106 protein-coding genes and 2 riboswitches (1 of these 108 cut by a window edge) are annotated in these 112927 nt (G+C 71.9%); of the genes, 69 read left to right on the forward strand and 37 right to left on the reverse strand.

What is annotated here, in order from left to right:
• The 3 genes from ACZ6B1_RS22320 to ACZ6B1_RS22330 form a co-directional block, all read left to right on the forward strand.
• A partial coding sequence (locus tag ACZ6B1_RS22320) for a cytochrome c oxidase subunit I (protein WP_468780903.1) occupies positions 1 to 906 on the forward strand: 906 nt, incomplete at its 5' end.
• Positions 903 to 1301 (forward strand): cytochrome c oxidase subunit 4, encoded by a 399-nt coding sequence (locus ACZ6B1_RS22325; RefSeq protein ID WP_250401126.1) that lies wholly within the window; start codon positions 903 to 905, stop codon positions 1299 to 1301. The genes ACZ6B1_RS22320 and ACZ6B1_RS22325, both read left to right, overlap by 4 nt.
• A gap of 141 nt (positions 1302 to 1442) precedes the next feature.
• Positions 1443 to 2708, forward strand: coding sequence for a L,D-transpeptidase (locus ACZ6B1_RS22330; protein ID WP_468780905.1), 1266 nt, complete (start codon positions 1443 to 1445; stop codon positions 2706 to 2708).
• 48 nt (positions 2709 to 2756) lie between these two features.
• On the opposite strand, the gene ACZ6B1_RS22335 is transcribed toward ACZ6B1_RS22330, so the two are convergent.
• On the reverse strand, positions 2757 to 3158 hold the full coding sequence (locus ACZ6B1_RS22335) for a response regulator (RefSeq protein ID WP_390061631.1): 402 nt from the start codon (positions 3156 to 3158) through the stop codon (positions 2757 to 2759).
• A 146-nt stretch (positions 3159 to 3304) separates the two neighbouring features.
• Between ACZ6B1_RS22335 and ctaE the strand changes: the two genes are divergently transcribed.
• The 6 genes from ctaE to ACZ6B1_RS22365 all read left to right on the forward strand — a co-directional run bounded on the left by ctaE (position 3305) and on the right by ACZ6B1_RS22365 (position 10423).
• Entirely contained in the window at positions 3305 to 3925 is a 621-nt protein-coding gene (gene ctaE, locus ACZ6B1_RS22340) for an aa3-type cytochrome oxidase subunit III (RefSeq protein ID WP_143636562.1), read from the forward strand.
• 59 nt (positions 3926 to 3984) lie between these two features.
• Positions 3985 to 4797 carry a cytochrome bc1 complex diheme cytochrome c subunit gene (gene qcrC, locus ACZ6B1_RS22345; RefSeq protein ID WP_393431389.1) on the forward strand — a complete coding sequence of 271 codons (813 nt, stop codon included), beginning with the start codon at positions 3985 to 3987 and terminating at the stop codon, positions 4795 to 4797.
• Complete coding sequence (gene qcrA, locus ACZ6B1_RS22350; protein ID WP_468780908.1) at positions 4794 to 5852, forward strand: cytochrome bc1 complex Rieske iron-sulfur subunit; 1059 nt, start codon at positions 4794 to 4796, stop codon at positions 5850 to 5852. Before qcrC ends, qcrA begins: the two co-directional genes overlap by 4 nt.
• Positions 5849 to 7480, forward strand: coding sequence for a cytochrome bc1 complex cytochrome b subunit (gene qcrB, locus ACZ6B1_RS22355; RefSeq protein ID WP_468780910.1), 1632 nt, complete (start codon positions 5849 to 5851; stop codon positions 7478 to 7480). Before qcrA ends, qcrB begins: the two co-directional genes overlap by 4 nt.
• 123 nt (positions 7481 to 7603) lie before the next feature.
• The gene (gene trpD, locus ACZ6B1_RS22360; RefSeq protein ID WP_468780912.1) at positions 7604 to 8668 is read left to right on the forward strand and encodes an anthranilate phosphoribosyltransferase; all 1065 of its coding nucleotides are present in this window, start codon (positions 7604 to 7606) and stop codon (positions 8666 to 8668) included.
• Between the two features lie 85 nt (positions 8669 to 8753).
• A riboswitch (SAM riboswitch) is annotated at positions 8754 to 8870 on the forward strand.
• Between the two features lie 182 nt (positions 8871 to 9052).
• Positions 9053 to 10423: an aminotransferase class V-fold PLP-dependent enzyme gene (locus ACZ6B1_RS22365; protein ID WP_468780914.1), complete on the forward strand. Its 1371-nt coding sequence runs from the start codon at positions 9053 to 9055 to the stop codon at positions 10421 to 10423.
• Positions 10424 to 10452: 29 nt separating this feature from the next.
• Here ACZ6B1_RS22365 and ACZ6B1_RS22370 read toward each other — a convergent pair whose 3' ends face one another.
• Both ACZ6B1_RS22370 and ACZ6B1_RS22375 read right to left on the reverse strand, forming a co-directional pair.
• Positions 10453 to 10734 carry an Lrp/AsnC family transcriptional regulator gene (locus ACZ6B1_RS22370; RefSeq protein WP_199210240.1) on the reverse strand — a complete coding sequence of 94 codons (282 nt, stop codon included), beginning with the start codon at positions 10732 to 10734 and terminating at the stop codon, positions 10453 to 10455.
• The gene (locus ACZ6B1_RS22375) at positions 10731 to 11474 is read right to left on the reverse strand and encodes a rhomboid family intramembrane serine protease (protein WP_468780917.1); all 744 of its coding nucleotides are present in this window, start codon (positions 11472 to 11474) and stop codon (positions 10731 to 10733) included. Before ACZ6B1_RS22375 ends, ACZ6B1_RS22370 begins: the two co-directional genes overlap by 4 nt.
• 152 nt (positions 11475 to 11626) lie before the next feature.
• Between ACZ6B1_RS22375 and ACZ6B1_RS22380 the strand changes: the two genes are divergently transcribed.
• The 5 genes from ACZ6B1_RS22380 to ACZ6B1_RS22400 all read left to right on the forward strand — a co-directional run bounded on the left by ACZ6B1_RS22380 (position 11627) and on the right by ACZ6B1_RS22400 (position 17066).
• The gene (locus tag ACZ6B1_RS22380; RefSeq protein ID WP_029382693.1) at positions 11627 to 11866 is read left to right on the forward strand and encodes a hypothetical protein; all 240 of its coding nucleotides are present in this window, start codon (positions 11627 to 11629) and stop codon (positions 11864 to 11866) included.
• Between the two features lie 37 nt (positions 11867 to 11903).
• Positions 11904 to 13247 carry an NYN domain-containing protein gene (locus ACZ6B1_RS22385; protein WP_468780920.1) on the forward strand — a complete coding sequence of 448 codons (1344 nt, stop codon included), beginning with the start codon at positions 11904 to 11906 and terminating at the stop codon, positions 13245 to 13247.
• Between the two features lie 212 nt (positions 13248 to 13459).
• A complete protein-coding gene (locus tag ACZ6B1_RS22390; protein WP_468780923.1) occupies positions 13460 to 14491 on the forward strand; it encodes a C40 family peptidase in 1032 nt (343 codons plus the stop codon).
• 235 nt (positions 14492 to 14726) lie between these two features.
• The gene (locus ACZ6B1_RS22395) at positions 14727 to 15749 is read left to right on the forward strand and encodes a C40 family peptidase (RefSeq protein ID WP_468780925.1); all 1023 of its coding nucleotides are present in this window, start codon (positions 14727 to 14729) and stop codon (positions 15747 to 15749) included.
• Between the two features lie 114 nt (positions 15750 to 15863).
• Entirely contained in the window at positions 15864 to 17066 is a 1203-nt protein-coding gene (locus ACZ6B1_RS22400; RefSeq protein WP_468780927.1) for a hypothetical protein, read from the forward strand.
• Here the strand turns inward: ACZ6B1_RS22400 and ACZ6B1_RS22405 are convergent.
• Positions 17023 to 18279, reverse strand: coding sequence for a glycosyltransferase 87 family protein (locus ACZ6B1_RS22405; RefSeq protein WP_468780929.1), 1257 nt, complete (start codon positions 18277 to 18279; stop codon positions 17023 to 17025). The genes ACZ6B1_RS22400 and ACZ6B1_RS22405 overlap by 44 nt on opposite strands.
• A 56-nt stretch (positions 18280 to 18335) precedes the next feature.
• Between ACZ6B1_RS22405 and ACZ6B1_RS22410 the strand changes: the two genes are divergently transcribed.
• Positions 18336 to 19478 (forward strand): glycosyltransferase family 4 protein, encoded by a 1143-nt coding sequence (locus ACZ6B1_RS22410; protein ID WP_468780931.1) that lies wholly within the window; start codon positions 18336 to 18338, stop codon positions 19476 to 19478.
• 96 nt (positions 19479 to 19574) lie between these two features.
• On the opposite strand, the gene ACZ6B1_RS22415 is transcribed toward ACZ6B1_RS22410, so the two are convergent.
• A complete protein-coding gene (locus tag ACZ6B1_RS22415; RefSeq protein WP_468780933.1) occupies positions 19575 to 21371 on the reverse strand; it encodes an AMP-dependent synthetase/ligase in 1797 nt (598 codons plus the stop codon).
• 307 nt (positions 21372 to 21678) lie between these two features.
• Here ACZ6B1_RS22415 and ACZ6B1_RS22420 point away from each other — a divergent pair, with 307 nt between their 5' ends.
• The 6 genes from ACZ6B1_RS22420 (at position 21679) to ACZ6B1_RS22445 (ending at position 26736) form a co-directional block, all read left to right on the forward strand.
• Complete coding sequence (locus tag ACZ6B1_RS22420) at positions 21679 to 22479, forward strand: metallophosphoesterase family protein (RefSeq protein WP_468780935.1); 801 nt, start codon at positions 21679 to 21681, stop codon at positions 22477 to 22479.
• A 138-nt stretch (positions 22480 to 22617) separates the two neighbouring features.
• Positions 22618 to 23058 (forward strand): SRPBCC family protein, encoded by a 441-nt coding sequence (locus ACZ6B1_RS22425; RefSeq protein WP_199210232.1) that lies wholly within the window; start codon positions 22618 to 22620, stop codon positions 23056 to 23058.
• A gap of 116 nt (positions 23059 to 23174) precedes the next feature.
• Positions 23175 to 24347, forward strand: coding sequence for an ArsA family ATPase (locus tag ACZ6B1_RS22430; protein WP_468780937.1), 1173 nt, complete (start codon positions 23175 to 23177; stop codon positions 24345 to 24347).
• A gap of 56 nt (positions 24348 to 24403) precedes the next feature.
• Positions 24404 to 24895: a DUF5304 domain-containing protein gene (locus ACZ6B1_RS22435; RefSeq protein ID WP_468780939.1), complete on the forward strand. Its 492-nt coding sequence runs from the start codon at positions 24404 to 24406 to the stop codon at positions 24893 to 24895.
• Between the two features lie 66 nt (positions 24896 to 24961).
• Positions 24962 to 25915, forward strand: a complete 954-nt coding sequence (locus ACZ6B1_RS22440) for an ROK family glucokinase (RefSeq protein WP_199210230.1) — start codon at positions 24962 to 24964, stop codon at positions 25913 to 25915.
• A 68-nt stretch (positions 25916 to 25983) separates the two neighbouring features.
• The gene (locus tag ACZ6B1_RS22445) at positions 25984 to 26736 is read left to right on the forward strand and encodes an endonuclease/exonuclease/phosphatase family protein (RefSeq protein WP_468780942.1); all 753 of its coding nucleotides are present in this window, start codon (positions 25984 to 25986) and stop codon (positions 26734 to 26736) included.
• Between the two features lie 30 nt (positions 26737 to 26766).
• Here ACZ6B1_RS22445 and ACZ6B1_RS22450 read toward each other — a convergent pair whose 3' ends face one another.
• The gene (locus ACZ6B1_RS22450) at positions 26767 to 27327 is read right to left on the reverse strand and encodes a hypothetical protein (RefSeq protein ID WP_468780944.1); all 561 of its coding nucleotides are present in this window, start codon (positions 27325 to 27327) and stop codon (positions 26767 to 26769) included.
• On the reverse strand, positions 27320 to 28099 hold the full coding sequence (locus tag ACZ6B1_RS22455) for an alpha/beta hydrolase (protein WP_468780946.1): 780 nt from the start codon (positions 28097 to 28099) through the stop codon (positions 27320 to 27322). The genes ACZ6B1_RS22450 and ACZ6B1_RS22455 overlap by 8 nt, the downstream gene beginning before the upstream one ends.
• A 150-nt stretch (positions 28100 to 28249) precedes the next feature.
• Here ACZ6B1_RS22455 and ACZ6B1_RS22460 point away from each other — a divergent pair, with 150 nt between their 5' ends.
• The 4 genes from ACZ6B1_RS22460 (at position 28250) to ACZ6B1_RS22475 (ending at position 32083) form a co-directional block, all read left to right on the forward strand.
• A complete protein-coding gene (locus ACZ6B1_RS22460; protein ID WP_250401201.1) occupies positions 28250 to 28993 on the forward strand; it encodes a lysophospholipid acyltransferase family protein in 744 nt (247 codons plus the stop codon).
• A 30-nt stretch (positions 28994 to 29023) separates the two neighbouring features.
• The gene (gene macS, locus ACZ6B1_RS22465) at positions 29024 to 30256 is read left to right on the forward strand and encodes a MacS family sensor histidine kinase (protein ID WP_468780948.1); all 1233 of its coding nucleotides are present in this window, start codon (positions 29024 to 29026) and stop codon (positions 30254 to 30256) included.
• The gene (locus ACZ6B1_RS22470; protein WP_468780950.1) at positions 30253 to 30930 is read left to right on the forward strand and encodes a response regulator; all 678 of its coding nucleotides are present in this window, start codon (positions 30253 to 30255) and stop codon (positions 30928 to 30930) included. Before macS ends, ACZ6B1_RS22470 begins: the two co-directional genes overlap by 4 nt.
• Before the next feature lie 124 nt (positions 30931 to 31054).
• Positions 31055 to 32083 carry a 6-phosphofructokinase gene (locus ACZ6B1_RS22475; protein WP_468780952.1) on the forward strand — a complete coding sequence of 343 codons (1029 nt, stop codon included), beginning with the start codon at positions 31055 to 31057 and terminating at the stop codon, positions 32081 to 32083.
• 62 nt (positions 32084 to 32145) lie between these two features.
• Here ACZ6B1_RS22475 and ACZ6B1_RS22480 read toward each other — a convergent pair whose 3' ends face one another.
• A complete protein-coding gene (locus ACZ6B1_RS22480; protein WP_468780954.1) occupies positions 32146 to 34008 on the reverse strand; it encodes an anthranilate synthase family protein in 1863 nt (620 codons plus the stop codon).
• 105 nt (positions 34009 to 34113) lie between these two features.
• Positions 34114 to 34170, reverse strand: a complete 57-nt coding sequence (locus ACZ6B1_RS22485) for a trp operon leader peptide (RefSeq protein ID WP_115913573.1) — start codon at positions 34168 to 34170, stop codon at positions 34114 to 34116.
• Positions 34171 to 34275: 105 nt separating this feature from the next.
• On the opposite strand from ACZ6B1_RS22485, the gene ACZ6B1_RS22490 reads away from it, so the two are divergent.
• Positions 34276 to 35628, forward strand: coding sequence for a class II 3-deoxy-7-phosphoheptulonate synthase (locus ACZ6B1_RS22490; protein WP_468780956.1), 1353 nt, complete (start codon positions 34276 to 34278; stop codon positions 35626 to 35628).
• A gap of 136 nt (positions 35629 to 35764) precedes the next feature.
• Positions 35765 to 35989, forward strand: coding sequence for a (2Fe-2S)-binding protein (locus tag ACZ6B1_RS22495; protein ID WP_468780958.1), 225 nt, complete (start codon positions 35765 to 35767; stop codon positions 35987 to 35989).
• Positions 35990 to 36050: 61 nt separating this feature from the next.
• Here ACZ6B1_RS22495 and bfr read toward each other — a convergent pair whose 3' ends face one another.
• On the reverse strand, positions 36051 to 36539 hold the full coding sequence (gene bfr, locus ACZ6B1_RS22500; protein ID WP_250401095.1) for a bacterioferritin: 489 nt from the start codon (positions 36537 to 36539) through the stop codon (positions 36051 to 36053).
• 174 nt (positions 36540 to 36713) lie between these two features.
• On the opposite strand from bfr, the gene ACZ6B1_RS22505 reads away from it, so the two are divergent.
• Positions 36714 to 37346, forward strand: coding sequence for a sulfite oxidase-like oxidoreductase (locus ACZ6B1_RS22505; RefSeq protein WP_468780960.1), 633 nt, complete (start codon positions 36714 to 36716; stop codon positions 37344 to 37346).
• 19 nt (positions 37347 to 37365) lie between these two features.
• Here ACZ6B1_RS22505 and ACZ6B1_RS22510 read toward each other — a convergent pair whose 3' ends face one another.
• The 6 genes from ACZ6B1_RS22510 to thiO form a co-directional block, all read right to left on the reverse strand.
• On the reverse strand, positions 37366 to 37875 hold the full coding sequence (locus tag ACZ6B1_RS22510; RefSeq protein WP_468780962.1) for a DUF4396 domain-containing protein: 510 nt from the start codon (positions 37873 to 37875) through the stop codon (positions 37366 to 37368).
• A gap of 74 nt (positions 37876 to 37949) precedes the next feature.
• Entirely contained in the window at positions 37950 to 38816 is an 867-nt protein-coding gene (locus tag ACZ6B1_RS22515; RefSeq protein ID WP_468781559.1) for a deoxyribonuclease IV, read from the reverse strand.
• A 101-nt stretch (positions 38817 to 38917) separates the two neighbouring features.
• Positions 38918 to 40843, reverse strand: coding sequence for a Stk1 family PASTA domain-containing Ser/Thr kinase (gene pknB / locus ACZ6B1_RS22520; protein ID WP_468780964.1), 1926 nt, complete (start codon positions 40841 to 40843; stop codon positions 38918 to 38920).
• 181 nt (positions 40844 to 41024) lie between these two features.
• A complete protein-coding gene (locus ACZ6B1_RS22525; RefSeq protein WP_468780966.1) occupies positions 41025 to 41819 on the reverse strand; it encodes a thiazole synthase in 795 nt (264 codons plus the stop codon).
• A 2-nt stretch (positions 41820 to 41821) separates the two neighbouring features.
• On the reverse strand, positions 41822 to 42022 hold the full coding sequence (gene thiS / locus ACZ6B1_RS22530) for a sulfur carrier protein ThiS (RefSeq protein WP_468781560.1): 201 nt from the start codon (positions 42020 to 42022) through the stop codon (positions 41822 to 41824).
• 2 nt (positions 42023 to 42024) lie between these two features.
• Positions 42025 to 43185, reverse strand: coding sequence for a glycine oxidase ThiO (thiO, locus tag ACZ6B1_RS22535; protein WP_468780968.1), 1161 nt, complete (start codon positions 43183 to 43185; stop codon positions 42025 to 42027).
• A riboswitch (TPP riboswitch) is annotated at positions 43183 to 43294 on the reverse strand. Its footprint overlaps the gene before it by 3 nt.
• A 52-nt stretch (positions 43295 to 43346) precedes the next feature.
• On the opposite strand from thiO, the gene ACZ6B1_RS22540 reads away from it, so the two are divergent.
• From ACZ6B1_RS22540 to ACZ6B1_RS22565, 6 genes are all read left to right on the forward strand, one after another.
• Complete coding sequence (locus tag ACZ6B1_RS22540; protein ID WP_468780970.1) at positions 43347 to 43697, forward strand: avidin-fold protein; 351 nt, start codon at positions 43347 to 43349, stop codon at positions 43695 to 43697.
• 32 nt (positions 43698 to 43729) lie between these two features.
• Positions 43730 to 44959 (forward strand): NAD(P)/FAD-dependent oxidoreductase, encoded by a 1230-nt coding sequence (locus ACZ6B1_RS22545; RefSeq protein WP_468780972.1) that lies wholly within the window; start codon positions 43730 to 43732, stop codon positions 44957 to 44959.
• Positions 44960 to 45026: 67 nt separating this feature from the next.
• Entirely contained in the window at positions 45027 to 45392 is a 366-nt protein-coding gene (locus tag ACZ6B1_RS22550) for an Rv2175c family DNA-binding protein (RefSeq protein WP_451207347.1), read from the forward strand.
• Between the two features lie 89 nt (positions 45393 to 45481).
• Positions 45482 to 46129 (forward strand): thiamine phosphate synthase, encoded by a 648-nt coding sequence (thiE, locus tag ACZ6B1_RS22555; protein WP_468780974.1) that lies wholly within the window; start codon positions 45482 to 45484, stop codon positions 46127 to 46129.
• A gap of 134 nt (positions 46130 to 46263) precedes the next feature.
• Complete coding sequence (gene metF, locus ACZ6B1_RS22560; RefSeq protein WP_468780976.1) at positions 46264 to 47187, forward strand: methylenetetrahydrofolate reductase [NAD(P)H]; 924 nt, start codon at positions 46264 to 46266, stop codon at positions 47185 to 47187.
• 56 nt (positions 47188 to 47243) lie between these two features.
• A complete protein-coding gene (locus tag ACZ6B1_RS22565; protein ID WP_468780978.1) occupies positions 47244 to 48158 on the forward strand; it encodes an SCO2102 family sporulation regulator in 915 nt (304 codons plus the stop codon).
• A 15-nt stretch (positions 48159 to 48173) separates the two neighbouring features.
• Here ACZ6B1_RS22565 and ACZ6B1_RS22570 read toward each other — a convergent pair whose 3' ends face one another.
• From ACZ6B1_RS22570 to ACZ6B1_RS22590, 5 genes are all read right to left on the reverse strand, one after another.
• Entirely contained in the window at positions 48174 to 49688 is a 1515-nt protein-coding gene (locus ACZ6B1_RS22570) for a phytoene desaturase family protein (protein WP_468780980.1), read from the reverse strand.
• Positions 49689 to 49745: 57 nt separating this feature from the next.
• On the reverse strand, positions 49746 to 50360 hold the full coding sequence (locus ACZ6B1_RS22575) for a DUF4126 domain-containing protein (protein ID WP_468780982.1): 615 nt from the start codon (positions 50358 to 50360) through the stop codon (positions 49746 to 49748).
• Between the two features lie 372 nt (positions 50361 to 50732).
• Positions 50733 to 51362 (reverse strand): TetR/AcrR family transcriptional regulator, encoded by a 630-nt coding sequence (locus ACZ6B1_RS22580; RefSeq protein WP_358931022.1) that lies wholly within the window; start codon positions 51360 to 51362, stop codon positions 50733 to 50735.
• Between the two features lie 47 nt (positions 51363 to 51409).
• Positions 51410 to 53494 (reverse strand): YhgE/Pip family protein, encoded by a 2085-nt coding sequence (locus ACZ6B1_RS22585; RefSeq protein WP_468780984.1) that lies wholly within the window; start codon positions 53492 to 53494, stop codon positions 51410 to 51412.
• Positions 53466 to 54305: an ATP-binding cassette domain-containing protein gene (locus tag ACZ6B1_RS22590; RefSeq protein WP_468780986.1), complete on the reverse strand. Its 840-nt coding sequence runs from the start codon at positions 54303 to 54305 to the stop codon at positions 53466 to 53468. Before ACZ6B1_RS22590 ends, ACZ6B1_RS22585 begins: the two co-directional genes overlap by 29 nt.
• A 166-nt stretch (positions 54306 to 54471) precedes the next feature.
• Between ACZ6B1_RS22590 and ACZ6B1_RS22595 the strand changes: the two genes are divergently transcribed.
• From ACZ6B1_RS22595 to ACZ6B1_RS22605, 3 genes are all read left to right on the forward strand, one after another.
• Positions 54472 to 55035, forward strand: coding sequence for an SAV_6107 family HEPN domain-containing protein (locus ACZ6B1_RS22595; protein WP_468780988.1), 564 nt, complete (start codon positions 54472 to 54474; stop codon positions 55033 to 55035).
• 179 nt (positions 55036 to 55214) lie between these two features.
• Entirely contained in the window at positions 55215 to 55985 is a 771-nt protein-coding gene (locus tag ACZ6B1_RS22600) for a methyltransferase (protein WP_468780990.1), read from the forward strand.
• Positions 55986 to 56261: 276 nt separating this feature from the next.
• The gene (locus tag ACZ6B1_RS22605; RefSeq protein WP_468780991.1) at positions 56262 to 56648 is read left to right on the forward strand and encodes a DUF3040 domain-containing protein; all 387 of its coding nucleotides are present in this window, start codon (positions 56262 to 56264) and stop codon (positions 56646 to 56648) included.
• A 119-nt stretch (positions 56649 to 56767) separates the two neighbouring features.
• Here ACZ6B1_RS22605 and ACZ6B1_RS22610 read toward each other — a convergent pair whose 3' ends face one another.
• From ACZ6B1_RS22610 to ACZ6B1_RS22625, 4 genes are all read right to left on the reverse strand, one after another.
• Positions 56768 to 59158, reverse strand: coding sequence for a transglutaminase TgpA family protein (locus ACZ6B1_RS22610; RefSeq protein ID WP_468780993.1), 2391 nt, complete (start codon positions 59156 to 59158; stop codon positions 56768 to 56770).
• Positions 59158 to 60516 carry a DUF58 domain-containing protein gene (locus ACZ6B1_RS22615; protein ID WP_468780995.1) on the reverse strand — a complete coding sequence of 453 codons (1359 nt, stop codon included), beginning with the start codon at positions 60514 to 60516 and terminating at the stop codon, positions 59158 to 59160. The genes ACZ6B1_RS22610 and ACZ6B1_RS22615 overlap by 1 nt, the downstream gene beginning before the upstream one ends.
• Positions 60516 to 61556, reverse strand: coding sequence for an AAA family ATPase (locus ACZ6B1_RS22620; protein WP_468780996.1), 1041 nt, complete (start codon positions 61554 to 61556; stop codon positions 60516 to 60518). Before ACZ6B1_RS22620 ends, ACZ6B1_RS22615 begins: the two co-directional genes overlap by 1 nt.
• A 261-nt stretch (positions 61557 to 61817) precedes the next feature.
• Positions 61818 to 62366, reverse strand: coding sequence for a beta-class carbonic anhydrase (locus tag ACZ6B1_RS22625; RefSeq protein WP_468780998.1), 549 nt, complete (start codon positions 62364 to 62366; stop codon positions 61818 to 61820).
• Positions 62367 to 62750: 384 nt separating this feature from the next.
• Here ACZ6B1_RS22625 and rsmH point away from each other — a divergent pair, with 384 nt between their 5' ends.
• The 16 genes from rsmH to ACZ6B1_RS22705 all read left to right on the forward strand — a co-directional run bounded on the left by rsmH (position 62751) and on the right by ACZ6B1_RS22705 (position 80544).
• Positions 62751 to 63707: a 16S rRNA (cytosine(1402)-N(4))-methyltransferase RsmH gene (gene rsmH / locus ACZ6B1_RS22630; protein ID WP_468781000.1), complete on the forward strand. Its 957-nt coding sequence runs from the start codon at positions 62751 to 62753 to the stop codon at positions 63705 to 63707.
• Positions 63708 to 63771: 64 nt separating this feature from the next.
• Positions 63772 to 64353, forward strand: coding sequence for a cell division protein FtsL (ftsL, locus tag ACZ6B1_RS22635; RefSeq protein WP_468781001.1), 582 nt, complete (start codon positions 63772 to 63774; stop codon positions 64351 to 64353).
• Positions 64354 to 64358: 5 nt separating this feature from the next.
• Positions 64359 to 66362, forward strand: coding sequence for a peptidoglycan D,D-transpeptidase FtsI family protein (locus ACZ6B1_RS22640; protein WP_468781003.1), 2004 nt, complete (start codon positions 64359 to 64361; stop codon positions 66360 to 66362).
• 30 nt (positions 66363 to 66392) lie between these two features.
• On the forward strand, positions 66393 to 68045 hold the full coding sequence (locus tag ACZ6B1_RS22645; protein ID WP_468781005.1) for a UDP-N-acetylmuramoyl-L-alanyl-D-glutamate--2,6-diaminopimelate ligase: 1653 nt from the start codon (positions 66393 to 66395) through the stop codon (positions 68043 to 68045).
• A gap of 4 nt (positions 68046 to 68049) precedes the next feature.
• On the forward strand, positions 68050 to 69456 hold the full coding sequence (locus ACZ6B1_RS22650; protein ID WP_468781007.1) for a UDP-N-acetylmuramoyl-tripeptide--D-alanyl-D-alanine ligase: 1407 nt from the start codon (positions 68050 to 68052) through the stop codon (positions 69454 to 69456).
• A complete protein-coding gene (gene mraY / locus ACZ6B1_RS22655; RefSeq protein WP_250404933.1) occupies positions 69456 to 70526 on the forward strand; it encodes a phospho-N-acetylmuramoyl-pentapeptide-transferase in 1071 nt (356 codons plus the stop codon). Before ACZ6B1_RS22650 ends, mraY begins: the two co-directional genes overlap by 1 nt.
• On the forward strand, positions 70508 to 71938 hold the full coding sequence (gene murD / locus ACZ6B1_RS22660; RefSeq protein ID WP_468781009.1) for a UDP-N-acetylmuramoyl-L-alanine--D-glutamate ligase: 1431 nt from the start codon (positions 70508 to 70510) through the stop codon (positions 71936 to 71938). The genes mraY and murD overlap by 19 nt, the downstream gene beginning before the upstream one ends.
• Before the next feature lie 67 nt (positions 71939 to 72005).
• The gene (gene ftsW / locus ACZ6B1_RS22665) at positions 72006 to 73367 is read left to right on the forward strand and encodes a putative lipid II flippase FtsW (protein ID WP_468781010.1); all 1362 of its coding nucleotides are present in this window, start codon (positions 72006 to 72008) and stop codon (positions 73365 to 73367) included.
• Between the two features lie 6 nt (positions 73368 to 73373).
• Positions 73374 to 74462, forward strand: coding sequence for an undecaprenyldiphospho-muramoylpentapeptide beta-N-acetylglucosaminyltransferase (murG, locus tag ACZ6B1_RS22670; RefSeq protein ID WP_390056949.1), 1089 nt, complete (start codon positions 73374 to 73376; stop codon positions 74460 to 74462).
• 26 nt (positions 74463 to 74488) lie between these two features.
• Positions 74489 to 75283, forward strand: coding sequence for a cell division protein FtsQ/DivIB (locus ACZ6B1_RS22675; RefSeq protein ID WP_468781012.1), 795 nt, complete (start codon positions 74489 to 74491; stop codon positions 75281 to 75283).
• 279 nt (positions 75284 to 75562) lie between these two features.
• Positions 75563 to 76774, forward strand: a complete 1212-nt coding sequence (gene ftsZ / locus ACZ6B1_RS22680; protein ID WP_468781014.1) for a cell division protein FtsZ — start codon at positions 75563 to 75565, stop codon at positions 76772 to 76774.
• Positions 76771 to 77499 carry a peptidoglycan editing factor PgeF gene (gene pgeF, locus ACZ6B1_RS22685; protein WP_468781016.1) on the forward strand — a complete coding sequence of 243 codons (729 nt, stop codon included), beginning with the start codon at positions 76771 to 76773 and terminating at the stop codon, positions 77497 to 77499. The genes ftsZ and pgeF overlap by 4 nt, the downstream gene beginning before the upstream one ends.
• A 6-nt stretch (positions 77500 to 77505) precedes the next feature.
• Complete coding sequence (locus tag ACZ6B1_RS22690; RefSeq protein ID WP_468781018.1) at positions 77506 to 78225, forward strand: YggS family pyridoxal phosphate-dependent enzyme; 720 nt, start codon at positions 77506 to 77508, stop codon at positions 78223 to 78225.
• A gap of 127 nt (positions 78226 to 78352) precedes the next feature.
• Positions 78353 to 78994, forward strand: coding sequence for a cell division protein SepF (locus ACZ6B1_RS22695; RefSeq protein WP_351670509.1), 642 nt, complete (start codon positions 78353 to 78355; stop codon positions 78992 to 78994).
• 49 nt (positions 78995 to 79043) lie between these two features.
• Positions 79044 to 79331 (forward strand): YggT family protein, encoded by a 288-nt coding sequence (locus ACZ6B1_RS22700; RefSeq protein WP_143636437.1) that lies wholly within the window; start codon positions 79044 to 79046, stop codon positions 79329 to 79331.
• A 55-nt stretch (positions 79332 to 79386) separates the two neighbouring features.
• A complete protein-coding gene (locus ACZ6B1_RS22705; RefSeq protein ID WP_468781020.1) occupies positions 79387 to 80544 on the forward strand; it encodes a DivIVA domain-containing protein in 1158 nt (385 codons plus the stop codon).
• A 235-nt stretch (positions 80545 to 80779) separates the two neighbouring features.
• Here ACZ6B1_RS22705 and ileS read toward each other — a convergent pair whose 3' ends face one another.
• Positions 80780 to 83923, reverse strand: a complete 3144-nt coding sequence (gene ileS, locus ACZ6B1_RS22710) for an isoleucine--tRNA ligase (protein WP_468781022.1) — start codon at positions 83921 to 83923, stop codon at positions 80780 to 80782.
• A gap of 784 nt (positions 83924 to 84707) precedes the next feature.
• A complete protein-coding gene (locus tag ACZ6B1_RS22715) occupies positions 84708 to 85325 on the reverse strand; it encodes a hypothetical protein (RefSeq protein ID WP_468781024.1) in 618 nt (205 codons plus the stop codon).
• Between ACZ6B1_RS22715 and ACZ6B1_RS22720 the strand changes: the two genes are divergently transcribed.
• From ACZ6B1_RS22720 to ACZ6B1_RS22740, 5 genes are all read left to right on the forward strand, one after another.
• On the forward strand, positions 85315 to 86271 hold the full coding sequence (locus tag ACZ6B1_RS22720; protein ID WP_468781025.1) for a TraR/DksA family transcriptional regulator: 957 nt from the start codon (positions 85315 to 85317) through the stop codon (positions 86269 to 86271). The two genes, ACZ6B1_RS22715 and ACZ6B1_RS22720, sit on opposite strands and share 11 nt — an antisense overlap.
• A 67-nt stretch (positions 86272 to 86338) precedes the next feature.
• Complete coding sequence (lspA, locus tag ACZ6B1_RS22725) at positions 86339 to 86974, forward strand: signal peptidase II (RefSeq protein WP_468781027.1); 636 nt, start codon at positions 86339 to 86341, stop codon at positions 86972 to 86974.
• Between the two features lie 73 nt (positions 86975 to 87047).
• Complete coding sequence (locus tag ACZ6B1_RS22730; RefSeq protein WP_468781028.1) at positions 87048 to 87992, forward strand: RluA family pseudouridine synthase; 945 nt, start codon at positions 87048 to 87050, stop codon at positions 87990 to 87992.
• Positions 87989 to 88456 (forward strand): GNAT family N-acetyltransferase, encoded by a 468-nt coding sequence (locus ACZ6B1_RS22735; RefSeq protein WP_468781030.1) that lies wholly within the window; start codon positions 87989 to 87991, stop codon positions 88454 to 88456. The genes ACZ6B1_RS22730 and ACZ6B1_RS22735 overlap by 4 nt, the downstream gene beginning before the upstream one ends.
• An 80-nt stretch (positions 88457 to 88536) precedes the next feature.
• The gene (locus tag ACZ6B1_RS22740) at positions 88537 to 90123 is read left to right on the forward strand and encodes a Na+/H+ antiporter (protein ID WP_468781032.1); all 1587 of its coding nucleotides are present in this window, start codon (positions 88537 to 88539) and stop codon (positions 90121 to 90123) included.
• A gap of 121 nt (positions 90124 to 90244) precedes the next feature.
• Here the strand turns inward: ACZ6B1_RS22740 and ACZ6B1_RS22745 are convergent, their stop codons facing one another.
• On the reverse strand, positions 90245 to 91351 hold the full coding sequence (locus ACZ6B1_RS22745; protein WP_468781033.1) for a mechanosensitive ion channel family protein: 1107 nt from the start codon (positions 91349 to 91351) through the stop codon (positions 90245 to 90247).
• A 105-nt stretch (positions 91352 to 91456) separates the two neighbouring features.
• Here ACZ6B1_RS22745 and ACZ6B1_RS22750 point away from each other — a divergent pair, with 105 nt between their 5' ends.
• Positions 91457 to 92026, forward strand: coding sequence for a dienelactone hydrolase family protein (locus tag ACZ6B1_RS22750; RefSeq protein WP_468781035.1), 570 nt, complete (start codon positions 91457 to 91459; stop codon positions 92024 to 92026).
• Positions 92027 to 92045: 19 nt separating this feature from the next.
• Here ACZ6B1_RS22750 and ACZ6B1_RS22755 read toward each other — a convergent pair whose 3' ends face one another.
• From ACZ6B1_RS22755 to ACZ6B1_RS22770, 4 genes are all read right to left on the reverse strand, one after another.
• On the reverse strand, positions 92046 to 93716 hold the full coding sequence (locus tag ACZ6B1_RS22755) for an alkaline phosphatase D family protein (protein WP_468781037.1): 1671 nt from the start codon (positions 93714 to 93716) through the stop codon (positions 92046 to 92048).
• A gap of 92 nt (positions 93717 to 93808) precedes the next feature.
• Positions 93809 to 94627 carry a thioredoxin domain-containing protein gene (locus ACZ6B1_RS22760; RefSeq protein ID WP_468781038.1) on the reverse strand — a complete coding sequence of 273 codons (819 nt, stop codon included), beginning with the start codon at positions 94625 to 94627 and terminating at the stop codon, positions 93809 to 93811.
• 79 nt (positions 94628 to 94706) lie between these two features.
• Positions 94707 to 95399: a hypothetical protein gene (locus ACZ6B1_RS22765; protein WP_468781561.1), complete on the reverse strand. Its 693-nt coding sequence runs from the start codon at positions 95397 to 95399 to the stop codon at positions 94707 to 94709.
• Between the two features lie 67 nt (positions 95400 to 95466).
• Positions 95467 to 96792, reverse strand: coding sequence for a DUF2252 domain-containing protein (locus ACZ6B1_RS22770; RefSeq protein ID WP_468781040.1), 1326 nt, complete (start codon positions 96790 to 96792; stop codon positions 95467 to 95469).
• A gap of 224 nt (positions 96793 to 97016) precedes the next feature.
• On the opposite strand from ACZ6B1_RS22770, the gene dnaE reads away from it, so the two are divergent.
• On the forward strand, positions 97017 to 100556 hold the full coding sequence (gene dnaE, locus ACZ6B1_RS22775) for a DNA polymerase III subunit alpha (RefSeq protein WP_468781042.1): 3540 nt from the start codon (positions 97017 to 97019) through the stop codon (positions 100554 to 100556).
• A 101-nt stretch (positions 100557 to 100657) separates the two neighbouring features.
• Here the strand turns inward: dnaE and ACZ6B1_RS22780 are convergent, their stop codons facing one another.
• Positions 100658 to 100837, reverse strand: a complete 180-nt coding sequence (locus ACZ6B1_RS22780; RefSeq protein WP_468781044.1) for a hypothetical protein — start codon at positions 100835 to 100837, stop codon at positions 100658 to 100660.
• A gap of 225 nt (positions 100838 to 101062) precedes the next feature.
• Here ACZ6B1_RS22780 and ACZ6B1_RS22785 point away from each other — a divergent pair, with 225 nt between their 5' ends.
• The 4 genes from ACZ6B1_RS22785 to ACZ6B1_RS22800 all read left to right on the forward strand — a co-directional run bounded on the left by ACZ6B1_RS22785 (position 101063) and on the right by ACZ6B1_RS22800 (position 104906).
• Positions 101063 to 102280, forward strand: a complete 1218-nt coding sequence (locus ACZ6B1_RS22785) for an NYN domain-containing protein (RefSeq protein ID WP_468781046.1) — start codon at positions 101063 to 101065, stop codon at positions 102278 to 102280.
• A gap of 59 nt (positions 102281 to 102339) precedes the next feature.
• On the forward strand, positions 102340 to 103353 hold the full coding sequence (locus ACZ6B1_RS22790; RefSeq protein ID WP_468781047.1) for an ABC transporter ATP-binding protein: 1014 nt from the start codon (positions 102340 to 102342) through the stop codon (positions 103351 to 103353).
• A 64-nt stretch (positions 103354 to 103417) separates the two neighbouring features.
• Positions 103418 to 104239, forward strand: coding sequence for an ABC transporter permease (locus ACZ6B1_RS22795; protein ID WP_468781049.1), 822 nt, complete (start codon positions 103418 to 103420; stop codon positions 104237 to 104239).
• A 34-nt stretch (positions 104240 to 104273) separates the two neighbouring features.
• The gene (locus ACZ6B1_RS22800; RefSeq protein ID WP_468781051.1) at positions 104274 to 104906 is read left to right on the forward strand and encodes an AAA family ATPase; all 633 of its coding nucleotides are present in this window, start codon (positions 104274 to 104276) and stop codon (positions 104904 to 104906) included.
• Between the two features lie 376 nt (positions 104907 to 105282).
• Here the strand turns inward: ACZ6B1_RS22800 and ybaK are convergent, their stop codons facing one another.
• From ybaK to ACZ6B1_RS22820, 4 genes are all read right to left on the reverse strand, one after another.
• Positions 105283 to 105783: a Cys-tRNA(Pro) deacylase gene (ybaK, locus tag ACZ6B1_RS22805; RefSeq protein ID WP_468781053.1), complete on the reverse strand. Its 501-nt coding sequence runs from the start codon at positions 105781 to 105783 to the stop codon at positions 105283 to 105285.
• A 24-nt stretch (positions 105784 to 105807) separates the two neighbouring features.
• Positions 105808 to 106545: an LON peptidase substrate-binding domain-containing protein gene (locus ACZ6B1_RS22810; RefSeq protein ID WP_468781055.1), complete on the reverse strand. Its 738-nt coding sequence runs from the start codon at positions 106543 to 106545 to the stop codon at positions 105808 to 105810.
• Between the two features lie 11 nt (positions 106546 to 106556).
• Positions 106557 to 107609 (reverse strand): hypothetical protein, encoded by a 1053-nt coding sequence (locus tag ACZ6B1_RS22815; protein ID WP_468781057.1) that lies wholly within the window; start codon positions 107607 to 107609, stop codon positions 106557 to 106559.
• Between the two features lie 131 nt (positions 107610 to 107740).
• Positions 107741 to 109318, reverse strand: coding sequence for an oxidoreductase (locus tag ACZ6B1_RS22820; RefSeq protein ID WP_468781058.1), 1578 nt, complete (start codon positions 109316 to 109318; stop codon positions 107741 to 107743).
• Positions 109319 to 109497: 179 nt separating this feature from the next.
• Here ACZ6B1_RS22820 and hisD point away from each other — a divergent pair, with 179 nt between their 5' ends.
• The 5 genes in view from hisD to hisH are tightly spaced (at most 4 nt apart) and all read left to right on the forward strand, a layout consistent with a single transcriptional unit that may run on beyond the window.
• Positions 109498 to 110823, forward strand: a complete 1326-nt coding sequence (hisD, locus tag ACZ6B1_RS22825; RefSeq protein ID WP_468781060.1) for a histidinol dehydrogenase — start codon at positions 109498 to 109500, stop codon at positions 110821 to 110823.
• Entirely contained in the window at positions 110820 to 111926 is a 1107-nt protein-coding gene (locus tag ACZ6B1_RS22830; protein ID WP_468781062.1) for a histidinol-phosphate transaminase, read from the forward strand. The genes hisD and ACZ6B1_RS22830 overlap by 4 nt, the downstream gene beginning before the upstream one ends.
• Positions 111923 to 112516, forward strand: coding sequence for an imidazoleglycerol-phosphate dehydratase HisB (gene hisB / locus ACZ6B1_RS22835; RefSeq protein ID WP_030743584.1), 594 nt, complete (start codon positions 111923 to 111925; stop codon positions 112514 to 112516). The genes ACZ6B1_RS22830 and hisB overlap by 4 nt, the downstream gene beginning before the upstream one ends.
• 4 nt (positions 112517 to 112520) lie before the next feature.
• Positions 112521 to 112685 carry a hypothetical protein gene (locus ACZ6B1_RS22840; RefSeq protein WP_199210187.1) on the forward strand — a complete coding sequence of 55 codons (165 nt, stop codon included), beginning with the start codon at positions 112521 to 112523 and terminating at the stop codon, positions 112683 to 112685.
• A protein-coding gene (hisH, locus tag ACZ6B1_RS22845) for an imidazole glycerol phosphate synthase subunit HisH (protein ID WP_468781065.1) crosses the window boundary here: on the forward strand, positions 112676 to 112927 show its 5' portion. It continues 393 nt past the right edge of the window; the window shows 252 of its 645 coding nt (coding positions 1-252); its start codon is at positions 112676 to 112678; its stop codon lies off the right edge, out of view. Before ACZ6B1_RS22840 ends, hisH begins: the two co-directional genes overlap by 10 nt.

The raw sequence follows: 112927 nt of genomic DNA on the forward strand, positions 1-112927 counted from the left end.
CCGTTCTTCGGCATCATCTCCGAGGTCATCCCGGTCTTCTCCCGCAAGCCGATGTTCGGCTACATGGGCCTGGTCGCGGCGACCATCGCGATCGCCGGTCTGTCCGTGACGGTGTGGGCGCACCACATGTACGTCACCGGCGGTGTGCTGCTGCCGTTCTTCTCCTTCATGACCTTCCTGATCGCGGTCCCGACCGGTGTGAAGTTCTTCAACTGGATCGGCACCATGTGGAAGGGCTCGCTGTCCTTCGAGACACCGATGCTCTGGGCGGTCGGCTTCCTGATCACCTTCACCTTCGGTGGTCTGACCGGTGTCATCCTGGCCTCGCCGCCGATGGACTTCCACGTCTCGGACTCGTACTTCGTGGTGGCCCACTTCCACTACGTGGTCTTCGGCACCGTCGTCTTCGCGATGTTCGCGGGCTTCCACTTCTGGTGGCCGAAGATGACCGGCAAGATGCTGGACGAGCGCCTGGGCAAGATCACCTTCTGGACGCTGTTCGTCGGCTTCCACGGCACCTTCCTGGTCCAGCACTGGCTGGGTGCCGAGGGCATGCCGCGTCGTTACGCCGACTACCTGGCGGCCGACGGCTTCACCGCCCTGAACACGATCTCGACCATCAGCTCGTTCCTGCTGGGCCTGTCGATCCTGCCGTTCCTCTACAACGTGTGGAAGACGGCCAAGTACGGCAAGCCGGTCGGCGTGGACGACCCGTGGGGCTACGGCCGCTCGCTCGAGTGGGCGACGTCCTGCCCGCCGCCGCGGCACAACTTCCTCACCCTGCCGCGGATCCGCAGTGAATCCCCGGCGTTCGACCTGCACCACCCCGAGATCGTCGCGCTCGAGCAGCTCGAGCACGTCGGCCACGGCACCGCCATCGCGGGCGAGAAGGAGGCCGGCAAGTGAAGATCCAGGGCCGGATGTTCATCTGGCTGAGCTTCTTCCTCCTGATCATGGCCGTCGTGTACGGCGTGTGGTCGAAGGAGCCGGCCGGCACCACGGCGCTCTTCCTGGCCTTCGGCCTGGCCATCATGATCGGCTTCTACCTGGGCTTCACCGCCCGGCGGGTCGACGCTGGTGCCCAGGACGACAAGGAGGCCGACGTCGCGGACGACGCGGGCGAGCTGGGCTTCTTCAGCCCGCACAGCTGGCAGCCGCTCATGCTGGGCGTCGGCGGCGCGATCGCCTTCCTCAGCATCGCGGTCGGCTGGTGGCTGATCTACTTCGCCGCGCCGATCATCGCCATCGGTCTGTTCGGCTGGGTGTTCGAGTACTACCACGGTGAGAACCGCACCCAGTAGCACGCGGTGACGCCTGCGCCGAGCGCGCCAGGAGCCCGGACCCTCCGTCAGGAGAGTCCGGGCTCCTGCTTTTGCCACGCCGCGTCACCCGAACGACTGACGTACCGCGCCAAGCAGCTCTGCATCTCATAGCGTGATCATATGAATCACACTCCGCGGACCCGCACCGTCGTCAGCTGCGCGTTGCTGGTGATCGCCCTCGGCGCGGGCGTCACCTCCTGCGGTTCGGACGGCAACCCTCTGTCGGCCAGTCCGTACGACGCGGCGGGCGAGATCTCCTTCAACGGCCCCACCGAAGAGGGGAAGCGGGCCGACCCGGACAAGCCCCTGGAGATCACCTCCGAGAGCGGTGACGGCCGGATCACCGACGTCACCGCCCAGGACTCCACGGGGCGCTTCGTGGCGGGCGAACTCGCCGCCGACGGCAGTCGCTGGCACAGCATCTCCCCGCTGGCCGCGAACGCCCACTACACGGTCCGCGTCAGCACCGAGGACGACGACGGGGCGCCGGGTCGCAAGGTCCTCACCTTCGACACCAGCAAGCCCACCAGCAAGCAGCGGCTGAACGTCACGTTCGGGCCCGAGGCGGGCGTCTACGGCGTCGGGCAGCCCATCACCGCGCAACTCGACCGCGAGGTCAAGGACAAGGCGCAGCGGGCCGTCGTGGAGCGCGGCCTGCGCGTGGACTCCGTGCCGGCCGTGCAGGGCTCCTGGTACTGGGTGAGCGCCAAGGAACTCCACTTCCGTCCCAAGGACTACTGGCCCGCCCACGCCACCATCCAGGTGCACAGCAACCTGGAGGGCGTGAAGATCAGCGACCGGCTCTGGGGCGGCAAGACGAAGGCGTTGAAGATCACAACGGGTGACCGGATCGAGGCCATCACCGACGCCTCGACGCACCAGCTGACGTACTACAAGAACGGACAGCAGGTCGAGCAGATCCCGGTCACCACGGGCAAGCCCGGCTTCGAGACCCGCAACGGGGTCAAGGTCGTCCTGGAGAAGCAGTACTTCGTGCGGATGCGGGGCACCACCGTCGGCATCGCCGAGGGCAGCTCCGACTCGTACGACCTGCCGGTCTACTACGCCACCCGGGTCACCTGGTCCGGTGAGTACGTGCACGCCGCGCCCTGGTCGGTCGGCTCCCAGGGCTCCGCCAACGTCAGCCACGGCTGCACGGGGATGAGCACGTCCAACGCCGAGTGGTTCTTCGACAACGTCCATCCGGGTGACATCGTCAAGGTGGTCAACTCCAACGGTGACCCGATGGAGAACTTCGGCAACGGCTTCGGGGACTGGAACCTCGACTGGAACAAGTGGCGCACGGGCAGCGCCCTGACGGCCGGCACACCGGACGCCTCGGCACCCTCCCGCGACGCCCCCAGGCTGCGGCCGGTGGCCCTGTGACCAGGGGCGCGGGGCGGTACGGCCCGCCCCGCGCCCCCGGACCGACCCTCAGACGCCCAGCAGCCGCTTCCGGCGCAGCAGGGAGGCCAGGGCGGAGGCGAACTCCACCGGCTCCACCGGCAGCGTCACAGCGGCGTCCGCACGGCTCCAGGTGGCCAGCCACGCGTCCTGCGGCCGCCCCATCAGCAGCAGCACGGGCGGGCAGTTGAACACCTCGTCCTTGATCTGCCGGCACACCCCCATGCCGCCCATCGGCACGGCCTCGCCGTCGAGCACGCACACGTCGATGCCGCCCTTGTCCAGCTCGCGCAGCACCGCCTCGGGCGTCGCGCACTCCAGGAACTCCACGACCGGCACGTCCGGAGCCGGCCGCCGCCCGGCGGCCAGCCGTACCTGCTCGCGGGTGTTGGAGTCGTCGCTGTACACCAGCACTGTGGCGGTCGGCTGCATGCTTCCTCCGAGACGTGGGCGTCGTGCGGACAGGGCCGTTCGAGGCGGATGTTACTCCCATGAACACCACGTCAACACCGGTTCGAACGGGCAAGACACTCCGAACGGCACCCCCCGGAGTGAGGGCGGGATAAGCGACCGACATAATGTCGGTCGTGGCGACAGCAACGACAGTAGAAACCGGGCACGCGCACCCGTCGGTCAATCGGCCGAACCTCACCAGCGTCGGAACCATCATCTGGCTGAGTTCCGAGCTGATGTTCTTCGCGGCCCTCTTCGCGATGTACTTCACCCTCCGGTCGGTGACCGGACCGGCGCACTGGAAGGAGATGGCGGAGGCACTCAACGTGCCCTTCTCCGCCACGAACACCACGATCCTGGTGCTCTCCTCGCTGACCTGTCAGCTCGGCGTCTTCGCGGCCGAGCGCGGGGACGTGAAGAAGCTCCGTGGCTGGTTCATCCTCACCTTCATCATGGGCGCGATCTTCATCGGCGGTCAGATCTACGAGTACACGGAGCTGGTGAAGAAGGACGGGATCTCCCTGTCCTCGGACCCGTACGGCTCGGTGTTCTACCTGACCACCGGCTTCCACGGCCTGCACGTGACGGGCGGTCTCATCGCCTTCCTGCTGGTCCTCGGCCGTACATACGCGGCGAAGAGGTTCACGCATGAGCAGGCGACCGCCGCCATCGTCGTGTCCTACTACTGGCACTTCGTCGATGTCGTCTGGATCGGCCTCTTCGCCACGATCTACCTGATCAAGTAGCCGGGACCGTTCCCGCACATCCAGCATCGACGCAGAAGATCCTGACACCGGGGTAATCCGTGAAAAAGCTCTCCGCACGACGACGCCATCCGCTGGCGGCGGTCGTCGTCCTACTCCTCGCGCTGGCGGCCACTGGGGGGCTGTACGCCGCGTTCGCGCCCGCGAGCAAGGCACAGGCCGATGAAACCTCCCAGTCCCTGACCATCAAGGAGGGCAAGAAGCTCTACGAGGTCGGCTGCGCCAGCTGCCACGGCACCGGTGGCAAGGGCTCCTCCGACGGGCCGAGTCTGGTCGGCGTGGGCGCCGCGGCCGTCGACTTCCAGGTCGGCACGGGCCGCATGCCCGCCTCCACCTCGCAGATGGCGCAGATCCCGCGCAAGAAGGTCGTGTACACCCAGGCCCAGATCGACCAGCTCGCCGCGTACGTCGCGTCGCTGGGCGCCGGCCCGAACGTGCCGACGAAGCAGCAGTACGGCCCGGAGGGCGCGGACATCGCCAAGGGTGGCGAGCTGTTCCGCACCAACTGCGCGCAGTGCCACAACTTCACCGGCAAGGGTGGTGCCCTCACCAAGGGCAAGTACGCGCCGAGCCTCGAGGGCGTGGACCCCAAGCACATCTACGAGGCCATGCAGACCGGCCCGCAGAACATGCCGTCCTTCCCCGACACCACGATGTCGGAGAAGAACAAGAAGGACATCATCGCGTACCTGAACGCGGTCAACGGTGACGAGACGGTCAACCCGGGTGGCCTCGAGCTGGGCGGCCTCGGGCCGGTCAGCGAGGGTCTGTTCGCCTGGATCTTCGGTCTCGGCGCACTGATCGCGGTTGCCGTGTGGGTCGCCGCCCGGACCGCAAAGGCCAAGAAGTCATGAGTAGCCAAGACATTCCAGAAGAGAACCTGCCCGCAGAGCAGGACCACGCGCACGGCGCCGTGAGCGTCGCGGACGAGGCGAACCCGTTCGCGGACCCGGGGCTGCCGCCCCACGAGCACCGGATCCAGGACATCGACGAGCGGGCCGCCAAGCGGTCCGAGCGCGTCGTCGCCCTGCTGTTCACGGTCTCGATGCTGGCCACCGTCGGCTTCATCGCCTCGTACGTGACGATCTCGCCCGACACCTCGGTCTACATCTTCCCGATCGGGCACATCAGCGCGCTGAACTTCGCGCTCGGCCTGACCCTGGGCGCGGCGCTGTTCTGCATCGGCGCGGGCGCGGTCCACTGGGCCCGCACCCTGATGTCCGACGTGGAGGTCGCCGACGAGCGGCACCCGATCGCGGCCTCCCCCGAGGTCCGCGCGAAGGTCCACGCGGACTTCAAGGAGGGCGCCAAGGAGTCGGCGCTCGGCCGCCGCAAGCTGATCCGCAACACGATGCTCGGCGCGCTCACCCTGGTGCCGCTCTCCGGCGTCGTCCTGCTGCGCGACCTCGGCCCGCTGCCCGGCACCTCGCTGCGGCACACCCTGTGGGCCAAGGGCAAGCTCCTCGTCAACACGAACACGAACCAGCCGCTGCGTCCCGAGGACGTCCAGGTCGGTTCGCTCACCTTCGTCAAGCCCGAGGGCCTGGAGGAGACCGACGAGGACTTCCAGAACGAGATCGCCAAGGCCGCCGTGATGATCGTCCGGCTGCAGCCGGGCAACATCAAGGACAAGCGCGAGCTCGACTGGTCGCACGAGGGCATCGTCGCCTTCTCGAAGATCTGCACCCACGTCGGTTGCCCGATCTCGCTGTACGAGCAGCAGACGCATCACGTCCTGTGCCCGTGCCACCAGTCCACCTTCGACCTCTCCGACGGTGCCCGAGTGATCTTCGGCCCCGCTGGTCACGCCCTGCCGCAGCTCCGCATCGGCGTGAACGACGAGGGTTACCTCCAGGCGCTCGGCGACTTCGAGGAGCCCGTCGGTCCTGCATTCTGGGAGCGCGGATGAGCACCAACGAGAACAACGAGCGACGCGGCAAGGCGCCGGCCGGCGAGCGGATCGCCGACTGGGCCGACGGCCGGCTGGGGATCTACTCCCTGGCCAAGGCCAACATGCGCAAGATCTTCCCCGACCACTGGTCGTTCATGCTGGGCGAAGTCTGCATGTACAGCTTCCTCATCATCATCCTGACCGGTGTCTATCTGACGCTGTTCTTCCACCCGTCGATGAACGAGGTGGAGTACCACGGCAGCTACGTCCCGCTCCAGGGACAGCTGATGTCCGAGGCGTTCAACTCGACCCTGCACATCTCCTTCGACGTGCGCGGTGGCCTGCTCATCCGGCAGATCCACCACTGGGCCGCGCTGATCTTCCTCGCCGGCATGTTCGTGCACATGATGCGCGTGTTCTTCACCGGCGCGTTCCGCAAGCCGCGTGAGATCAACTGGCTGTTCGGCTTCCTGCTGTTCGTCCTGGGCATGTTCACCGGCTTCACCGGTTACTCGCTCCCGGACGACCTGCTCTCCGGCACCGGTGTGCGCTTCACCGAGGGTGCGATCCTGTCCATGCCGATCGTCGGCACGTACATCTCGTACTTCCTCTTCGGCGGCGAGTTCCCCGGCCACGACTTCGTGGCCCGGTTCTACTCGATCCACATCCTGCTGCTGCCGGGCATCATGCTCGGCCTGATGGTGGGCCACCTGATCCTGGTCTTCTACCACAAGCACACGCAGTTCGCGGGTCCCGGGAAGAGCAACAACAACGTCGTCGGCATGCCGCTGCTGCCGGTGTACATGGCCAAGGCCGGAGGCTTCTTCTTCCTGGTCTTCGGCGTGATCGCGGCCATCGCCGCGGTCACCCAGATCAACCCGATCTGGGCCATGGGCCCCTACCGGCCGGACCAGGTGTCCACCGGCGCCCAGCCGGACTGGTACATGGGCTTCGCCGAGGGTCTGGTCCGCTACATGCCGGGCTGGGAGATCAACTTCTGGGGTCACACGCTCGTCCTGGGCGTGTTCATCCCGCTGGTCCTCTTCGGCCTGGTGCTCGCCGCGATCGCGCTCTACCCGTTCATCGAGTCCTGGGTCACCGGGGACAAGAGCGAGCACCACATCCTGGACCGCCCGCGCAACGCCCCGACGCGCACCGGCTTCGGCGTCGCCTGGATCACGGTGTACATGGTCGGTCTGGTCGGCGGTGGCAACGACCTCTTCGCCACCCACTTCAGCCTGTCGCTGAACGCGGTCACGTGGTTCGTCCGGATCTCCTTCTTCGCCGGACCGGTCATCGCCTTCCTCGTCACCAAGCGGATCTGCCTCGGCCTGCAGCGCCGGGACCGCGAGAAGGTGCTGCACGGCCGCGAGACGGGCATCATCAAGCGCCTGCCGCACGGTGAGTTCATCGAGATCCACGAGCCGCTCAGCCAGGAGCAGCTCCACACCCTGACCGCCCACCACCAGTACGAGCCGGCCGAGATCGGCCCGACGGTGGACGAGAACGGTGTCGAGCGCAAGGTGAAGGGGTCCGAGAAGCTGCGCGCCAAGCTCAGCAACGCCTACTACGGCGAGGACAACCAGATCCCGAAGGCCACCGTCGAGGAATACCGGGAGATCACGAGCGGCCACGGCCACCACTGATCCCCGAGCGTCGCCACGCCACAGTCGAAGGGCCCCGTCCGGCTTGCGGACGGGGCCCTTCGCCGTGTCCAGGGCTGGATAGGGTGGGAGCACACTGTTCTGCGACGAAACCCAGGAGCGGCTATGAGCGCTGTGACCCCCGCTGGAGGCGACACCGCGGCGGGCCGTTCCTGGCCCGCCCTGCTGAACGGCCTGCTGGACGGCCGGGACCTGTCCGCCGACGAGACGGCCTGGGCGATGGACCGCATCATGCGCGGCGAGGCGACCGACGCCCAGATCGCCGGGTTCATGGTGGCGCTGCGCGCCAAGGGCGAGACGGTCCAGGAGATCACCGGCCTCGTGCGGACCATGTACGAGCACGCCAATGTGATCGAGGTGCCCGGGCCGGCCGTCGACATCGTCGGCACCGGCGGCGACGGCGCGAAGACGGTGAACATCTCCACCATGTCGTCGATCGTCGTCGCCGGCACCGGCACGAAGGTCGTCAAGCACGGCAACCGCGCCGCGTCCTCCGCCTCCGGCTCGTCCGACGTCCTGGAGAAGCTCGGCATCAACCTGGGCCTGACCCCGCGGCGGGTCGCCGAGGTCGCCGAGGAGGCCGGCATCACCATCTGCTTCGCCGTGAAGTTCCACCCGTCGCTGCGCCATGTCGCGGCGGCCCGCGGCCAGTTGGGCATCCGTACCACCTTCAATGTGCTCGGCCCGCTGACCAACCCGGCCAAGGTGCGCGCCCAGGCGGTCGGTGTGGCCGATCCGCGCATGGCGCCGATCGTGGCCGGGGTCCTCGCCGAGCGCGGGAACTCCGCCCTGGTGTTCCGGGGCGACGACGGCCTGGACGAGCTGACCACCACCTCGACGTCCCGGGTGTGGGTGGTCCGGGACGGCAAGGTCGCCGAGGAGCGCTTCGACCCGCGGGACGCCGGCATCGGGCTGGTCCCCGTGGAGGCGCTGCGCGGCGCCGACGCCTCGTACAACGCCGAGGTGGCCCGGCGCGTACTGGACGGCGAGCACGGCCCCGTCCGGGACGCGGTGCTGCTGAACTCGGCGGCGGCGCTGGTCGCCCTGCATCCGGCCGACCAGCCGCTCACCGAGCAGCTGCGCGCGGGCATGGCGAGGGCGGCGGAGTCGATCGACAGCGGGGCGGCGAAGCGAACGCTGGAGCGGTGGGTGACGGCCAGCAACGCCTGACACCCGCCCGGTGCGACGCGGGGCGCGGTCCGGATGCCGGACCGCGCCTTGCGCACCGGAGATCGTGTGGCAGGATACTGAACCAGGTCATGAGTGACAGCCATTCGGCCCCGGCCGGCTGTCCGGCAACCCTCCGTCCGTGGCGGGGTGCCCCGGGTGAGGACCAGGTCGTGGGCAGCGAGGTCCACGGCAAGCGCGGACCCCTCGCGCGGCTCCTGACGGGGCGCGGGACCAGGGGTCCTGGTCGTCGAGGGAGCCTTCTGTGAGCAAGCGAATGCGATAGGGCGTAGAGCCCCGCCTCCGCGTACCCCTTTTCATCTTCCGCCGTGCTTCGAGCCGTACCGCTCGCACGGTGACACCGGCCTGCCTCACGGGAGTTCACCCATGTCCGTCTCCACCGCTGCCGCCACCCAGACCATTTGTGACCAGCTGCCCGTTCTGGGCCGTGACGTCACCGTCCCGCTCGTGACGGGCGGCGAGGTCACCTACGCCGCGCTGGACTACGCCGCCAGCGCCCCCGCCCTGCAGCGCGTCTGGGACGACGTCGCCGCCTACGCGCCCTACTACGGCAGCGTCCACCGTGGCGCCGGCTACCTCTCCCAGCTCTCCACCGACCTGTTCGAGAACGCCCGCCGGACGGTCGCCGGATTCCTCGACTGCCGCCGGAGCGACCAGGTGGTCTTCACCCGGTCGACCACCGACTCCCTGAACCTCCTCGCCCGCGCGCTCCCGGCCGGCTGCGAGGTCTTCGTCTTCGAGACCGAGCACCACGCCGCGCTGCTGCCGTGGCAGGACGCGAGGGTGACCGTCCTCGACGCGCCGCGCACCCCGCGGCAGGCCGTGGAGACCCTGGAGCGGGCCCTCGCCGACCGCGACCCGTACGGCCCGGCCCTGGTGTGCGTCACCGGCGCCTCCAACGTCACCGGGGAGCTGTGGCCGGTGCGCGAGCTGGCCGCCGCGGCCCACGCGCACGGGGCCCGGATCGTCCTGGACGCCGCCCAGCTCGCCCCGCACCACCCGGTGTCGGTCCGGGACCTGGACGTCGACTGGGTGGCCTTCTCCGGTCACAAGCTGTACGCGCCCTTCGGCTCCGGCGTGCTGGCCGGCCGCGCCGACTGGCTGGCCGCGGCCGGGCCGTACCTGGCGGGCGGCGGCGCCAGCCGCAAGGTCACGCGGCGCGAGGACGGGGGAGTGGACGTGGAGTGGCACGAGAGCGCCGCGCGCCACGAGGCCGGCTCCCCGAACGTCATCGGCGCCTACTCCATCGCCTCCGCCTGCAAGGCCCTCACCGAGGCCGGCTGGGACGCACTCGTGGCCCGCGAGCAGCACCTGATCGCCCGGGTCCGGGCGGGTCTCGCCGAGGTGCCGGAGGTCAGGGTGCTCTCCCTGTTCGGCGACGACGCCCCGCGGGTCGGCGTGCTCTCCTTCGTCGTCGAGGGCTGGAACAGCTCCCACTTCGCCGCCGCGCTCTCCGCCGAGTACGGCATCGGCGTGCGCGACGGCCTGTTCTGCGCCCACCCGCTGGTCCGCACCCTGCTGGGCGGCGACCCGCGGACCCAGGGCGAGTGCGGGGCGCCGGAGGCCGCGCCCGGTGAGAAGTCCCTGAACGCCGTCCGGGTCAGCTTCGGGGCGGGCACGCCCGACGAGCACGTCGAGCGCTTCGTCGACGCGGTGCGGGAACTGGTCCGCGACGGCGCGCGGTGGCGCTACCGCACCGAGGACGGCCGCTGCGTGCCGGTGCGCGACCAGGCCTGACCCGAGCGACAGGCTCTAGGGGGCGGCGTTCACGAGTCGAGACCGATCGCGAACGCCGCCTCCAGGTCGTGCTGGGAGTACGTGCGGAACGCGACGTGTGTGTCGGTGCCCTCCACGCCGGGGATCTTGCTGATCCGCCCCGGGATGACGTCGGCCAGGTCCTCGTGCTGCCGCACCCGCACCATGGCGATCAGGTCGTAGGTGCCGGTGACGGAGAAAACCTCGCTCACCGAATCCAGCGAAGCGATCTGCTCCGCGATCTCGGGGATCCGGTCCACGCTGGTCTTGATGAGGACAATCGCGGTGATCACGGCTGGTTCTCTCCCTCGGGTGCCGGGGCCGGTGCGGACCTCACTCTAGTGGTCGGCCCGTAGCGCACCCACGCGTAGCCGAAGCCGAGGCCGAAGCCGATCAGGTGGGCGAGATAGGCGACCCCGGGGCCCTGGCCGGCCCGGCCCGCCGCGAGCCACTGCAGGGCCGCCCAGAAGGGCAGCACGACCCAGGCCGGGAAACGCAGGGGGAGGAAGAACAGGAAGGGGAGGAGACTGGTCACACGGGCACGGGGGAACAGGTACAGGAACGCTCCGAGGACCGCCGAGATCGCCCCCGAGGCGCCCACCAGCGACTGTCCGGAGGTGACGTTGGCGGCCGCGTAGCCCAGCAGGGCCAGGTAACCGCAGCCGACGTAGAAGAGGGCGAACTCCACCCGGCCCATCCGTTCCTCGGTCATCAGCCCGAAGACGAAGAGGAAGAGCATGTTGCCGAGCAGATGCACCCAGCTGCCGTGCACGAACAGGGCGGTGGCCGGGGTCAGGGCCGCCCGGACCGACGGGTCGAACAGCTCGGCCGGGACCACGCCCCAGTGCCGGAAGTACGCCCGCTGCGCCGCGAACAGCGCCCCGCCCGAGCCGTACGCCGGGGTGAGGCCGGAGGCCGGGCCGAGCACGAAGATCAGGGTGCACAGGACGAGGAGGACGTACGTCATCGGCGCGGAGACGCCCCGGACCGCCCGGAACGCTCCGCGGGCCGCCGTGCCCCAGGTGCGGATCATGACTACAGAGCATGACGTAACGGGACGCAAGCCGACAGACCGCCTCGCCGCCGTGAACGGACGGGCGGCGAGCGACCGGCAGGCCGTAGGGTTACGAGCCACACGCGTCGGGGAGCGGCGCGGACGACCCGAGAAGGAAGCGAACAGTCACGATGACGGTTCCCCTGCCGACCGCCACGACACGATGGCGCTGCGCCCTCTGCGGCAACCTCACCCGCTTCGACGTGACCCGCTCGTCGAAGGTCGTCGAGTACGTTCACCTCGACCTCGCGGGCGAGCCGACGGTGGAGGAGCGCGAGGTGGTCAGTGAGACCATCGAGTCGGTCCGCTGCCGCTGGTGCAACGCGGTGGACCAGGTGGAACTCGTGGACAGGCCGGGCGCCGGCTCCTGAGCGGAGCGGGCCCCGTAGAGGTATTGGGGTGTGACGGATGGTGGAGACCGCAGGCGGGGGGCCGGGCGACGGCACCGCTGAGGTGCTTGACCGTCCGCTGCCCGACGGCGTGCGCCGGCGGGTCGTGCAGATCGTCTCGGACGGCTTCGGTCTGCTGACCGTGACGGAACTGCCCGCCCAGTTGCGGCAGTACGCCCGGTTCGCCCCCAATCGACGGGCCAAGTTCGCCGGCAACGCGATGGCGGCGGCGCTGGAGACCGACACGCTGTTCCGGCAGCGGATCGGGGAGAAGTTCAGAGAGGCGCAGCCGGAACTCTCCGGCGCCCTCGACTCCGGCTCGCCGCCCCCGGCCGCGGACCCGCTCGATGTGGCGGCCGCGGCCTACGTACTGCGGCCCGTGGGCTGGGTGAAGCTGGTCACCGCGGCCGGCGAGGAGGCGCAGCGCGCCGACGCCGAGCGGGCCGACGAAGAGAGCCGCGCCGAACTCGAGCGGCTGCGCGCCGAGCTGGACCAGGCCCGCGAGCAGACCCGCGCCGAGACCGAACGGCTGCGCGCCGAGGCGGAGTCGGCGAAACGGGAGGCGGAGTCGCTGCACCGCAAGCTGCGTGCCGCGCTCAGCGACGTCAAGCGCGGCGAGGCCGCGCTGCGCAAGGTCCGCGGCGAGATCGACGCCGTGCGCGCCGAGGGGCACGCGCAGCTTTCGGCGGCCGAGAGCGAGTCCCGGCGGCTCAAGGCACGCCTTGGTGAGGCCGAGGCGGCGCTGGAGGCCACCCGCCGGGCGGCCCGTGAGGGCCGCAGCGTGGAGGACATGCGGGTGCGGCTGCTGCTGGACACCATGCTGGACGCCGCCCAGGGGCTCCGGCGTGAACTCGCCCTGCCGCCGGTCTCCGTACGCCCGGCCGAGACCGTGGACGCGGTCGAACCGGGACGGATGACCCCGAAGGACATCGCGGCCCGCGCGCTGTCCGAGAACGACCCGGCGATCCTCGACCAGTTGCTGGCGCTGCCGCAGGCGCATCTGGTCGTCGACGGCTACAACGTCACCAAGACCGGCTATCCCCAGATGCCGCTGGAGAAGCAGCGGCTGCGCCTGCTGGGCCAGCTCTCGGCGCTCGCCGCGCAGACCGGTGCCGAGGTGACCTGTGTCTTCGACGGCGCCGAGCTGGCCGCGCCGGTGCTGCTCGCGCCGCCGCGCGGGGTGCGGGTGCTGTTCTCCAAGCCGGGCGTCACGGCGGACGAGCTGATCCGTCAGCTCGTGCGCGCCGAGCCGCCGGGCCGCCCGGTCATCGTCGCCTCGACCGACCGGGAGGTGGCCGACGGGGTCGCCCGCGCCGGTGCCCGTCCCGTCGCCTCTGCGGTACTTCTGAAGCGACTGTCCTGAACGTGCAACGCGCATATGCAATGCCCGAATTGGCCGTATCGTCACGCAACGTAGTGTCAATCGGGCATCACCGCACGTGAGTTGTGTGCAAAGAATGCGTTGCGTCACCGGATTTTTTGCCGCGGGGATTTGAACTGATCACAACTGGGTCACTAGGGTCTGGGCTCGAACCTCCGAACGGGTGATCACTCACAAGAAGGAGATCGTCCCTCGTGGCGTCCCACCGTCGACCCAAGCAGCCCAGTCGCACGCGTGTCACCGTGCTGACCACCGCGGCGGCCGCCGCCGTCGTGCTGAGCGCGAACGCCGCCAACGCCGCGCCGAGCGAGAAGGTCGGCAAGGACGAGGTCAAGGCGAAGGTCGACAAGCTCTACGAGCAGGCGGAGCAGGCCACCGAGAAGTACAACGGGGCCAAGGAGAAGCAGCAGAAGCTGCAGAAGGAAATCTCCACCATCCAGGACAACGTGGCCCGGGGCCAGGAGGAGCTCAACAAGCTCCGCGACGGCCTGGGTTCGCTGGCCACCGCGCAGTACCGCTCCGGCGGCATCGACCCCTCGGTCCAGCTCTTCCTGTCCGCCGACCCGGACGACTACCTCGACAAGGCCTCCACGCTCGACCAGTTGAGCGGCCAGCAGGTCGAGGCGCTGAAGAAGATCCAGGACAAACAGCGCGAACTCGCCCAGGAGCGCGCCGAGGCCACCGGGAAGCTCAAGGACCTGGCCGCCACCCGTACCGAGCTGGGCAACAAGAAGAAGGAAGTCCAGGGCAAGCTCGCCGAGGCGCAGAAGCTGCTCAACACCCTGACGGCCAAGGAGAAGGCGGCCCTCGCCGCCGAGCAGCAGCGGGCCAACCGCTCCGCAAGCGACCGGGTGGACCTCGGCAACGACTCCTCCGCCTCCGGCCGGGCCGCCGCGGCCTTCTCCGCCGCGCAGAGCAAGATCGGCACGCCGTACGTCTACGGCGCCTCCGGTCCGTCCTCCTTCGACTGCTCGGGCCTGACCTCCTGGGCCTACGCCCAGGCCGGCGTCTCCATACCCCGCACCTCCGAGGCCCAGGCGAACTACGGCGCCCACCTGTCGCAGAGCCAGCTCCAGGTCGGTGACCTGGTGTTCTTCTACGGCGACCTGCACCACGTCGGCCTCTACGCCGGCAACGGCCAGGTGCTGCACGCCCCGCACACCGGCGCCGTGGTCCGCTACGAGGCGATCGGCAACATGCCGTTCCAGTTCGGCGTCCGCGTCTGACCCCGTCCGACGCCGCCTCCGGGGCGCCCGAACGGGCGAATCCCGAGTACCGCGACTGACTCCCCGCCCCGCCCTGACCTGCGTCAGCGGCGGGGCGCAGTGGTTGTGGGGCCGTTGACCGCCTTTGGCCGCCGTCCTTCCGCAGGGTTACTGTCTGCCGCGTTTCCCCGGCGCGGGGGTCTCCCCGTCCCCCGCGCCGGGGAGACCGTTCCTGTCCACCGGCAGAAGGACTTCCGTGGGTTCCCATCGCCGTCTCGCACCGTCCGGGTTCGACCGGGGCGCCTCGGCCGCCCTGTGCGCGTTGTCGGCGGCGGCCGCCGCCCTGGGGGCCGTACCGGCCGACGCGGCTCCGCACCGGAACGCCCGTGCCGAGGTGGACCGCCTCTACGAGGAGGCCGAGAAGGCGACCCAGGCCTACGACAAGGCCGACGAGCGGGCCGACGCGCTGCGCCGGGAGGTCCGGGACGCGCAGGAGCACATCGCGCGCCGCCGGCAGCGCGTCAACACCATGCGGGAGCGGCTGGGTTCGCTGGCCGGCGCCCAGTACCGCTCCGGCGGCCTGGACCCGGCCGTCGCCCTGCTGCTGTCCGACGACCCGGACGACTACCTCGCCAGGGCCGCCACCCTCGACCGCATCGGCGTCCAGCAGGCCGGACAGCTCCGGGAGTTGCGCGTGGAGATGCGGCAACTCGCCCAGGAGCGGGCCGAGGCCGCCGGGAAGCTCGCCGAGCTGGAGCGCAGCCGCAAGGCCGTCGACACCCACAAGCGGATCGTGGAGCGCAAGCTCGCCCGGGCCCGGCAGTTGCTCAACTCCCTGCCCGCCGGCGAACGCGCCGCCTACGACCGCGCCTCCCGCGGGGGCCGCGCCGATCTGCCCGGACTGCCGGACCTGGTCGGCGCCGTCGCCTCCGACGCCCGCGCCGCGGCCGCCGTCGCCGCCGCCCGGTCCGCGCTCGGCCGCCCCTACGTGTGGGGCGCCAGCGGGCCGTCCGGCTTCGACTGCTCGGGGCTGATGCAGTGGTCGTACGCACAGGCCGGCGTCCATCTGCCGCGCACCTCCCAGGACCAGCGGCACGCCGGCCGGCAGGTCCCGCTGTCCCAGGCGCGCCCCGGCGACCTGGTCGTCTACCGCTCCGACGCCAGCCACGTGGGGATGTACGTCGGCAACGGCCGGGTGATCCACGCGCCCTACCCGGGCGCGCCGGTGCGCTACGACCCGGTCGGGATGATGCCGGTCTCCTCCGTGACCCGTCCCTGACCTCGGGGCCTGTCCGGCGGATCATGCCGGAACCGCGGGGCGGCATGACACCGCCGCCTGGAGCCGGCCCGATCCGCCGGACAGGCCCCGGGCCACGCGCCGTACGATCGGCGGGTGACTGTTCGTGGACGGGCGCGGCGGACGTGGCGCGCCGCGGCGGCGGGACTCTGCCTGCTGCTCCTGCCGCCCGTGGCCGGATGCGGCGGCCGGACCGCCGCCGACCCGGTCACCGCCGAGGTGCAGCGGGTCCTCGACCGGCGGTCGGCGGCCCTGCTCGGGCACGACGAGACGGCCTTCCGCGCGACCGGGACCCGCACCGCCTACGTCCGGCTGCGCGCCCTGCCCCTGGCCTCCTGGGCGTACCGGGTGACGGACCTGCGCCGCGGCGGCTCCGGCGCCACCGCCGACGCCGAGCTGCGCTACCGGGTCGCCGGCTACGACAGGGCACCGGTCAGTGTCCGCCGCACCCTCACCCTGCGCCGCGCCGGGGGCGGCCGGTGGTACGTCACCGGTGACCGGCCCGCCGGGAAGTCCGGGCAGCAGTTGTGGGACCAGGGTCCGGTCACCGCCGTCCGGGGCGCGCACAGCCTGGTCCTCGGGGCCGGCCAGGGCGCCGCCGAGCTGCGCCGCTACGCCCGGCTCGCCGACCACGCCGTACCAGCCGTCTCCGCGGCGTGGGGGACGTCCTGGGCCCGGCGGCTCGTCGTCCTGGTCCCGCGGAGCCTCGCCGGCATGGCCGGACTGCTCGGCTCGCCCGCGTCCGGCTACCGGGGCATCGCCGCGGTCACCACCGGCGAGGCGGGGGCCCCGGGGAGCACGCCGGCGGACCGGGTGGTGGTCAACCCGGAGGCGTACGCGGTGCTGGGCGAGACCGGCAAGCAGGTGGTGCTCACCCACGAGACCACGCATGTGGCCACCCGGGCGCACACCACCGCCGCCACCCCGCTCTGGCTGTCCGAGGGGTACGCCGACTGGATCGGCTACCTCGGCACCGGCCGCACACCGTCCGAGGCCGCACCGGAACTGAGCCGCGCGGTCCAGGACGGCGAGGTGCCGGCGGCCCTGCCCACCGACGGGGACTTCGCCTTCAGCGGCGACCCGGACCGCCTCGCACGGGCCTACGAGAGCGGCTGGCTGGCCTGCCGGATGATCGCCGCCCACTGGGACGAGAGCCGCCTCGGCGCCTTCTACCGCGCAGTCGGCGCCCACGACGAGCGCCCGGGCGCCCTCGACGAGGCCCTACGCAGAACCCTCGGCACCACCCCGGAGGCGTTCACCGCCCAGTGGCGCGACTACGTGCGCGATCAGCTGGGCTGACCGGTACCGGCGCGGTGGCCGCCGGGACGGTGGTGCGCCACAGGGCGCGGGCCGCGGTGAGGGCCGCGGCGAGGAGGAGGGCGTTGCGCAGGAGGAGCAGGGCGACGCCGTAGGTGTCGCTCACGATGACGTGCACGAAGCCGATGGGGAACTCCAGCAGCGTGACGAAGGCGGCCGCCAGGACCAGGGCGGCGGGCCCGCCCGTCCGGCTCGCCCGGAAGCAGCCGCGGACGGCGGCCAGGCCGATCAGCCACACCAGGTACTGCGGGCTGATCACCCGGCTGGTGACGGTGAGGAGCAGCACCGCGGTGAAGGCCGCGTCCGCGAGCGTGTGCGGCTCGAACCGGGTCGCCCGCAGCCGCCACAGCAGGAGCCAGCAGAAGGCGCCGGCGCTCAGCGCCACCGCGACCTTGCCGACCACGCCGACATAGGGGCCGATGAACTCCACCGAGCCGTAGTTCAGCACCACCTCGCCCGGCCAGCCGAAGCGTCGTGCCACATGGAGGACCAGACCGCCCAGCGACTCCACCTCGGTGCCCCGGTCCCGCTGGAAGGCCAGGAAGGCGAACGCGCCCGGCACGGTCACCGCGAACAGCGCCGCGATCCCGCCCCCGGTCACCGCCGCCGAGAGCCACGCCCGCAGCCGGGTGGCGCCCACCAGCAGCAGGGCGGGCCACACCTTCAGCAGCGCCCCGAAGGCCGCCAGCGCGCCCATCACCCGGGGATACCTGGTCCCCGCGAGCAGGGCCGCCACGGCCACCGCGGTCACCATCAGGTCGTACCGGGCGTACGCCGTGGGGCCGAGCAGCGGCAGACCCGCCACCCAGATCCACGCGCCGCGCGACGACCGCTCGGGCCGCCGGGCCGCGTACGCCAGCAGCCCGGACACGACCAGGTCGGCGAGGCAGCTCAGGACGAAGAAGGCGGGCGCGTAGCCGAGGAACGGCAGCAGGGCGGGGGAGAGGATCGCCAGCGCGGCCGCGGGCGGATACTGCCAGGTCACGTCGTTCAGCGGGAACGTGCCCCGGCACAGCACCTCGGACCAGCCCTGGTAGATCACCGACACATCGGTGGTGACGTCCGCGCCGGGCAGGGAGACCACCCGGAAGACCAGGAGCAGCAGCGCCAGCCGGGTGGCGCACCAGGTCCACGGCAGCGCCGCCGGCCACCCGCCCGTCCTCTTCACCCGCGCTCCCGTCCGTCCGCCGTCCATGGCCAGGGAACCATGATTCCCCGGCCCGCCGCAGGCGCGCGGTAGGGTCGGCGGCGATGCACAAGACCCTCATCGTGACCAACGACTTCCCGCCCCGGCCGGGCGGCATCCAGGCCTTCCTGCACAACATGGCCCTCCGGCTGGACCCCGAGCGGCTCGTCGTCTACGCCTCCACCTGGAAGCGCGGCCAGGAGGGCGCCCGGGCCACGGCCGCCTTCGACGACGAACAGCCCTTCACCGTCGTACGCGACCGTACGACCATGCTGCTGCCGACGCCCGGGGCGACCCGGCGGGCGACCGGGCTGCTGCGGGAACACGGCTGCACCTCGGTGTGGTTCGGGGCGGCGGCGCCGCTCGGTCTGATGGCGCCGGCCCTCAGGAAGGCGGGCGCCGAGCGGCTGGTGGCGACCACCCACGGGCACGAGGCCGGCTGGGCCCAACTGCCCGCCGCCCGGCAGCTGCTGCGCCGGATCGGTGAGTCCACGGACACCCTCACCTACCTCGGCGAGTACACCCGCTCCCGGATAGCCACCGCCCTCACCGAGGACGCGGCCCGGCGCATGACGCAGCTTCCGCCCGGGGTCGACGAGAAGACCTTCCACCCGGACTCGGGCGGCGACGAGGTGCGGGCGCGGCTCGGGCTCACCGAGCGGCCGGTGGTGGTGTGCGTCTCCCGGCTGGTGCCGCGCAAGGGCCAGGACACCCTCATCAGGGCCATGCCGAGGATCCTTTCCGCCGAGCCGGACGCCGTGCTGCTGATCGTCGGCGGCGGGCCCTACGAGCGGGATCTTCGCCGGCTGGCCCAGGAGACCGGCGTCGACGCCTCGGTCCGCTTCACCGGCGCCGTGCCCTGGTCCGAGCTGCCCGCGCACTACGGCGCCGGCGACGTCTTCGCCATGCCGTGCCGCACCAGGCGCGGCGGACTGGACGTGGAGGGCCTCGGCATCGTCTACCTGGAGGCCTCCGCCACCGGGCTGCCGGTCGTCGCCGGCGACTCGGGCGGCGCGCCGGACGCGGTGCTGGACGGCGAGACCGGCTGGGTCGTCCGGGGCGGCGAGCCGGCCGAGGCGGCCGAGCGGATCACCACCCTGCTCGGCGACGCCGGGCTGCGCCGCCGGATGGGCGAGCGCGGCCGCCAGTGGGTCGAGGAGAAGTGGCGCTGGGACCTGCTGGCGGAGAAGCTCAGAGCCCTTCTCTAGACGCACGCGCGGCGACGCGCGACGAACACACGACGACGCACGACGGCGCGGGCCCCCACCGGGGGCCCGCGCCGTCGTGCGTTCTCAGCGGGCGGCCTACTTCGCGTAGATCGCCTCGATCTCGTTCGCGTAGTCCTTCGCCACCACGTTCCGCTTGAGCTTCAGCGACGGGGTGAGGTGGCCCGACTCCTCCGTGAACTGGTAGGGCAGGATACGGAACTTGCGCACCGACTCCGCCTTCGACACCGCGGCGTTGCCGTCGTCGATCGCCGCCTGGATCGCCGCCCGCAGGTCCGGGTCCTCGCGCAGGGACGCCGCGGTGCAGCCCGCCGGCTTGCCGTGCTCCTCGGCCCAGCGGCCCAGGAACTCCTCGTCGATGGTGACCAGCGCGCCGACGAACGGCCGCCCGTCGCCCACCACCATGCACTCGGCGACCAGCGCGTGCGCCCGGATCCGGTCCTCGATCACGGCCGGGGCCACGTTCTTGCCGCCCGCCGTGACGATGATCTCCTTCTTGCGTCCGGTGATCCGCAGATAGCCGTCCTCGTCGAGGGTGCCTATGTCACCGGTGTGGAACCAGCCGTCCGCCAGCGCCTCGGCGGTCGCGCCCGGGTTGTTCCAGTACTCCTTGAACAGGTGCTCGCCGTGCAGCAGCACCTCGCCGTCGTCCGCTATCCGGACCACCGAGCCGGGCAGCGGCTGGCCGACCGTGCCGATCTTCTGGCGGTCCCACGGGTTGAACGCGGTGGCCGCGCAGGACTCGGTCAGGCCGTAGCCCTCCAGCACCGTGAAGCCGATGCCCCGGAAGAAGTGGCCGAGCCGCTCGCCCAGCGGGGCGCCGCCGGAGATCGCGTACTCGCCCCGGCCGCCGAGGACGGCGCGCAGCTTGCTGTAGACCACCCGGTCGAAGACCTTGTGCTTGATCCTCAGGCCGAGCGACGGGCCCGACGGGGCGTCCAGCGCCTTGCTGTAGGCGATCGCGGTGTCCGCCGCCTTGTCGAAGATCGCGCCCTTGCCGTCCGCCTGGGCCTTGGCGCGGGCCGTGTTGTAGACCTTCTCGAAGACGCGCGGCACACCGAGGACCAGGGTCGGCCGGAACGCGGCCAGTTCGTCGGTGAGGTTCTTGATGTCCGGGACGCAGCCCAGCTTGATCGGCGCCATCATCGGGGCGATCTGCACCAGCCGGCCGAAGACGTGCGCGAGCGGCAGGAAGAGCAGCACCGAGCACTCACCGGTGCGGAACAGCGGACGCAGCCGCTCGACGATGTTGCCGCACTCGGCGAAGAAGCTGCGGTGGGTGAGCACACAGCCCTTGGGGCGGCCCGTCGTACCGGAGGTGTAGACGATCGTCGCCGGGTCGTCGGCCCGGGCGAGCGAGCCACGCTCCTCCACGGTCGCGTCCGCGACACCCTGGCCGAGCCGGGCCAGCTCCTCCAGGCCGCCGGCCTCGATCTGCCAGACGTGCTTCAGCCCGGGCAGCGAGGCCCGCACCGACTCGACGGCCTCGGCGTGGTTGTCCAGCTCCACGACACAGGCGGTCGCGCCCGAGTCGGACAGGATCCACTGCACCTGCTCCGGCGAACTGGTCTCGTACACCGGCACGGTCACCGCGCCCGCGCTCCAGATCGCGAAGTCCATCAGCGTCCACTCGTACCGGGTGCGGGACATCAGCGCCACCCGGTCGCCCGGCTGCACCCCGGCGGCGATGAGGCCCTTGGCGGCGGTGTGCACCTCGGCGAGGAACCGCGTCGCCGTCACGTCCTGCCAGACACCGCCCACCTTGCGGGCGATGACGGCGACGTCGGGATGCTGCGCGGCGTTTCTGCGGACGATGTCGGTCAGGTTGCCGTCGGCAGGGACCTCGTACAAAGCCGGAAGGCTGAACTCGCGCAAGACTGCTGCTCCTCATAGGGCGCCGGCGCCACGACTCTGTGTGATGCGACGGTGCGGTCCATGGCTCGGGAGTGCTCCGGGAAACACATGCCGATTCACATGTTGAAATCCAGAGCACGACTGGACGGCCCGGACGTTACCCGCCGGTATGGCGTCTACGACAGGGGGTCCCGGTGAGATGTTCGCTGCGTCACACAGGTTGGCGTTCCTTCGCGCACAGTAGTCCACGGCACAACCGACCGGCGAGTAACCGCAGGCCGGACCGCCACTGTTCACAAGGGCCGCGCGCCACCTACGCTTGATCGCCATGGCACCCACACCGACCGGCAGCCGACGGACAACACGTGTCCACGTGGTCAGCGACGTGCACGGCAACGCCCGTGATCTCGCCCGGGCCGGCGAGGGTGCGGACGCCCTGATCTGCCTCGGCGACCTCGTCCTCTTCCTCGACTACGCCGACCACTCGCGCGGGATCTTCCCCGACCTGTTCGGCGAGGAGAACGCGGACCGGATCGTCGAGCTGCGCACCGCCCGCCGGTTCGAGGAGGCGCGGGCCTTCGGCGCCCGGCTGTGGGCCGGGATCGGCGCCGACCGGGCCGCCGCGATCGAGCGGGCGGTGCGCAAGCAGTACGCCGAGCTGTTCGCCGCGTTCCCGACACCGACGTACGCCACCTACGGGAATGTCGACATGCCGCCTTTGTGGCGCGAGTACGCCCGGCCCGGCACCACGGTGCTGGACGGCGAGCGGGTGGAGATCGGCGGCCGGACCTTCGGCTTCGTCGGCGGCGGGCTGAGGACGCCGATGCGTACGCCGTACGAGATCGACGACGAGGAGTACGCGGCGAAGATCGAGGCGGTCGGCGAGGTGGACGTGCTGTGCACCCACATCCCGCCGGAGGTTCCCGAGCTGGTCTACGACACGGTCGCGCGCCGTTTCGAACGGGGGAGCCGGGCGCTGCTGGACGCCATCCGCCGCACCAGACCGCGCTTCGCCCTGTTCGGGCACGTCCACCAGCCGCTGGCGCGCCGGATGCGGATCGGGGCGACCGAGTGCGTGAACGTGGGGCACTTCGCGGGCACGGGCCGGCCGTGGGCGCTGGAATGGTGACCGGAACCCCGATGCGGACCCGATGCGGACGGGGTGAAGGAGGCAGGTCGGGGGCGCGGTAGCCTTCACGCTGCACACACGTGCGCGGCCCGCGCACGGCAAGAGTCTCTTCGGTCCGTATCTGGAGGAGCCACGGCGATGGCGGAACACACCAGTTCGAGCATCACGATCGAGGCGGCTCCGGCCGACGTCATGGCGGTGATCGCCGACTTCGCCCGCTATCCGGACTGGACCGGCGAGGTCAAGGAGGCCGAGGTGCTCGCGGCCGACGAGCGGGGCCGCGCCGAGCAGGTCCGCCTCGTCATGGACGCCGGCGCCATCAAGGACGACCAGACGCTGGCGTACACCTGGTCCGGGGAGAACGAGGTCTCCTGGACGCTGGTGAAGTCCCAGATGCTGCGTTCCCTGGACGGCTCCTACCTCCTGAAGCCGGCCGGGCAGGGCGCCACCGAGGTGACCTACCTGCTCACCGTCGACGTAAAGATCCCCATGCTCGGCATGATCAAGCGCAAGGCCGAGAAGGTCATCATCGACCGCGCCCTGGCGGGCCTGAAGAAGCGCGTGGAGTCGGACCACTAGGACCGTTCCGGCAGCCGCGGCCCGCAACACCGGATGCCCCGGGAGCACCGCCCAGCGGCGGCCCGGGCTTCTGCGGCGGCACGGGGCGCCCTTCCACTCCGTTACCGTTCACCCTCATGCGCACCCTCCTGATCACGGGCCCGGGCGGCAGCGGCCGTACGACCATCGCCGCCGCCACCGCACAGCGCGCCGCGGCCGCCGGCACCCGCACCCTGCTGCTCGGCGCCGATCACACCGACACCCTCGGCGCGGCGCTGGGCACCGGAACAGGACCGGTCCCCACCGAGGCCGCCGGGAACCTCACCGTCTGGCGTCCCGACGCCGCCGACCGCTTCCGGCAGGACCTCACCGCCTTCCAGTCCCGCGCCGCGAACGTCCTGGACCTCCTCGGCGCCGCCCGGCTGGACGCCGAGGAGGTCACCCCGCTGCCCGGCGCCCAGGAACTCTCCTTCCTGCGGGCCCTGCGGGACGCCGCCCTCTCCGAGCGCTACGACCTCCTCGTCGTCGACCTCCCGCCCCTCCCGCAGGCCCTGGCCCTGCTCGCCCTCCCCGAGGAACTGCGCCGCTACCTGCGCCGGCTGCTCCCGCCCGAGCGGCAGGCGGCCCGCGCCCTGCGCCCGGTCCTCGGCCGGCTGGCCGGCGTTCCCATGCCCGCCGAGTGGCTGTACGAGACGGCGGCCCGCTGGGACATGGAGCTGGCCGCCGTGGAGGCGGTGCTCACCGACCGGCACACCTCCGTACGCCTGGTCGCCGAACCCGGCCCGGCAGGCGCCGACGCCGTACGCACCTCCGGGCTCGGCCTCGCCCTGCGCGGCCTGCGCACCGAGTCCCTGGTCGCCAACCGCGTGCTGCCCGACACCGTGCCCGACAGCTGGCTGGCCGGACTCCTCGCCCAGCAGCGCAAGACGCTCGCCGAATGGCAGACGGAGCACGACGTCCACCGCGTCCCGCACCTCGGCCGCGACCCGCACGGCGCCGACGACCTCGACGCCCTCGCCGTGCCCGGCGTCAACCCGGCGCCCGCCCCGGTCGAGTGGCCCGTCACCGACACCCTCGCCACCGACGGGGTGCTGGTCTGGCACATCCCGCTGCCCGGCGCCGTACGGGACGACCTCGACCTGATCCGGCGCGGCGACGAACTCGTGGTGACCGCGGGCCCCTTCCGGCGGATCGTTCCGCTGCCCTCCGCCCTGCGCCGCTGCACCGTCGCCGGCGCCGGGCTGCGCGAGAGCGAGCTGCGCGTCCGGTTCGCCCCCGACCCCGGGCTGTGGCCCGCGGCCGGCCGGTGAACCGGGTGGGCCGTTCGGGTAACGTCGTAGGGGCGAACCGTAGTCAGGAGTCCGCCATGAGCGAAGAGCGCCCCGCACCCGAGCCCGCCGCGGAGGTCCACGAGGAGGGGGCGACCGACGCCGACGCCTGGTCCACGGCCTGCGCCGAGGACCTCGCCGCCGAGAAGTCCCGCCGCCGCTCCGAGCAGGGCCCGCCGCCGGGCTCCGCCGCCGAGGAACTGCGCAGACTCGTGGACACCGTGGCCGACAAGCTGTCCGGCCTGCAGTCCCCGCTCCTCGGGGGCCTCGCCGGACCGGCCGCCCAGCAGGCGGTGCGGCAGGTCGTCGAGCAGGCGAAAGCCGCCGTGGAGCCCGTCCTCGAGCGCAACCCGGACGTGTTCGACCACCTCGCCGCGGCCGGCAACGAGCTGCTGGCCGCCTACCGGTCGGCCGTCCAGAACCAGGAACGCCGCTGGACCACCGGCTCCGCCGGCTCCAAGGACCAGTGGCCCGACGGCCCCGGCCGGGGCGAGGACGGCGGTCCGGGGGAGCGCATCGACCTGGACTGAAGCCCTCCCACGGCAGGGCCTCGGGTACGGTTGGCCGTAGCGGGGCTCGACCGAACTGAGGGATTCATGGGACTCACCATCGGCGTCGACATCGGCGGCACCAAGATCGCGGCCGGCGTGGTCGACGAGGAAGGCAACATCCTCTCGACCTTCAAGGTTCCGACCCCCACCACGCCCGAGGCCATCGTGGACGCCATCGCCTCGGCGGTGGAGGGCGCGCGCGCCGGGCACGAGATCGTCGGCGTGGGCATCGGTGCGGCCGGTTACGTGAACCGGCAGCGCTCGACGGTCTACTTCGCGCCCAACATCGACTGGCGCAACGAGCCGCTCAAGGAGAAGGTCGAGGCCCGCGTGGGCCTTCCCGTCGTGGTCGAGAACGACGCCAACGCCGCCGCCTGGGGCGAGTACAAGTTCGGCGCCGGCAAGGGCCACCGCAACGTCATCTGCATCACGCTCGGCACCGGCCTCGGCGGCGGCATCATCATCGGCAACAAGCTGCGCCGCGGCCACTTCGGCGTGGCCGCCGAGTTCGGCCACATCCGGATGGTGCCGGACGGTCTGCTGTGCGGCTGCGGCTCGCAGGGCTGCTGGGAGCAGTACGCCTCCGGCCGCGCCCTGGTGCGCTACGCCACGCAGCGCGCCAACGCCACCCCCGAGCGCGCCGAGGTACTGCTCTCCCTCGGCGACGGCACCCCCGACGGCATCGAGGGCAAGCACATCTCCATGGCCGCCCGCCAGGGCGACCCGGTCGCCGTCGACTCCTACCGCGAGCTGGCCCGCTGGGCCGGCGCCGGCCTCGCCGACCTCGCCTCCCTCTTCGACCCCTCCGCGTTCATCGTCGGCGGCGGCCTCTCCGACGAGGGCGACCTGGTCCTGGACCCGATCCGCAAGTCCTACAAGCGCTGGCTGGTGGGCGGCAACTGGCGTCCGGTCGCCGATGTGATCGCCGCCCAGCTCGGCAACAAGGCAGGCCTGGTGGGCGCGGCCGACCTGGCCCGCGAGCCCGACCCGATCATGTGACGAGCCCGTACGACAGTGCCCGCCGAGTCCGGTCCCGGGACGGCGGGCATCGTCGTATGTTGATCGTCATGGCAACCCCGACGCTTCCCAACTCCCGTACCGAACCGGACGGTTCCGCCGTCATCCGGGTCCTCGCCTACAACGTCCGCTCGATGCGCGACGACACCGACGCGCTCGCCCGGGTGATCACCGCCTGCGCCCCCGACCTGGTCCTCGTCCAGGAGGCCCCGCGCTTCTTCCGCTGGCGCAAGAAACTGGCCCGGCTCGCGGCGGCCTCCGGTCAGACCGTCCTCACGGGGGGCGCGACGGCGGCGGGCCTGGCGATCCTCTGCTCGCTGCGGGCCACGGTCGAGCGCACGGAGGACGTGCTCCTGCCGCTCACCCCGGGACTGCACCGGCGCGGTTTCGCCACCGCCGTCGTACGGTTCGGCGGGGCCCGCCTAGGCGTCCTGAGCTGCCACCTGAGCCTGCGGCAGGACGAGCGGTACGAGCAGGGCGGGCTGCTCCTGGACCGCCTCGCCGCGCTGGGCGTGGAGCACGCCGTGGCGGGCGGTGACCTCAACGAACGCCCCGACGGGCGCACCTTCCGCCGTCTCGCCGCCGCCCTGCGGGACTGCCGGGCCGTCAGCCCCTGGGGCGGCGAGTTCACCTCCACCGCCGCCGACCCCCACCAGCGCATCGACGCCGTCTTCGCCACCGAGGGCATCGAGATCCTCGGCTGCGGGGTGCCGCTCGGTCTGCCGGGCGTGGACGAGGCCGACCTGCGGAGGGCCACGGACCACCTCCCGGTCCTGGCCGCCCTCCGGATCCCGGCCTCATAGCCCGGGTCGGCGGGCCAGCGGATCAGCGGGTCAGACCACTGCCCCGCGCCCCGGGTCGTCCCCGTCCTCGTCCGTCCGCATCCGCGTCACCAGCGTCACGAACCCGCCGAGGAACCCGCCGATGCCCAGGGTCGCCAGATACCAGGTCATCTCCCAGCCGAGCAGCACGGCCAGCAGGAGCAGGACCGGTCCGCCGACCACCCCCAGCCAGGCGAACCTGGCGGTCGTGTCCGCGGTCGGCAGCGGTGGCGGCTCCGGCGGCACGAAGTGGCCCTCCTCGTCCTCGCCGAGGTCGTCCTCGGAGGGCTCGGCCACGCGGTAGTCGCGCGGCCCCACCCCGGGCGCGAACGAGACCGAGCTGCCCAGCGGCCGGTCGGACCGCGGCTCACCGGGTCCTTCGGCGTCCTCGCCGGGGGGCTCCTTCTCGAGCAGCGCGAGATCCTCGACCGGCTTGTACGGCCGGCTGCCCGGCGGGTCCGGCGGCTCGGCGCCGTAGCCCGCGACGATCGCCTGCCAGGCGGCCTCCTCGTCGAAGGGGACCCCCTTCTCGTCCGGCTCGCGGTCCCCGCGGTCGGAGTCGTGCTCAGCCAACTGCGGCCGTCCCTTCCTTGCCGGTCATGGGTGCGAGCCGGCCGATGAAGGCGAGGCTCTCCTCGAAGATCCGGTCCGCGTCGTAGTCCAACGTCGCCACATGGCGGCTCTGTTCCAGCACGGTCTGCGTGACGTCCCTCGAGGACACCCGGCTCAGCACGCGCGCCGAGTCGGCCGCCGGGACCACGTGGTCGTGGGCGCTGCGCAGCAGCAGCAACGGCTGGGTCACCTGGGGCAGCTCGCCGTCCAGCCGGCGCAGGAACCCCCGCAGGGAGTGCGCCGCGTGCAGCGGCACCCGGTCGTAAGCCAGCTCGGCGGCGCCTTCCTTGGCGATGTCACCGGCGACGCCCTTCGTCGTGCGCGCCAGGTGCCGGGCCACCGGAAGGACGTACGCCGACAGTCCGTGCACCCGGTTCACCGGGTTGACGACCACCACGCCCGCGACGGCGTCACCGTGCTTGGCGGCGAGCCGCAGCGCCAGCGCCCCGCCCATCGAGAGACCGCCGACGAACACCCGCGAGCAGCGGCCGGCCAGCAGCCGCAGCTCGCGGTCCACCTCCGCGTACCAGTCCTGCCAGCCCGTGACCTGCAGGTCCTCCCAGCGGGTGCCGTGCCCGGGCAGCAGCGGCAGCGACACGGTCAGACCGCGTGCCGCGTGGTGCTCCGCCCAGGGGCGCAGCGACTGGGGCGAGCCGGTGAAGCCGTGACAGAGGAGGACACCCACCTCCCCGCCCTCGTGGCGGTACGGCTCGGCTCCGGGAAGAACCGGCACCTTTCGGGCTCCTGTTCCTGAGAAAGGCGTGAAGAACTGGCGGATGGGGTTCACCGTACGCGACCGCACTGACACCGACCAGGGTCGTCGGGCCCATTGGCGGCACTCCGGGTTATGGTCTGACCCACGGAAACAGGAGGCACGCGGGTGTTGTACGGCACGATGAAGGTCGCCATCGGAGGGCCGCTGAAGGTCGCCTTCAGGCCCTGGGTGGAGGGCCTCGAGAACATTCCGCCCGAGGGCGCCGCCATCCTGGCGAGCAATCACCTCTCGTTCTCGGACTCCTTCTTCCTCCCCGCGGTCCTCGACCGCAAGGTCACCTTCATCGCGAAGGCCGAGTACTTCACCACCCCCGGCGTCAAGGGCCGCCTCACCGCGGCCTTCTTCAAGGGCGTCGGACAGCTCCCGGTGGACCGCTCCGGGGCGCGCGGCGCCGGCGAGGCGGCGATCAAGAGCGGCATAGAGGTGCTGGAACGCGGAGAGCTGTTCGGCATCTACCCCGAGGGCACCCGCTCGCCCGACGGCCGGCTGTACCGGGGCAAGCCCGGCGGCCTCGCGCGCGTGGCGCTCGCCACCGGCGCGCCGGTCATCCCGGTCGCGATGATCGACACCGAGAAGATCCAGCCGCCCGGCCAGGTGATGCCCAAGCTGATGCGCCCGGGCATCCGCATCGGCAAGCCCCTGGACTTCAGCCGCTACCACGGCATGGAGCACGACCGGTTCGTGCTGCGCGCGGTGACCGACGAGGTCATGTACGAGATCATGAAGCTCTCCGGCCAGGAGTACGTCGACATGTACGCGACCGCCGCCAAGCGGCAGATCGCGGACGCGGCGAAGGCCGCCAAGGAGGCCGAGAAGGCCGAGAAGGCGGAGAAGAAGCAGGCCGGGAGCTAGCGGGGGACCGGGGGATCGGGGGGCGGGGCCGTGCCCAGGCGCGAGCGGGTCATGAGGATGTCGGTCGAACTGCCGCTGTGGCGTGCGCTCGCCGGCTACCGGGTGCTGACGATGCTGTACGCCATCGGCCTGTGCGCCACGGCGTACGAGCACTTCGTGCGGCCCTGGGTCGCCGTCGGCTACTACGCGGTCCTGGTCGTGTGGACGCTCGCCACCCTGCCCAGGGTGGCGAACGCGGCGAGCTGCACCAGGGGCTTCCTTGCCGCCGACCTGACCGTCGCGCTCACCGGCATCCTGCTCACCCCGCTCGCCGACAACCACGAGCGGATCGCGGGCGGCGGCCCGACCCTGCCGTCGATATGGACCGCCGGCGCGGTGCTGGCCTTCGCCATCAAGGGGGGCTGGCGCTGGGCCGCCGTGGCCTCCACGGCCGTCGCCGCCGTCAACCTGGTGGAGCGCGGCGGCCCGGCCCGGGACACCGTGCACAACGTGATCCTGGTCTGGGTCGCCTCCATCGCCATCGGCTACGTCGTGGAGGTCGCCCGCGCCTCCGAGCGCACCCTCGCCCGCGCCCTGGAGATCGAGGCGGCGACCCGGGAGCGCGAGCGGCTGGCCCGGGACATCCACGACGGCGTGCTCCAGGTGCTGGCGATGGTGCAGCGGCGCGGCGCGGTCATCGGCGGCGAGGCCGCCGAGCTGGGGCGGCTGGCCGGCGAGCAGGAGGTGGCGCTGCGCACGCTGGTCTCCGGAGGTCTGCTGCCGGTGTCCCGGGTCTCGGAGGACGCCGCGGCCGGAGCCGTCGTACGCGCCGTCGAGGAGCCGTACGACGGCGAACCGGACGGCCCGGTCGACCTGCGCGCTCTGCTCGCCCGCCACGCGGGCGCCCGGACCAGCCTCGCCGAGCCCGGCGCCCCGGTCGAACTGCCGCGGCCGGCCGCGCGGGAGCTGGCGGCGGCGGTCGGGGCGGCCCTGGACAACGTGCGCGAGCACGCCGGAGCCGAGGCCCGTGCCTGGATCCTGGTCGAGGACGAGCCGGACGAGATCATCGTGACCGTGCGGGACGACGGCCCCGGCATCCCCGAGGGCCGGCTGGCCCAGGCCGAGGGCGAGGGCCGGCTGGGCGTGGCCCAGTCGATCCGCGGCCGGCTGCGCGACCTCGGCGGCAGCGCCGAGCTGATCTCGGTGCCCGGACAGGGCACGGAGGTCGAGTTGAAAGTACCGAAGGGCGCCGCGAAGGCGCGGGGGAAGGCGGAACGGCGATGACGCAGCAGCAGGATCCGATCAGGGTCATGGTGGTCGACGACCACCCCATGTGGCGCGACGCGGTCGCCCGGGACCTCGCCGAGTCCGGCTTCGAGGTGGTGGCCACCGCGGGCGACGGCGAACAGGCGGTCCGCCGCGCCAAGGCCGTGGCCCCGGACGTCCTCGTGCTGGACCTCAACCTGCCCGCCAAGCCCGGTGTGGCGGTGTGCAAGGAACTGGTGGCCCACAACCCCGCGCTGCGTGTCCTGGTGCTCTCCGCCAGCGGCGAGCACGCCGATGTGCTGGAGGCGGTGAAGTCCGGCGCCACGGGCTATCTGCTGAAGTCGGCCTCCACCGCGGAACTGCTGGACGCGGTGCGCCGTACCGCAGTCGGCGACCCGGTGTTCACCCCGGGCCTCGCCGGACTGGTCCTCGGCGAGTACCGGCGTCTGGCCGCCGAGCCGGCGCCCGCCCCCGACACGGACTCCCCCGGGGCGCCCCGGCTGACCGAACGGGAGACCGAGGTGCTGCGGCTGGTCGCCAAGGGCCTGAGCTACAAGCAGATCGCCGAACGCCTCGTCATCTCCCACCGCACCGTCCAGAACCACGTCCAGAACACCCTCGGCAAGCTCCAGCTCCACAATCGGGTCGAGCTGGTGCGGTACGCGATCGAGCGCGGCCTCGACGAGGAGTGAAACCGGCTGGTCAAGCGGTCTCCTGACAATTCACCGGAATCGCCCTCCCCGCCTCTCGCCGTGTGACCCGCATCACCGTTACCGTGAGTGAGCGTCAGGTAACCGCGGTGAAGGGACGTGTGGCATGCGGGTGGGAGTACTGACCGGAGGCGGTGACTGCCCCGGGCTCAACGCCGTCATCCGGGGCGTCGTCCGCAAGGGCGTGCAGGAGTACGGATACGACTTCGTCGGCTTCCGGGACGGCTGGCGGGGTCCGCTCGAGAACTACACGGTCCGCCTCGACATCCCCGCGGTGCGCGGCATCCTGCCCCGCGGAGGCACCGTGCTCGGCTCCTCGCGGACCAACCCCCTCAAGGTGGAGGGCGGCATCCGCCGCATCAAGGAGAACCTGGCCAAACAGGAGGTCGACGCGCTCATCGCGATCGGCGGCGAGGACACCCTGGGCGTCGCCGCCCGCCTCTCCGACGAGTACGGCGTGCCCTGCGTCGGCGTGCCGAAGACCATCGACAACGACCTGTCCGCCACCGACTACACCTTCGGCTTCGACACCGCGGTCGGCATCGCCACCGAGGCCATCGACCGACTGCACACCACCGCCGAGTCCCACATGCGGGTCCTGGTCTGCGAGGTGATGGGCCGTCACGCCGGCTGGATCGCACTGCACTCCGGGCTGGCCGGCGGCGCCAACGTCATCCTCATCCCCGAGCAGCGCTTCGACCTCGACCAGGTGTGCGCCTGGATCACCTCCCGCTTCAAGGCCTCGTACGCCCCGATCGTCGTCGTCGCCGAGGGCGCCATGCCCAAGGACGGCGAGATGGTCCTCAAGGACGAGTCGCTGGACTCCTTCGGGCACGTCCGGCTGTCCGGAGTCGGCGAGTGGCTGGCCAAGGAGATCGAGAAGCGCACCGGCAAGGAGGCCCGCACGACCGTGCTCGGGCACATCCAGCGCGGCGGCACCCCCAGCGCCTTCGACCGCTGGCTCGCCACCCGCTTCGGCCTGCACGCCATCGACTGCGTGCGCGACGGCGACTTCGGAAAGATGGTCGCCCTGCGCGGCACCGACATCGTGCGCGTCCCGATCGCCGAGGCCACGGCCAAGCTGAAGACCGTCGACCCCAAGCTCTACGACGAGGTCGGGGTGTTCTTCGGCTGACGGCACGTCAAGGCCCGCGGTGGGGGCCCGGGGACCGTACCGCGGTCCCCGGGCCTCCGCCGTCAGCCCGCCCTGCTCACCCCGCGCAGCTCGCCGATCAGCTCCCGCACGACCGCTGCCCCGTTCAGGGTCAGCACCGACTCCGGGTGGAACTGCACCCCGGCGAACCCCGGGCCCCGTACCGCGTGCACCTCCCCGTTCCCGGCCCGGCTTACCTCCACGTGGTGCGCGGCCAGCTCCCGGGCCGCCTCGTCGTCGCAGCGGGCCGTGAAGCTGTTGTAGAAGCCGACCGTCTCCGGCCGCCCGAACAGGTCGATCGTGGTCTGCGCCCCCTGGTACGGGACCTCCTTGCGGACGATCTCCAGACCCAGCTCCGCCGCGATCAGCTCGTGCCCCAGGCAGACCCCGAGCACGCCGTGCCGGTGTTCCCCGATCACGGCGGCGGCCAGGTCCCGCAGGACGCGCATCTTCGGGTCGGCCGGGTCGGACGGGTCGCCCGGGCCCGGCCCCAGCACCACCGGCCCCGGGTGCGCGAGCACGGCCCGCCGCAGCCCCGGCTCGTCGTAGCGCCGGACGGTCACCTCCAGCCCGGCCGAGCGCAGCACGTGCGCCAGCATCGCCGTGAAGGTGTCCTCGCCGTCGACGACGAGCGCGTGCCCCGTGAGGACCTCGGAGCGCTCCTGCATCCGCAGCCAGAAGGGGGCGAGGGAGGCCCGGCGCCCGTCCAGCGCCGTCCGCACCCGGGGATCGTCGGCCAGCCGGGGGCGCCCGCTCTCCGTGCGCGGCGCGGAGGGCCGTACCCCGAGGGCCGCGAGCACCCCCGCCGCCTTCGCGTGCGTCTCCGCCACCTCGCCCGCCGGATCCGAACCGCGCACCAGTGTCGCGCCGACCGGGACGCGCAGCCGGCCGTCGGCCGCGATGTCGGCGGTGCGGATCAGGATGGGGGAGTCCAGCGTCTGGGCGCCGCCGGAGTCCCGCCCGAGCAGTGCCAGCGCGCCCGCGTAGTAGCCGCGCCCGCCTGCCTCGTGCCGTTCGATCACCCGGCAGGCGTTCTGCACCGGTGACCCGGTGACCGTGGCCGCGAACATGGTCTCCCGCAGCACCTCCCGCGCGTCCAGGGAGGACTTCCCGCGCAGCTCGTACTCGGTGTGCGCGAGGTGCGCCATCTCCTTCAGGCGGGGCCCGACGACCACCCCGCCCATGTCGCCGACGGTGCACATCATCTTCAGTTCCTCGTCGACGACCATGGACAGCTCCTCGGTCTCCTTGCCGTCGGCGAGGAAGTCCAGCAGATGCTCCGGCGTCGGCCCCCCGGCCGGATAGCGGTACGTCCCGCTGATCGGGTTCATGACGACGGTCCCGCCCGACATCCGCACGTGCACCTCGGGGCTGGCACCGACCAGCGTCCGCTCCCCGGTGTGCACGACGAACGTCCAGTACGCGCCCCGCTCGCCCTCCAGCAGCCGCCGGAACAGCGCCAGCGCGTCCGCCCGCCCGAAGCCGGGGATCTCGCCCTCGTACGTCCGCCGGATCACGAAGTTGGCGCCCTCGCCCCGGCCGATCTCCTCGCGCAGCACCCGCCCCACGATCTCGCCGTACTCCTCGTCACCGACGTCGAAGCCCCCGCCCTCGACCCGCACCTCATGGCCGGGCAGCGACCGCAGGGCCTCGGCGAGCGGGATCTCGTACGACTCCTCGGGGGTCAGCACCAGCAGCGGGGTGCCGTCGTCCCGGACGTCGAAGCCGCGCTCGCGGATCTGCCGGAACGGGACGAGCGCCAGGCCCTCGTCGGGCAGGTCGGCCAGCCTGTCCCGGGCGGTGACGGGGCCGAGCAGCAGCTCCACCGACTGCTCGTCGCGGCCCGGGGTGCGCCGGCGGAGCAGCGCGAAGGGACGGGGGTCGGACAACAGGTCCTGCAGGTTCACGGGTGGGGCTCCTTCTCGGTCGTCTGCCTGACGGAGAGGAACGGCCCCGGGAAACGCCGAAGGCCGCCCCTCGGGCGGCCTTCGCGAAGTCTTGCGTACGCGCAGTCAGTGGGCCGCCGGATGAGCGGTCCACCACCAGTTCTGGATCGAAAGCGCGAACATGCCGGGAACCCTACCGCACCGGCCCGGCGTCCACGGGGCAAACAGTCCGTCTCATCCTTCGAGCCGAACGAAGAGCATGCGACACGACCCCGTAATGTTTGAGGGGTGACCGTGAACGCTAAGACCAGCGCGAGCGCTGGCAACACCTGGCGAGACCTGCCCGCGGCGCAGCAGCCCGAGTACCCCGACACCGAGGCTCTGCGCGCAGTGATCGCGGACCTCGAGTCGTATCCGCCGCTCGTCTTCGCGGGCGAGTGCGACCAGCTGCGCGCCCGGATGGCGGCCGTCGCCAAGGGAGAGGCGTTCCTCCTCCAGGGCGGCGACTGCGCCGAGGCCTTCGACGCGGTGTCCGCCGACCACATCCGCAACAAGCTCAAGACGCTGCTCCAGATGGGCGCCGTCCTGACCTACGCGGCCTCCGTGCCGGTGGTCAAGGTGGGCCGGATCGCCGGCCAGTACTCCAAGCCGCGCTCCAAGCCGACCGAGACCCGGGACGGCGTGACCCTGCCGACCTACCGCGGCGACTCCGTCAACGGCTTCGACTTCACCGAGGAAGCCCGCGTCCCGGACCCCGAGCGGCTGAAGCGCATGTACAACGCCTCGGCCTCCACGCTGAACCTGGTGCGCGCCTTCACCACCGGCGGCTACGCCGACCTGCGCCAGGTGCACGCCTGGAACCAGGACTTCGTGAAGTCCTCGCCGTCCGGGCAGCGCTACGAGCAGCTGGCGCGGGAGATCGACAGCGCGCTGAACTTCATGCGGGCCTGCGGCACCGACCCGGAGGAGTTCAAGACCGTCGAGTTCTTCTCCTCGCACGAGGCGCTGCTGCTGGACTACGAGTCCGCCCTGACCAGGGTCGACTCCCGCACCGGCAAGCTGTACGACGTCTCCGGGCACATGGTGTGGATCGGGGAGCGCACCCGGCAGATGGACGGCGCGCACATCGAGTTCGCCTCGCGCATCCGCAACCCGATCGGCATCAAGCTCGGCCCGACCACCACGGCCGAGGAGGCGCTGCGGTACATCGACCGCCTCGACCCCGAGCGGGAGCCGGGCCGGCTGACCTTCATCGTCCGCATGGGCGCGGACAAGATCCGCGACCGGCTCCCCGAGCTGGTCGAGAAGGTCACGGCGTCCGGTGCCACGGTGGCCTGGGTGACCGACCCGATGCACGGCAACACCTTCGAGGCGGCCTCCGGCCACAAGACCCGCCGCTTCGACGACGTGCTCGACGAGGTCAAGGGCTTCTTCGAGGTCCACAAGGGGCTCGGCACCCACCCGGGCGGCATCCACGTGGAGCTGACCGGCGACGACGTCACCGAGTGCGTGGGCGGCGGCGACGAGATCTTCGTCGACGACCTGCACCAGCGCTACGAGACGGCCTGCGACCCGCGGCTGAACCGCAGCCAGTCCCTCGACCTGGCGTTCCTCGTCGCGGAGATGTACCGGGACCAGTGAGTGATCTGGGGCGCGGATCACACAGGATCCGCGCCCCACGTCTTTTGACTTCGCCACGCGATGGGTAAGGTTAGGTTTGCCTCACCGGAAAACGGGACGGCATGACAACAGCGATCCCGTCGGGAGGTGAATCCGCGTGTACGTCTGCAGCTGCTTCGGCATCACCGAGGCCCAGGTCAAGCAGCACGCGGAGAACGGTGCCTGCACCCCCCGCCAGATAGCCTCCGCCTCCAAGGCGGGCACGGACTGCGGCGGCTGCGTACGGCGCATCCAGGCGCTGCTCGGCCGGGGCGCCTGCCCCCGCCGGGAACTGATCGACCAGCGCGCACCGGCCCTCGACCGGCTGGACGACGCCGCCTGACACCCCGCCCGGCGCCGCCCTCCGCGGCCGCTCAGTGCGTGGAGAAGCCGCCGGTGCCCGGTCAGGACGGGTCGGGCTGGCTCTGCTCGATCACGGTCGACAGGTACAGCGCCTCACCGAGCTTGTCCACGAGCTCGAGCTGGGTGTCCAGGTAGTCGATGTGGTGCTCCTCGTCGGCCAGGATCGCCTCGAAGATGTTCGCCGACGTGATGTCGTCCTTCTCGCGCATGAGCTGGACGCCGCGGCGCAGCCGGTCGATGGCCTCGACCTCGATCTGCCGGTCGGCCCGGAACATCTCGGCCACCGTCTGCCCGACCTGCACATGGAAGAGCCGCTGGTAGTTCGGCAGGCCGTCCAGCAGCAGGATGCGGTCGGTGAGGACCTCCGCGTGCCGCATCTCGTCGAACGACTCGGCTCGGGTGTACTGGGCGAGCTTCGTCCATCCCTTGTGGTCCTGCAGCTTGGCGTGCAGGAAGTACTGGTTGATCGCGGTCAGCTCGGCGGTCAGCTGCTCGTTGAGCAGTTCGATGACCTCGGGGTCGCCCTGCATCGCGATGGACTCCTTCAGATGGTCGAACCGGGTAGCTAGCGCCGCATGATTTCACCGGCCGAGAAGATCGTCCAGTAAGTGCGTACTAATTACGTACGTGGCGTCTTGGTGGCACTTGTCCGATCCGAGAGCGGGTGGTCAAGGGCACTGCCCGAGGTCTGTCAGGATGGATACATGGGTCATCCGGTGGAGCGAGCGTCTGGAGAAGCGGCAGGGTCCGAGCTTCCGCCGGGGCAGCGGCTGCAGCGTGGCTGGCCGGTCACGCACTACGGTCCGGTACCGAAGTTCCGGCCCGAGCGCTGGGAGTTCCGGGTCTTCGGCGCCACCGCCGACGGCGACAAGCGCACCTGGGGCCACGAGGAGTTCACCGCGCTGCCCTACACCACCGTGGTGGCCGATCTGCACTGCGTGACGAAGTACAGCATGACCGGCGCGGAGTGGGGCGGCGTCCCGGCCCGCGCGGTACTGGACCTCGCCCCGCCGGCCGCGGACGTCACCCATGTGATGGTCTGGGCGGAGTACGGCTTCAGCTCCAACCTGCGGCTCGCGGACTTCGCCTCCGACCGCACGATCTTCGCCACCCACAAGGACGGCGAACTCCTCACCGCCGAACACGGCTTCCCGGTCCGCCTGATCGTCCCCCACCTGTACGCCTGGAAGGGGCCCAAGTGGGTCCGGGGCGTGGAGTACATGACCGCCGACCGCCGCGGCTTCTGGGAGGAGCGCGGCTACCACAACATCGGCGACCCCTGGAAGGAGCAGCGCTACTCATACCAGGAAGAGCCCGGGGACGGTCCCGAGCTCTGATCCCGGCGCGTGCCGCCTCTCAGTGGTGGTACCGGTGCACCACGGCGTGCCCCCTGCCCCGCCCGATCGTCCACTTGTTGACCGGGGTGGTCACCACGAAGGCGATCACCAGCGAGACGGCCAGCGAGATCCAGAACAGCGCGTCGGCGAGCGTGGCGTCCATCGCGGACGGCCAGACCAGGATCACCCCGTTGTCGATCAGCTCCATCACGGCGATGGACAGGGTGTCGGCGGCCAGGGCCACGCGGATCGCGGTCCGCAGGTCGACGCCGGCCCGGAGGACTCCGCGCATGGTGAGCGAGTAGCCGAAGAAGAAGGCCAGGACGATCGCCAGCACCATCGTCGGCAGGTTCCCCCAGCCGGCCGCGGTGCCGATGATCATGCCGAGCACCTCGCCGATGGCGCAGCCGGTGAGGCAGTGCAGGGTAGCCTGCGCGGCCGTCGCCCAGCTCGCCGAGCCGTGGCCGGATCCGTGGTCGTGGCCGCCGTGCTGCCGGTGGTGGTGCTCGGTGTGTGCCGTGTGCTCCATGAGGTCCCCCAATGCCGAGCGGACGGTTCCTGTGCCTACCGGAACCGCATACCCCCTGGGGGTATTCCCGCGGGTCAGGAATCCCGCAGTTTCTTCAGCCGCTCCACGTCCGCCGAGTGTCCCTCCTTGCCGCCGGGAGTCTCGATGACGAGCGGCACGCCCGCCGTCGCCGGGTGGTTCATCAGCGCGCGGAACGGGTCCTCGCCGATGTGACCGGCGCCGATGTTCTCGTGCCGGTCCTTGTGCGCGCCCGCCACGTCCTTGGAGTCGTTGGCGTGGATCAGCTTCAGCCGGCCCTCGCCCACGGTGTCCACCAGCAGGTCCAGGGTCTGGTGCATACCGCTCGGCCCGGTCAGGTCGTGCCCGGCGGCGAAGATGTGACAGGTGTCCAGGCAGACGCCGAGCTTCGGATGGGCGTCCAGCGCCTCGAAGTACGGCCCGAAATCCCAGGTGCGCGAGCACAGCGAGGCGCCCTGCCCCGCGGTCGACTCCAGCAGCAGGAACGGGTCGTCGTCGTGGGTCAGCTCGTCCAGCAGCGGCAGCAGGTGGGCACGCACCTGCTTCAGCGCCACCTCGCGCGCCCGCCCGCCGGTCGCGCTGCCCGTGTGCACCACCACGCCGAGCGCCCCGATCCCCCGCCCGCGCCGCAGCGAGTGCCTCAGCGACTCCACCGAGCGCTCCACGGTCGCCTCGGTGTGCGAGCCGAAGTTGATCAGATAGGGGGCGTGCACATACGCCGGGAGCGACTGCGCGGCACACGCCTCGCGGAACGCCTCGTCCTGCCGTGGGTTTCCGGCCGGCGTCGCCCACCCGCGCGGGTTGGCGACGAAGACCTGCACGGTCTCGGCCTTCAGCTCGCGGGCGTAGGAAAGCCCCACCGAGTGCAGACCGCCGGCCACCGGGACGTGACCGCCGATCGGGTTGCGGGCGGGGCCGGTCAGGGGCGGGGCGGCGGAAGGGGACGGCTGGGATGTCACCCGTTCAGGGTGTCATGCCGTCCCCCGCCGCCGGGCCGCGGTCCCCGGTGACCCCGCTCACCGGGTCAGCGGATGGTGATCGTGATCGTCGAACCCTTGGGCGCCTTGCCGCCCGCGTCCACCGACTGCTCCTTCACGGTGTCGCCGAACAGCCCGAGCAGGCCCCGGTCCTCGTCCACCTCGAAGCCGGCGGCCTCCAGCCGCTGCGTGGCGTCGTCCACACTCGAGCCGACCACGTCCGGCACCGTCACCATCACCGGCCCCTTGGACAGGGTCAGCGTCACGGTGTCGCCCTCGGCGGCCTGGCTGTCGGCCCCCGGCGTCTGCCGGGCCACCTGGCCCTTGTCGTACTCGGAGTTGACCTGCTGCGCGGAGATCCGCACCTTCAGACCCGCGTCCTCGAGGTCCTGCCGGGCGCTGTCCTGGTCCTCGCCGGTGACGTCCGGCACGTCGACCGGGCTGCCCTTGCTCACCAGGAGCGCGATGGCCGAGCCCGCGTGCCGCTTGGTGCCCGTCTCCGGGTCGGTGCCGATCACCGAGCCCCGGTCCACGCTGTCGCTGAAGGCACGGTTGACCATGCCCGGCTCCAGCCCGGCCGACTTCAGCCGCGAGCGCGCCTTGGCCAGCGGCTCCCCGCGCAGGTCGGGCACCTTCACGATCTCCGGGCCCCGGGAGATGACGAGGGTGACGGAGCCGTTGCCCCGGATGCGGGACCCGGCCGCCGGATCGGAGCTGATGACCGTGCCGCTGCCGACCGTGTCGTTGTACTCGCGCTTGATCTCCTTGACGTGGAGCCCGGACGACTTCAGCCGCGCCGTCGCCTGCTCCTCGGTCTTGGCCAGCAGGGGCGGGACCTTGGTGAACTGCCCGGAGTTGATGTACCAGACCCCCGCGCCCACACCGAGGACCACGAGCACGGCGGCGACGAGGGCGATGAGCCGGCGCCCCGGCCGGAGCGGACGCCGACGTTCGGGCAGCGGAGGGCTCTGCAGCCGGCTGGTGTGCCGGACGTCCGCCGGGCCCTCGTCCTCGTTGACCGGCAGCGGCCGGGGCACGGTGAGCGAGCGCGGGATCACGCTCGTACGGTCCCCGGCGTTGTCGTGCTCCGCGGACAGCGCCTGCGGCGGCACGGCGTCGAGCTGACCGGCGCTGAGCCCGGCACGGGCCCGCAGCACCTGGCCGAGCAGCGCGGCGGCGTCGTCCGGCCGGAGGTCCGGGTCGCGCGCGGTCGCCGAGGCGACCAGCACGTCCAGCTCCGGCGGCAGCCCCGGCACGAGCGCGGAGGGCGGGGGCACGTCCTCGTGGATGTGCTTGTACAGGATCTGCGCGGGGGAGTCCCCGGAGTGCGGCTTGCCGCCGGTCAGCATCTCGTAGAGGACGACACCGCAGGCGTACACGTCGACACGCGGGTCGGCGGTGCCCTGCTCCACCTGCTCGGGCGCGAGATACGACACGGTCCCGAGGACGGCGCCCGTGGTGCTGGTCACCGTGTCCACCGACCGCACCAGCCCGAAGTCGGCGACCTTCACCCGGCCGTCGTCGCCTATCAGCACGTTCTCGGGTTTCATGTCCCGGTGCACGAACCCGGCCCGGTGCGCTGCGCCGAGCGCGGCCAGCACCGGCTCCAGGATGTCCAGCGCCGCCCGGGGCTGCAGCGCCCCCCGCTCGCGCAGCACGTCCCGCAGCGTGCACCCGGCGACGTACTCCATCGCCAGGTACACGTACGACGCGTCGGTGCCCTGGTCGAAGACCTGCACCACGTTGGGGTGGGCGAGCCGGGCGACCGACTTGGCCTCGCGGATGAACCGGTCCACGAACGCCCCGTCGGCCGCCAGGGCCGGGTGCATCACCTTGAGCGCGAGCACGCGGTCCAGGCGGGTGTCCAGGGCCCGGTAGACCGTGGCCATCCCGCCGACAGCGATCCGCGCGTCGACGCGATAGCGTCCGTCGAGCACCTGCCCGACGAGCGGGTCCTGAAGGGTCGTATCCACGCAGGCGAGTGTACGAGGACCGACCGACACCGCCGCACGCTGCGCCGTTCCGGTGACGTACTGCAGCAGTCCTGTGACTGTCCCGGGAGGCGGGCGGGAACCAGGACCTCTCGTTCGGATCATGCCGGGCTCGCGGGCCCTGGCACCGCTCCCTGATCCGGCCTGATCCGAACGAAGGACCCTAGAAAGCGGGCCGCTCCGGGTCCAGGTCGGCGCGGCCCCCGGTGGGGGAGGAGGCCTCGGCGAAGTGCCTGCGCGGGATCCGGCCCGCCAGCCGGGCCAGCCGCCCCGCCTCCACCGCGTGCCGCATCGCCGCGGCCATGGTCTCGGGCCGCTGGGCCCGGGTCACCGCGGAGGCGAGCATCACGCCGTCGCAGCCCAGCTCCATCGCCAGGGCGACGTCCGAGGCCGTGCCGGCGCCCGCGTCCAGGATCACCGGCACGCGCGCGTGCTCCACGATGAGCTGGAAGTTGTGCGGATTGCGGATCCCCAGCCCGGAGCCGATCGGGGAGCCCAGCGGCATCACCGCCGCACAGCCCGCGTCCTCCAGCTTCCGCGCCAGCACGGGGTCGTCGTTGGTGTACGGCAGCACCGTGAACCCGTCGTCGACCAGAGTCTCCGCCGCCTCCAGGAGTTCCACCGGGTCCGGCAGCAGGGTGCGCTCGTCGGCGATGACCTCCAGCTTCACCAGGTCGGTGCCCAGCGCCTCGCGCGCCAGCCGGGCCGTCAGCACGGCCTCCCCGGCGGTGAAGCAGCCCGCGGTGTTCGGCAGCACCCGGATGCCCAGCCTCTCCAGCACCGACAGCACCGAGCCCTGCACTCCGGGATCGACCCGCCGCATCGCCACCGTGGTCAGCTCCGTGCCGGAGGCGACCAGCGCGCGCTCCAGCACGTCCAGGCTGGGCGCGCCGCCGGTGCCCATGATCAGCCGGGACCCGAAGGGCACCCCGCCCACCACGAAGGGATCGTCGGTCATGGTCAGCCTCCCTGGACGGCGGTGAGGACCTCGACCCGGTCGCCGTCGAGGAGCGCGGTGGCCGCCCAGCGCGAGCGCGGTACGACGGTCTCGTTGACGGCCGCGGCCACCCCGGAGGGCGCCGCGGTCAGGGTCTTCACCAGCGCGTCCAGCGCGGTGCCCGGGGCGATCTCCCGGCGTTCGCCGTTGACCGAGACACGGATGCTCATGCGGGCTGCTCCACGAGTACGGCGCCGAAGCGCTCCGGGGTGAACGGACGGGCCGCCTCCGGCAGCTCGCCGCCGGCCAGCAGCTCGGCCATGACGTCCCCGGTGACCGGCGTCAGCAGGACTCCGTTGCGGTAGTGCCCGGTGGCCAGCAGCAGCCCGTCGAGCCCGCACGGGCCGAGCAGCGGGGCGTTGTCGGGGGAACCGGGCCGCAGACCGGCCCGGGTCTCGGTGAGGGGCAGCTCGGTGATCCCCGGCACCAGCTCATGGGCGTCGCGCAGCAGCTCGTACACGCCCCCGGCGGTCACCGTGGTGTCCCAGCCCAGCTCCTCGCTGGTCGCGCCGACGACCAGCTCGCCGTTCTCCCGGGGCACGAGGTAGACCTGGCTGCCGCGCACCACGGCCCGCACGGTGCGGCTGAGGAACGGCGCGTACCGCGGGGGCACGGTCAGCCGCAGCACCTGCCCCTTCACCGGCCGCACCGGGGGCAGCAGGTCGTCCGGGACGCCCGCGAGACGCCCGCTGAGGCTGCCGCCGGCGAGCACCACCCGGCCCGCGCCCAGCCGGGTGCCGTCCGCCGTGGTGACCCCCGTGGCCCGGCCCTGGGTGACGTCGAGCCGCTCGGCCCAGCCCCGGTGGAACGCCACCCCGGACCGCTCGCAGGCGTCCACCAGGGCGGAGGCCAGCCTCCTGGGGTCGATCTGATGGTCGCCGTCGACCCGCAGCCCGCCCCGCACCCCGGGCGCGAGCATCGGTTCGAGGCGCCGGCACTCCCGCCCCGACAGCCACACGGAGTCGAGCCCCGAACGCCGTTGCAGGTCGTGCAGCTCCCGCAGATGGGCGCGGTCGTCCGAGTCGAGCGCCACGGCGAGCGTGCCGCAGCGCCGGTAGCCCAGGTCGCGACCGGTCAGTTCGGTCAGCTCGGCCGCGAAGTCCGGGTAGCGGCGGGCCGATTCCAGGTTGAGGGCGAGCAGTCTCTCCTCGCCGTAGTGCAGTTCGGTGACAGCGGCCAGCATTCCCGCCGCGACCCGCGCGGCGCCGCCGCCGGGCTCGGGGTCCACCACGGCCGTGGCGAGCCCGCGTTGCGCGGCGCGCCAGGCCGTGACCAGGCCGATGATCCCGCCCCCGATGACGAGGACGTCGGACGTACGTGACGGCATGGGCGTCCAGCCCCTCCCTTCGCCGGCATGACCCGGATCAGGTTCGTACGGTCGGAGGCCGCCAGCCTCCCTCTCAGCCCGGTGCGTCCGGGCTCCCGCGAGTGCTTGTACGGTGGCCACCCTAGCCTTCGGCGCCCCGACCTCGTAAGGAGCCCCGCCCCATGGCCCCCTCGCTCGACGGACTCGTGCTCGCCCCCGTTGCGGACCAGGCCCCGGGCCAGGTGGGTACGCGCACCCGTTTCGCCTACCACGAGCGGGACGGCGAGATCTGGGCCGAGTACGCGGGCGGCGACGTGGTGCGCGGCCACCTGGTCGGCACCCGGGACGGCGACCGGCTGGACTTCCGTTACGTGCAGCTCAAGCGGGACGGGACCACCTCCTCGGGGCACTGCGAGTCGACGGTCGTGGAGCTGCCCGACGGGCGGGTGCGGCTGGAGGAGACCTGGGAGTGGGAGTCGCAGGCGGGCGCCGGGACCAGCGTTGTGGAGCAGGTCACCGAGCACGTCCGCTGACTGACGTTCCGTCAGTTGTCTAAGGTGACCGGGTGAGCGAGCAGACAGCACAGCAGGGCACGCCGCGGCGGCGCGTGGTGGTCGCCGGCGCGGGCATGGCCGGGGTGCAGACCGCGGTGGCCCTGCGGGAACAGGGCTTCACGGGCACCGTCACCCTGATCGGTGCCGAGCCACACCAGCCCTACGACCGGCCGCCGCTGTCCAAGGCCGTGCTCCTCGGCACGGCCGAGGGCTCCGCCTTCGACGTGGACTTCGAGTCCCTCGGCATCGAACTCAGGCTCGGCTGCGAGGCGCTGGGCGTGCGCCCCGCCGACCACGAACTGGACACCGGGGCCGGCCCCGTGCCGTACGACGTCCTGGTCCTCGCCACCGGCGCCGAACCGGTCACGCTGCCCGGCACCGAGGGCGTGCCCGGCGTGCATCTGCTGCGCACCCTGGACGACGCCGAACGGCTGCGGCCGGTACTGGCCCGGCAGCACCACATCGTGGTCGTCGGCGCCGGCTGGATCGGCGCCGAGTTCGCCACCGCCGCCCGCGAGGCGGGCTGCGCCGTGACCGTCGTGGAGGCCGCCGACCGGCCGCTCGCCGGTGCGCTGCCCGCCGAGGTCGCCGCGCCCATGACCGCCTGGTACGCCGACAGCGGCGCCGAACTGCGCACCGGCGCGCGCGTGGAGCGCGTGGAGCCCGGCGCGGTGCTGCTCGACGACGGCACCCGGCTGCCCGCGGACGCCGTCGTGGTCGGCATCGGCGCCCGCCCCGCCACCGCCTGGCTGGCCGGCTCCGGCATCGAGCTGGGCGCGCACGGCGAGGTCCTGGCCGACCACCGGCTGCGCGCCTCCGCCGAGGACGTGTACGCCGTCGGCGACTGCGCCTCCTTCCCGTCCGCCCGCTACGGCGCCCGGCTGCTGGTCCACCACTGGGACAACGCCCTGCAGGGGCCGCGTACGGTCGCCGCGAACATCCTCGGCGAGATCCCCGCGGTCTACGACCCGGTGCCGTACTTCTGGTCGGAGCAGTTCGGGCGGTTCGTCCAGTACGCGGGCCACCACGCCGCCGCCGACCGCATGGTGTGGCGCGGCGAGCCGGCGGGCCCGGCCTGGTCCGTCTGCTGGCTGCGCGAGGACCGGCTGGTGGCCCTGCTGGCCGTGGGCCGGCCCCGCGACCTGGCCCAGGGCCGGCGGCTGATCGAGGCGGGCCGCCGCATGGATCCCGAGGCCCTGGCCGACCCGGCGCGGCCCCTGAAGAACGCCACCCTCGACTAGGTCCTGTTCCCCCCACGCGGACCGGCCTGGCTTCCGACTGTCAGTGGCGGATGGCAGGCTAGATCCCGTGACCGAGATTGACGCAAAGATCGATGCACTCGTCCCCGGCTGGCTCACCCTCCCCGACATCGCCGAACGGCTCGATGTCGAGGTGACGCGTGTGCGGCAGCTGGTCAAGGAGGGCCAGCTCATCGCCGTACGCCGCGGTGAGAACCGGGCGCTGCACGTCCCCGCCGCCTTCATCGACGGGGACAAGGTCGTCAAGGGCCTGTCCGGGACCCTGACGCTCCTGCGTGACGACGGCTTCACGGTCGAAGAAATGATCGAGTGGCTCTTCACCCCCGACCCGAGCCTGCCCGGCACCCCCGCGCAGGCCCTGAGCGAGAATCGCGGCACGGAGGTGAAGCGGCGCGCCCAGGCGCTCGCCTTCTGAACGACCCGCACCGCGCGGTGGCGTACGGGCCCCGGTCCGTACGCCACCCGCTCGCACACCCATGGACACCGACCCGGGGGGACCCACGCATGTCCGACACCGCCCGCGACCGACTCGCCGACGCACGTCTGTACCTCTGCACGGACGCCCGCAGACGGCAGGGCGACCTCGCCGAGTTCCTGGACGCGGTCCTGGCGGGCGGTGTCGACATCGTGCAGCTGCGTGACAAGGGCATGGAGGCCGCCGAGGAGCTGGAGCACCTCCGGGTCCTCGCCGACGCCTGCGCCCGGCACGGCAAGCTGCTCGCGGTCAACGACCGGGCCGATGTCGCCCACGCCGCCCGCGCCGACGTGCTCCACCTGGGCCAGGGCGATCTCCCCGTGCCCGCCGCCCGCGCCGTCCTCGGTGACGGCGTGCTGATCGGCCGCTCCACGCACAGCGAGTCCGAGGCCGCGGCGGCCGCCGTCCAGCGGGGCGTGGACTACTTCTGCACCGGCCCGTGCTGGCCCACCCCGACCAAGCCCGGCCGGCCCGCCCCCGGCCTCGGCCTGGTGCGGTACACCGCGGGCCTGGGCACCGACCGCCCCTGGTTCGCCATCGGCGGCATCGACCACGGCAACCTGGAGCAGGTACTGGACGCGGGCGCCCGCCGGGTGGTCGTGGTCCGCGCGATCACCGAGGCCGACGACCCGGGTGACGCCGCCGCGCGGTTCGCCAAGCGGCTGCGGCAGCGGTAGCGGCACGGCGGAAGGACGCGGTCCGGGCGGACCCTGTCCGGATTTCTGTCCAAGGAGTGGACGAAGAAGCGGCAAATCGGGCAAATGACCGACGTCCGGTTGGGGTACCGCCGCCCCCTGACTAACCTGCGGGTATGGCCCTCGGAACCGCATCCACCAGGACTGATCGCGCACGCACCGTGCGCGACATCCTGGCCACCGGCAAGACGACGTACTCGTTCGAGTTCTACGCGCCGAAGACGCCCCAGGGTGAGCGGAACCTGTGGAACGCGCTGCGCAGGGTCGAGGCGGTGGCGCCGGACTTCGTGTCCGTCACCTACGGCGCCGGCGGCACCACCCGCACGACCACGGTCAGGGAGACCCAGCAGATCGTCGTCGACACGACGCTCACACCGGTCGCCCACCTCACCGCGGTCGACCACTCCATCGCCGAGCTGCGCAACATCATCGGCCAGTACGCGGACGCCGGTATCCGCAACATGCTCGCCGTGCGCGGCGACCCGCCCGGCGACCCGATGGGTGACTGGGTCCCGCACCCCCGGGGCCTGGAGTACGCGGCCGAACTCGTCCAGCTCATCAAGGAGTCGGGCGACTTCTGTGTGGGCGTGGCCGCGTTTCCCGAGATGCATCCGCGCTCCGCCGACTGGGACACCGACGTCCGGCACTTCGTCGACAAGTGCCGCGCGGGCGCCGACTACGCCATCACACAGATGTTCTTCCAGCCGGAGTCGTATCTGCGGCTGCGCGACCGGGTCGAGGCCGCGGGCTGCGAGACACCCGTGATCCCCGAGATCCTGCCGGTCACCAGCGTGCGGATGCTGGAGCGGGTGCCCAAGCTCAGCACCGCGCTGTTCCCGGACGCCCTGAAAGAGCGCATCCTCACAGCGAAGGACGATCCGGCGGCGGTACGCTCCATCGGTATCGAGTTCGCCACGGAGTTCTGCGCACGGCTGCTGGCCGAGGGAGTGCCCGGACTGCACTTCATCACGCTCAACAACTCCACGGCGACCCTGGAAATCTACGAGAACCTGGGCCTGCACCATCCCCCGCAGGCCTAGACCGGCCGCACCGCGATACGACACACTGCGTAGCGGCCACTGGGAGAGGGGCGTACATGGGCTGGACGGTCCTCTACATCGCGTTCGGCGTCGTCGCACTGTGGCTGCTCGGTGAGGTGCTGCTGCAGTACAAGGCGCGGCTGCGCTGGCGGCTGCTCGCCTTCGCGGGCTTCCTCGGCGTCGTCGTCGGTGTGCTGATGCCCTCGGTCGTCGTCATCGGCGCGGGCGCGATCGCCTTCGCGCTCGGCCAGACCTACGTCACGCTGTCCTTCCGCCGCGGCTTCGCCGCCGGCTGGGCGGTCAAGCGCCCCGACGACGAGGCGGAGAACGGCGGCAGCAAGCGCCGTCGCGGCAGGGCGGAGCGCCAGGACCCGACGCTGGAGGTCTCCGACCTGGAGGCGGGCGAGGGCCGCGACGACGCCGGCTACGGCCACGAGCAGCTCGCCCACGGCGACGACTACGACCGCGACGACGTCTTCGCCCCGGCCCGCTCCGCCGAGCCGTCCGCCGCCGAGACCACCACCGTCTACGAGCCCCAGCCGCTCCCGGACGACACCGGCTCCTACGGCGTCTACGGCGACACCGCCTACGCGGCCGCGGCCCAGCCCCAGTCCGCCGACCAGAACTACGCCTACGACTACTCGGGCTACGGCCAGCAGAACTACGGCTACGACACCGGCGGCCAGCAGGGCTACGCCAACTACTCCGATCCCTATGTCGGCAGCCAGGGCTACGGCGGCACCGCCTACGACGCCGGCTACGGCCAGCAGCAGTACGGCCAGCAGGGCTACGGCCAGGACCCGTACGCCACCGGCGGCTACGGCGAGACCCCGGCCGGCGGGGTCTGGGTCCCGCAGCAGCGCAGCGACGACAGCTACGGCGGCGAACTCCCGCAGGAGCAGCCGTACCCGTACCAGGGCAACGGGCAGCAGCAGCCCGGCGCCGGGTACGACGAGCAGTACCGCTTCTGACGCCCGGCTCCCGCCTCACTGGGAGCCGCGGAACCCGGGCCCCTCCACGATCAGCCCGGCCACCAGTGCCCCCGACATGCCGGCGTGCGGCAGCCCGCCGCCGGGGTGGGACCAGCCGCCCACCCGGTACAGCCCGGGCAGACGCGTGGTGTTCCCCGGGTACAGGAAGCGGCCCCGGCCCGCGGCGAGGGCGGGAGCGGGCACGGCCCCGGACGGGGCGCCCGTCTCCCCCTCCGTGTGCACGGGTGTGCGTACCTCGTGCCACAGCAGGCGCTCCCGCAGCCCGGGCACCGCGCGCTCGGCGGCTTCGACCGCGAAGTCCGTGTAGCACCGGACCGTGCCCTCGTCCTCCCAGTCGACCTCGGCCGACACGACGGCGGACACCACCACCGACTCGTGCGCGCCGTCCGGTCGGAGCGCGGGGTCGTCCGGACGCAGCACGGTCACCGTGGGACACACCGGCCGGTCGCCGCCGGGCGAGGCCAGGAAGTCCAGCTCGGTCTCGGCGTCCGGTGCGTGGACGACCGTGCGGTGGACGGCCCCGGGCTCGCGCCCGCCCCGCAGGGCCAGCAGGGCCGTGAAGCGCCCGGGCCGGGGCAGGACCGGATCACCGGCCCGCACGTCGCCGTCCGCGTCCAGCGGACGCTCCGTCAGGGCCCGCAGCCGCGCCGGGTCCACGTCCGCCACCACGTGGTCCGCCTCGGCCGCCGAACCGTCGGCGAGCTCCACCCCCACCGCCCGGCCGTCCTTCTCCAGGATCCGGGTCACCTCGGCGCCGAAGCTGAACTCGACCCTCCGCCGCAGGCACCGCTCGTACACCGCCCGGGCCAGCTCCCGCATGCCGCCGCGCACGTACCAGGTGCCGAAGGCGTGGTCCATGTACGGCAGCACGGCCGCGCTCGCCGGAGCGGTCCGGGGATCGAGGCCGTATCCGAGCACCTGGCTCTCCAGGAGGGCCGCCAGCCGCTCGTCGCGCAGTTCCCAGGCGCCGATCTCGGCCAGGGTGGCCGCCCGGCGGGTGCGCAGCAGCCGCTTGTGCGGCACCGACGGATAGGGCTCGCGCTCGGCCAGCACCTGCCAGTTCGGCCACAGCGGCTCCTCCAGCAGCGGCCGGCGGGTGCGGTCCCAGGCCTCCCGGGCCCGTACCAGGAAGTCCCCCCAGCGCTGCCCGGCGCCGGCGCCCAGCGCCTCGTCCAGGGCCGCGACCACCCCCGCGCGGGAGGCGTTCGGCAGGGTTACCTCGGTGCCGTCCGCGAAGACGTGCCGCGCGGCCGGGTCGACCTGGACCAGCTCGACGACGTCCTCCAGCGCCTCCTTGCCGGTCTTGACGAACAGATCGCGGTACACGGCGGGCAGCGGCAGCAGCCCCGGCCCGGTGTCGAAGGCGAACCCGTCCCGCTCGAAGCGGCGCACCGCTCCGCCGTACGTCTCCGTACGCTCGTACACCGCCACCCGGTGGCCCGCGACGGCCAGCCGGGCAGCGGCCGCCATCGCGCCCATCCCGGCGCCGATCACCGCAATCCGTGCCATGACCGCGACTTTATCCACCGGCACCGACGGTCCGGCCGACGGGCCGTCCGGACCGGGTCAGCCCGGCGGTCCGGGCACCCGGGAGGCCAGCCGCCGCTCCTCCCGCCGCTGCGCCCGGCGCCGCAGGAAGCGCCGGATGCGGGACACCAGGAAAAACAGCACGACCAGGCCGGCGGCCAGCAGCACCGCCGCGATGATCGCGGCCGCCTCGGGATGGAACATCGCGAACGACACGATGCCGGCGACCCCCAGGTCCTCGGCGGTGCTCAGCACGAAGTTGCTGAACGGCTCCGGCGAGGTGTTGACCGCCATCCGGGTACCGGCCTTCACGCTGTGGCTGGCCAGCGCCGTCGAACCGCCGAGCAGCCCGGCCGCCACGTCCGACAGCGAACCGCTCTGCCCGGCGAGCAGTGCCCCGACCCAGGCGCCCGCGAGCGGCCTCACGACGGTGTGCGCGGCGTCCCACGCCGAGTCGACGTACGGAATCTTGTCGGCGACCGCCTCGCACAGGAACAGCACGCCCGCCACGATCAGCACCTCGGGCCGCTGCAAGGTCTGCGGGACGTCGTCGCTCACCCCCGTCATGCCGAACAGGCCGAGCAGCAGCACCACCGCGTAGGCGTTGATGCCGCTGGCCCAGCCGCTGGTGAAGACCAGGGGGAGTACGGACACGCAAGGGATCGTAACCACTCGGCGGGCCGCCGTCCCGGGCACGCGCGCGGCACTGAGTATCCGTACTCATACGGCCAGATGAGTATGCGCACGGATGGGCCGCGACCGCCGGGCACGGGAGAGTGGAGACACGGCAGGGGGCGCGGGCCGGCACCGCCGGCACGGGGCGGCGGAACGGCGCCCGCGTCCTGGCCGCTCCTTCCGCCGGTCCGTCGGCGGAAGCGAGGCACGGGGGACCCGCGGCAGACCACCACGGGGGACCATCGGGGGAGAACCGTACGGGGAGCACGGGGGAGTACGGGAAGTACGGGGGAGTGGGAAGGCGCCGGCCCGGTAAGGGGCCGGCGCCTTCCTCCGTGCTCCCGGTGCGCCTCAGCCCTTCCCGCTCACCCGTCCCTGGAGCAGCCGGGACAGGGCCGCGTGCACGTCGTCCAGGGAGCGCTCCGGCTGGAACGACTTCCAGTCCAGGGCGGCCACCAGCACCATGCCGACCAGCGCGGCCGCCGTCAGCTGGACGTCGATCTCGTCGCTGAACTCACCGGCCGCCACGCCTTCGCGCAGCACCCCCTCCACGACGGCGACGGCCTCCTGCCGGACCACCATCAGCGTGGACTGCCAGGCGCGGTTGGTGCGCCACAGCTCGGCCACGTAGAGCTGGGTGAAGGCCGGGTAGCGGTCGATGAAGACCAGGCCCGCGCGGACCATCGCGTCCAGGGCGTCCACCTTGCCGCCGCCCTCCGCGGCGGTCCGCTCGGCCGCCTCCCTGAGGGAGGCGGTGAGCAGGCCCACACCGTGCCGCAGCAACTCCTCGAAGAGGACCGACTTGCTCGCGAAGTTGTAGTAGACCGTGCCCTTCGCGACCCCGGCCCGCTCGGCGATCTCGTCCACGGTGGTGGCGGAGAAGCCCTGCTCGGCGATGAGCGTGACGGCGGCCTCGTAGAGCTTCTGCCGGGTGGCCTCGCGGCGCGTGCTGCCGCCGGAGGTGGCGTTGCTGCTTTCCATGGCCCCGATTGTCACAGGTACGCGCGTGTGCGGGGACGTCCTGGGGATCACAGGCTCAGTTCCGGGTGCAGCCGGTCCAGCGTCCACACCTGGCGGCGCCGGGCCGCGAGGGCGGTCAGCGCGACGGCGCCCGCGGTGAAGGCGGCCAGCACGCCGCACGCCTGCCAGACCGGGCCGAGCCCGCCGCCCGTGATCAGCCGGCGCAGGGCCCCCACGATGTAGCTCATCGGCAGGAACGGGTGGATGGCGTTGAAGAAGCCGGGGCTGGTCTGCACGGGGTAGGTGCCGCCCGCCGACGTGAGCTGGAGCATCAGCAGCGCCAGCACCAGGATCCGGCCCGCCGCGCCGAAGCGGGCGTTCAGCCACTGCACGATCGCCGCGAAGCACGCCGCCGCCAGGAACAGGAACCCGACCGTGCCGGCCGCCCGCGCCATCTGCAGCCCGATCGCCCAGTGCAGTACGGCCATCAGAGCGGCCGTCTGCAGTACGCCCACCGCGACCACCGGCAACCAGCCGGCCAGCGCGATCCGCCAGGCCGGCGAACCGGCCGCCAGGGCACGCCGGTTGAGCGGCGGGATCAGCATGTACGCCACCATCGCGCCGACCCACAGGGACAGCGGGATGAAGTACGGGGCGAAACCGGTGCCGTAGTTGGGCGCCTTGTGCAGGTCGTGGGAGGCGAGCTGGACCGGGTCGGCCATCACGCCGGTGCGCCGGTCGCGGTCCTGCTTGTCGTAGTCGGGGATCTTCTTCGCGCCGTCGTGCAGACCGCCGGCCAGCTCGCCGGAGCCGTCGACCAGCTTGTACATGCCGCCGCTGAGGGTCTGGGCGCCCGACTCGGCGGTGCCGATGCCCTTGTCGAGCTTCGCCGCCCCGGTGCCGGCGGTGCCGATTCCGGCGTGCAGCTTCTTGGCGCCGGCGGCGACCTCGGCCGCGCCGTCGTTCAGCTCGTTGATCTTCTTGACGGCGTCGTCGACGTCCTCGTAGAGGTGCGGGGCGCGCGCGGCCAGGGCCTGGGCCTGCTTCTGGAGTGTGGCGAGGTTGGCCCGCATGGTCTTCAGGTCGCCGTCCTGGTCGGCGATCAGGGTGTTGAGGTCGTCGGCGACGGTGGCCACGTCGGCCGCCGCCTGCCTGGCCTTCTTCAGGTCCGGGCAGGCCGGGTCGGGGATCACCGCCTTCTCGCAGCGCGCCTCGTAGACCTCGTCCAGCACGGCCTCGGAGGCGTGGGCGGTCCTGGCGGCGCCCGGCGCCAGCTTCACCATGGTCTCGAGGTTGTGCCGGACGGTCTTGGCCGAGTCGGCGACCAGCCGGGCGGTGTCCCCGATGGTCTTCTCGTTGTCCTTCAGGAACGGACCGGCCTGCTTGTAGACGCCGTTGACGTCGTTCGCGAGGGTCTGGGTGCCGTCCGCGACCCGCCGGGAACCGTCCTCCAGCCGGCCCGCACCCGAGTCGAGCTTCTTCAGCCCCTTGGCCAGCTTGCCGCTGCCGCTCTTGGCGTCCTTCAGGCCGGCCGCGAGATCCTTGGATCCCTTCTCCGCCTTGCCGATGCCGCCCTTGAGGCGGTCGGCGCCCTTGGCGGCCGTCACGGTCTTGCCGTGGATGTCGGAGAAGGAGATGAAGATCCGGTCCAGGAAGGTCCGGGACGCCTTGCTGGACGCGGCCGAGCGGACCTCGTTGAAGACGGTCCTGGAGATCTGGCCGACGATGTAGTTGTTCGCGTCGTTGGTGCGCACCTTGAGGGCGCCGGTCTCGGGGGAGTCGCCGGAGCTGGACGCGATCCGGTCGCTGAAGTCGGCGGGCATCGTCAGCGACAGGTAGTAGGTGCCGTCCTCGACGCCCCGGCGGGCCTCGGCGTCGCTCACCTCGTGCCACTCGAAGGTCCGGCTGTCGCGCAGCCCGGCCACGATGTCGTCGCCGGCGGTGACCTTCTTCCCGCCCGCCGTGGCGCCCTTGTCGTCGTTCACCAGGGCCACCGGGATACGGTCCAGACGGCCGTAGGGGTCCCAGAAGGACCACAGGTACAGGGCGCCGTACAGCAGGGGCAGCACGAGCAGCGCGACCAGGGCGGCGCGCGGCAGCTTCCCCCGTCCGAAACGCCTCAGCTCAAGCGCGGCCAGCCTGGGCGTGCGCATCCGCCGCCTCCTTCCGGTCGTTGTCCTCGTCGGTCTTCGGAGTGCCGGCGCCGGCCGGCTCGGGCCCGCTGTCGCTGTCGGTCCTCCCGGCCGGCTCGGGCCCGCTGTCGTCGCCGGTGCTCCCGGCCGGCTCGGTGGAGACGGTGAGGCAGCCCGCGGGGGCGGTGCGGCACACGGCCACCACCGTCGTGCCCGCGCGCGTGAGGGACCGCAGCAGGTCCCAGATCCCCTCGCGCTCGGCGTCCGAGAGCTTCATGTCGACGTCGTCCACGCCGATCAGCCGCGGTCGCCCGAGCAGGGCAAGCGCGATGGAGAGCCGCAGTTCCGCGGGCCGCTCCAGGTCCCGCACGGCCGTCCGGGAACCCTTGGGAAGCGTCTCCGGATCGAGTCCGGCGGCGGCCAGGGCCGCGTCGACGCGCAGCCGGGCCTCGTGGACGCGGTCCCGGCGGGGCCGCAGCAACTCCCGCACGGAGTCGCCGAACCGGTGCTGCAGCAGGGCCCGCTCACGCAGGTGCTCCCCGACGGTCAGGGCCGGCTCCAGGTCGGTGACACCGGCCACGTTGGCCACGCCGCCGATCCGGCGCACGGCCGCCATGTGCCGGGGGAGTTTGAAACCGCCCACCGCGGCCACTCCCTCGGTGGGCTTCATCCGTCCGGTGAGCGCGAGCAGCAGACACGTGCGGCCGGAGCCGGACGGTCCCTCGATCGCGATCAGCGAGCCGGGCTCCGCGTCGAACGTGACGTCCCGGAAGACCCACCCTCGTGGTCCCTTGAGCCCGAGGCCCTCGGCGGTCAGGTGCGCGCCGTCCACAAGCCTCCCCCTTGCCTGCTCTATTTTTGCACTGACTGGTCAGTACAAAACTACTCCCGAACCCCTGATCGAGGCAAAGCGGCAGGTCAGAACGGATTGTCAGTGCCATACCTCACGATGGGCACATACGGCATCCGTGCCGTCACCAGACGACAGGAGGTTCGTCATGGCCAACCCGTCCGCAGCCGCCTCCCAGCGGCGCCGCGCCACCGGCCCTGCCCCCTCACTGACCGGCCCGGCGAGCGATGTGCACCCCGTGCTCCGCCGGGCCACGGCCCCGCCCGCCGTCCTCGACCTGCTCGCCCAGGCCCGCGCCGGACTCGAGGAGGCCGGCTGCCTGGAGACGTCCAACGAGCGCTACGCGACCGCCCACCTCGCCGCCCTGCGCACCGCCGCCGCGGTGCTCGCGGCCCGGGGCCGTCCCGAGACCTCCCCGCGCCGCCGTGCCCGCATCCGCAGCGCCTGGGAGGTGCTGCCCGAGATAGCTCCCGAACTGACCGAGTGGAGCGCGCTGTTCGCCTCCGGCGCCGCCCGCCGCGCCCGCGCCGAGGCGGGCATCCAGGGCGCGGCCGGCCGGCGGGACGCCGACGACCTGATACGCGACGTGGCGATGTTCCTCCGCATCGTCGAGCGGATGCTGGTGCTCCAGCCCGTCCTGCCCCAGCCCCGCCACGACACCGGGGAGCCGCCGGGCCCACCCACCCGCGACGACCTCCCGGACGCGGGCTGACCTCGGGCGTCCGTCCTGCGAGACGGACACGGTCCACCCCACCGCGATGACCGGGTCGGGCGGCGGAGGCAATAGGGTGGAGACGCCTGAAGCCTTCCTTCCTCCCGCATCCGGGCCGGGGAGGCACCCCGTTCGCGCCGCCGGGCAACAGGCGGTGCCGCGCCGAGGAGTCAACTGCCGTGTCGGACCCGATGCGCCCCCGTTCCTCCCTCCGTACCGCAGTGGTCTGGGAGGTCCTCCAGGACGCCCTCGACCGCCGGATCAAGGCCACGGGGCGGGAATCGCTGGACGTTCTCGACACCGGGGGCGGTAGCGGCAACTTCGCCGTGCCCCTCGCCGGCCTCGGTCACCGGGTCACCGTCGTCGACCCCAGCCCCAACGCGCTGTTCGCCCTCGAACGCCGCGCCGCCGAGGCCGGTGTCGCCGACCGGGTCAGGGGCGTCCAGGGTGACGCCCACGGCCTGTTCGACGTGGTCGAGCGCGGCATCCACGACGTGGTGCTGTGCCACGGCGTCCTGGAGTACGTGGACGACCCGGCCGAGGGCGTGCGCAACGCGGTGGCCGCGCTGCGCCCCGAGGGTGTCCTCAGCCTGCTCGCCGCCGGTCTCGGCGGTGCCGTGCTCGCCCGGGCCCTGGCCGGCCACTTCAAGGAGGCCAAGCAGGCCCTCCAGGATCCCGAGGGCCGCTGGGGGGCCGGGGACCCGGTGCCGCGCCGTTTCACCGCCGAGCAGCTCACCGCTCTGGTGGAGGGAGCGGGCCTGCGGGTCGGCGCCGTACACGGCGTACGGGTCTTCGCCGACCTCGTGCCCGGCGTCCTGGTGGACACCGAGCCCGGTGCCATGGACGCCCTGCTGAAGCTCGAGGAGGCGGCGGCCGAGCTGCCCGCGTTCCACTCGGTGGCCACCCAGCTCCATGTGCTCGGTGAGACGCGGGCGGCCACCGAGGCCTGAGTGCCCCCGGTGACCCGCCGCTGATCAGGGGCTCGGCGGCAGATGGAGTACGCCACAAGACACCCGATCGAGCGGTTTGCGCCGTATGATCGAGGTACGCCGTCCGGCATGACGGGTCGGCCGCCGGGGAATGGAAGCCTCAGCGAGCCGGGACGGCCAGGATGGATTCCGGTTGGCCAATTGGCGCAGAGGGGCGGGTTTCACGGGGGCGATTCCCTGCCTATCCTGAAGGGACCCCCCGGGTCGCCCCGGCGACCGCACGATGAGGAGGACTCCGTGCCGCTCTCGGAGCACGAGCAGCGCATGCTCGAGCAGATGGAGCGAGCGCTGTACGCCGAAGATCCCAAGTTCGCGTCGGCGCTTGAGGGAAGTGGGCTGCGGACGTACACCCGGCGGCGGGTCTACCAGGCGGTCGTGGGCTTCCTCGTGGGTATCGCGCTCCTCATGGCCGGAATGGTCGCGAAGCAGATCTGGGTCAGCGTGGTGGGCTTCCTGGTGATGCTGGGCTGCGCCGTGCTCGCCGTGACGGGCTGGCGCAAGGCACCCAAGCCGGGCGAGCAGCCCGCGGGCGCGCCGCGCCGCCAGGCACGGCAGAAGCGCTCCATGATGGACCGCATCGAACAGCGCTGGCAGCGCCGCCGCGACGAGCAGCAGGGACACTAGCGCCGACCGGGCCGGGCTCGCACGGCGGCGACCGGCAAGAACATCCGTGAGGGGTGACCACCAGCCGGTGGTCACCCCTCACGCGTGCCCTGGAGCCGCCGGTCCGCGGCCCCGCGGCCTCAGCCCCGCTGGCCCGACGGCCGGAGCCACGACGGCCGGGCCGCCACCGCGCGCTCGCTGAGCGCCACCCACCGGTCCGACGCCGCCCACAGCACCCGCGCGGCCGACCGCGGCGCGAACAGCGCCCGCAGCCTCGTCCGCCGGCGCACGCCTGCGTACAGGGCGGCGACCACCCGGCGCACGTCGTCGGCGAGGCCCGCCACCGGTCGCGGCCGGGGCGCGTACAGCACCTGCTGCACCGCGTCCGCCACCCGGTTCACCGCGGCCCCGGCGGCCGCGTCGAGACGGCCCAGACGCACGATCCTGGCCGCCGCGTTGCGCGGGGTCAGCGACTCGTCCGGGAGGATCCCGAGGTCCCAGGCGCTGTCGATCAGCTCCTGCCAGGCCAGCAGCGCGTGGGCGGCCGCGCCCTCCGCCGTCCGCGCGTGCCCGCCCAGCCGGACGGCCCGCAGCCGGGCCCGCCACAGCAGCGGCAGGAACGGCACCGCCAGCACGGTCAGGACACCGAGCCCGATCAGACCGAACCACAGCAGGTCCCAGCCGCTGCCGCCACCACCGGGACGCGCGACCGCCGCCTCCGGGCTGTCGCACGCCTCGAGCTTGCGCAACTGCGCCGAGCAGCTCTCGCTCGGCGAGGCCGCGGCCGAGGGCGCCTGGGACGCCCCGCGCGACGGCAGAGCCTCGTCCGGCTCCGACGTGCCCGGCGTGTTCGACTGGGTGTACGAGGGCACCGTGCCCCGGGTCGGGGTCGGCTCGAAGCGGGTCCAGCCCACGCCCTCGAAGTACAGCTCGGGCCAGGCGTGCGCGTCTTTCAGCGACACCGAGACCGAGCCGTCCGCCTGCGGGGTGCCGGGCGCGAAGCCCACCGCGACCCGCGCCGGAATCCCGAGTGTGCGGGCCATCGCGGCCATCGCGAAGGAGAAGTGGACGCAGAAGCCCTGCTTCTTCCGCAGGAAGTTCGCGATCGCGTTCGGGCCCTGGCCGACCTCCACCTCGGTGTCGTACTGGAAGCCGCCGTTCACCGCGAACCAGTCCTGGAGCTTGACCGCCTCGTCGTAGCGGCTGGACGAGCCCGCGGTGATCTCCTCGGCCGTCCTGGCCACCGTCCTCGGCAGCTTGGACGGCACCTTGGTGTACTCGCGCCGCAGGGCCGCGGGCGCCTGCGGCGCGGCGGCCAGCTCGGCGGCGGTCGGCTGCACGTCGAGGCTGCGCACCTCGTAGACCTCGCCGCGGGTGTTCTGGCCGTGGTCGCCGACGAGTGTCATGCCGACGGGCTCGTACCGCCAGTTGCCGCTGATGCTCACCCTGCTCGGCGGGTACGGCATCGGCAGCCAGTCCTGGGCGTACCAGTCCGCCGCGGTGATCCTGGTCCGCACCGTGGTGCGCTTGACGTCCGCACCCAGGCCGGCGGGGGCCGGGAGGACGTCCGGCACCGCGACGATGTGCCGCTGGGACGGCTTCCAGGTCGTGCCGTCGAAGTCGTCCAGGGACACGATCCGCAGATACATGTCCGACAGGTCGCCCGCCGTGGTCCTCAGCGACAGCACCTGGCGGTCGTTCTCCACGTTCAGGCTGTCGCGCAGCGACACCAGCGGGTTGACCGCGGAGATCGTGCCGCCCCTGCCGTTGCCCGCGCCGACGCCCGTCCCCGTGGCGTCCAGCAGCCCGCCCTGGATGGAGAACAGGGGGATGGCCGGCACCAGCACGGCGACACCGAGAGCCACCGCGCCGAGCCGGCGCCCGGCGCGCACCGGCGCCACCGCCCCGCTCTCCGGCGCTCCCTGATCGCGGGCGGCGCCACCGAAGACGCGGCCCCACTGGGCCAGCCGGTCCCGGCTCTCGGCGAGCAGCAGCATCAGATAGCCGGACGCCGCGATCAGGAAGGACAGCCAGTCGGTGCCGCTGTCGGACAGCCCGGCGGCCACCGAGTACAGCGCGAGCAGCGGCAGCCCGGCCGGGGCCGCGCTGCGGAAGGTCACCGCCAGGGTGTCGACCAGCAGACCGATCACCAGAACCCCGCCGATCAGCATCAGCTCGATACCGTCGGTGAGCGGTGCCGGTATCGCGTACCGGCTGACGTCGTCCGAGCCCTGCTGGAGCAGATCGCCGAAGTACCGGAACGCCTCCGGGCCGGGGATCAGCCCGCCGACCGCCTGCCGCCGGGCGAAGACCAGGGTCAGCAGCATCAGCGTGACCAGGGCCTGCGCCGCCACGGTCAGCGGCCTGGCCAGCGGCACCCGCCGGGCCGCCGCGCCCACCCCGGTCTGCACGGCGACCAGCAGCACCGTCGTGAACAGCCACGTCGGCTGGTCGACCAGGGGCAGCAGCGCGCACGCGGTCATCAGCGTGGCCGCTGCGGCACAGAGGGCCAGCCGGGCCCGCCCGCTCATCACAGCGCCTCCCCGCCGACGCCGGTCAGCCCCGAGCGTTCCCGGTCCGCCTGCCGCCACAGATCGTTCAGCGACGCTCCGCGCGGCACGCCCAGCGCCGTCCAGCCCGCCTCGCGCAGCATGCGCAGCCGCTCCTCGTGCCGGCTGCCGGGAGCCGGCGCACCGGTCGTCTCCCGCACCCACGCGTCCGGGTCCAGCACGAACGCGAGCGCTCCGCCGCTGCGTTGGCGCATCCTCGCGACCACCGCCGCCTGCTCCTCGTCCAGGTCGCCCAGGAAGGCCACCAGCAGCCCCTCGTTCCCGCCGCGCAGCGAGTCGTACGCACGGGACAGGCCCGTGCCGTCGGAGTGGTCGATCACCGCGAGGGTGTCCATCATCAGCCCCGCCGCGTCCGCGCTGTCCGGGCCGCTGCCCGCGAACCCGTCGGCGCCCTCGCCGGGCACCGAGGTGCCGCCGTCCGTCAGCAGCCGCACCGAGAAACCCTGTTCGAGCAGGTGCGTCAGGACCGACGCGGCACCGGAGACGGCCCACTCGAACGCCGAGTCGGGGCCCGCGCCCTCGTAGCCGATGGCCCGGGTGTCCAGCAGCACCGTGCAGCGCGAGCGCCGGGGCTGCTCCTCGCGGCGCACCATCAGCTCGCCGTAGCGCGCGGTGGAGCGCCAGTGCACCCGGCGCAGGTCGTCGCCGTACCGGTAGCCGCGCGGGATCACGTCGTCCTCGCCGGCCAGGGCCAGTGACCGCTGCCGTCCGTCGCCGTACCCCTTGGCCTCGCCGCTGAACCGGACCGCTGTGAGCGGCTCCGTGCGCGGTATGACGGTCAGCGTGTCGTACGTCGAGAAGGACCGCGTCAGCTCGCACATCCCGAACGGGTCGGTCAGGCGCAGTTGCAGCGGGCCCAGCGGATAGCGGCCGCGCAGGTCCGAGCGGACCCGGTACGACACCTCACGGCGCCCGCCCGGCTCCACCCGGTCCAGCACGAAGCGGGGCCGGGGCCCGAGGACGTAGGGCACCCGGTCCTGGAGCATCAGCAGGCCGGTGGGCAGCCGGGAGACGTTGTCCATCCGCAGGTGCACGCGCGCCTCGCCGGCGGCGGGCACGCGTGCGGGGGAGAGCCGGCGGCTGCCGGCCACCCGGTGGCGCGTGCGGTACAGCACGGCCGCGCAGAGCAGGGGCAGCACCGCCAGCAGCAGGCCGACCCGCAGCAGATCGCTCTGGCCCAGCACGTACGCGCAGACCGCGGCCGCGATCCCGGCCGCGAGGAAGGAGCGCCCGCGCGTGGTGAGCCCCGCCAGGGCGGTACGGACGCCGCCCGCGTCGCCGCGGTCGGCCTCCGCCCGCCCCGTCCCCCCGGTGCTCATCAAAGACCCCGAGGAGGCTGCTGGGGATAGGCGGGCATGGTCCGGCCCAGCGAGCCGAAGCCGCCGTGCCGCTGCGGCGCCGCGGGTACGGCGGTGTGCTGCAGGATCTCCAGCACCACCTGTTCGGCCGTACGCCGGTTGAGCTGGGCCTGGGCGGTGGGCAGCAGCCGGTGCGCGAGGACCGCGATGGCGAGGTCCTGCACGTCGTCCGGCAGCGCGTAGTCCCGGCCGGCGAGGGCGGCGGACGCCTTGGCGGCGCGCAGCAGATGCAGCGTCGCGCGCGGGGACGCGCCGAGTCTGAGGTCGGGATGGGTGCGCGTGGCCGCCACCAGCTCCACCGCGTACCGGCGCACGGCCTCGGAGACATGCACCCCGCGCACGGCCTCGATCAGCTTCACGATCTCGTGCGCGTGCGCCACCGGCTGCAGGTCCTCCAGTGGGCTCACCCCGCCGTGGACGTCGAGCATCTGCAACTCGGCCTCGACGCTCGGATAGCCGACGGAGACCCGGGCCATGAAGCGGTCGCGCTGGGCCTCGGGCAGCGGATAGGTGCCCTCCATCTCGACCGGGTTCTGCGTGGCCACCACCATGAACGGGCTGGGCAGTTCATAGCTCTGCCCGTCGATGGTGACCTGCCGTTCCTCCATGGACTCCAGCAGGGCCGACTGGGTCTTCGGCGAGGCGCGGTTGATCTCGTCGCCGATCACGATCTGCGCGAAGATGGCGCCCGGCTTGAACTCGAAGTCCCGGCGCTGCTGGTCCCAGATGGACACACCCGTGATGTCCGAGGGCAGCAGGTCGGGCGTGAACTGGATGCGCCGCACCGAGCAGTCGATGGACCGCGCCAGTGCCTTGGCCAGCATCGTCTTGCCCACGCCGGGGACATCCTCGATCAGCAGGTGTCCCTCGGCGAGCAGTACGGTCAGCGAAAGCCGTACGACCTCGGGCTTGCCCTCGATCACACCCTCCACCGAACTGCGGACACGCTCCACAGTGGCGGTCAGATCAGTGAGGCTCGCTCGATCGTCATAGGTCGTCACCCGGCCCTCCTCGGCCCGTTCTTACTCGGGCCGACGCTCTGCGCTGCGAAACCGGCCCACCCCGAAACACGGACACCGCGCCGGAAGTCCCGGGCGACGCCACACCCCGCATTCTTGCCGCCGTTACCGATTCGTGTCACTCGCCTGTGGACAACTGCCCGCACTATGTCGGTCTTACGGCCTTTTCGGCCGCCGTTCTCGAGATGCGGCGGGAAGCGTCCGCGCGGTGCGGAGGTGTTCGTGACGGGCCGGTGCGGTTCGTCAGGCGGGGTCGATCTCGCGCAGGCGGCCGGTCTTGACGTCGAACACGAAACCGCGCACGTCGTCGGTGTGCAGCAGGAACGGCGAGGTGCGCACGCGCTGCATCGACTGCCGCACGTCCTGGTCGACGTCCCGGAAGGACTCCACCGCCCACGCGGGACGCTGGCCGACCTCCAGCTCCAGCTCGTGCCGGAAGTCCTCGGTGATGGACTCCATGCCGCATCCGGTGTGGTGGATCAGCACCACGCTGCGGGTGCCGAGCGCCCGCTGGCTGATGGTGAGGGACCGGATCACGTCGTCGGTGACCACCCCGCCGGCGTTGCGGATGGTGTGGCAGTCGCCGAGTTGCAGGCCGAGGGCCTTGTGCAGGTCGAGGCGGGCGTCCATACAGGCCACGACGGCGACACGCAGGACGGGCCGGGCGTCCATCCCGGGGTCGCTGAACTCGGCGGCGTACCGTTCGTTGGCCTCGAAGAGACGGTCCGTGACGGTGCCGTCACCCGCTATGGTTCCGTCGGCACCGGTCTGAGCTGCTGCAGAAGTCGTCATACCCAAGACCGTACTGGTCATCCCCCTTCCGGTCCTGCTGTGCAGAGCGGACAAAGAACGCCATTGTGGCTTGTTGTGAGCGACTCCACACACAGCGCGAACCCTGTTCGCGCCCGGTCGGGCGACGCGCAGGCCGGTTGATTGACCGCGCGACACGGTGGACTAAAGTGACGCGAAGCGGGAGGCGCGGCTCTCCCTGCTGGTGAATCCCCCGGAGACCCCGGCCCTCACCCGGACCGTCTCCCCATGTGCGCGGCGCGTACGTACGGCTCGGCCTCCTCCCGCTCCCGGCCGGCCGACGCTTCCGGCGCCGGCGGGCCTCCCCTTCACGGAGCGGGCGGGGACCCGGCGGTGCGTACGGCCCGCCGGAAACGAGAGGCCCCCTTGAGCGAGAGTCGACACGTCCCGGTGATGCTCCAGCGGTGCCTGGACCTGCTGGCGCCCGCCCTTGAGCGGCCGGGAGCGGTGGTCGTCGACTGCACCCTCGGCCTCGGCGGCCACAGCGAGGCGCTGCTGAGCCGGTTCCCCCAGGCGCGGCTGATCGGCCTCGACCGGGACAAGGAGGCGCTGCGCCTCTCGGGTGAGCGGCTGGCGCCGTACGGGGACCGGGCCACCCTCGTGCACGCGGTGTACGACGAGCTGCCCGAGGTCCTGGACCGGCTCGGCATCGCGCGCGTGCAGGGCGTCCTGTTCGACCTCGGCGTGTCCTCCATGCAGCTCGACGAGGCCGACCGCGGCTTCGCCTACGCCCAGGACGCCCCGCTCGACATGCGCATGGACCAGACGACCGGCATCAGCGCCGCCGAGGTGCTCAACACCTACCCGGCGGGCGAACTGGTCCGGATCCTGCGCGCCTACGGCGAGGAGAAGCAGGCCAAGCGGATCGTCTCGGCGATCGTCCGGGAACGCGAGAAGGAGCCCTTCAGCAACAGCGCGCGGCTCGTCGAGCTGATCCGGGACGCGCTGCCGCAGGCCGCCAAGCGCACCGGCGGCAACCCGGCCAAGCGCACCTTCCAGGCCCTGCGCATCGAGGTCAACGGAGAGCTGTCCGTCCTGGAGCGGGCGATCCCGGCGGCGGTCGGGGCCGTCGGCGTCGGCGGGCGCGTCGCCGTGCTGTCGTACCACTCCCTGGAGGACCGGCTGGTGAAGCAGGTGTTCGCGGCCGGCGCCGCCACCACCGCGCCGCCCGGACTGCCCGTCGTGCCCGAGCGCTACCAGCCGCGGCTCAAGCTGCTCACGCGCGGTGCCGAACTTCCCACCGAGGAAGAGATCGCCGAGAACCGCCGCGCCGCCCCGGCCCGGCTGCGCGGCGCCGAGCGGATCAGGGAGGACGCCGAGTGAGCGGAACGGGTCGGCTGGGTTCCCGGACTCACCCGTCGGCGCACCGGAAGCCACCGGAGGCCCAGTGAGTAGGAAACCCGAACTGAGGGGGAGGGCCGCCCGGCTCGCCCGGCTCTTCCCGGCCGGCCGCGCCCGCGCGGCCCGCGCGCCGTTCGTCCTGCTCGTCGTCCTGCTGCTCGGCGGCGGCCTCATCGGGCTGCTGGTGCTGAACTCCGCGCTCAGCGAAGGCTCGTTCCGGCTCGACGCCCTGCGCAAGCAGACCAAGAACCTCACCGACGAGGAACAGGCGCTCCAGCGGGACATCGACGGCTACTCGTCCCCCGACGCCCTCCAGCGCCGCGCCCGCGAGCTCGGCATGGTCCCCGGCGGCGACCCGGCCTTCCTGGACCCCGGCGGAACCGTCAGAGGCGTACCCGGCGCCGCGAGCCCCGAGCCCGCCGCCCTCGACGGCCCGGCCGCCCCGGAGACCGTCACCCCGTCCGCCGGCCCGCCGTCCTCGCCGGCGCAGACCCCCGGCGCCCCGACGCCCACCCCCAGCCCGACGCCCACTCCCGCGGCCCCCGCCCCGGTGGCCACCACCCCGGCAGCGGCGGTGGCGCCGCTCTCCACCCTCCAGCCCGCCCCCACCCCGACCTCCGGCAGGTGACGGAAGTGTCCGACAGGGAACCGCCGCGCCGCCGCGTGCCCGGCCCCGCGAAGCCTTCCCCGAGTCCCCGGCCCCGCCCGGACCGGGCGGAGCCCCGCCCGGCGCGGGGCTCCGTCCGGCGGCAGCCCGGGCCCGGCGCCCGTCCGGCCCGCAGGCCGGGCGGGGCCCGGCCGATGCCCCCGCCGCCGCTCCGGCTCGGGCGGCCCAGGCCCCGGCTGCGCATGGTGGGCCTCGCCCTCACCCTGGTGATGAGCGCCTTCGTCGTACGGCTGCTCCAGGTCCAGGCCGTCGACGCGCACGCGTACGCCGCCAAGGCCGAGCAGAACCGCTACGTCGTGCACACCCTGGCCGCCGACCGCGGCGGGATCACCGACCGCAACGGCGTGGCCCTCGCCATCAGCGAGGACGCGTACGACATCACCGCCGACCCCACGATGTTCGGCCGCAAGCAGCTCAAGATCGACGACGGGCCCGAGCAGGCCGCCGCCCTGCTCGCGCCGATCCTCGGCCAGGACCAGGACACGATCGTCGAGAAGCTGCGGCCCAGGAACAAGCTGTCGCGCTACGCCAAGCTGGCCGTGCGCCAGACCCCGCAGGTCTGGAAGCAGATCAAGGACCTGAAGGCCGCCCTCACCAAAAAGGCCGGCTCCGACCGCAGGGCGCCCAACGTGCTCGCCGGCGTCTTCGCCGACCCCAGCAGCCAGCGCGTGTACCCCAACGGCGACCTCGCCGCCGGGATACTGGGCTGGGTCAACGCCGACGGCCGGGGCGGCGGCGGCATCGAGCAGGAGCTGAACAAGCAGCTGTCCGGCAAGGACGGAAAGATCCGTTACGCCCAGTCCGGCGGCCGCGAGGTGCCCACGGCGGGCTCGACCGAGACCCCCGCCGTACCCGGCAGCGACGTCGAACTCACCATCGACCGCGACATCCAGTGGGCCGCCCAGAACGCCATCTCCGAGCAGGTGAAGAAGTCCAGGGCGGACCGCGGCTACGTCATCGTCCAGGACACCCGCAGCGGTCAGATCCTGGCCATGGCCAACTCGCCCGGCTTCGACCCGAACGACCTGTCGAAGGCCGACGCGGATGCCATGGGCAACGCGGCCGTCCAGGACGCCTTCGAGCCCGGCTCCACCGCCAAGGTGATGTCCATGGCGGCCGTGCTGGAGGAGAACGCGGCCACCCCGCTCACCCACGTCGTCGTCCCCAACCGGCTGCACCGGGGCGACCGGCTGTTCCAGGACGACGTCGACCACCGCACCTGGTACCTCACCCTCAACGGCGTGCTTGCCAAGTCCAGCAACATCGGCACGATCCTCGCCACCGGCCAGCTCGGCAAGTCCCAGTCCGAGGCCAACAAGGTCCTCTACTCGTATCTGCGCGAGTTCGGCATCGGCCGGCCCACCGGGCTCGGCTTCCCCGGCGAGACCAAGGGCATCCTCGCCGCGCCCGGCAACTGGTCGACCTCGCAGCAGTACACGATTCCTTTCGGCCAGGGTTTCTCCCTGAGCGCCATGCAGGCCGCCTCCGTGTACTCGACGATCGCCAACGGCGGTGTCCGCGTCGAGCCGACCCTGGTGCGCGGCACCCGGGGCGCCGACGGCCGCTTCACGCCCGCTCCCCAGCCCGGGAAGTCCCGTGTGGTCAGCGCGAAGACGGCCAAGTCCGTCGCCCAGATGCTGGAGTCCGTGGTGGACGACGAGCAGGGCACCGGCATCAAGGCCCGCATCCCCGGGTACCGGGTGGCAGGCAAGACCGGCACGGCGAACCGAGTGGATCCGGCCACCGGCAGGTACCGCGGATACACCTCGTCGTTCGCCGGGTTCGCACCCGCGGACAAACCGCGGATCACCGTGTACTGCGCCATCCAGAACGCCACGTCCGGCAACTACTTCGGCGGCCAGATCTGCGGCCCCGTCTACAAGCAGGTGATGGAGTTCGCCCTGAAGACGCTGCAGGTGCCGCCGACCGGCGCGAAGGCCGCGAACCTGCCCGTCGACTACAAGCCCTGATCAGCACCTCGGAAAGACCAGGAACCACTCGTGACAACGATCACTCCCGACCCCGGGAACCAGGGCACGCAGGAGCCCTCGCTTCGCTCCGGAGCCAGTGCGCCCGGTACGCTCACCGCCGTGCCACACGCTGATCAGTCCCACAACACCCAGAAGGGCGCTCCCGTGACGTATCCGGGACCGCCGCGACCGGTTCAGGTCTCCGCCACACCCCTCGCGGAGCTGGCCGATCAGCTGGGTGCCGCCGCCGAGGGCGCCGCCGAGGTCACGGGCATCACCCACGACTCGCGCGCGGTCCGCCCCGGTGACCTGTACGCCGCCCTCCCGGGCGCCCGCCTGCACGGCGCCGACTTCGTCACCCAGGCCGCCGGCCTCGGCGCCGTCGCCGTGCTGACCGACCCGACGGGTGCCGAACGTGCCGCCACGACCGGCCTGCCGGTCCTGGTCGTCGACGACCCGCGCGCGCGGATGGGCGCACTGGCGACCACGATCTACGGCGACCCGGGCCGCGATCTGCTCCAGATCGGCATCACCGGCACCTCGGGCAAGACCACCACCGCCTACCTGGTCGAGGGCGGTCTGAAGACCACCCGCACGACGGGCCTCATCGGCACCGTCGAGATGCGCGTCGGCGAGGAGCGCATCAAGTCCGAGCGCACCACCCCCGAAGCCACCGATCTGCAGGCACTGTTCGCCGTCATGCGGGAACGCGGCGTCGAGGCCGTCGCCATGGAGGTCTCCAGCCACGCCCTGGTCCTCGGCCGGGTCGACGGCTGCGTCTTCGACATCGCCGTCTTCACCAACCTCAGCCCGGAACACATGGAGTTCCACTCCGACATGGAGGACTACTTCCGGGCCAAGGCACAGCTCTTCACGCCGGAACGCAGCAGGCTCGGCGTCGTCAACAGCGACGACGAGTACGGCCGCCGGCTCGCCCAGGAGGCGACCGTCCCGGTCGTCACCTTCTCCGCCGAGGGCCACCCCGACGCCGACTGGCGCGCGGAGGACGTCCAGGTCGGGCCCATGGACTCGACGTTCACCGTCCTCGGCCCCGACGGCGAGCGGGTCCAGGCCAGGTCGCCGCTGCCCGGCCCGTTCAACGTGGCGAACACCCTCGCCGCCATCGTCGCCCTCGCGGTGGCCGGCCTCGACCCGCAGGCCGCCGCCGACGGCATCGCCGCCGTACCGGGGGTGCCCGGCCGCCTGGAGCGCGTGGACGCCGGGCAGCCCTACCTCGCGGTCGTGGACTACGCCCACAAGACCGACGCGGTCGAATCGGTCCTCAAGGCGCTGCGCAAGGTCACCAAGGGCCGTCTCCACGTGGTCCTCGGCTGCGGCGGCGACCGTGACCAGACCAAGCGCGCCCCGATGGGCGCCGCCGCGGCCCGGCTCGCCGACACGGCCGTACTGACCTCCGACAACCCCCGCTCCGAGGACCCGCTGGCGATCCTCGCGACCATGCTCCAGGGCGCGGCCTCCGTGCCGTCCCACGAGCGCGGCGAGGTGCTCCTGTTCGAGGACCGGGCCGCCGCGATCGCCGCCACCGTCGCCCGGGCGCACGCCGGGGACACCGTGCTGGTCGCGGGCAAGGGCCACGAGCAGGGCCAGGACATCGCCGGCGTGGTCCGTCCCTTCGACGACCGCCAGGTGCTTCGCGAAGCTATCCAGAAGACCCAGGGATGAACTTGTGATCGCCCTCTCCCTCGCCGAGATCGCTGAAGTCGTCGGCGGGCAGACGCACGACATACCGGATCCGTCCGTCCAGGTCACCGGACCGGTCGTCCGGGACTCCCGAGAGGTGGTGCCGGGCAGCCTCTTCGCCGCCTTCGTCGGCGAGCGCGTCGACGGCCACGACTACGCGCGGGCGGTCGTCGGGGCCGGGGCCGTGGCCGTACTGGCCTCCCGGCCCGTCGGTGTGCCCGCGATCGTCGTGGAGGACGTCCAGGCCGCCCTCGGCGCCCTCGCCCGCCACGTCGTACGGAGCCTCGGCGCGACCCTCGTGGCGCTGACCGGCTCAGCCGGCAAGACCAGCACCAAGGACCTCATCGCGCAGGTGCTGCGGCGCAAGGCGCCCACCGTGTTCACGCCCGGCTCGCTCAACAACGAGATCGGGCTGCCCCTGACCGCGCTCAGCGCCACCGCCGAAACCCGTTTCCTCGTACTGGAGATGGGCGCCCGCGGCATCGGGCACATCCGCTACCTCGCCGGCCTGACCCCGCCGCGGATCGGCCTGGTGCTCAACGTGGGCACCGCCCACATCGGCGAGTTCGGCGGTCGTGAGCAGATCGCCCAGGCCAAGGGCGAACTGGTGGAGGCGCTTCCGGAGGACGGCGCGGCGATCCTCAACGCCGACGACCCGCTGGTGCGGGCCATGGCATCCCGTACCAAGGCGAAGGTGGTCCTTTTCGGAGAGTCGGCCGAAGCGGACGTACGCGCCGAGAACGTGCGACTCACGGACAGCGGACAGCCCGCGTTCAGGCTTCACACACCCTCCGGTGCAAGCGATGTGACCATGCGCCTGTACGGTGAGCATCACGTGTCGAACGCGCTCGCCGCGGCCGCCGTCGCCCATGAGCTGGGCATGTCCGCCGAAGAGATCGCCACCGCGCTCTCCGAGGCGGGCTCCCTCTCCCGCTGGCGCATGGAGGTCACGGAGCGCCCGGACGGCGTGACCATCGTCAACGATGCCTACAACGCCAACCCCGAGTCCGTGCGGGCCGCCCTCAGGGCGCTCGTGGCCATGGGCAAGGGGCGCCGTACGTGGGCGGTGCTCGGCAAGATGGCCGAGCTGGGGGACGAGGCGCTCGCCGAGCACGACGCCGTCGGACGGCTCGCCGTCCGGCTCAACGTCAGCAAGCTCGTCGCGGTCGGGGGGATTGAGGCCTCCTGGCTGCAACTGGGCGCATATAACGAGGGTTCGTGGGGTGAGGAGTCGGTGCACGTGTCCGACGCACAGGCGGCGGTCGACCTGTTGCGCAGCGAGTTGCGCCCGGGGGACGTCGTGCTCGTGAAGGCGTCCCGTTCGGTGGGGCTCGAGGGTGTCGCCCAGGCGCTGCTCGAGACCGGTGCCGAGGGTGAGGTTGCCGCCCGATGATGAAGCAGATCCTGTTCTCAGGAGTCATTGGCCTCTTCCTGACGCTGGTCGGCACCCCGCTGCTGATCAAGCTCCTCGCCCGCAAGGGCTACGGCCAGTACATCCGTGACGACGGTCCGCGCGAGCACGCCAGCAAGCGCGGTACGCCGACCATGGGCGGCATCGCCTTCATCCTGGCGACCATCGCCGCGTACTTCCTGAGCAAGCTCATCACCGGCTACCCCCCCACCTACTCCGGACTGCTGGTCCTCGGCCTGATGTTCGGCATGGGCCTGGTCGGCTTCCTCGACGACTACATCAAGATCGTCAAGCGGCGGTCGCTCGGTCTGCGGGCCAAGGCCAAGATGGCCGGCCAGCTCATCGTCGGCATCGGCTTCGCGGTGCTGTCACTGATGTTCGCGGACGCGCGCGGCAACACCCCGGCGTCCACGAAGCTGTCGTTCATCACCGACTTCGGCTGGAGCATCGGCCCGGTGCTGTTCGTGGTCTGGGCGCTGTTCATGATCCTGGCGATGTCCAACGGCGTGAACCTCACGGACGGTCTGGACGGCCTCGCCACCGGCGCCTCCGTGCTCGTCTTCGGCGCCTACACGTTCATCGGCGTCTGGCAGTTCCAGGAGTCCTGCGCCAACGCGACGACGCTGACCAACCCGGGTGCCTGCTACGAGGTGCGCGACCCGCTGGACCTCGCCGTGGTCGCCTCCGCGCTGATGGGTGCCTGCCTGGGCTTCCTGTGGTGGAACACCTCGCCGGCCAAGATCTTCATGGGCGACACCGGTTCGCTCGCCCTCGGCGGTGTCCTCACGGGCCTGGCCATCCTCTCCCGCACCGAGCTGCTGGTGGCCATCATGGGCGGCCTGTTCGTCCTCATCACCATGTCGGTCGTCATCCAGGTCGGCTCCTTCCGGCTCACCGGAAAGCGCGTCTTCCGGATGGCGCCGCTCCAGCACCACTTCGAACTCAAGGGCTGGTCCGAGGTCCTGGTGGTGGTCCGCTTCTGGATCATCCAGGGCATCTGTGTGATCGTCGGACTGGGCCTCTTCTACGCGGGATGGGCAGCGGACAAGTGACCTCCTCGGTGCCTTCTGAATTCCAGGGCAAGCACGTCACCGTCGCCGGGCTCGGCGTCTCCGGCGTCCCGGCGGCCAAGGTGCTGCACGCGCGCGGTGCGGTCGTCACGGTCGTCAACGACGGCGACGACGCACGCGCGCGTGAGCAGGCCGCGGAGCTGGAGGCGCTCGGCGTCACCGTGCGCCTCGGCGACGGCGCCACCCTGCCGGAAGGCACCGAGCTGATCGTCACCGCGCCCGGCTGGAAGCCCGACAAGCCGCTGTTCCTCGCCGCCGGGAAGGCCGGAGTGCCGGTCTGGGGCGACGTGGAGCTGGCCTGGCGCCTCAGGGGACCCGACGCGGCGCCCTGGCTGGCCGTGACGGGCACCAACGGCAAGACCACGACCGTTCAGATGCTCGCCTCCATCCTGGCGGCCGCGGGCCTGCGCACCGCCGCCGTGGGCAACATCGGCGTCTCCCTGCTGGACGCGGTCCTCGGCGAGGAGTACGACGTCCTCGCCGTGGAACTGTCCAGCTACCAGCTCCACTGGGCGCCCTCCCTGCGCGCCCACTCCGCGGTCGTCCTGAACCTGGCCCCGGACCACCTCGACTGGCATGGCTCCATGGAGGCCTACGCGGCCGACAAGGGCCGTATCTACGAGGGCAATCGGGTGGCCTGCGTCTACAACGCGGCCGACAAGCTCACCGAGGACCTGGTACGCGAGGCCGACGTCGAGGAGGGCTGCCGGGCCGTCGGCTTCACCCTCGGCACGCCCGGGCTCTCCCAACTCGGCGTCGTGGACGGCATCCTGGTCGACCGCGCCTTCGTGGAGAACCGGCAGAAGAACGCCCAGGAACTGGCCGAGGTCTCCGACGTCAACCCGCCGGCCCCGCACAACATCGCCAACGCCCTTGCCGCCGCCGCCCTCGCGCGCGCGTACGGCGTGCCCGCCACCGCCGTACGCGACGGTCTGCGGGCCTTCCGCCCGGACGCCCACCGCATCGCGCACGTCGCGGACATCGACGGTGTGGCGTACGTGGACGACTCCAAGGCCACCAACACGCACGCCACGGAAGCCTCGTTGGCGTCATATGAGTCGATCGTATGGATCGCGGGTGGTCTGGCGAAGGGCGCCACCTTCGACGAGCTGGTCGCCAAGTCGGCGAAGCGGCTGCGCGGGGCCGTCCTGATCGGCGCCGATCGTGCTCTGATCCGCGAGGCCCTGGCGCGACACGCCCCGGAAGTACCCGTCGTCGACCTCGAACGGACCGACACTGGGGCGATGCTCCAGGCGGTGACGGAGGCGAAGCGGCTGGCCCGGCCAGGCGACACCGTGCTGCTGGCCCCGGCCTGCGCTTCCATGGACATGTTCACCAACTACAACCAGCGCGGCGACGCGTTCGCGGCGGCGGTCCGCGAACTCGGCGCCTGACCCGGCCGCCCGCCGGGCGGATCTTGGGAGGGACGCGTGGGACGGTCGACGTTCAGTGGAGGCGCCCATGCCCGGTAGCCGTACCGGCCGGCCGCCCGTACAGCGGGCGTCCCGGCGCCCCGCGCTCCCCGGACCACCGCGCGAGAACGCCGTGCAGCGGCTCTACACGCGCGCGCGGAAGGCCTGGGACCGGCCGCTGACCGCGTACTACGTGATCCTCGGCGGCAGCCTGCTGATCACCGTGCTGGGTCTGGTGATGGTCTACTCCGCCTCCCAGATCACCGCGCTGCAGCTTTCGCTGCCGGGCTCGTACTTCTTCCGCAAGCAGTTCCTCGCCGCGGTCATCGGCGGCGCGCTGATGTTCGTCGCCTCCCGCATGCCGGTGAAGCTGCACCGCGCGCTGGCCTACCCGATCCTGGCCGGCGCCGTCTTCCTGATGGTCCTGGTGCAGGTGCCCGGGATAGGGATGGCGGTCAACGGCAACCAGAACTGGATCTCCCTCGGCGGTTCCTTCCAGATCCAGCCCAGCGAGTTCGGCAAGCTCGCCCTGGTGCTGTGGGGCGCCGACCTGATCGCGCGCAAGCAGGAGCGCAAGCTGCTGACCCAGTGGAAGCACATGCTGGTGCCGCTGGTGCCGGCCTCCTTCATGCTGCTGGGCCTGATCATGCTCGGCGGCGACATGGGCACCGCGATCATTCTCACAGCGATCCTGTTCGGCCTGCTGTGGCTCGCGGGTGCGCCGACCCGGCTGTTCGCCGGGGTGCTCTCGGTCGCCGGACTGATCGGCGTCGTGCTCATCAAGACCAGCCCCAACCGGATGGCCCGGCTGGCCTGCATCGGCGCCACCGAGCCCAAATCCGGAGTGGCCGACTGCTGGCAGGCCGTGCACGGGATCTACGCCCTCGCCTCCGGCGGACTGTTCGGCTCCGGCCTCGGTGCGAGTGTGGAGAAATGGGGCCAACTGCCGGAAGCTCACACCGACTTCATCTTCGCCGTCACCGGCGAGGAACTGGGTCTGGCGGGCACGCTGTCGGTGCTCGCCCTGTTCGCGGCTCTAGGCTATGCGGGTATCCGCGTGGCCGGACGCACGGAGGACCCCTTCGTGAGGTATGCCGCGGGAGGCGTGACCACCTGGATCACCGCCCAGGCGGTGATCAACATCGGTGCGGTGCTCGGCCTGCTGCCGATCGCCGGCGTCCCCCTCCCGCTGTTCTCCTACGGAGGGTCCGCCCTGCTGCCGACCATGTTCGCCATCGGGTTGCTGATCGCCTTCGCGCGCGACGACCCCGCTGCGCGGGCGGCGCTTGCGATGCGGCAACCTCGCTTTGGTAGAAAGCGGGCAGGAGGCTCCGGTGCCGAGCGGGGGCCTCGGAGATGGAACACGATGCGACGGCGCGCCACGGTGGCGCGCTCGTCCGGAGAGCGGTGAATTTCGGTGCATGTCGTACTCGCCGGCGGAGGTACCGCGGGCCACATCGAGCCCGCGCTCGCCCTCGCGGACGCCCTGCGCAGGCAGGACCCGACCGTGGGGATCACGGCCCTGGGCACGGAGCGCGGCCTGGAGACCAGGCTCGTCCCGGAGCGCGGCTACGAGCTGGCGCTGATCCCCGCGGTGCCGCTGCCCCGCAAGCCCACTCCGGAGCTGATCACCGTTCCGGGCCGGCTGCGCGGCACGATCAAGGCCGCCGAGCAGATCCTCGAGCGCACCAAGGCGGACGCCGTGGTCGGCTTCGGCGGCTATGTCGCCCTGCCCGCCTACCTGGCCGCCAAGCGCCTCGGTGTGCCCATCGTGATCCACGAGGCCAACGCCCGCCCGGGCCTGGCCAACAAGATCGGCTCCCGGTACGCCGCCCGGGTCGCCGTCTCCACCCCGGACAGCAAGCTGCGTGACGCCCGCTACATCGGCATCCCGCTTCGCCGCACCATCGCCACCCTGGACCGGGCCGCCGCCCGTCCGGAGGCGCGCGCCCGCTTCGGCCTGGACCCGAACCTGCCCACCCTGCTCGTCTCCGGCGGCTCCCAGGGCGCCCGGCGCCTCAACGAGGTGGTCCAGCAGGTCGCGCCCTGGCTGCAGCAGGCCGGTATCCAGATCCTGCACGCGGTCGGCCCGAAGAACGAACTGCCGCAGGTACAGCAGATGCCGGGAATGCCGCCCTACATCCCGGTAAGTTACCTGGACCGGATGGACCTCGCGTACGCCGCGGCCGACTTGATGCTCTGCCGTGCGGGCGCGATGACCGTCGCCGAACTCTCCGCCGTCGGGCTGCCGGCCGCCTACGTCCCGCTGCCCATCGGCAACGGCGAACAGCGGCTGAACGCCCAGCCGGTGGTGAAGGCGGGCGGCGGACTCCTCGTCGACGACGCGGAACTCACCCCCGAGTGGGTGCAGCAGAACGTCCTGCCCGTGCTCGCGGACCCGCACCGGCTGTACGAGATGTCGCGGGCGGCAAGCGAGTTCGGCCGCCGGGACGCCGATGAGCTGCTCGTCGGCATGGTGTACGAGGCGATCGCCTCGCGCCGGTAGGACCATATGACGAAGGGGTAGTGAGGGTGGCCGGATCGACTACCGCCGAGCGCGGTGAACGCCAGCAGGAGTCGTCCGGCCCGCCGTCCGCGCGACGGCTGAGGCGGGCCCGCCTTCGTATGATCGTCATTTTTACTGTCGCCCTCGTGCTCCTCGGGGCGGGCTCCACCTGGGTGTTGTACGGCTCCTCGTGGTTGCGGGTGCGGCACGTCTCGGTCTCCGGCACGCGGATGCTGACCCCCGCCGATGTGCGGGAGGTCGCCTCCGTGCCGGTCGGGGCGCCACTGGTCTCCGTCGACACGGATGCCGTCGAAGCCCGACTTCGCCGGAAACTGCCCCGAATTGACACTGTTTCGGTCGTTCGCGCCTGGCCCCATGGAATCGGCCTGAAGGTGACCGAGCGGACTCCGGTACTGCTTGTCCGCAAAGCCGGGAACTTCGTCGAAGTCGATGACGAGGGCGTCCGTTTCGCCACCGTCTCGCAGGCGCCGAAAGGCGTTCCGCTTCTGGAATTGACCGCTTCGCGGTCGGATCCGGCCGCCGCGAGCTTCCGGCGCTTCGGCGCCGGCCGTCTGGTGCGCGAGGCGGTGGGGGTGGCCGGCGCCCTCCCGGCCGCCGTCGCGCGGGACACCCGGACCGTCCAAGTCCGGTCCTACGACGACATCTCGGTGGAGCTGGCCGACGGTCGCACGGTCGCCTGGGGCAGCGGCGAGAACGGCCGCGCCAAGGCACGGGCCCTCACAGCACTCATGAAAGCAGCTCCCGACGCCCGGCACTTCGACGTGAGCGTGCCCACCGCGCCTGCCTCATCGGGGAGTTGACGGGTATCAGCGCAGGCCAGCACCCTGGTTGGGCACCGCTACGGCTGATCACATAGGGTGAAAAGAAAAACGGGAGGTTCGGCGTGTTCGTTGAACGGGCGCCACTTGTCGACTTAGTGTCCTGTTCAGAAGACTTCAAGGAACAGACACACTGGTAACCCTAAACTTCAGGGTTAGGGTTCGGGTCGGCGCTACGGACCGTCCCATTCGGCATCCGTCGTCCCGGTGCGGGGAACCGCCCGGAGGCGACAACGTAATTCGAGGCGAGAGGCCTTCGACGTGGCAGCACCGCAGAACTACCTCGCAGTCATCAAGGTCATCGGTGTCGGCGGCGGTGGTGTCAATGCCATCAACCGGATGATCGAGGTCGGTCTCAAGGGCGTCGAGTTCATCGCCATCAACACCGACGCACAGGCGCTGTTGATGAGCGACGCCGACGTGAAGCTCGACGTCGGCCGCGAACTCACCCGCGGACTCGGCGCCGGAGCCAACCCGGCCGTCGGCCGCAAGGCCGCCGAGGACCACCGCGAGGAGATCGAGGAGGTCCTCAAGGGGGCCGACATGGTCTTCGTGACGGCCGGTGAAGGCGGCGGCACCGGTACCGGCGGCGCGCCCGTCGTGGCCAACATCGCGCGCTCGCTCGGCGCCCTCACCATCGGCGTGGTCACGCGCCCGTTCACCTTCGAGGGACGGCGCCGCGCGAACCAGGCCGAGGACGGCATCGCCGAACTGCGCGAAGAGGTCGACACCCTCATCGTCATCCCCAACGACCGGCTGCTGTCCATCTCGGACCGGCAGGTCTCGGTCCTGGACGCCTTCAAGTCGGCCGACCAGGTCCTGCTCTCCGGTGTCCAGGGCATCACCGACCTCATCACCACCCCCGGCCTGATCAACCTGGACTTCGCCGACGTCAAGTCGGTCATGTCCGAGGCCGGCTCGGCCCTGATGGGTATCGGCTCGGCCCGCGGCGACGACCGCGCGGTGGCCGCCGCCGAGATGGCGATCTCCTCGCCGCTGCTGGAGGCGTCCATCGACGGCGCCCGCGGCGTGCTGCTCTCCATCTCCGGTGGCTCCGACCTCGGTCTGTTCGAGATCAACGAGGCCGCCCAGCTGGTGAGCGAGGCCGCCCACCCGGAGGCCAACATCATCTTCGGTGCGGTCATCGACGACGCCCTCGGCGACGAGGTGCGGGTCACCGTGATCGCGGCCGGCTTCGACGGCGGACAGCCGCCGGCCCGCCGGGACAACGTCCTCGGCTCCACCTCCGCCTCCGGCTCGTCCGCGCCCCGCCGCGAGGAGCCCGCTCCGGCGCGGCAGCCGGAGAGCCGCCCGTCCTTCGGCTCGCTCGGCAGCGTGACGCCGAAGGAGGAGCCGGAGCCGGCGCCCGAGCCGGTGGCCGAGCTCCCGGTCACCCCGTCGGTCCCGCCCGCGCCGCGCACCTACGCGGACAGCGCGGCCGAGGAGCTGGACGTCCCGGACTTCCTCAAGTGATAGGACAGCGCGAGAGCGTGAGCGGCGCGCACTTCGCCTTCACCGACCGGTGGGGCGGGGTGAGCGCCGCTCCGTATGAGGAGCTCAACCTCGGCGGCGCGGTCGGCGACGACCCCGCATCGGTCCGGGCGAACCGTGAGCTGGCGGCGAAGTCGCTGGGGTTCGGTCCCGACGCGGTCGTCTGGATGAACCAGGTGCACGGGGGCGACGTGGCCGTCGTGGACGCGCCCTGGGGCGAGCACGCCGTGCCGGAGGTCGACGCGATCGTCACCGCCCGCCGGGGACTCGCGCTCGCGGTCCTCACCGCCGACTGCGTGCCGGTGCTGCTGGCCGACCCGGTCGCCGGGATCGTGGCCGCCGCCCACGCGGGCCGGCCGGGAATGATCAAGGGGGTCGTCCCCGCCGCCGTACGGGCCATGGTCGAGCTCGGCGCCGAGACGGAGCGGATCACCGCCCGCACCGGACCGGCCGTCTGCGGCCGGTGCTACGAGGTGCCGGAGGCGATGCGCGCCGAGGTGGCCGCGGTCGAGCCGGCGGCGCACGCCGAAACGGGCTGGGGCACTCCGGCCGTCGACGTGAGCGCCGGAGTACACGCCCAGCTCGAGCGGCTCGGAGTGCGCGACCGCGCTCAGTCCCCGGTGTGCACCCTGGAGTCGGGCGATCACTACTCGTACCGCCGCGACCGCACCACCGGGCGGCTCGCCGGCTATGTCTGGCTGGACTGATGGGGCATGACGGACCGTAAGACCGAACTCGCCGCGAACCTGGCGAACGTGGAGCAGCGCATCACCGCCGCGTGCGTGGCGGCCGGGCGCAAGCGGGAGGAGGTGACCCTGATCGTGGTCACCAAGACCTACCCGGCGAGCGATGTGCGCATCCTGTCCGAGCTCGGTGTGCGCCACGTCGCCGAGAACCGCGACCAGGACGCGGCGCCGAAGGCCGCCGCCTGTGCGGATCTGCCGCTGAAATGGCATTTCGTCGGCCAGTTGCAGACCAACAAGGTCCGTTCCGTGGTTGGTTATGCCGATTTCGTGCAGTCCATCGACCGGGACCGGCTCGTCACCGCACTGTCGAAGGAGGCGGGGCGCGCCGGGCGCGAGGTCGGATGCCTCATCCAGGTCGCGCTTGACGCGGGGGAGACCGGCCGGGGCGAGCGCGGCGGTGTCGCGCCCGCAGGGATCGAGGAGTTGGCCGGCCTCGTCGCCGGTTCGCCGGGGCTGCGGCTCGACGGTCTGATGACCGTCGCACCGCTCACCGGGGAGTACGCGGGACGCGAACAGGCGGCGTTCGAGCGCCTCATGGATTTGTCGACTGACCTGCGCCGGGCCCATCCGGCTGCAACCATGGTGTCGGCAGGGATGAGTGCGGACCTCGAGCAGGCCGTGGCGGCCGGAGCGACACATGTGCGCGTCGGCACTGCGGTACTCGGAGTCCGCCCCAGGCTCGGGTAACGTCGCCAGGAAGTCGGACCACAGCAGAAAATATGGTCAATGTTCGCGAAAGCGGGCACAAAGACCACGTGGATCGCGGGCACTTGGCAGTCGCAGTCGATCCACCACAGAGCGGAGGACTCAGAGAATGGCCGGCGCGATGCGCAAGATGGCGGTCTACCTCGGCCTCGTGGAGGACGATGGGTACGACGGCCGCGGATTCGACCCCGACGACGACTTCGAGCCCGAGCTGGACCCGGAACTCGACCGGGACCACCGACGGCATGAGGTGTCACACCAGTCGCACGGTGCGCATCAGTCCCAAAGGGACGAAGAGGTGCGAATCGTGCAACCGCCCGCGCCGCGCGAGCCGGTGGCTCGTTCGACTTCGCTCGCCGCGGAATCCGGGCGCCCGGCGCGTATCGCGCCCGTGGCATCCATCACACAAGAACGCCAGTCCCTGGAGAAGAACGCACCGGTGATCATGCCCAAGGTCGTGTCCGAGCGGGAGCCTTACCGGATCACCACGCTGCACCCGCGGACGTACAACGAAGCCCGTACCATCGGGGAACACTTCCGTGAGGGCACCCCGGTGATCATGAATCTGACTGAGATGGATGACACAGACGCGAAGCGACTTGTCGACTTTGCGGCCGGTTTGGTGTTTGGTCTTCACGGCAGCATCGAGCGGGTGACGCAGAAGGTGTTCCTGTTGTCTCCTGCTAACGTCGATGTCACGGCGGAGGACAAGGCCCGCATCGCAGAGGGCGGGTTCTTCAACCAGAGCTGAGACGTACCACCGGGAAAAGCACGGAACAGGGGAGAGGGAAAGTCAGGCCATGAGCGTGTTCGCGCAGGTGATCTACATCGCGCTGATGGTGTTCCTCGTCGTGCTGATCTTCCGGCTGGTCATGGACTATGTCTTCCAGTTCGCCCGCTCGTGGCAACCCGGCAAGGCGATGGTGGTCGTCCTGGAGGCCACCTACACTGTCACCGATCCACCGCTGAAGCTTCTGCGGCGGTTCATCCCGCCGCTGCGTCTCGGGGGCGTGGCGCTCGACCTGTCCTTCTTCGTACTGATGATCATCGTCTGGATCCTCATCTCCGTCGCACAGAGATTTGTGTGATGAGGATGGACGATACGGTCTTGCCGACTGCCGATGACTACGTTGAGGTGAAGAGATGCCGTTGACCCCCGAGGACGTGCGGAACAAGCAGTTCACGACCGTCCGCCTCCGAGAAGGCTATGACGAGGACGAGGTCGATGCCTTCCTCGACGAGGTCGAAGCCGAACTGACGCGCCTGCTCCGCGAGAACGAGGACCTGCGCGCCAAGCTGGCCGCGGCCACGCGCGCTGCTGCCCAGAACCAGCAGAACATGCGCAAGCCCCCGGAGCAGGACCAGCAGCAGGGCGGTATGCCCCAGCAGGGTGGTATGCCCCAGCAGGGCGGCATGCCTCAGCAGGGGATGCGAGGTCCCGGCGCGCCGGTGCCCGCCGGCATATCGGGCCCGCCGCAGCAGCAGATGGGTGGCCCCATGGGTGGTCCGCCCCAGCTGCCGAGCGGTGCCCCGCAGCTGCCCGCCGGTCCCGGTGGTCAGGGCGGCCCGCAGGGTCCCGGTCCGATGGGCCAGGGTCCGATGGGTCAGGGCCCCATGGGCGGTCAGCCCATGCAGCAGCAGATGGGTGGCCCGATGGGCGGCCCCATGGGCGGTCCGATGGGCGGCCCCGGTCAGGGCCCCGGTGGCGACAGCGCCGCCCGAGTCCTCTCGCTGGCCCAGCAGACCGCCGACCAGGCGATCGCCGAGGCCCGTTCCGAGGCCAACAAGATCGTCGGCGAGGCCCGCAGCCGCGCCGAGGGTCTGGAGCGCGACGCCCGTGCCAAGGCCGACGCGCTGGAGCGGGACGCGCAGGAGAAGCACCGCGTCGCGATGGGTTCCCTGGAGTCCGCTCGCGCCACGCTGGAGCGCAAGGTCGAGGACCTGCGCGGCTTCGAGCGCGAGTACCGCACGCGTCTGAAGTCGTACCTCGAGTCCCAGCTGCGTCAGCTGGAGACCCAGGCCGACGACTCCCTGGCGCCGCCGCGTACTCCGGCCACCGCCTCGCTTCCGCCGTCCCCGGCGCCCTCCATGGCTCCGGCCGGCGCGAGCGCTCCGTCCTACGGAGGCAACCAGGGCATGGGCGGTGCTCCGGGCCCGTCCGCCCCGTCCTACGGCGGTCAGCAGCAGATGACCCCCGCGATGACCCAGCCCATGGCTCCGGTCCGTCCGCAGGGTCCGTCCCCGATGGGCCAGGCGCCCTCGCCGATGCGCGGGTTCCTGATCGACGAGGACGACAACTGACGGGCCGCGGCAACTAGTACGACAACGGCGTCGGCAGCGTTCAGGGCGGGCCCTCGGACTTCGGTCCGGGGGCCCGCCCTTTTTACGCGTGTTGACGCACCTGGGCCGGGAACGAGAGGCCCCCTCCGACCTGCTCTCCGACCCCGCTCTCCAGACCCGCTCTCCCGTCCTGCCCTCCGGGACGCCGAAGGCCCGGCCCCACAGTGGGGACCGGGCCTTCGTACTCTGGCGGCGACTACGCCTTGCGGAGCCGGAACGTGAGGGACAGGCCCTCGTCCGTGAACGGCTCGCCGTAGCCGGCGTCGGCCTCGCCCTGGGCGAAGTCGGTCGCCAGGACCTCCTCGGCGATCAGGCCGGCGTGCTCCGAGAGAGCCGCGACGACCGCCGGGTCCGCGGAGGTCCAGCGCAGCGCGATGCGGTCGGCGACGTCCAGGCCGCTGTTCTTGCGGGCTTCCTGGATCAGCCGGATCGCGTCACGGGCCAGACCCGCCTGCCGCAGCTCCTCCGTGATCTCCAGGTCCAGCGCCACCGTGGCACCGGAGTCGGACGCCACCGACCAGCCCTCGCGCGGGGTCTCCGTGATGATCACCTCGTCGGGCGCCAGGGTGACCGTCTCCCCGTCGACCTCCACCGACGCCGTGTCCGCGCGCAGGGCGAGGGACAGCGCGGCCGCGTCCGCGTTCGCGATCGCCTTGGCCACGTCCTGCACCCGCTTGCCGAACCGCTTGCCCAGGGCACGGAAGTTGGCCTTGGCCGTCGTGTCGACCAGCGAACCGCCGACCTCGGAGAGGGACGCCAGCGAGGAGACGTTGAGCTCTTCCGTGATCTGCGCGTGCAGCTCGCGGTCCAGGGCCTCGAAGCCGGTGGCGGCGATCAGCGCCCGGGACAGCGGCTGGCGGGTCTTGACGCCCGACTCCGCGCGCGTGGCACGGCCCAGCTCCACCAGGCGGCGGACCAGGACCATCTGCTTCGACAGCTCCGGGTCGATCGCCGACAGTTCCGCCTCGGGCCAGGTCGCCAGGTGGACCGACTCGGGTGCACCCGGGCTCACCGGCACCACCAGGTCCTGCCACACCCGCTCGGTGATGAACGGGGTGATCGGCGCCATCAGCTTGGTGACCGTCTCCAGCACCTCGTGCAGCGTGCGCAGCGCCGCCTTGTCGCCCTGCCAGAAGCGGCGACGCGAGCGGCGGACGTACCAGTTCGACAGGTCGTCCACGAACGCGGACAGCAGCTTGCCGGCGCGCTGGGTGTCGTACGCCTCCAGGGACTGCGTCACCTGGTCGGTGAGCGCGTGCAGTTCGGAGAGCAGCCAGCGGTCCAGCAGCGGACGCTCGGCCGGCGCCGGGTCCGCGGCGGACGGCGCCCAGTCGGACGTGCGGGCGTACAGGGCCTGGAAGGCGACCGTGTTCCAGTACGTCAGCAGCGTCTTGCGGACGACCTCCTGGATGGTGCCGTGGCCGACGCGACGGGCCGCCCACGGGGAGCCGCCGGCCGCCATGAACCAGCGCACCGCGTCGGCCCCGTGCTGGTCCATGAGCGGGATCGGCTGCAGGATGTTGCCCAGGTGCTTGGACATCTTGCGGCCGTCCTCGGCGAGGATGTGGCCCAGGCAGACGACGTTCTCGTACGACGACTTGTCGAACACCAGCGTGCCGACGGCCATCAGCGTGTAGAACCAGCCGCGGGTCTGGTCGATGGCCTCGCAGATGAACTGCGCCGGGTAGCGGGCCTCGAACAGCTCCTTGTTCTTGTACGGGTAGCCCCACTGCGCGAACGGCATCGAACCCGAGTCGTACCAGGCGTCGATGACCTCCGGCACGCGCGTGGCCGTCCGGCCGCAGTCGTCGTGGGGGCAGGCGAAGGTGACGTCGTCGATGTAGGGCCGGTGCGGGTCGAGGTTCGACTGGTCGGTACCGGTCAGCTCGGACAGCTCCGTGCGCGAGCCGACGCAGGTGAGGTGGCCCTCCTCGCAGCGCCAGATGGGCAGCGGCGTGCCCCAGTAGCGATTGCGGGACAGCGCCCAGTCGATGTTGTTGTTCAGCCAGTCGCCGTACCGGCCGTGCTTGACCGTGTCCGGGAACCAGTTCGTCTTCTCGTTCTCCTGGAGCAGCCGGTCCTTGATCGCGGTGGTGCGGATGTACCAGGACGGCTGCGCGTAGTACAGCAGCGCGGTGTGGCAGCGCCAGCAGTGCGGGTAGCTGTGCTCGTACGGCAGGTGGCGGAAGAGCAGGCCGCGCTGCTGGAGGTCCTCGGTGAGCTTCTCGTCGGCCTTCTTGAAGAAGACGCCGCCGACGAGCGGGACGTCCTCCTCGAAGCTGCCGTCCGGGCGGACCGGGTTGACCACGGGCAGCCCGTAGGAGCGGCACACCTTGAGGTCGTCCTCACCGAACGCGGGGGACTGGTGGACCAGACCCGTACCGTCCTCGGTGGTCACGTATTCGGCGTTGACCACGTAGTGCGCCGGCTCGGGGAACTCGACCAGCTCGAAGGGGCGCTGGTAGGTCCAGCGCTCCATCTCGGCGCCGGTGAAGGACTGGCCGGTGGTCTCCCAGCCCTCGCCGAGCGCCTTGGCGACGAGCGGCTCGGCGACGACGATCCTCTCCCGGCCGTCGGTGGCGACGACGTAGGTGACCTCGGGGTGCGCGGCGACCGCGGTGTTGGACACCAGGGTCCAGGGGGTCGTCGTCCACACCAGGAGCGCGGCCTCGCCGGCCAGCGGACCGGAGGTGAGCGGGAAGCGGACGTACACGGACGGGTCCACGACCGTCTCGTAGCCCTGCGCCAGCTCGTGGTCGGACAGGCCGGTGCCGCAGCGCGGGCACCAGGGGGCGACCCGGTGGTCCTGGACCAGCAGGCCCTTGTCGAAGATCTCCTTCAGCGACCACCAGACGGACTCGATGTACTCGGGGTCCATCGTGCGGTACGGGTCCTGGAGGTCGGCCCAGTAACCCATGCGGGTCGTGAGCTCCTCGAAGGCGTCGGTGTGCCGGGTCACCGACTCGCGGCACCTGGCGTTGAACTCGGCGATGCCGTACGCCTCGATGTCCTGCTTGCCGGAGAAGCCGAGCTCCTTCTCGACGGCCAGCTCCACCGGGAGGCCGTGGCAGTCCCAGCCGGCCTTGCGGGCCACGTGGTAGCCGCGCATGGTGCGGAAGCGCGGGAAGACGTCCTTGAAGACGCGGGCCTCGATGTGGTGGGCGCCGGGCATGCCGTTCGCGGTGGGCGGGCCCTCGTAGAACACCCACTCGGGGCGTCCCTCGGACTGCTCCAGGCTCTTGGCGAAGATCTTCTGCTCGCGCCAGAAGTCGAGCACGGCGTGCTCGAGCGCGGGCAGGTCGACCTGGGCGGGCACCTGGCGGTACGTCGGCGCTGTCATCTGCGAGCATCCTCCAACGGACTTGCTGCCTTCCGTCGGAGGGACGAGAGCTTTTTCCTGTCCACGCCGTGTGCGGCGCGCTCCCGCGGTACCACCCTCCTTGGCTCTCCGTCGCGCCGTCCGCGCCGGTGAGCCCCCTCATTGGGGTCGCGAAGCCGGTTCTACCGGCCGTGGTGGCTGCCACGGCTTTCTTCCGGCGGCTCCGGGGTGATCTTCACGTCGCGCTCGCCCCCGGGCTCACACCGTCCCCGGGTCGCTCTGCGCTGCGTACGCCGCTACTCGTCCCCATCCATGCTTCTCGCTCCGCCCAGTGTACGGCGCCGCGCGGACAGCGGCCGACCGCTTTTGCGGCGCGCGTGAGGAGGCGGGGAGGGGAGCGGGTGGGATGACCCGAATGGCGAGGGGGGAGGCGCTCGCGCCGTGGCGCGCTCCGCATCGCGGATTACCCGGCGGGGAGCTGGGCACAACGGTTGCAGGTCCGCTGCTCGGGGGAGGCGGGCGGGCGAATCGGGCGGTGTGCCCCGTTGCCGCGGGACTCAAGTCGATTTATCGTCCCAGCACGATTCGCGAGCAAGATCACAATATGTGAAGGGGCCGCGGCCATGGTGGCGAAGAAGACCGCCGTACAGCAGCCGGCGTCCGGCCGCTCCAGCGGCGCGGCCGCTTCCGGCGGCGAGGCCGAGGGAGCCGGCGGCAGGAAGACCACGCGCGCGGATGCCGTCCCGGCGGGGCGGCCGAGGCCGGTGAAGACGGCCCGGGCACCGGCGGCCGGCGCGAAGGGTCGTCACGCGGCGGACGCCGCCGGGACGCCCTCGTCCACGTCCACGGGGCCAAGCGGCCCGGCGCCTGCCGCCGCCGGCGGCACGAAGCATGGCGCGTCAAGGAAGCGGGCATCGGGCGGCAAGGCTTCGGCCGCGGGGACATCGGCTGGGAAGGCCCTGGCGGAGGGGGCGCCGGTCGGGAGGGCTACGGCCGGGAGGACGGCGGCCGGAAAGACGTCGGACAAGGCACCGGCCGGGAAGGCGGCCGCGAGGAAGGCGGTGGCCACGGGCTCGGGCACCGAGGACGGCGCCACGAGAACGGCGGTCAAGAGGACGGCGGCGAGGGCGGGGGCCACCAGGGAAGGCGCCGCCCCGGAGGAGGCCGCCGAGCAGGTGGCCGCCACGAAGAAGGCCGCGGCCAGGAAGCCGGCCGGCGCTGCCGGGAACGCGGCCGACAAGAAGGCGACCGCGGGCAGGACGGACGCGATGAGGGCGAGCGCGAAGAAGACGGCCGCCGAGAGCGCGAGCGCGGAGCAGCCGGCCAGGTCGGCGGCGGCGCCGAGCGCGGCGGCCGGGGAAACGGCCGGCAGGAAGCGGGCCCGGACGCGCGCGGTGGTCGAGGAGCCGGCCGTGGAGGGCACGGCTGTGGCGGACGTGGCCGGTGAGGGGGCCGCCGGGAAGGAGGCGGTCGGCAGGAAGCCGGCCCGGAAGCAGACCGCGGTCAAGGACGCGGCTGTGGTGGACAGGGCCGGGAAGGGTGCGGCCGGCGGGGAGACGGCCCCTGAGCACACCGCGGCCAAGGGAAAGGCGCCGAAGGGGACGGCCGGTGAGGGGGCCGCCGGGAAGAAGGCGGTCGCCGGGAGAGTGGTCGGAAAGGGCGCGGGCGGGAAGGGATCTGCCGTCGAGGGCACGGCCGGGAAGGACGCGGCCGCCGGGAAGACGGGTGCCGGGAAAGCGGCCGCGCACGCGGTGGCCGCCGGAAAGGCGGGCGGAGAAGGGGCCGTCACGGAGCGGACGGCCACCGAGGGCCCCTCCTCGGAGGCGGCCGGCAAGAGCACGGCCAAGAAGGCGGGCGCGGCGCGGGCCGCGAAGCAGACGGGAGCCACGACAGTGGTTGCGAAGAAGACTCCTGGCACGGCCACGGCGAAGCAGAGCGCCGTTCCCAAGGCGCGGCTAGCCGCGGCGGAACCCGGCGATCTGGCGGTACGCCCCGGCGAGGACCCCTGGACCCCCGAGGAGGTCACCGAGGCCCGCGCCGAGCTGTCGTCCGAGGTGGACCGGCTGCGCACCGAGATCAGCTCGTCCGAGAACGCCATCGTCGGCCTGATGCGCGACTCGGGCGACGGCGCCGGCGACGACCAGGCCGACACCGGCACCAAGAACATCACGCGCGAGCACGAGATGGCGCTGGCCGCCAACGCGCGCGAGATGCTGACCCAGAACGAGCACGCCCTGGAACGGCTGGACGCGGGCACCTACGGACTGTGCGAGAACTGCGGCAATCCCATCGGCAAGGCGCGTATGCAGGCGTTCCCGAGGGCCACCCTCTGCGTGGAGTGCAAGCAGAAACAGGAACGCCGCTCCTGAGCGCCGGGGCCCGGCGGGGCGTGCCGTACTCTCGTCCTCAGTCAGGCACCTAGGTTGAGGGACTCACGTGGCAGAGGCGGAGCGCATCATCGGTACGCCGGACACCCCGGACGACAGCGGCGAGCAGACGGCGGCGGCCGAAGCACCCGCCGCGTCCGGCGCGTCCGGTACGCCCGGGACCGGCGAACGGACGGCGCCGGCGCGGCAGCGGAGCGGACGCGGGCGCCGGATCGCCGTACTGTTCGCGGTGGCCGTGTTCGCGTACGCCCTCGACCTGATCAGCAAGATGCTGGTGGTGGCGAAGCTGGAGCACCACGCGCCGATCCAGGTGGCCGGGGACTGGCTGGAGCTGCACGCCATCCGCAACCCGGGCGCGGCCTTCGGCTTCGGAGCCGCCTTCACGATCATCTTCACGCTGATCGCGGCCGCGGTGATCGTGGTGATCGTCCGCCTCGCCCGCAAGCTCTACAGCCTGCCCTGGGCGATCGCGCTCGGCCTGCTGCTCGGCGGTGCGCTCGGCAACCTCACCGACCGCATCTTCCGGGCGCCCGGCGTCTTCCAGGGCGAGGTGGTGGACTTCATCGCGCCGAAGGGCTTCGCGGTGTTCAACCTGGCCGACTCGGCGATCGTGTGCGGCGGCGTCCTGATCGTGCTGCTGTCCTTCCGCGGTCTGGACCCGGACGGCACGGTCCACAAGGACTGAGACCGGCCCCTGCGCGGGGCCGTCGTCCACAGGCTCGTTCTGGGCCGGTGGAGCCGTCCGGCATACTCGACGGGTGAGCACGATTCCCGAGATCCGTACCCTGCCCGTGCCCGACGGCCTGGAGGGCGAGCGCGTCGACGCCGCCATCTCCCGCATGTTCGGCTTCTCCCGTACGAAGGCGGCGGAACTCGCCGGGGCAGGCAAGGTGCAGGTCGACGGCACGGTGGTCGGCAAGTCCGAGCGGGTGCGCGGCGGCGCCTGGCTCGAGGTCGAGATGCCGCAGGCGCCCGCGCCCGTGCAGGTGGTCGCCGAGCCGGTCGAGGGCATGGAGATCGTGCACGACGACGACGACGTGGTCGTGATCGTCAAGCCGGTCGGCGTGGCCGCGCACCCCTCGCCGGGCTGGAGCGGCCCGACCGTCATCGGCGGTCTCGCCGCCGCCGGCTACCGGATCTCCACCTCCGGCGCCGCCGAGCGCCAGGGCATCGTGCACCGCCTGGACGTGGGCACGTCCGGCCTGATGGTGGTCGCGAAGTCCGAGTACGCGTACACGTCGCTCAAGCGCCAGTTCAAGGAGCGCACGGTCGACAAGCGCTACCACACGCTCGTGCAGGGCCACCCGGACCCGACCAGCGGCACGATCGACGCCCCGATCGGCCGCCACCCCAACCACGACTACAAGTGGGCGGTGACGGCCGAGGGCAAGCCCTCCGTGACCCACTACGACCTCATCGAGGCCTTCCGCGCCGCCTCCCTGCTCGACGTGAAGCTGGAGACCGGCCGCACCCACCAGATCCGCGTCCACATGTCCGCCCACCGCCACCCCTGCGTCGGCGACCTGACCTACGGCGCCGACCCGACCCTCGCCAAGCGGCTTCGCCTGACCCGCCAGTGGCTGCACGCCGTGCGGCTCGGCTTCGAGCACCCCGGTGACGGGCAGTGGGTGGAGTTCGGCTGCGACTACCCCGAGGACCTGCAGCAGGCCCTCGACCAGGTCCGCGAGGAGACGTACGCGTGAGCACGCCGTACACCGTCCGCGTCGCCGAGGACCCCGCCGACCGTGAGGCCTGCTTCGCGGTGCGCAAGGAGGTGTTCGTCGTCGAGCAGGGCGTCGCCCAGGACATCGAGTACGACGCCTACGACCCCGTCGCCGTCCATGTCCTCGCGGTCCGCGAGGACGGCGTGCCGCTCGGCACCGGACGCCTGCTGTACGGCGAGACCGCCGCCGCGAAGACCGGCGGGGACGCAACTGTGGGCTCCCTCGGCCGGCTCGCCGTCGCCCGTTCGGCGCGCGGTCTCGGGGTCGGCGCGGCCCTGGTGCGGGCCGTCGAGGAGGCGGCACGCGCGCGCGGCCTGGCCGCGGTGGACCTGCACGCCCAGACCCGCGTCCTGGGTTTCTACGAGCGTCTCGGGTACGAGGCGTACGGCCCGGAGTTCCCGGACGCGGGGATCCCGCACCGGGCCATGCGGCGCGTCCTGTAGACCGCCGGAACGGCCGGCGCGCGGGCGCCGTGGCAGGCTGGAGGCCTGCCGTGTGATCGTCGACTCCCGGAGCGCTGGCCGTGGATCAGTTGGCCCTGTTGTTCGTGGTGCTGCTCGGGGCCTTGCTGAGCGTTCCGGTCGGGAACCGGTTCGGGGTGCCGGCGCCGGTGCTGATGACCCTGCTCGGCGGGGTCCTCGCAGTGGCCGAGTTCGTACCCAACGTGGAGTTCCCGCCCGAGCTGATCCTGCCCGCGCTGCTCCCGCCGCTGCTCTACGCCGCCGTACGCCGCACCTCCTGGCGGCAGTTCACGGCGAACAAGCGGCCGATCTTCCTGCTGGCCGTCGCCCTGGTGTTCGTGACGACGTTCTGCGTGGCCGCCGTCGCCCACGCCATCGTGCCCGGGCTCCCCGTCGCCGCGGCCGTGGTGCTGGGCGCGCTGATCGCCCCGCCGGACCCGGTGGCCGCCACCGCCGTCGCCGGGCAGCTCGGACTCCCGCGCCGGCTGGTGTCGATCCTGGAGGGCGAGGGGCTCTTCAACGACGTGACGGCCATCGTGCTGTACCACGTGGCCGTCGCGGCCGCCGTGAGCGGGGAGTTCTCCCCCTGGGACGCCGGGCTCGACCTGGTCCTGTCCGCCGTGGTCGCGGTCGTCGTCGGGCTGGCGCTGGGCTGGGGCGCGAACAGGCTGATGGATCTGCTCGGCGACGCCACGCTGCAGATCGGGCTGACCCTGCTGGTGCCCTACGCCTCCTACGTGCTCGCGGAGGAACTGCACGGCTCCGGGGTGCTCGCCGTGCTCACCACCGCCCTCTTCCTCTCCGAGTACGCCACCGACGCCGACGACGTGATGACCCGGCTGGCCGGGCACACCTTCTGGGACATCATCGACACGCTCGTCACCGGTGTCGCCTTCGGGCTGATCGGGCTCGAGCTGCACAACGCCATCCGGACGGCGTCCGGGCGGTGGGGCGAGCTGCTCGGCTGGGCGGCGGCGATCGCGGGCGTGGTGGTGGTCGTGCGGCTGCTGTGGCTGCTGCCCGCCACCTGGCTGACCAAGCGGCTGCACGCCCGGCGGGACATCGAGGAGGAGATCCCCATGAGCTGGCGGGAGACCGTCGTGATGTGGTGGTCCGGGATGCGCGGGGTGGCCTCGGTGGCGCTGGTGCTGGCCATCCCGCTCAAGACCGACGCCGGTTCGCCGTTCCCCGACCGGGACGAGCTCGTGTTCATCGCCTTCGGGGTGATCATCGTCACGCTGGTCCTTCAGGGCCTGACGCTGCCGTGGCTGGTGAGGCGGCTGCGGGTGCGGGCCGACGCCGAGCGGGAGAAGGAGTTCGAGAAGGAACTGGCGGTGCGGGCCGCCAAGGCCGCGAAGCGCAGGCTGCGGGAGATCGAGCAGGTGGAGGAGCTGCCCGAGGAGCTGTCTGAGCAGATGCTGCGGCGGGCCTTCGACATCGGGATCCGGATCAGCCCGGACATGGGGGAGGAGGAACGCCGGGAGGCGCAGCACCAGCGGGCGCGGCGGCTGAAGCGGGTGCGGCGGATCCAGGGCGAGATGATGAGCGCCGCGCGGCACGAGGTGCTGGCGGCACGCAGCGAGCCGGGCGCGGATCCGGAGATCGTGGACCGGGTGCTGCGCCACCTCGACGTGCGCAGCCTGCGCTGAGACCGGTCGGGCGGCCCTGCCCGGTGAGCCGGCGCCCCGCGCCCGCGCGGCGCCGCCGCGCGCCGGCCACCTCACCTCGCGGTCGTCCGGGTCGGCGGCGGCGCCGAGCGCGGGCGCCGGGTCAGCCCCGGCCGGTGCGCGGGAACTCGTAGGCCTTGCGGAGCGTCGCGCGGTCGGGCGACGGGATGCGGTTCGGGGCGAGGACCGCGTCCGAGGTGTTGACCCTGGGAAGCGCGTAGGGGTGCTCCGCGGACAGCCAGGTGATCATCTCCTCGCGTACGGCGACCCGTACCGTCCAGATGTCGTCCGCGTCCTTGGCGGTCACCAGGGCGCGCACCTGGATGGTGTTCGCCGTGGTGTCCGTCACCTGCAGGCTGTAGGCACGGCCGTCCCAGGCCGGGCACTGGCGCAGGATGTCGCGGAGCTTCTCGCGCATCGCCTCGATGGGCGCGCTGTGGTCCAGGTGCCAGTAGACGATGCCCGTCATCTGCGGGGTGCCCCGCGACCAGTTCTCGAACGGCTTGGAGGTGAAGTACGACACGGGCATCGTGATCCGGCGCTCGTCCCAGGTTCGAACCGTCAGGAAGGTGAGGGTGATCTCCTCGACGGTGCCCCACTCCTCGTCCACGACGACCGTGTCGCCGATGCGCACCATGTCACCGAAGGCGATCTGCAGCCCCGCGAACAGGTTGGACAGGGTCGACTGGGCGGCGACACCGGCGACGATGCCGAGAATGCCGGCGGAGGCCAGCAGCGAGGCACCGGCCGCGCGCATCGCCGGGAACGTCAGCAGCATCGAGGCGGCGGCCACGACGATGACGATCGCCGAGACCACCCGCATGATCAGCTCCACCTGGGTGCGCACCCGGCGCACCCGGGCCGCGTCCCGGTGGGCGCGTGCGTAGCGGCTGTACGAGCTCTCGACGATCGCCGCCGCGATCCGGATCACCAGCCAGGCGGCGGACCCGATGAGGACCAGCGTCAGCGTCCGGCCGATCCCGGCCTGATGCTGCTCCAGCAGTTCGGCCTGGTCGTAGGAGCCTCTGAGCATGGCGGCGCAGAGGACGAGCTGGTAGGGGATGCGGCCGCGGCGCAGCAGCCCCCACAGCGGGGTGTCGGAATCACGGGCGTCGGCCTTGCGCAGCAGCAGATCCGTGGCCCAGCCGATGACCAGGGTGAGCACGACGGAGCTGCCGATAACGATCAGAGGGCGGAGTACGTTCTCCATGCCTCCGCTCCTAACCGGTCCTCGGCAGGCATGAACATGTGAGTTCGGCACGCAACTGGGTACGGCGGTTCCGGCCCCTCCCCGTCCGGCTGGCACGATGGCCTCATGAACATCATGCTCTTTCACTCGACCTACGGGCTCAGGCCCGCGGTGCGCGAGGCCGCGGACCGGCTGCGCGCGGCGGGCCACGAGGTGTGGACGCCGGACCTCTTCGAGGGGCGCACGTTCGGGACGGTCGAGGAGGGCATGGAGTTCAAGGAGCGGATCGGCAAGGACGAGTTGCTGAAGCGGGCCGTGCTGGCGGCCGCGCCGTACTCCGAGCGCGGTCTCGTGTACGCCGGGTTCTCGCTCGGCGCGTCAGTCGCCCAGACGCTGGCCCTCGGCGACGAGCGGGCGCGTGGCCTGCTGCTCCTGCACGGCACGTCGGACATCGCGCCGAACGCGCAGGTGGACGAGCTTCCGGTGCAGCTCCACGTGGCCGAGCCGGACCCGTTCGAGACGGACGACTGGCTGAGCGCCTGGTACCTGCAGATGGGCCGGGCGGGCGCGGACGTGGAGGTCTACCGGTACGCCGGAGCCGGTCACGTCTACACCGACCCCGGCCTGCCGGACTACGACGAGGAGGCCGCCGAGGCCACCTGGCGGGTGGCGCTCGGCTTCCTCGACAGTCTGTAGCCGCGCCCGGAGCCGACGGCTACACCGGGTCGTAGGTGCGCTCGACCTTCTGCGTGCCGCTGCGGGTGCGGTACGAACGCACCCAGGCGGAGGTCGCGTTCGTGTCGGTGCGGTCGGACAGGACGTAGTAGTCCATCTGCGCGCGGTCGGCGGTGATGTCCAGCACGCCGTAGCCGTGCCGGTCGGTGTCCACCCAGTGGACGTGCCGGTTGGCGGCCCTGATGACCGGCGAGGCGACGGCCGAGACGGTGCCCTCGGGCACCTTCACGATGTCGTCGAGGTTGTCGGAGGTGACCGACGTGATCACGAACTCGGTGGCCGCCGACGCCGACAGCGGGTAGGTGCCCGCGTCCACCGGCACGTCGTTGGCCCACGCCATGTGGATGTCACCGGTCAGGAAGACGGTGTTGCCGATGGCGTTCGAGCGCAGATGGGCGAGGAGTTCGCGCCGGTCGTCGGTGTAGCCGTCCCACTGGTCGGTGTTGACGGCGATGCCCTCCTGCGGCAGACCCAGCAGCTTGGCGAGCGGCTTGAGCAGGTCCGCGGAGAGCGAACCGACGGCGAACGGCGAGATCATCACGGAGTTGCCGACCAGCCGCCACTTGGTGTCGGAGGCCTTCAGGCCCGCCTTGAGCCAGTCGAGCTGTGCGCGGCCGGTGACGGTGCGGTCCGGGTCGTCCACCGAGCCACTGGCCGTGGAGGCCTGCTGGGAGCGGAAGGAACGCAGGTCCAGCAGGGAGAGGTCGGCGAGCTTGCCGAAGCGCAGCCGCCGGTAGGTGGTGCCGGCGATGGCGGGACGGACCGGCATCCACTCGAAGTAGGCCTGCTTGGCGGCGGACTGACGGGCCGACCAGGTGCCCTCGGCGCCCTCGGTGTGGTTCACCGCGCCGCCGGACCAGGCGTTGTCGGCGAACTCGTGGTCGTCCCAGATCGCGATGACCGGCGCCTTCACGTGCAGGGCCTGCAGGTCGGGGTCGGTCTTGTACTTGGCGTGCCGGATCCGGTAGTCGGCGAGGGTGAGGATCTCGTTCGCCGGCGCGTGCGGCCGTACGACCTTGCCCCGGGCCGCGTACTCACCGGACTTGTACTCGTAGATGTAGTCGCCGAGGTGCAGCCAGGCGTCCAGGTCGTTGCGGGCCGCGAGATGGCGGTAGGCGGAGAAGAAGCCGGCCTCCCAGTTGGCGCAGGAGACCACGCCGAAGCGCAGGGAGGACACGGCCGCGTCCGCCGCCGGCGCGGTGCGGGTGCGCGCCACCGGGGAGTCGGTGCCGCCGGAGGAGAAGCGGAACCAGTAGTCGGTGGCCGGCTGCAGGCCGCGGATGTCGGCCTTGACGGTGTGGTCGGCGGCGGCCGTCGCGGTGGTAGAGCCCTTGGCGACGATGCTGGTGAACGCCTTGTCCCGGGCGACGACCCAGCTGACCTCGGTGTCCGGGCCGAGTCCGGACCCCGGTATCGCCTCGGGTACCGGGGTCACCCGGGTCCACAGCAGGATGCCGTCGGGCAGCGGGTCGCCGGAGGCGACGCCGTGCAGGAAGGCGGGAGCCTGGTCGGCCGCGCGAGCCGGAAGGGTGGCGGCGAGCGGGCCGGCCAGCACAGCCGTCGCCGCCGCGGCCTTGACGACCGTACGGCGGCGGGGCGAGAGGGAGTTGAGGCCTTGGTGTGCCTCGGATGATCTGTATCGACTGGTCACGACCGATCAGGTTACTGATCGGTATGCGCGAGAGCGGGCGAACTCCGAAAGTTCGCCCGCTCTTCACGCGGTAATCCGGTTCTGACGCGAGGTCAGCCCTTCAGGGCCGCGTCCACCACCCGGTTGTAGTCGGCCACCGTCATGGGCGGGTTGCCCTGGCTGTCGGCGGTGAGCTTCTTGCCGTCCATGACGAAGCTCGGCGTGCCCGACACACCGTCCTTGTTGTCGTCGAAGGACTTGGACATCGCCATCGCCCAGGCGTCGTACGTCCCCTTCTTGACCGCGTTCTGGAACTTGGAGTTGTTCTTGAGCGCGGGAACGGTGTCGGCGACCTTGATGAGGTAGTCGTCGCTCTTGAACTTGTCCGTCTGCTCGTCCGGGTGGAACTTCGTCGAGTAGAGCGCGCCCTTGTACTCGAGGAACGCCTCCGGGCTCACGTCGAGCGCGGCGCCGAGCGCGCTCAGCGCGTTCTTGGAGCCCACGCCGTCCTCGCGGTCGATGAACGTGGCGCCGATGAACTGGATCTTGTACTTGCCGTCGTCGATGTCCTTCTTCACCGTCGAGCCGACCGTCTGCTCGAACTGGGCGCACACCGGGCAGCGCGCGTCCTCGTAGACCTTCAGGGTCTTCTTGGCGGTGTCCTTGCCGATGACGACCGTGGTGCCCTTGGTGCCCGCGGTGTTGGCCGGGGTGACGACGCTGGAGGCGTCCTTCAGCCCGTCCCAGTAGCCGGGCTTGCCGGCCTGGACGACGGCGTAGCCGATGCCGCCCGCCGCGGCCAGTACGGCCACGACCGAGCCGGCCACGATGATCTGCCGCTTGGCCTTGTCGCGCTTGGCCTGCCGCTCGCGCTCCTGGCGCAGCCGCTCCCGGGCCGCCGTCTTCGCCGACTGGCTGTTCCGCTTGCTCATAGTGATGATCTCCATGTGGGACGCGCACACGTCGTACGCGGATACGTGTGGGGGACTGGTCGTGCTCAGCGGTCGCCGCTCAGACGAGGGCGAGGGCGCGGGAGCGCGGCGGTCCACGCCGTCCCAGGGAGTGCACGAGGAGCCGGTCGCGGGCGACGGCCGGCCAGGGGGCCGGGCGCGCCGGCCGGCGGACCGGCAGCGGCCGCACGGTGCCCGCGGCCGCCGCCAGCAGCAGCGGCCGGAAGGTGGTGGCCGTGACCGCGCCCAGCAGCTGGGCCAGGGCCCGCTCGCCCCGGCGCAGCCAGGCGGCGGCCAGCAGCCCCACGCCGAGGTGCGCGGCGAGGAGCAGCCAGGCGGCGGCCGGGCCGGCGTCCGCCAGCGGGACCACGGCACCGCGGCCGGGCGCGCCGGTCACCTGGGCCAGTGGCGTGCCCACACTGCCGCCCCGGCACAGCACGTCGAAGCCGAAGGCGTGCAGGGGACCCGCGACCGGGCCGCCCGCCCTGCCGTAACAGGATTGCTGGCCGGTGGTGAACACGGTGTCGGCGGCCAGCTCCAGCGGGATCAGCAGGGCCGCGATCCGGCCGAAGCCGCGCTCGCGGTCCGCCAGCGCGTACGCGGTGACGAACACTGCGGCGGCGACCGCGGTCACGGTCGCCGCCGGCAGCGGGGCCCTGGACAGCAGAACGTGCGACGCGGTGCTGAGCGTCACGACCACTGCCGTGAACAGCGCCGCGCGTACGGCTCTGAGCTGGGTCCCGGAGATGTCCATGGTGACTACAGAGTCTGTCACGTACGCCGGTAAGGGACTCCTAAAGGGTGCCTGTGAGTCCCGAGGGTCACAGCCCCGGGATCCGGCCGTTGCGGAACAGGTCGAGGAAGATCTGGTGGTCGGCACGCGCGCGTGCGCCGTAGCCGTGCGCGAAGTCCACCAGGAGCGGCGCGAAGCCCTCCTCGTCGGCCGCGAGGGCCGCGTCGATGGCCCGCTCGGTGGAGAACGGCACCAGCGACTCGCCGGAGGTGTCGTCCGCCGCCGCGTGCATCGTGGCCGTGGCCCGGCCCAGGTCGGCGACGACGGCCGCGATCTCCTCCGGGTCGTCGATGTCGCCCCAGTCCAGGTCGACCGCGTACGGCGAGACCTCGGCGACCAGCTGCCCCGCGCCGTCCAGCTCGGTCCAGCCCAGCCACGGGTCGGCGTGCGCCTGCAGCGCGCGCTGGGAGATCACCGTGCGGTGCCCCTCGTGCTGGAAGTACTCCGCGATCGCCGGGTCCGTGATGTGCCGGGAGACCGCCGGGGTCTGGGCCTGCTTGATGTAGATCACGACGTCGTTCTCCAGGGCGTCGCTGTGCCCCTCCAGCAGGATGTTGTACGAGGGCAGGCCCGCCGAGCCGATGCCGATGCCCCGGCGGCCCACGACGTCCTTCACCCGGTAGGAGTCCGGGCGGGCCAGCGAGGTCTCCGGGAGCGTCTCCAGATAGCCGTCGAAGGCGGCCAGCACCTTGTAGCGGGTGGCGGCGTCCAGCTCGATGGAGCCGCCGCCCGGCGCGAACCGGCGCTCGAAGTCGCGGATCTCCGTCATCGACTCCAGCAGCCCGAAGCGGGTGAGCGAGCGGGCGTCACGCAGCGCGTCCAGCAGCGGGCCCTGCGCGGTGTCCAGCGTGAACGGCGGCACCTCGTCGCTCTTGGCGCCCGTGGCCAGGGCGTGGACGCGCTCCCGGTAGGCCTCGGCGTAGATCGTCACCAGCTCGGTGATCTGCTCGTCGCTGAGCGCCTTCGCGTAGCCGACGAGCGCGATGGAGGCGGAGAAGCGCTTCAGGTCCCAGGTGAACGGGCCGACGTAGGCCTCGTCGAAGTCGTTGACGTTGAAGACGAGGCGCCCGTTGGAGTCCATGTAGGTGCCGAAGTTCTCCGCGTGGAGATCGCCGTGGATCCACACGCGCGAGGTGCGGTCGTCCAGGTACGGGCCGCCGCGCTTCTCGGCGTCGAGGTCGTGGTAGAAGAGGCACGCCGTGCCCCGGTAGAACGCGAAGGCCGAGGCGGCCATCTTCCGGAACTTCACCCGGAACGCGGCCGGGTCGGCGGCCAGGAGCCGGCCGAAGGCGGTGTCGAAGACGGCGAGGATCTCCTCGCCGCGCTGCTCGTCGTTGAGCTCGGGGACCGACATCGCGGAGTGCCTCCTGGTGCGGGACGGTGGTGCGGGAATGTGGGTGCGGGGAACGACAGCGTCTCCGCCGTCTTCAACGGGCGACGCCACGCGGGAGTGCCCGGTTCCCGGACGAAGGTACGCGGGGATGCCCCGCGTGTGTCAGTGCCCGGGCATAGACTTCGACGCTGACCCCCAGTCTGTCCGCCAGCCCGTCGCCCAGTGTTTCCGCCGGAGGCCACACCGTGTCGAAGCCGCCCTTCACGCACCTGCACGTCCACACCCAGTACTCGCTGCTGGACGGTGCCGCGCGGCTCAAGGACATGTTCAACGCCTGCAACGAGATGGGCATGACGCACATCGCCATGTCCGACCACGGCAACCTGCACGGGGCGTACGACTTCTTCCATTCCGCGAAGAAGGCCGGAATCACCCCGATCATCGGCATCGAGGCGTATGTCGCGCCCGAGTCCCGACGCAACAAGCGCAAGATCCAGTGGGGCCAGCCGCACCAGAAGCGGGACGACGTCTCCGGTTCCGGCGGCTACACCCACAAGACGATCTGGGCGGCGAACTCGACGGGTCTGCACAACCTCTTCCGGCTCTCCTCGGACGCCTACGCCGAGGGCTGGCTCCAGAAGTGGCCCCGGATGGACAAGGAGACGATCTCCCAGTGGTCCGAGGGGCTGATCGCCTCCACCGGCTGTCCCTCCGGGGAGCTGCAGACCCGCCTTCGCCTCGGCCAGTTCGACGAGGCGCTGAAGGCCGCCGCCGACTACCAGGACATCTTCGGCAAGGACCGCTACTTCCTGGAGCTGATGGACCACGGCATCGAGATCGAGCACCGGGTCCGTGACGGCCTCCTGGAGATCGGCAAGAAGCTCGGCATCCCCCCGCTGGTCACCAACGACTCCCACTACACGTACGCGCACGAGGCGACCGCCCACGACGCGCTGCTGTGCATCCAGACCGGCAAGAACCTCTCCGACCCCGACCGCTTCAAGTTCGACGGCACCGGCTACTACCTGAAGTCCACGGACGAGATGTACGCCATCGACTCCTCGGACGCCTGGCAGGAGGGCTGCCGCAACACCCTGCTGGTGGCCGAGCAGATCGACACCACCGGCATGTTCGAGGCGAAGAACCTCATGCCGAAGTTCGACATCCCGGACGGCTACACCGAGGTCACCTGGTTCAAGGAGGAGGTCCGCCGCGGCATGGAGCGGCGCTTCCCCGGCGGCATCCCCGAGGACCGCCAGAAGCAGGTCGAGTACGAGATGGACGTCATCATCCAGATGGGGTTCCCGGGCTACTTCCTCGTCGTCGCCGACTTCATCATGTGGGCGAAGAAGAACGGCATCGCGGTCGGTCCCGGGCGTGGCTCCGCGGCCGGCTCGATCGTCGCCTACGCCATGGGCATCACCGACCTCGACCCGATCCCGCACGGCCTGATCTTCGAGCGGTTCCTCAACCCCGAGCGCGTCTCCATGCCCGATGTCGACATCGACTTCGACGAGCGCAGGCGCGTCGAGGTGATCAGGTACGTGACCGAGAAGTACGGCGCCGACAAGGTCGCCATGATCGGCACCTACGGCAAGATCAAGGCGAAGAACGCCATCAAGGACTCCGCGCGCGTGCTGGGCTACCCGTACGCGATGGGCGACCGGCTCACCAAGGCCATGCCCGCCGACGTCCTCGGCAAGGGCATCGACCTCGACGGCATCACCAACCCCTCGCACCCGCGCTACAACGAGGCGGGCGAGATCCGCTCGATGTACGAGAACGAGCCGGACGTCAAGAAGGTCATCGACACCGCCAAGGGCGTGGAGGGCCTGGTCCGGCAGATGGGTGTGCACGCGGCGGGCGTGATCATGTCCAGCGAGCCCATCGTCGACCACGCCCCCATCTGGGTGCGGCACACGGACGGCGTGACCATCACGCAGTGGGACTACCCGCAGTGCGAGTCGCTCGGCCTGCTGAAGATGGACTTCCTCGGCCTGCGCAACCTGACGATCATGGACGACGCCGTCAAGATGGTGAAGTCCAACAAGGGGATCGACCTCGACCTGCTGGCCCTGCCGCTCGACGACCCGAAGACCTTCGAACTCCTCCAGCGCGGCGAGACCCTCGGCGTCTTCCAGTTCGACGGCGGCCCCATGCGCTCCCTGCTGCGGCTGATGAAGCCCGACAACTTCGAGGACATCTCCGCCGTCTCCGCGCTCTACCGGCCCGGCCCGATGGGCATGGACTCGCACACCAACTACGCGCTCCGCAAGAACGGCCTCCAGGAGATCACCCCGATCCACAAGGAGCTCGAGGAGCCGCTCGAAGAGGTCCTGGCCGTCACCTACGGCCTGATCGTCTACCAGGAGCAGGTGCAGAAGGCCGCCCAGATCATCGCCGGGTACTCGCTCGGCGAGGCCGACATCCTCCGCCGCGTGATGGGCAAGAAGAAGCCGGACGAACTGGCGAAGAACTTCACCATCTTCCAGGCCGGCGCCAAGAAGAACGGCTACAGCGACGAGGCGATCCAGGCGCTGTGGGACGTGCTGGTCCCGTTCGCCGGCTACGCCTTCAACAAGGCGCACTCCGCCGCGTACGGCCTGGTCTCGTACTGGACCGCCTACCTGAAGGCGAACCACCCCGCCGAGTACATGGCCGGACTGCTCACCTCGGTCAAGGACGACAAGGACAAGTCGGCCGTCTACCTCAACGAGTGCCGGCGCATGGGCATCAAGGTGCTCCCGCCCAACGTCAACGAGTCGGTGCACAACTTCGCCGCCCAGGGCGACGACGTGATCCTCTTCGGCCTCGAAGCCGTGCGCAACGTCGGCTCGAACGTGGTGGAATCGATCATCAAGAGCCGCAAGGCCAAGGGCAAGTACGCCTCGTTCCCCGACTACCTCGACAAGGTCGAGGCGGTCGCGTGCAACAAGCGCACCACGGAGTCGCTGATCAAGGCGGGCGCGTTCGACACCCTGGGGCACACCCGCAAGGGCCTCACCGCGCACTTCGAGCCGATGATCGACAACGTGGTCGCGGTCAAGCGCAAGGAGGCCGAGGGCCAGTTCGACCTCTTCGGCGGCATGGGCGAGGAGACCAGCAGCGAGCCCGGCTTCGGACTCGACGTGCAGTTCGCCGAGGACGAGTGGGACAAGACCTATCTGCTCGCCCAGGAGCGGGAGATGCTCGGTCTGTACGTCTCCGACCACCCGCTCTTCGGCCTGGAGCACGTGCTGTCCGACAAGGCCGACGCGGGCATCTCCCAGCTCACCGGCGGTGAGCACGCCGACGGCGCCGTCGTCACCATCGGCGGCATCATCTCGGGCCTGCAGCGCAAGATGACCAAGCAGGGCAACGCCTGGGCGATCGCCACGGTGGAGGACCTCGCCGGTTCCATCGAGTGCATGTTCTTCCCGGCCACCTACCAGCTGGTGTCGACCCAACTGGTCGAGGACGCCGTGGTGTTCGTCAAGGGCCGCCTCGACAAGCGCGAGGACGTGCCCCGGCTCGTCGCCATGGAGCTCATGGTCCCGGACCTGTCCAACGCGGGCACCAACGCGCCGGTGATCCTCACCATCCCGGCCACCAGGGTCACCCCGCCCATGGTCAGCCGGCTCGGCGAGATCCTCAGCCACCACAAGGGCGACAGCGAGGTCCGGATCAAGCTCCAGGGCCCGCGTAAGACCACCGTGCTGCGCCTGGACCGCCACCGGGTCAAGCCCGATCCGGCGCTCTTCGGCGACCTGAAGGTGCTGCTCGGCCCGTCCTGCCTGGCCGGCTGAACCAGGGCGCCGGGCAACCGGGCCGGAGCGCCGCGCCGATGACGAAGGGGCGCACCCTCACCGGGTGCGCCCCTCCTGTATGCCTGGGCTTCAAATGCCCTTTAGTTGTGGCCGAAGCTCTTCTGCTTCTTACGGGAAGCGTCAGAGGGGCTGCCCGCGACGCCCGCCATGGAGGACTCGGGTTCCTCCGAGGCCGGACGCTGAGCGCGTTCCGCTGTGTGCTCGGCCTGCGGAGCGCGGTTCTGCGGGCCACCCTGCTTGCGGTTCTTGTTCTTGGCCATGGTGATCTGCCTCCTGAAGGGGATCTAGGGGCCAGGGCCGGGATCAGATTCACATACGCTGACATCAGCCGCATGTCGGATAATTACCGTGTGTGACAGGGGAGGTGGGCGAACCGGCTCCCTGAACGCCACGCCGAAGATCGAGTTCCGGCCGTTAACGCCCGTCCGTTCGGGCAGACTCGAAGGAAGTCCGAAGCAAAGCCTCCCGGGAAGAGGGTGAGTCGCGTGGACCGTTGCATCGTCCTGGTGGACGCCGGGTATCTGCTGGGCGCCGCCGCCAGCCTCCTCGCCGGTGAGCCCTCGCGGTCCCGGATCACCGTCGACCACGCCGCGCTGATCCAGGCCCTGCGCGAACGCGCCGAATCGGAGACCGAACGCCCGCTGCTGCGCATCTACTGGTTCGACGGCGCCCCCGACCGGGTCCCCCAGCCGGAGCATCGCCGGCTGCGCGTGATGCCCCGGGTCACCGTCCGGCTGGGCGCGCTGACCCGCAGTGACGGACGCTGGGCGCAGAAGGGCGTGGACGCCGCCATGCACGCCGAGCTGACCGAGCTGGCACGCAACCGCGCCTGTTCCGACATCGTCCTGGTCACCGGCGACGGGGACCTGCTGCCCGGGATGATGGCCGCCAAGGAGCACGGCGTCGCCGTCCACCTCTGGGCCGTACAGGCCGCCGACGGCGACTACAACCAGTCCGAGGACCTGGTCGCCGAGGCCGACGAGCGGCGGGTGCTGGACCGGGCCTGGATCACCCAGGCGGTCCGTGCCAAGGAGCTGACCGGTGTCTGCGCCCCGCCGCCCGCGCCCCGCCCCGAGATCGCCGCGATCCTCTCCGCACCGCTGCCGGACTCCGCGCTCACCGCGGGCGCCGAACGCCCCGCCGAGGAGGGCGCCCACCCGCCGGCCGCCACCGAGCACAGCACCCAGGGCCGGGCGGCCGCTCCCAAGGGAGTGCCCACCCCCAAGGACCTCGCCGCGCTGCGCGCACCCGGCGCACAGGCCGTGCAGCACCCGACGACCGCGACCCTCAGGTGGTCCTCCGACAAGGGCTGGGTGGACCGTCCGGGAGCGGTCGCCGAGCCGCCCGAGGTCGCCTCCATGCCGACCCTCGCCCAGCTCACCACCGCCGAGCAGCGGTGGGCCGACCGGGAGGAGGACATCACCACCGTCGGCGGCGATCCGTACGAGGTGGGGCAGGTCTTCGCCCGCCGCTGGATCTCCCGGCTCGGCGACCAGAACCACGTGCAGCGGCTGTCCACCATGTATCCCCGCATTCCGCACCGCATCGACGGCGAGCTGCTGCGGTACGCCGCGCGCTTCGGTCTGCTCGCCCACAAGGACGACCAGATCGACGAGCACGACCGTTACGCCATCCGGGCGGGCTTCTGGCGCGAGGTCGACGTCCCGGCGGCCACCGAACAGCACGCGCCCGCCGCCGACTGACCCCCTGTGGCCGCCCCCAAGGACGAGTGAAGGCCCTCGACCCCGTAGTCTCGTCACTTGTGAGTACGCGCGCGGCACAGGCACTTCGGTACGACGAGGTCGTACGCGTGCGTGGGCTCACCAAGACCTATCCGCCCGTGAAGGGGCGGCGCGGGGCGCCGGGCACGCCCGAGGTGCGGGCCACCGACGGGGTGGAACTCGAGGTGCGGCGCGGCGAGATCTTCGGGCTGCTCGGGCCGAACGGCGCCGGCAAGTCCACCCTCGTACGCCAGCTCACCGGGCTGCTGCGGCCGGACGCGGGCGGCGTCGAGATCCTCGGCCACGACATCGTCAGACACCCCAGGCTGGCCGCCCGGATCCTCGCCTACCTGGGGCAGGAGTCCTCCGCCCTGGACGAGCTGACCGTGGCGCTCGCCGCCGAGACCACCGGACGCCTGCGCGGTCTGGACGTACGGCGGGCACGGGCCGAGCGGGACGCCGTGCTCGAGGAACTCGGTCTCACACCGATCGCCGGCCGGGCGCTGAAGAAGCTGTCCGGCGGCCAGCGGCGGCTCGCCTGCTTCGCCGCCGCCCTCGTCGGGGAACGGCCGCTGCTCGTGCTCGACGAGCCGACCACCGGCATGGACCCGGTGGCCCGGCGCGCGGTGTGGGCGGCCGTGGACCGGCGGCGGGCCGAGCGCGGCACGACCGTGCTGCTGGTCACCCACAACGTCATCGAGGCGGAGACCGTGCTCGACCGGGTCGCCGTCCTGGACCAGGGCCGGGTCATCGCCTGCGACAGCCCCGCGGGGCTGAAGGAACAGGTCTCCGGCGAGGTACGGGTGGAGCTGGTGTGGCGGGAGCGGGCGCCGCTGGACGTGCCCGAGGTCGCCGTGCTGCGCGAGCGGGCCACGGAGTCCGGCCGGCGCTGGACGCTCCGGCTCGCGCCCGAGGAGGCCCGGGCCGCGGTCGCCACGGTGACCGGCGGCGCCGCCTTCGCCGCCCTGGACGACTTCACGCTCGCCACACCCAGCCTGGAGGACGTGTACCTGTCGCTGGGCGGGGCGGCCCGGCAGGGGCTGGTGAGGGCATGAGCGCGCGGACCGCGGAATGCGTACGGGTGTGCGCCAGGGCCGTAGGGAAGAGGAGCACCGCGTCGTGAGTGTCGTACCCGCCGAGGTTCTGCCCGGCGGCGCCCGGGCCGTGCCGGAGGCGGCCGGGGGCGCGGCCGAACTCGGTCCGCCCGCGCGGCTGTGGCCGTCGCTGGTGGCCGTCTACCGGGCGCAGCTTTCCCGGGCCCGGGTGGCCCGTATCCCGCTGCTGTTCGTGGCGACCTTCCAGTCCGTCGGCATCACCGTGATGATGCGGGGCGTCGTGGACAGCGGCAGCGAGGCCCAGTCCGTGGTGGCCGGGTCCTCGGTGCTGGTCGTCGCATACGTGGCGCTGAACCTGCTGTCGCAGTACTTCGGGCAGCTGCGGGCCAGCGGCGGACTCGACCACTACGCCACGCTGCCGGTGCCGCCGGCGGCGGTGGTGCTGGGCGCGGCGGGGGCCTACGCCTCCTTCACCGTGCCGGGGACGCTGGTGACCGCCGTCTTCGGCTGCGTGCTGTTCGGGCTGCCCCTGTCCAACCTGTGGATCCTGGTGGCCGTCATCCCGCTCGCCGGGGCCGCGCTCGCCGGGCTCGGCGCCGCCTGCGGCCTGCTCGCACCGCGGCCCGAGCTGGCCACGCTGCTCGGCCAGCTCGGCATGTCGGCGGCCCTGCTGCTGGGCGTGCTGCCCGCCGACCGGATGCCGGAGATCATCCGTCTCGCCCGGGACCTGCTGCCCTCGACCTACGGTGTGGAGGCGTACGCGCGGACCTTCGGGGCACACCCCGACTGGGCCGTCGTCCTGGCTGACCTGGGGGTGTGCGCGGGTGTCGGAGTGGTCTCGCTGGCCGCGGCGACCTGGGCGTACCGCAGGGCGGCCGTCCGGTGACGCGGCTCACGGCACGACCTGGCACGATGTCAGGGTGACCGCACCGCTGACTCCGCCCCCGCCGCCGCACGACGACTCCGCAAACCAGGTCCGGCAGGCCCCGCCTGCCGGGGCTCCGTTCGCGGGCATGTACGAACAGGACGGCCCCGGGATGAAGACCGAAGTGCGGGAGGCCGCGGTGATCACCGTGGCGGTGACCCTGGGCGGGGTGCTGCTCGGGCTGCTGTGGTGGTGGATGGCGCCGCACGTGCCGCTGATCGGCGACCACGTCGACAAGAGCTGGGTCGTCTACATCAAGGACACCGAGGGCGAGCAGGCGGTCGGCGTGGACGGCACGTTCACGCTGCTGGGGCTGGCCCTCGGGCTGGTCAGCGCGGTCGTGGTGTTCCTGTGGCGACGGCGTGGCGGCGTGCCCCTCGTGGTGGCGCTGGGCCTCGGCGGACTGCTGGGCTCGCTGCTGGCCTGGCGGCTCGGTGTCTGGCTGGGGCCCGAGTCCGATGTCATAGCCCACGCCAAGGCGGTGGGGAAGGGCGTGACCTTCTCGGCCCCGCTGAAGCTCGGGGCGAAGGGCGCGCTGCTGGCCTGGCCCCTGGCCGCGCTGCTGGTCCACCTGGGGCTCACAGCACTGTTCGGCCCCCGGGACCCCGAGGAGCCGTACCCGGTGTGAGGCGCTTGTCCCTTGCGGAGCATTGGCCGGTCCGCCGCCCGAAGCCCCGTGGTGCACCCTCCCGGCCTGACGCGCCGAAGTCGCGGCAAGCCCGCCCGGCGTGACGTGCCGGGTCCCTGTGGAGCTGTGCCGCCCCGCCTGACGCGCCGAGGCCTCAGCAAGCCGTGCCCGGCGTGACGCGCGGAGCGCCGTGGAGACGTGCCCGCCTGACGGGCCGGGCCCGGTCCGGCCTGACGCGCCGGTGCCCCGGGGAGCCCAGGTTTCGTGAGCCGTGTCCGGCCTGCCGCCCGTGCCCCGTGGAGCCCTGCCCCGGCTGACACGCCGGTTCCCCGACGAGCCGTACCCCCGCCCCACTCACCGCGGCAGCCCGGGTGGGTCAGTCCCGGCCGATCGGGGCCAGCACCGCTTCCGTGAGCGCGGCCAGGTCCGCCGGCGCGAGTTCGACCTCCAGGCCCCTGCGGCCCGCCGAGACGCAGATGGTGGCGTGGGCTCCGGCCGAGTCGTCCAGGACCGTGCGGAGCCTCTTGCGCTGGCCCAGCGGGGAGATGCCGCCCCGGACGTAGCCGGTGGTGCGCTCGGCGATGGCCGGGTCCGCCATGGCAGCCCGCTTGCCGCCCACCGCCGCCGCCAGCGCCTTCAGGTTCAGCGTGCCGGAGACCGGGACCACCGCCACCGTGAGCGCGCCGTCGACGTCGGCCACCAGGGTCTTGAAGACCCTGTCCGGGGAGACGCCCATCGCCTCCGCGGCCTCCTCGCCGTAGGAGGGGTGGGCGGGGTCGTGGTCGTAGGCGTGGACGGTGTGGTCCACGCCCGCCGCGGTCAGCGCCACGGTGGCGGGCGTGCCGCCGGACTGCTGCTTCTTGGACTTCTTCGCCATCGGGGGTGCCGGGCCTCGGTTCGCTCAGTTCCTGCTGGTCGGCGCCCGCGTCAGCTCGAACGCGGGCAGGGACGGCAGACTACGGATGATCGCCGCCTCCGAGCGAAGGAGTTTCAGCTCGTCCCTGAGACGGGAGGCGGTGTCCGGGGCCTGGAGCAGCCGCTGCTTCGTCGGCGTGTCCAGCACCATGGCGGCGGCCACCAGGTAGGAGACCACTGAGGGGTCGTCGGGCAGCTCCGTGCCCGCCAGCGAGCGCTCACGGGCGCCCGCCAGGCGCTTCTGGTACTGGCGGAACGAGCGCAGGACACCCTCGGCCAGCGCGCCCGCCTCGTCTCCGGGCTCCTCCGTCAGCTCCTCCAGCTCAGCCGTCAGGAACGGGCCCGACGCCTCCACGGACAGCAGCCGCACCCGGGTCGTCCCGGTCGCCAGCACCTCGAAGGTGCCGTTGTCGCGCTCCCGGATGGTCGCCGCGTCCGCCACACATCCCACACTGTGGAACGACTTGAGGGGGTCCGGACCGAAACCGGCGGCCGGTCCCCGTTCGGGCTGCGCCGTCGGATCCGGCATGCCCGGAGCGCTCGGTGCCACCTCGTGGCCGTCGCGGATCGCCACCGCGGCGAACCGGCGCGGCTCGTCCTCGGGGGTCTTCAACAGCTCGCGCATCATGGCGCGATACCGCTCCTCGAAGATGTTCAGGGGCAGCACGAGCCCCGGGAACAGCACCGAGTTCAGCGGGAACAGGGGCAGACGGACGGTGGTCACGGCGACCCAGCCTAATGGTCGGCGGCGGGCGCTCGGCCGCGGTGCCCGCTCAGCGGCCGCGGCGGCGTCTTCACCAGCCCGGAGAGGAAGGCCGGGGGAGCGGGTCCGAGGAGCCCCTCGCGCAGCAGCAGGAACTGGCCGAGCGGGTCGTCGGAGAACCGCTCCCAGGGGTACGAGGTGGCGTACGGGCCGATGAGGCCGAGCTGGGCGCGCGCGTCCTCCCACCGGCCCAGCCGGACGAGCAGGTACAGCAGCTTGTTGCGGATCTGGGCGGGCCCCGGGGTGGCGGCCGGGAAGCGGGCGGAGAGCGACACCGCCCGGTCGGCGGCCGCGTGCAGCCGCTCGCGCGGCACCTCGGGCCCGCAGTCGTCGGTCAGATAGCCGAAGGCCGCCCGGGCCGGCAGCGCCTGGACCAGGGCTCCGGCCGGGGCGTCCTGCGCGGCGCGGTCGGCGAAGTCGAAGCACTCGCGGTGCGAGCCGTGCCAGAAGGTCCCCAGATACCGCAGGGCGGCCACATGGCAGCCGTAGTGGTGCGGGGCGCGCCGGATCGCCGCCTCCCACAGCTCCTCGAAGTAGCGGTGGCCGGCCCGGGAGCCGCGCGCGTGGTCGAGGGCGATCCGCCAGGGCACCGGATCGCGGTCGTCGGCGCGGGCGGCGGCCGTGATCAGCGGGCTCACCTCGCGCAGCAGCTCGGCGCGGGCCGGTGAGGGCCAGGCACGGTCCACCGCGAGCTGGGCCCCGACCAGCGCGACGTCGGGGTCGCCGGGGGCGGCCGTGCGCCAGGCCTCGAACCACTCGGGACGGGAGCGGGCGAAGGCCGCGAGCCGCCTCGTGTAGCGGTCGCGGTCCTCCCACTGGCCGGCCGCGCGCGTGGCGGCGAGCAGTCCGGCGGCGGCGCCGTACTCGCCCCGGCCGGCCGCGACCAGCGCGGGCGAGAGGTGGTCGTCGGGCGCGTCGAGGACGGCCTCGAAGCCGCCCTGGGGCGGGGCGGAGGGGTTCGAGGCGCGTCGTGTCGTCCGGGTGGGGCGGAGGAACGCGGGCAGCAGAGCCATGGTGTCGACCATTGAAAGACCCAGGTCGGGGGAGCGCCAGAGGGTCCGGCCAAGTCGTGAAAGGTTGTACGACATAAGGTCAAGGACGGGCAAAAGGTGACCGTTCAACTATTGTGATGTACCTGACCGTGAGCCGTAGGCCCTCAGCTCCGCCGCAGCAGCCGCGTCGCCCCCGCCGCCACGGTGGTCGCGAGTATCCAACCCATGATGATCATCACCGCGGACAGCCACTGCCAGCCGCCGCGGAGCTGCCACTGGCCGACCTGGCCCAGGTCGATCACCGGCAGCAGCAGGTCCAGCGTGAACAGGGCGGGGCTCCAGGACGGATGCTCGCCGGAGTCCACCGGCGGATGCTCGGCGTGCGCGAAGGCGAGCGTGCCCGCCGCCCACAGCACCGCCATCCACACCGCCGCCCGGCCCGGCCGGTAGCCGTAGGCCACCGCCCAGTCCTGCACGAAGCCCCAGACCTTGCCCGCCGGCGGCAGCGTCTCGCGGCGCCGGCGCTGCTTGGCGAGCAGCACCTCGCGCGCGTCCTCGTCCTCCCCGGCCGCGCGCAGCACCGAGGCCAGCCGCTCGTACGGCTCCGGGTTGTACTCGGCGGTCGCCGCCGCCACCCAGTCGAGCCGCCGGGTCAGCGGGAACGGGCCGCGCGGGACCAGGCTCTCGTAGGTGAAGCCGCCCATGTGCAGGTTGCCCGGGCCCGGCCAGCTCCCCGCGCGGTCCACCAGGTTGACGACGCGCGCGCCGGACAGCTTCACCTGCCCGCGCTGCGGCCGGTCGCCCAGGAAGCGCAGCTCCGGCGTCTGCACCCGGCGCAGCGACAGGTCCTGGTCGTCGGTGAGGACGAACCGGGCCCGCTCCAGGTCCACGGCGTCCCCGAACCGGCCGTCGTCCAGTCGTACCCCGCCCTGGCACTCGAAGCGCTGGATCCGGGTCCCGCGCGCGGGGGTCGTCCCGCTCAGCAGCGGATTGCCCACGCCCGCCGGGGTCAGGTACAGGGTGCGCTCCACCGTCAGCTGAGGGGCGTTCAGGGCGAGCCGCGCGTACGGATTGGCCAGTTTCGCCCCCCGCAGGCTCAGCGAGCCCCCGACCTGAGCGCCGCGCAGGCTCAGCTCGCCGTGCGACTCCAGCAGCTCCGCCTGCAGGTCCTGGCCGACGCTCATGCCGTCCGCGGCGATCGAGCGACCGCTGCGGTCCCGGTGGACGACCGCCTGGTTCAGCAGCAGGTCCGTCCCGATGTGCGCGTCGGTGAGCCGCACCCCGGTCTGGAAGCGGCAGCGCGGCAGGTGCAGGTCGCCCTCGGTGGTGACCCGGGCCGCCTCCAGCCGGGGCAGCGCGCAGTTCACCAGGCGCACGGTCGTGAAGCGGGCCTCGGGAAGCAGGACCTGGTCGTCGAAGCGGCAGCCGCGCATCTCCACGTACGGCGTGACCGTGCCGCCCGCCAGCTCCAGCGTGCCGGTGATCCGCACGCCGGCCAGCTTCAGCGCGGCCACCCGCCCCGCGAGCGCGGGTGGCCCGTCCAGCAGCAGCCAGCAGACGATGCGCGCCCTGACGCTACGCTCCGGACCCCAGGGGTGCCCGCCGTGCGGATCGTCCACCACCGCGTCACCGCTGCTCAGTTCGTACACACTGCCGTTGCGGAAGGCCTGCCACATACCGGCCTCGGCGGCCGTCAGGCCCTCCGGCAGATCTCCGGCGTCGCTGCCGGCCCCCTCGGTCACCGCTCTTTCCTTCTTCCTCGACCACTGACAGGTCTTCTGCCTCGTACACCCGTTCATGCCCGCTGAGTGACGCCCGGCACACTAGACGTGAAGGTGATCTTCCACGTTCCGGCCACGTTCTGTATCAGCCATTGATACGCGCGGACGTCCAGGGGCGCGGGTCTGAGAGAATTGAGTACGTGATCTCCCGAATCGATCTGCGCGGCGACGCCCTCCCCGAGGGCCCCGCCCTGCGCGACCTGCTGCCCCGAGCCGACTTCGACGTCTCGGCCGCCCTGGAGAAGGTGCGTCCGATCTGCGAGGCCGTGCATCATCGTGGCGACGCGGCGCTGATCGACTTCGCCGAGAAGTTCGACGGAGTGCGGCTGGAATCCGTCCGTGTCCCGGCCCGGGCGCTGACCGAAGCGCTCGAGGCCCTCGACCCGGCCGTGCGCGCCGCCCTGGAGGAGTCCATCCGCCGGGCCCGCCTGGTCCACCGCGCACAGCGCCGTACGACGCACACCACCCAGGTCGTGCCCGGCGGCTCCGTGACCGAGAAGTGGGTGCCGGTCGAGCGTGTCGGGCTGTACGCGCCCGGCGGCCGATCCGTCTACCCCTCGTCCGTGATCATGAACGTGGTCCCGGCGCAGGAGGCCGGGGTCGAGTCGATCGCGCTCGCCTCCCCGGCACAGGCCGACTTCGGCGGGCTGCCGCACCCGACGATCCTCGCCGCCTGCGCGCTGCTCGGCGTGGACGAGGTCTACGCGGCCGGCGGCGCCACGGCCGTCGCGATGTTCGCGTACGGCACCGAGTCCTGCCCGCCGGCGAACATGGTCACCGGCCCCGGCAACATCTGGGTCGCCGCCGCCAAGCGCTACTTCACCGGGAAGATCGGCATCGACGCCGAGGCCGGCCCGACCGAGATCGCGATCCTCGCGGACGACACCGCCGACCCGGCGCACGTCGCGGCGGACCTGATCAGCCAGGCCGAGCACGACCCGCTCGCGGCGGCCGTGCTGGTCACCGACTCCACCGAGCTGGCCGGCGCGGTGGAGAAGGAGCTGGAGCCGCAGGTGGCGGCCACCAAGCACATCGAGGACCGCATCCGCCCGGCCCTGGCCGGCAAGCAGTCCGCGATCGTCCTCGTGGACGGCGTCGAGGAGGGCCTCCGGGTCGTCGACGCGTATGGCGCCGAGCACCTGGAGATCCAGACCGCCGACGCCGGCGCGCTCGCCGACCGGGTGAAGAACGCCGGAGCGATCTTCATCGGCCCCTGGGCGCCCGTCTCGCTCGGCGACTACGCGGCCGGGTCCAACCACGTCCTGCCCACCGGCGGCTGCGCCTGCCACTCCTCCGGCCTGTCCGTCCAGTCCTTCCTGCGCGGCATCCACATCGTCGACTACACGCAGGACGCGCTGGCCGAGGTCGCGCACCACGTGGTCACGCTGGCGGAGGCGGAGGACCTGCCCGCGCACGGCGCGGCGATCAAGGCGAGGTTCGGGTGGAAGGTACCGACGAGCAAGTGACCGGCATCGACGATCTGCCCGTACGGGACGAGCTGCGCGGCAAGTCCCCCTACGGCGCGCCCCAGTTGGACGTCCCCGTACGGCTGAACACCAACGAGAACCCCTACCCGTTGCCCGAGCCGCTGGTCGAGCGGATCGTGGAGCGGGTGCGGGAGGCCGCCCGCGACCTGAACCGCTACCCCGACCGGGACGCGGTCCAGCTCCGCACCGAGCTGGCCAAGTACCTGACGAACACCGGAAAGTATCCGCTCGGCATCGAGAACGTCTGGGCGGCCAACGGCTCCAACGAGGTCATCCAGCAACTGCTGCAGACCTTCGGCGGACCGGGCCGCACGGCCATCGGCTTCGAGCCGTCGTACTCGATGCACGCGCTGATCGCGCGCGGCACGGGCACCGGCTGGATCTCCGGGCCCCGCGGCGAGGACTTCACCATCGACCTCGCCGCCGCCCGGCGCGCGATCGCCGAGCACCGGCCCGACGTCGTCTTCGTCACCACCCCCAACAACCCCACCGGCAACGCCGTTCCGCCCGAGACGGTCCTCGGGCTGTACGAGGCGGCCCAGGCGGCCAAGCCGTCCATGGTGATCGTGGACGAGGCCTACATCGAGTTCAGCCATGGCGAGTCGCTGCTGCCGCTGCTGGAGGGCCGGCCCCACCTGGTCGTCTCGCGCACCATGTCGAAGGCGTTCGGCGCCGCCGGACTGCGCCTCGGCTACCTCGCCGCCGACCCGGCGGTCGTGGACGCCGTGCAGCTCGTCCGGCTGCCGTACCACCTGTCGGCGATCACCCAGGCGACCGCCCTGGCCGCCCTGGAGCACACCGACACCCTGCTCGGCTACGTCGAGCAGCTCAAGTCCGAACGGGACCGGCTGGTCGCCGAGCTGCGCGCGATCGGCTTCGAGGTGATCGAGTCCGACGCGAACTTCGTGCAGTTCGGCCGGTTCGACAGCGCCCACGAGGCCTGGCGGAAGATCCTCGACCGGGGCGTGCTGGTCCGGGACAACGGCGTACCCGGGTGGCTGCGGGTGTCCGCCGGCACCCCGGAGGAGAACGACGCGTTTCTCGACGCGGTCCGTGAGTTGCAGAAGGAGACCCAGTCATGAGCCGCGTCGGACGCGTGGAGCGCACCACCAAGGAGACCTCGGTACTGGTCGAGATCGACCTCGACGGCACCGGCAGGACCGACATCGCCACCGGCGTCGGCTTCTACGACCACATGCTCGACCAGCTCGGCCGGCACGGCCTGTTCGACCTCACCGTGAAGACCGACGGCGACCTGCACATCGACTCCCACCACACCATCGAGGACACCGCCCTCGCGCTCGGCGCCGCCTTCAAGCAGGCCCTCGGCGACAAGGTGGGCATCTACCGCTTCGGCAACTGCACGGTCCCGCTGGACGAGTCCCTCGCCCAGGTCACCGTCGACCTCTCCGGCCGGCCCTACCTCGTGCACACCGAGCCCGAGAAGATGGCGCCGATGATCGGCGAGTACGACACCACGATGACCCGGCACATCCTGGAGTCCTTCGTCGCCCAGGCGCAGATCGCCCTGCACGTGCACGTGCCCTACGGGCGCAACGCGCACCACATCGTGGAGTGCCAGTTCAAGGCGCTCGCCCGGGCGCTCCGCTACGCCTCCGAGCGCGACCCGCGCGCGGCCGGCATCCTCCCGTCGACGAAGGGCGCGCTGTAACCCCATGACCGGTCTGTCCACCGTCCTGATCGTCGTCGGCCTCTTCCTGGTCGGCGGCATCATCTCCTTCGCCAAGCAGAAGATGCCTACCAGCCTCATCGTGCTGCTCTCGATCGGTGCCGCGATGTGCCTGGTCGCGGGCGTCATGCGGCTGGAGGTGTGGAATTGAGCGGCAAGAAGGTCGTCGTCTTCGACTACGGCTTCGGCAACGTCCGCTCCGCCGAGCGCGCCCTCGCGCGCGTGGGGGCCGACGTCGAGATCACCCGCGACTTCGACCGTGCGATGAACGCCGACGGCCTGCTGGTGCCGGGCGTCGGCGCGTTCGCCGCCTGCATGCGGGGCCTGCGCGCGGCCCGCGGTGACTGGGTCGTCGACCGCCGGCTGTCCGGCGGCCGGCCGGTGATGGGCATC

It is taken from the genome of Streptomyces sp. NPDC041129 (genome assembly GCF_055592265.1).

What these genes read in the sequence shown, in the direction of transcription:
- ACZ6B1_RS22330 (WP_468780905.1), top strand. Translation starts at nt 1,443, where the DNA reads ATGAATCACACTCCGCGGACCCGCACCGTCGTCAGCTGCGCGTTGCTG.
- ACZ6B1_RS22335 (WP_390061631.1), bottom strand. Translation starts at nt 3,158, where the DNA reads ATGCAGCCGACCGCCACAGTGCTGGTGTACAGCGACGACTCCAACACC.
- ctaE (WP_143636562.1), top strand. Translation starts at nt 3,305, where the DNA reads ATGTCGGTCGTGGCGACAGCAACGACAGTAGAAACCGGGCACGCGCAC.
- qcrA (WP_468780908.1), top strand. Translation starts at nt 4,794, where the DNA reads ATGAGTAGCCAAGACATTCCAGAAGAGAACCTGCCCGCAGAGCAGGAC.
- qcrB (WP_468780910.1), top strand. Translation starts at nt 5,849, where the DNA reads ATGAGCACCAACGAGAACAACGAGCGACGCGGCAAGGCGCCGGCCGGC.
- trpD (WP_468780912.1), top strand. Translation starts at nt 7,604, where the DNA reads ATGAGCGCTGTGACCCCCGCTGGAGGCGACACCGCGGCGGGCCGTTCC.
- ACZ6B1_RS22365 (WP_468780914.1), top strand. Translation starts at nt 9,053, where the DNA reads ATGTCCGTCTCCACCGCTGCCGCCACCCAGACCATTTGTGACCAGCTG.
- ACZ6B1_RS22375 (WP_468780917.1), bottom strand. Translation starts at nt 11,474, where the DNA reads ATGATCCGCACCTGGGGCACGGCGGCCCGCGGAGCGTTCCGGGCGGTC.
- ACZ6B1_RS22380 (WP_029382693.1), top strand. Translation starts at nt 11,627, where the DNA reads ATGACGGTTCCCCTGCCGACCGCCACGACACGATGGCGCTGCGCCCTC.
- ACZ6B1_RS22385 (WP_468780920.1), top strand. Translation starts at nt 11,904, where the DNA reads ATGGTGGAGACCGCAGGCGGGGGGCCGGGCGACGGCACCGCTGAGGTG.
- ACZ6B1_RS22405 (WP_468780929.1), bottom strand. Translation starts at nt 18,279, where the DNA reads ATGGACGGCGGACGGACGGGAGCGCGGGTGAAGAGGACGGGCGGGTGG.
- ACZ6B1_RS22410 (WP_468780931.1), top strand. Translation starts at nt 18,336, where the DNA reads ATGCACAAGACCCTCATCGTGACCAACGACTTCCCGCCCCGGCCGGGC.
- ACZ6B1_RS22420 (WP_468780935.1), top strand. Translation starts at nt 21,679, where the DNA reads ATGGCACCCACACCGACCGGCAGCCGACGGACAACACGTGTCCACGTG.
- ACZ6B1_RS22425 (WP_199210232.1), top strand. Translation starts at nt 22,618, where the DNA reads ATGGCGGAACACACCAGTTCGAGCATCACGATCGAGGCGGCTCCGGCC.
- ACZ6B1_RS22430 (WP_468780937.1), top strand. Translation starts at nt 23,175, where the DNA reads ATGCGCACCCTCCTGATCACGGGCCCGGGCGGCAGCGGCCGTACGACC.
- ACZ6B1_RS22435 (WP_468780939.1), top strand. Translation starts at nt 24,404, where the DNA reads ATGAGCGAAGAGCGCCCCGCACCCGAGCCCGCCGCGGAGGTCCACGAG.
- ACZ6B1_RS22440 (WP_199210230.1), top strand. Translation starts at nt 24,962, where the DNA reads ATGGGACTCACCATCGGCGTCGACATCGGCGGCACCAAGATCGCGGCC.
- ACZ6B1_RS22445 (WP_468780942.1), top strand. Translation starts at nt 25,984, where the DNA reads ATGGCAACCCCGACGCTTCCCAACTCCCGTACCGAACCGGACGGTTCC.
- ACZ6B1_RS22470 (WP_468780950.1), top strand. Translation starts at nt 30,253, where the DNA reads ATGACGCAGCAGCAGGATCCGATCAGGGTCATGGTGGTCGACGACCAC.
- ACZ6B1_RS22475 (WP_468780952.1), top strand. Translation starts at nt 31,055, where the DNA reads ATGCGGGTGGGAGTACTGACCGGAGGCGGTGACTGCCCCGGGCTCAAC.
- bfr (WP_250401095.1), bottom strand. Translation starts at nt 36,539, where the DNA reads ATGCAGGGCGACCCCGAGGTCATCGAACTGCTCAACGAGCAGCTGACC.
- ACZ6B1_RS22505 (WP_468780960.1), top strand. Translation starts at nt 36,714, where the DNA reads ATGGGTCATCCGGTGGAGCGAGCGTCTGGAGAAGCGGCAGGGTCCGAG.
- ACZ6B1_RS22510 (WP_468780962.1), bottom strand. Translation starts at nt 37,875, where the DNA reads ATGGAGCACACGGCACACACCGAGCACCACCACCGGCAGCACGGCGGC.
- ACZ6B1_RS22525 (WP_468780966.1), bottom strand. Translation starts at nt 41,819, where the DNA reads ATGACCGACGATCCCTTCGTGGTGGGCGGGGTGCCCTTCGGGTCCCGG.
- thiO (WP_468780968.1), bottom strand. Translation starts at nt 43,185, where the DNA reads ATGCCGTCACGTACGTCCGACGTCCTCGTCATCGGGGGCGGGATCATC.
- ACZ6B1_RS22540 (WP_468780970.1), top strand. Translation starts at nt 43,347, where the DNA reads ATGGCCCCCTCGCTCGACGGACTCGTGCTCGCCCCCGTTGCGGACCAG.
- thiE (WP_468780974.1), top strand. Translation starts at nt 45,482, where the DNA reads ATGTCCGACACCGCCCGCGACCGACTCGCCGACGCACGTCTGTACCTC.
- metF (WP_468780976.1), top strand. Translation starts at nt 46,264, where the DNA reads ATGGCCCTCGGAACCGCATCCACCAGGACTGATCGCGCACGCACCGTG.
- ACZ6B1_RS22565 (WP_468780978.1), top strand. Translation starts at nt 47,244, where the DNA reads ATGGGCTGGACGGTCCTCTACATCGCGTTCGGCGTCGTCGCACTGTGG.
- ACZ6B1_RS22570 (WP_468780980.1), bottom strand. Translation starts at nt 49,688, where the DNA reads ATGGCACGGATTGCGGTGATCGGCGCCGGGATGGGCGCGATGGCGGCC.
- ACZ6B1_RS22580 (WP_358931022.1), bottom strand. Translation starts at nt 51,362, where the DNA reads ATGGAAAGCAGCAACGCCACCTCCGGCGGCAGCACGCGCCGCGAGGCC.
- ACZ6B1_RS22585 (WP_468780984.1), bottom strand. Translation starts at nt 53,494, where the DNA reads ATGCGCACGCCCAGGCTGGCCGCGCTTGAGCTGAGGCGTTTCGGACGG.
- ACZ6B1_RS22595 (WP_468780988.1), top strand. Translation starts at nt 54,472, where the DNA reads ATGGCCAACCCGTCCGCAGCCGCCTCCCAGCGGCGCCGCGCCACCGGC.
- ACZ6B1_RS22610 (WP_468780993.1), bottom strand. Translation starts at nt 59,158, where the DNA reads ATGAGCGGGCGGGCCCGGCTGGCCCTCTGTGCCGCAGCGGCCACGCTG.
- ACZ6B1_RS22615 (WP_468780995.1), bottom strand. Translation starts at nt 60,516, where the DNA reads ATGAGCACCGGGGGGACGGGGCGGGCGGAGGCCGACCGCGGCGACGCG.
- ACZ6B1_RS22625 (WP_468780998.1), bottom strand. Translation starts at nt 62,366, where the DNA reads ATGACGACTTCTGCAGCAGCTCAGACCGGTGCCGACGGAACCATAGCG.
- mraY (WP_250404933.1), top strand. Translation starts at nt 69,456, where the DNA reads ATGAAGCAGATCCTGTTCTCAGGAGTCATTGGCCTCTTCCTGACGCTG.
- murD (WP_468781009.1), top strand. Translation starts at nt 70,508, where the DNA reads ATGGGCAGCGGACAAGTGACCTCCTCGGTGCCTTCTGAATTCCAGGGC.
- ftsW (WP_468781010.1), top strand. Translation starts at nt 72,006, where the DNA reads ATGCCCGGTAGCCGTACCGGCCGGCCGCCCGTACAGCGGGCGTCCCGG.
- ACZ6B1_RS22690 (WP_468781018.1), top strand. Translation starts at nt 77,506, where the DNA reads ATGACGGACCGTAAGACCGAACTCGCCGCGAACCTGGCGAACGTGGAG.
- ACZ6B1_RS22695 (WP_351670509.1), top strand. Translation starts at nt 78,353, where the DNA reads ATGGCCGGCGCGATGCGCAAGATGGCGGTCTACCTCGGCCTCGTGGAG.
- ACZ6B1_RS22700 (WP_143636437.1), top strand. Translation starts at nt 79,044, where the DNA reads ATGAGCGTGTTCGCGCAGGTGATCTACATCGCGCTGATGGTGTTCCTC.
- ACZ6B1_RS22705 (WP_468781020.1), top strand. Translation starts at nt 79,387, where the DNA reads ATGCCGTTGACCCCCGAGGACGTGCGGAACAAGCAGTTCACGACCGTC.
- ileS (WP_468781022.1), bottom strand. Translation starts at nt 83,923, where the DNA reads ATGACAGCGCCGACGTACCGCCAGGTGCCCGCCCAGGTCGACCTGCCC.
- ACZ6B1_RS22745 (WP_468781033.1), bottom strand. Translation starts at nt 91,351, where the DNA reads ATGGAGAACGTACTCCGCCCTCTGATCGTTATCGGCAGCTCCGTCGTG.
- ACZ6B1_RS22750 (WP_468781035.1), top strand. Translation starts at nt 91,457, where the DNA reads ATGAACATCATGCTCTTTCACTCGACCTACGGGCTCAGGCCCGCGGTG.
- ACZ6B1_RS22760 (WP_468781038.1), bottom strand. Translation starts at nt 94,627, where the DNA reads ATGAGCAAGCGGAACAGCCAGTCGGCGAAGACGGCGGCCCGGGAGCGG.
- ACZ6B1_RS22765 (WP_468781561.1), bottom strand. Translation starts at nt 95,399, where the DNA reads ATGGACATCTCCGGGACCCAGCTCAGAGCCGTACGCGCGGCGCTGTTC.
- ACZ6B1_RS22770 (WP_468781040.1), bottom strand. Translation starts at nt 96,792, where the DNA reads ATGTCGGTCCCCGAGCTCAACGACGAGCAGCGCGGCGAGGAGATCCTC.
- ACZ6B1_RS22780 (WP_468781044.1), bottom strand. Translation starts at nt 100,837, where the DNA reads ATGGCCAAGAACAAGAACCGCAAGCAGGGTGGCCCGCAGAACCGCGCT.
- ybaK (WP_468781053.1), bottom strand. Translation starts at nt 105,783, where the DNA reads ATGGCGAAGAAGTCCAAGAAGCAGCAGTCCGGCGGCACGCCCGCCACC.
- ACZ6B1_RS22815 (WP_468781057.1), bottom strand. Translation starts at nt 107,609, where the DNA reads ATGGTCGACACCATGGCTCTGCTGCCCGCGTTCCTCCGCCCCACCCGG.
- hisB (WP_030743584.1), top strand. Translation starts at nt 111,923, where the DNA reads ATGAGCCGCGTCGGACGCGTGGAGCGCACCACCAAGGAGACCTCGGTA.
- ACZ6B1_RS22840 (WP_199210187.1), top strand. Translation starts at nt 112,521, where the DNA reads ATGACCGGTCTGTCCACCGTCCTGATCGTCGTCGGCCTCTTCCTGGTC.